The sequence below is a fragment of the Isosphaeraceae bacterium EP7 genome (genome assembly GCA_038400315.1).
Taxonomy (GTDB): Bacteria; Planctomycetota; Planctomycetia; order Isosphaerales; family Isosphaeraceae; genus EP7.
Window position 1 is genome coordinate 5,131,146 of record CP151667.1, and the last position, 115,343, is coordinate 5,246,488.

Here is a 115,343-nt window from a genome sequence, read left to right on the forward strand (position 1 = left end):
CGAAGGCATCCTCCGGCTGGCCCCCACCTGGGTCCCCCGCTCTTTCCTGATGCCAGGCGCGCGCATCAAGCTTGCTAAGCAAGACTTGTATGCCCTGGGCACCCACCGAGGAGGCATCGACGAGCGCTGGTTCTCCTCGACCACCGCCGCGGCCAACGAGGGAGCCCCCGCGGACGAGGGGCTCAGCTATGTCGTCCACGAGGGGGCCAAGTTCACACTCAAAGATGCTGTCGACGCCCATGGCCCCGAGATGATCGGCAAGCCGATCTGGGACAAGTACAAGAAGTGGCCCGTCTACAGCAAGTTCTTCGATAACCTGGGGCCGATCCCCCACCACATGCACCAGACCGCCGAGCAGGCCGCCAAGCTCGGCCGCGAGGGCAAGCCCGAGAGCTATTATTTCCCGCCCCAGCTCAACCCCAGCGGTAACAACTTCCCCTATACGTTCATGGGCTTCGAGCCCGGCACGACCAAGGAAGAGATCCGCCGCTGCCTGGAGCGTTGGAATGAGGGCGACAACGGGATCCTCGACTACTCGAAGGCCTACCGTCTCAAGCCCGGCACCGGCTGGCTGATCCCGCCGGCCGTGCTGCACGCCCCCGGCTCGCTGGTGACCTACGAGCCGCAGTGGGGCTCCGACGTCTTCGGCATGTATCAGTCGATGGTCGAAGGCCGCCGCGTCCCCTGGGACCTGCTCGTCAAAGACGTGCCCGAGGACAATCACCACGACCTCGATTACCTGGTCGAGCAGCTCGACTGGGAGAAGAACGTCGATCCCAACTTCAAGGCAAACAACTATCTGGAGCCGATCGTCCACTCGGGCGGCGAAGGCCAGGGGTATGTCGACAAGTGGATCGTCTACGGCCTTGTGGATGGCAAGCAGGTCTTCAGCGCCCGCGAGCTGACGATCGAGCCAGGCGGCAGCGCCACGATCAAGGACGACGGGGCCTCGGGCCTGATCGTCACCCAGGGGCGCGGCACCATCGGTAAGCTCGAGGTGGATTGCCCCGTCTTCATCCGCTTCGGCGAGGTGACCAAGGACGAGGTCTTCATCACGGCGACGCGTGCCAAGGAAGGGGTCACCTTCGTGAACAAAGGTGCCGATCCCTTCGTCAGCCTCCGCTACTTCGGCCCGGACGTCCACAGCGTCTTGCCGAACGTGGGCGACTACCGCAAGAAGGCCTGATCCGACAGGGCGATTTGTGATTCGCAGGCCGGCCGTCGCCGGGAACCTAGACGGCCGGCCTGCCTCGCATCGCCGCCGTGTCTTGTCCTCAGGGATGGATGTCTCACGGAACGGGATCGGTCGAAGCCATTGATTTCCGCCGCAGAAAGGCCGGACCAACGATGAGCGCCAAGCATCCGAACAACTTCCCCAAGCTCCACAACGCCGCCTGGCCCGGCGTCGTCGGCAAAGGCGAAGGCTCCGAGCCCGCCATCCCGCTCGACACGATGCTCGACCTGACGGCGGCCGCCGAAGTCGATGGCATCAAGTTCGATGGCGTGGACCTCTTCCTGTTCGCACCACACGTCGACATCGACTCGACCGCGGACGACCTGAAGGCGCTGGCCGATAAGGTCGCTTCCAAGGGCCTGGTCATCGGGTCGGTCGTCGCACCCGTCTGGCCGCCCACCGGCGGCGGTTCGGCGATGGATGAGGGCGAGGGGCGCACCAAGTTCCTGGAGCAGGTCAAGAAGGGCTGCCAGATCGCGGCGACCCTCAAGAGCCTCGGCATCCGCCCCTACGGCGTGGTCCGGATCGACACGGCGTGCAGCCCGAGCGAGTGGGCGGCTGACCCCGAGGGGAACCAGGTCAAAATCGCCAAGACCTTCAAGGAAGCCGCCAAGATCGCCCGCGGTTTCGGAGAGCGGCTGGCCGTCGAGGGCGAGATCTGCTGGGGCGGCATCCATTCGTGGAAGACGATGGTTGACCTCCTGGAACGGGTGGGCGAGCCCGAGACCGTCGGCTTCCAGGCCGACATGGCCCACACACTGCTCTACACCCTCGGCGAGAATGCCCCCGAGCACCGGATCTTGCCCGAGGGATACGACTGGTCCGACCCGGCCGTCCTCGATTCCGCCTACAAGACACTGACCGATGCCCTGCGCCCCTGGACGATCGACTTCCACATCGCCCAGAACGATGCGACAGTCTTCGGCTCGGGATCGCACGACCACACGGGACGGCATTGCCTGGCCGACGACCCCAACGGCAAGCTGGACATCACACGCCACGCTGGCTACTGGATGCGTGACGGAGCGGGACAGGTGACCAAGGCGTTCAAGCATATCTGCTGGGACGGCTGCATGTTCCCCAACGCCGTGATGCACAACCCGAAGACCTGGAATGACATCCTGGCCGCCATGATCGCCGTCCGCGACGCCCACGGCTGGAATGCCTGAGCCGACACCGAGCCGGACGGCCTTTGTCCCGCTCGATCCGAATGAATCGCCGGTACGACTCAACCCGGGCTGGCCCATCGGGCCCCGCCGATCACAGACCACCGAGGATTCGAGACTTCGATGCTCAAGCCACTGAACATCGGCCTGATCGGCTACGGCTTCATGGGCCGGACCCACTCCAACGCCTACAAGCGGGTCAACGACTTCTTCGACGTGCCGTACCGCCCGGTCCTCAAGGTCGTTTGCGGCCGGACCGCCGAGGGGGCGAAGAAGTTCGCCGAGAAGTGGCAGTACGAGGGATTTGAGACCGACTGGCGCAAGGTCATCGAGCGCAAGGATATCGACGCGATCGACATCTGCACGCCCAATGACTCGCACGCCGAGATCGCCATCGCCGCCGCGCAGGCGGGCAAGATGGTCCTCTGCGAGAAGCCGCTGGCCCGCGACCTGAAAGAGTCGCTGCCAATGGTCGAGGCGGTCGAGAAGGCGGGCGTGGCCAACACCGTCTGGTACAACTACCGCCGGGCCCCGGCCGTGACCCTGGCCAAGAAGCTGATCGACGAGGGTCGCCTGGGCCGGATCTTCCACTACCGAGCCAACTTCCTCCAGGACTGGACCATCTCGGCCGACCTGCCCCAGGGCGGTGCGGGCCTCTGGAGGCTCGACGCCACCGCGGCCGGCTCGGGCGTGACCGGCGACCTTCTCGCCCATTGCATCGACACGGCCCTCTGGCTCAACGGCAGCATCAGCACCGTTAGCGCCATGACCGAGACCTTCATCAAGGAGCGGACCCACACCGCGACGGGCAAGGTTCAGGCGGTCAAGATCGACGACGCCTGCGCCTTCCTCTGCCGGTTCGCGAATGGATCGCTCGGCCTGTTCGAGTCGACTCGCTACGCACGCGGCCACAAGGCGCTCAACACCTTCGAGATCAACGGCGAGAACGGCTCGATCAAGTGGGACCTGCACGACCTGCACCGCCTCGAATACTTCGACTACAAGGACGAGTCGATCCTCCGGGGATGGAAGTCGATCCACGTCAGCGATAGCGACCATCCCTACATGAAGAACTGGTGGGTCCCGGGCCTCCAGATCGGCTACGAGCATACCTTCGTCCATCAGGTCGCCGACTTCCTCCAGAACCTGGGCGACGGCAAGCCGACCAGCCCGACCTTCCGCGAGGCCCTGGAAACCCAGGCCGTCTGCGACGCCGTCCTCGACTCGGCCGAGGTCGGCCAGTGGCAGACCGTCGTGCCCGTTTGATTCAAGTCGCACTTTCTTCAAGGGGGTCGAGGCGTCCGCGAGGAACCTCGGCCCTCTCGTTCGTTCAAGACCTGAGATCCCGAGGAATAACCCGATGAAAACCGGCATGAACCTGCTGCTCTGGACGACCGAGGTCGGGCCCGAGCACGACGGGGTGCTCGACCAGCTCAAGGCGTTGGGCTTCGACAGCGTCGAGGTCCCCGTCTTCAACGTGGACAGCACGGCCCCCTACGAGCGGCTGGGCAAGCGGCTGAAGTCGCTCGGCCTGGGCGCCACCGCGGTGACGGTGATGGGCGAGGCGGCAAACCCGATCTCGCCCGATCCGGCGATCCGCAAGGCGGCCGTCGGGCACATGACGAAGGTGATCGAATGCTGCTCGGCGTTCGACTGCGAGATCCTCTGCGGGCCAGTCCACTCGGCGATCGGCGTCTTCTCGGGCAACGGGCCGACGGCCGAGGAGCTGGAGCACGGGGCCGAGACGATGCGCGCCTTCGGCGATGTGTCCCAGGCCGGCAAGGTGCGGATCGCGATGGAGTATCTCAACCGCTTCGAGAATTACTTCCAGACGACCGCGGCGGATATGGCGAAGTTCGTGACCAAGGTGAACCATCCGAATGTGCGGATGATGTATGACAGCTTCCACGCGCACATCGAGGAGAAGGGTCAGGCGTCGGCGATCGAGTCATGCATCGACAAGGTGATTCACATTCACTGTTCCGAGAACGACCGGGGCGTCCCGGGGACCGGCCAGGTGGACTGGGACGGCTACTTCTCGGCGATCAAGGCGAGCGGTTACGACGGCTATCTGACGATCGAAGCGTTCGGTCGGGCGTTGCCGGCCCTGGCGGCGGCAACGAAGGTCTGGCGCGACCTGTTCCCGGACGCGATGGGACTCTGCAAGGATGGGCTGGCGTTCATGAAGTCGAAGGGCGGCATCGCCTGACTCAAGGAAACCGATCCCGCCCCGAGGCTTGAGGGCCTCGGGGCGGGCGGGTGTCAGACGCTGACTTTCTTGCTGCCGCGGTCGGCCCGCTTGCGGCCGTCTTCGCTCAGGTACTTCTTGCGGAGGCGGATCTTGGTCGGGGTGATCTCGACCAGCTCGTCGGCCTCGATGTATTCAAGGGCATACTCGAGCGTGATCTGGCGCGGGGGCTTCAGCAGGACGTTCTTGTCCGAGCCGGAGGCCCGCATGTTGGTCAGCTTCTTTTCCTTGGCCGGGTTGACGACCATGTCGTCGCCCCGGACGTTCTCGGCGATGATCATCCCTTCGTAGATGTCGTCGCCGGGGGAGATGAACATCGTCCCGCGCTCTTGAAGGCTGTCCATGGCGAAGGCCACGGCGGTGCCGCGGACCATGCTGATCATGACGCCATTACCGCGGCGCGGGATGTCGCCCTTGAAGGGCTGATAGCCGTGGAAGTTGTGGTGCATGATCGCCTCGCCCTGCGTGCCGCTCATCAGGCGATTACGCAGTCCGAGCAGCCCGCGAGCGGGGATGGAGAACTCGAGGTGGGCGTAGGCCCCCTTGACGTCCATCCGGATCATCTCGCCGCGCCTGGCTCCGACGAGCTCCATGACGGGGCCCATCTGGCCGTTGGGGACGTCAACGACCAGGAACTCGTAGGGCTCGTGGACGACGCCGTCGATGTTCTTGAGGATGACCTCGGGCTTGCCGACGGCCATCTCGTAGCCCTCGCGCCGCATCGTCTCGATGAGGACCGAGAGATGCAGCAGTCCACGCCCGGAGACGGTGAAGCTGTCGCGCGTCTCGGCCTCTTCGACCCTCAGGGCGACGTTGGACCGCAGCTCGCGGTCGAGGCGTTCCTTGAGGTGGCGCGTGGTGAGGAAGTCGCCCTCGCCGGTCAACGGTGAGTCGTTGACGGTGAAGAGCATGTTGAGGGTCGGCTCGTCGATCTCGATACGCGGCAGCGCGACCGGGGTCTCGCCGTCGGCGATCGTGTCGCCGATGTTGACGTCACCGAAGCCGACCACGGCGACGATGTCGCCCGCCTCGGCCTCGGGAACCTCGACACGGCCGAGCTTCTCGAAGACCATGACGCTGTCGACGGTGCCCATCGTGATCTTGTTGTCGGCGCCCATAAGGGCAGCACGCTGGCCACGCTTGACGCGGCCCGAGCTGATCCGGCCGATGGCAATACGGCCGACGTACTCAGAGAAGTCGAGCGTCGTGCAGAGGAGCTGGAGCGGGCCGTCGAGATTAACCTCGGGGCCGGGCACCTTCTCGACGATCAGCTCGAGCAGCGGGCGGATGTCGCCGCCGGTCGCCTTGGGGTCGTGCGAGGCGAAGCCGCCGCGGCCCGAGGCGAAGATATAGGGGAAGTCGGCCTGCTCCTCGCTTGCGCCCAGTTCGAGGAAGGTGTCGAAGATTTCGTTGAGCACCTCCTCGGGGCGAGCGTCGGGGCGGTCGATCTTGTTGATGACCACGATCGGCCTGAGGTTGTTGGCAAAGGCCTTGCGGAGGACGAACTTCGTCTGGGGCATCGGCCCCTCGAAGGAATCGACCAGCACGAGGCAGCCGTCGGCCATCTGAAGGGTGCGCTCGACCTCTCCGCCGAAGTCGGCGTGGCCCGGCGTGTCGATCACGTTGATCTTGTAATCGCCGAAGTTGATGGCGATGTTCTTGGCCAAGATGGTGATGCCACGCTCGCGCTCCTGATCATTGGAGTCGAGGATGCAATCGCCCACGAGCTGGCTGGCCCGGAACTGGCCGGATTGGCGCAGCATGGCGTCGACCAGCGTGGTCTTGCCGTGGTCAACGTGGGCGATGATGGCCACGTTGCGAATATTATCGCGTCGCGTCATGGGAAAAGAGTCCACCCAGGAGGGGCGGGCCTTCACGGAAGGAGGGGTTCTGCTCGTGGGACGATCTCAGTCAAACTAACAGATCATACGGTGCCGGGCAAGCTCAGCCGGGCAGAGAGGTCACTTGACCTGGACGCCGGGTTCGTTTCGTTTTCCGAGGTCGTACGCTGGGTTCGTTTCGTATGAATGCCAGATTAATATGAAGTGATTCGATGCAAGTCGTGATAAGGATTCGAGATAGCGAATCGTTTAGCTCGGAAGTCTTCTCACAAGAGATTTGAAGGTCGTCAGGCTTTCTCGCCATCTGATTCAAATGGATGTGACCCACCATGAATTCGATGTTGAAAAATAATGGATTTCTCTCTGATTCTTTTCTTATTTCCTCAGGCTTTTGAGTGAGACAACCGCATGAATGGGTGAGGAATCAGAGACTTTCGATATGGATCCGGGCCCGGTTGGGGCGGGCCCGGATCGGCGCGACGGAGGAGTGATTAAAGGCCGTAGGCGATTCGGCCCACCATGGCGATCCGAGTGGACAACCCCGCAGAACGGAGATGCGAGGCAGTCATTGCCCGGGTTCCGAGGGTCGATCGGCGGGCCCCCGGCAGGTTCGGGCTGAACGGAGAAATGGCCTCGGGAGCCGGCGGCGGAACTTCTTCGATGGGCGAGAGTTCCGGATTCGCGGGCATCGTCTCGGGGACGATGACGTCACCCGGGACATACTCCATCCGAGGTTGGTCGGGGGTAGCGCGGCTGGGATCGATGACGATGGGCGGAATGAGGTCAATCGAAGGGCCACCGGCGTAGGCCGGACCCGGGTCGCAGATCTGGCAGTCGCCCACGCAACGATCTCCCATGCGGGCCAAGGCTTTACGGGCCTGCTTGCGGGTCGCGTGGTCGGGGTCGCGGGCGGCGGCGATCGAGACGGCCTCGTGGGCGAACGGGTCGCAGGGGGCGAGAACGGCGAGGGTCTCGGCGGCTTCCTCGCGGACTTCTTCGTGGCAGTCCTTGAGCATCGCGAAGGAGAGGGCCGCGACGGCTTCCGGATGGCACTTCGCTTTGACCTTGCGGAGTGCATGTGCGGCGTTATCGCGGTCTTGCCAGCGGGGACAGGTTTTCAGACGCGCGATCAGGCCGGCGACTCGGGCCGATTCGATCCCGCAGTCGTCACAGCAATCGGCGGCCGCCGTCTCGACCACGACAACTTTGGCGGCATGATGCCTTGGGAAGAGGCTGTGGATGCCGCCACCGACGGCGAGTTGGGCCAAGAGCGTGGCCGTGGTCAGCGAGGCGAAGATCATGGTGCCGCATCTCCCGTGGCTAGCAGTTCGTCCCACAAACGGGGACGATGGGTGTGGTTTGAATGTACCCGATGATCGGCATAACCTGCAAACTCCCAACCAAAGTTTCCAAAGTCCCCAAACTATGATTTCCGCTTTCCCCTCAACGTCCGAAATGGCTCGACAAATCCGTCTCATTTCTGGATTTCTGGGAATATTGGGTGGAATAGGATGTCTGCTCTGGAATTCTGAAGGTGCCCCGTGGTGTGGGATCATGGGGACGGGGCTCGCGGTGATCCCACTGGTCAGGGCCCGTCGGTGGGCAACGGGGACTGAACTCGGCCCTGCCCTGAACTGGGCGATGGTGGCCATGGTGATTGGCCTGATTTCCCAGTTCGTCGAATTGGGCGAAGTCGCGTCGTCAGGTCGTCCCATGGCGGGTCAGTTGGTTTATCTCATGGTGCTGGTGACGTTTGCGGCCTTGATCTCGGTGCTCAATGCGCGAAGTCCCGGCGGAGGAGCCTGGGCGTTGCTGATGGGGTTGCTGGTGCTGGTGATGCTGGTGCCCTGGCTTGAGGGCTCTGGGCTAGCAAATGCCGGAGACGCCTGGGATCGACTCCGGCTGGATGCACCCTGGACGATTTTCTTCGGGCTGCTCGTTCTGGCGGGTGGAACGAATCACCTGCCGACGAAATTCGGGCCGTCGTCGCTCGCACTCCTGACAGGATTCGGACTGGAATATCTCGCGCTAACGCAGATGGACTGGTCGAGGGAGACCCGAGGTCGGCTCTGGTCGGCGGTCCCCTTGCTGTTCGCTGGGGGGGTCTGGCTGGGAGAATGGCGGGCGGGCAGGCCGGTCGAGGGGAGCACCGAGCTGGAACGACTCTGGGGCTGGTTCCGCGATCATTGGGGCGTGGCCTGGGCCTTGCGTGTGAATGAGCGGTTCGGCAGGACGGCTCAAATCGTAAATTGGCCGTTCCGATTAAGCTGGCACGGGGTCGAGGCCGCCGAGGGTGGCCCGTTCTGCGGAGAGGTGCCCAAGGCGGCGGACGCGACCTTGAAGGGTTTGCTGAGGCGTTTTGCCGATCCTGCGCGATTGGAGCTCGAGGCCAGGAGCAGCGGCCTCGAGGGGCTGGATGTGCCGGGACGCATCCCGGGCGAGTCGGGTTGCGAGGTCGACCAAGGCGCGGGAAAATCGACGTGCAACGTGGATGAGAACGCGGCGGGACGAGGGGGAGGCGAGGCGTGAATCGGGGCACGAATTACGGGACCGCATCGCTCGTCACCCTGGCCGTCCTGGCGGTCATGGCCGCTCTCTACCTGATGAAGGTGATTCTGATCCCGATTGCGCTGGCCCTGCTGCTGGCCTGCTTACTCTCGCCGATCACCTCGTTCTTGCGCAGGGTCTTGCCGTTGGGCCCGATCGGCGCGGCGGTGATGCTGTTCCTGTTGGCCGCCTTCCTGGGCCTTTATGGGGCGAGCCTGACGGCGGAAAGCCTGGTTCAGGCGGGGAATTCGCTCCCGGCGGACGTCGAACGGCTTTCCGGCGGCCTAAGCGACCGGATCTCGGACATGATCCGCGACAAGCCTTATTTGCGCGGGATCTTGCCTGAGCCGGGGACAATCGACGTGCTGGGGGACGCGAACCGTAACCTCCTGATCGACAAGTTGAGTTACGGGCTGGCCGACCTGACCTGGGGTGTGGCGCAAGGCTTCATCGTCTTGGTCCTTGTCCTCTTCCTGCTGGCTGAGGGTGAACTTCTCAGCCCGAAATTGGTCCGATTCTTCGCCCCGACCAGCAACGACGCGGCGTCGGCGCAGGCGACCTTGAACGACCTGACGCGACAGATCAGGGCGTTCCTCGTGGCCCGGACGCTGATCAATCTGGGACTGGGCGTGGTCTTCGCCCTGATCCTCTGGGCCCTGGGGGTGAAGTTTCCGTTCGCTCTGGGGCTGCTCGCCGGACTCCTGAATTTCATCCCCTACGTGGGCCAGGCGATCGGCGGCGGGTTGCCGGCCCTGGTGGCCCTGGGGCAGTCGGGCGCGATCGGCGACGGCCTGATCGTGGCGGCGGTGTTCCTGGGGCTTGCCGGGGTCGAGGGCTATATCATCACGCCGATGGTGCTGGGCCGGTCGCTCGACCTGAATGGCACGACGATCCTGATCGCCTGCCTGTTCTGGGGATTCCTCTGGGGGCTGGTCGGCCTGATCGTGGCGATGCCGCTGACGGTCTGCATGAAGCTCGTGTTCCAGAACGTGCCCGAGATGTATCGCTGGGCGGAGTTGATGAGCAAGGTCTGGCACTCCCCACTTCCCGACCCGAGGCTTGCCGGCGACCCGACGCTGGACGGGTCGGGCGGGGCCGGCGGGCCGACCCCGGCGGTCGGCGCTGGCGAGATGATCTCGAGCTGATCATAATCGCAGAAAATCACTTTTATGATCAGGGACCATGCCAGCGTGAACAAGCCGACCGGCCGGAACGAGCCCGAAGATTCAACCCGATGCGCCCGGCCTGCCGAGGCTCCGCCCATGGCGACCGAGCCCCTGGTCCCTCCGCTGCACTTGAGCGCGGTCTACAAGATCAAAGGGCTCGACCAAGTCGACGCGCTGTATGGGGGAGAGCAGTCTGGCTACATCTACGCACGCGACGGGCATCCGAATGCGTCACAGCTTGCGGCCAAGGTCGCGTCGCTGGAAGGGGCCGAGGCGGCCCTGGTCTGTGCCTCGGGCATGGGGGCCGAGGCCGCGCCGCTGCTGGCATTGCTCGGGTCCGGCGACCACATCGCCCTGTCCGAAGGGGTTTATGGCCGGACTTCGGTGCTGGTGAACGAACTCAGCCGCTACGGCGTGACTCATTCCACGTTCGACCCCACGAGTCCTGAGAGTTTGCAGGATGCCCTCACGGGCAAGACGCGGGTGGTGTTCGCCGAGACGCTTTCCAACCCGCTGCTGCGTCTGGCCGACCTGCCGGGGCTCGCCGAGGTCGCTCGCGAGGCGGGTGCCACCTTCCTCGTCGACCATACGTTCGCCCCCCTGCTCTGTCGGCCGATCGCGCTGGGGGCCGACGCGGTGACGCATTCGGCGACGAAGCTGATTGGCGGGCATGCGGACCTGACGCAGGGGGTGCTTGCGGGTTCCAGAGAGTTGGTGACGCGGGCCGGCTCGCTGGCCTCGACGTTCGGGATGACGGGCAACCCGTTCGAGAGCTGGCTGGCGCTTCGAGGATTGTCGACGCTCGCGTTGCGGGTGGAGCGGACCTCGACGACTGCTTTGGAGCTGGCAGGGCGGCTGGAAAGGGTGAATCAGGTCTACGCGGTCCATTATCCCGGGCTGGCCGTTCACCCCGACCATGTGCGTGCCAGGTCGTTGCTGGGGACGAAGTTCGGGGCGATGTTGACCTTCGATCTGGGGAGCCGGGCCGCCGCGGATCGGTTCATCCGGACCCTGGAACATATCCCGTTCGCCCCGAGTCTAGGGGATGTCTCCACGACCCTGAGCCATCCGGTGACGACCAGCCATCGGTCGTTCACGCCCGAGCGGGCGGCGGCCCTGGGCATTACTCCGGGCCTGATCCGGCTATCCGTCGGCCTGGAAGATCCGGCGGACCTCTGGGCCGACCTGTCGCAGGCGCTCGAGGACCTGAAATGACGGCCGAGCGGAAAGGCTGGTGGATCGGCGGCGGCGTCGCGCTTCTGTTGCTTTCGGGTGTCGTCGGGCTGGCCGTCTCGACGGGCCCGGTGCGCGGGGCGGTCTCGACTTATCACAGGCTGCTGGACGCGGCCAATCGGCAGGATGTCGCCGCGGCCGTTCGGCTGTGCTCGGCCCGCTATCTCGCGGGGCATACGCTTGTCGCCTCGGACGAGGGGGGGATCATCGGGCTGCCCCGGAATATCCACAAGAATTTCCAGGCCTGGCGCGAGGGTGCCGAGGTCTGGCTCTGCCCGAGCAACCGGTTGGGGCCCGTGTATCGCCTGGTCCGGGAAGAGGGCGACTGGAAGTTTGATGGGCCGGTGGGGCTGCTGGGGTCGGGGGGTGAGATGACACCGATGTCCGAGGATGGGCTGCCTCCCTTGAAGGACGCGGGCTCGGGAAGTTGATTCGGACGTCGACGGCGTCTCCGGGCCTGGATTGACAGGTTGAGGGGGGCGGCTAGAATCGGCTCCGAGGCCGGTGTGGCCTCTTGAGGGAGCGGTGCGCCCTGAGTCGGGCACGGAGGAGTCGCCGATGTCGAAGGTTCTGGCCCGGGTGGGGCTCGGGTCGATGGGGGCCTTCGGGCCTTGCCTGGCATTGGCGCTCTGCCTGATGAGCGTCCCGTCGGAGGCGCAAGAGCCACCCGGCGCGGCGGCCAAGGCCGAGCCGGCGGCGGGTCGCGCGCGGGCAGGTATGAATGCTCCTGCGGTGGATCGGACGGCGCTGCTGAGGCATTTCAGCCGCAGCCCGATGATCTGGATGCTGGGCATCTGCTCGGTGGCGACGATGGGTTTCGCCCTGGAGCGGTTCGTCGCCCTGAGGCGGTCGCGGGTGATTCCCAAGGACTTCACCAACCGATTCCTGGAACGGCTCTCGGGCGACAAGCTCGACCGCGACCGGGCGGCGGAACTCTGCCGGTCGAATGACAGCCCGGTGGCGCGCGTCTTTGCCTCGGTCGTGCGGCACTGGGGACAGCCCTCCGCGCAAATCAGGCATGCGGTCTCGCTGGAGGCGTCCGGCGAGGTGGTCGAGCTGAAGCGGAACGTGCGGGTGCTCAACGGCACGACGACTCTTGCCCCCTTGCTGGGCCTGCTGGGGACGGTGCTGGGGATGATCGAGTCGTTCGGGGCGCTCGGCGGCAAGTCGGGCGCGGCGCGGGGCGAGGCGCTTGCGAGCGGGATCAGCCTGGCTCTCGTCTCCACGGCACTGGGGCTGGCAATCGCGATCGTGTCGGTGGTGTCCTACTACTACCTGCTGAACAAGGTGGACGTGCTCGTCAAGGCGCTCGATGACGAGGCGGCGAAGGTGATCGAGCTGGTCTCGGCCGAGGCCGGGGTGCAGGCACGCGGGCCTGAAGGCAGGAGGCCGCTGGAGATGTCGCGGCATGACGTGCGGCCTTACTGATTGATTGAAGAAGCCAAGCCGCCAGGTCTCGAACCTCCCCGGAGCGACGCCGATGCTCTCGGACCGGATGCACGCCGACGAGTTGCCTTATGTGAACATGACGCCGATGGTGGACGTCGTGCTCTGCCTGCTCGTCTTCTTCATGGCGGCGACGAAGCTGTATGACTGGGACCAGAGCGAGTTCGAGGTGAACGTCCCCGAGGTGACGAGCGCCGCGCCGCTGACGTCCGCGCCCGACGACCTCACTATCACGGTCCTGGGCCCCGGCCGGGTGGCGCTCGGCGACGAGACGACCGACCTCGCGGGGCTGGGCAAGGCGCTCGACGAGGCCAAGGCCAGGTATGCCGACCAGGGGGTGCTGGTGCGCGGGGACGCCAAGCTGGCGTACCAGGACCTGGCCGACGTGCTCTCGACGTGCAACGAGGCGGGGATCAAGAATGTCCGCCTGCCGGTCCGGCCGAGGGAAGCCGGGGCAACGACCGCGCCGGCGCCCTGATGGCGGAACCCGGGCCATTCCCCCTTCCATCCATAGCTCAAGGGATCATCGTGCAAGAGTATTTGCAACCGTTGCTTGACCTGCTGCACGCCGAGACGGTCGTGAAGGCCGGCTATGTGCTGATGACGATCATCATCTTCGTGGAGACGGGGCTGCTCATCGGCTTCTGCCTGCCGGGCGACTCGCTGCTGGTGACGGCCGGCATCTTCGCGGCGCGCGGCGACCTGAACATCTGGTGGATCAACGCGCTGCTGATCCCGGCGGCCATCCTGGGCGACACGGTCGGCTACTGGATCGGCTACCACGCGGGGGGGAGGCTGTTCCAGAAGGAAGCCTCGCTGCTGTTCAAGCCGAAGCACCTGCGGGCGGCGCACGACTACTACGAGCGGCACGGCGGCAAGACGATCGTGATCGCGCGGTTCATGCCGATCATACGCACCTTCGCGCCGGTAGTCGCCGGCATGGGCCGGATGGATTATCGCCGGTTCCTGATGTTCAACGTGGTGGGCGGCGTCGGCTGGATCGTGAGCATGTCGCTGACGGGCTATTTCCTCGGGGTCTTGTTCCCGGGCGCGGTGAAGAAGCTGGAGATCATCATCGTCGTGGTGGTCGTGATCTCGGTCTTGCCGGCGATCATCCACTTCATCAGGCACAGGCTGAAGGGGCACCCTGAGTCGTTCGTGGAGTCGCTCGCGGACCCCGAGGTGCTCGACGAGCCGGCGACGATGGCCTGAGTCGGCGGAGGCAGGGCTCTACCGGCGCGGGGCTGGCGCGTTTATGCTGAGGGGGTTCGACCTTCCCCGCCAGCCCGCCCGCCGGTCCTTCCCGCCGCCAGTCGAGGCCCCGCCGATGCATACGCCCCCGCGCCGCCCATGGGCCATGGCCCACCAGAGCTGTTTGAGAATTGCTGGATTTACGGCAATTGCGTGGATGGCCGGCGTGGCTTCGGCCCAGTTTCCCGAGCCGAAGCTGGCTGGGCTCTCGACCACCGGAGGCCGGGCCGGCGATTCGGTGTTGCTGACGATTTCGGGGACTGACCTGGAGGGGGCGAATTCCCTCTGGTTCGACCATCCGGGGTTCCGGGCCTTCCTGCTCAAAGGGGCGACCTTCCGGGTGGCGATCGGGCCCGACGTGCCCCCGGGGCATCACGACATCAGGGCGTCTGGCCCCCTGGGGATTAGCAATCCGCGGGTCTTCGTGGTGGGGGATCGGCCCGAGGCGCTCGAGGTCGAGCCCAACGAGACCAAGGCGACCGCGACTCCTCTGACGCCCAACTCGACGGTCAGCGGAGTGATCGCGACACCGACCGAGCTGGACTTTTACGCGTTCGAAGGCGTGAAAGGCCGCCGGTTATTCCTGGATCTGGCGGCCGAGCGACTTGATAGCAAGCTCGACGCGACCCTGACGCTTTATGGCCCCGATGGCCGGGCGATGGCCGAGAGCCGGGACGTGCGCGGGGTTGATCCGTTCCTCGACGTCACCCTGCCGGCGGACGGCCGGTATACCTTGCGGGTACACGACGTCGTCTACGGCGGCTCGCCCCAGCATGTCTATCGCCTGACGATCCACGAAGGGCCGCACGTCGACGCGGCGATCCCCAGGGCGCTGGAGCCGGGCAAGACGACCAAAGTCACGTTCTACGGCCGAGGTCTGGGCGGCAAAAATTCGCCGGGCCTGACCGCCGATGGGATGCCGCTGGAGCAGGTCGAGGTCGACGTGACGATCCCGGCCGACGACCTGAGCTGGCCGGGGCAGGTTGCTGGGGCGGGTTTGCTGCGTCGGGGGGCCGATTACGTCTACGCCAATGGCTCGGGACGAGCCGAGCCGATCGGCTTTGCCTTGGCGAACGTCCCGGTGACTCTCGAAGTCGAGCCGAATGACGAGACAAAGCCGCAGACGCTGACCTTGCCGGCGGAAGTCTCGGGGACGTTCGGTGAGCCCTCCGACCTGGACGTCTATCGGTTCAAGGCGAAGAAGGGAGAAGTCTACTGGATCGAGGCGACCGCGGAGAAGATCGGCTCGTCGGCCGATCCCGTGTTCGTGGTCCAGCAGGTCGACGACAAAGGGGTGGCGACGGATCTGGTCGTGGGCGACGACCTGGCCGACGCGGGGACGGCTCCGCGTGCGTTGCTCAGCTCCGTCGACCCGGCGATTCGCTGGGAGGCGCCCGCGGATGGCACGTTCCAGGTGGCGATCAGCGACCTGCTCGGCTCACAGCGCGGGGATGCCCGCCTGGCGTATGTCCTGTCGATCCGCCCCGCCAGAGCCGACTATCAACTCATGATCGCCCCCGAAAATCTGGCGCTGGCGTCGGCTCTCACCGTGCGAGCCGGCGGCAAGGCAAGCGCGAGGATTCTGGTCGCCCGCGTGGACGGGTTCAGCCGGCCGATCCGCGTCGAGGCGGTGGACCTCCCCGCAGGCCTGAAATGCGATCCGACGGTGATCGCCGCCGGGCAGGTGCAGGCCCCGATCGTCGTCGAGGCCGATCCGACCGCCAAAGAGGGGATTGTCACTCTCAAACTAGTGGGCCGATCGCTGAACGCGGACGGCAAGGCGGATCCCTCCGAAGTGGTCATGCCGGCGATGGGTGTGGGGCTGATCGCGGTTGATGTGCCGTCGAAATCGCGGCGGACACGCGGTTTCCCGCTGACGGTGATCGGTGGGGCGCCGTTCGCGGTCGCCTGGTCGGCCGACACGCTCATCGCGGCCCCCGGTCGGCGACTCGATTTCAAGGCGAACGTGACCCGATTGCCGGGGTTTGTCGAGGCAGTCGCGCTGGCGAGTGTTGACGTGCCGCCGGGGGTTCCTGCGCTCGCCCTGACGATCGCCAAGGATCAAGGCTCGGCGACCGGATCGTTGCTCCTGCCCAAGACGGTAACGCCGGGTGTTTATGCCCTGATGGCCAGGGGATCGGGTCCGTTCCCGTTCAGCAAGGACCCGGCGGCCAAGGAAAAGCCGAACGTGACGGTCAGCGAGCCGACGAACATCCTGTTGCTCGACGTGAGGGCGGCGCCGGCGACGATGGCGGCCGTCATGCCCCCGGGGCCTCTGGCACGAGGGAGCAAGCTGGAGATCCCGCTGACGATCACGAGGGTCGTCAAAGACTGCGGGCCGGTGACGGTACGACTGATCGCGGAAGCCGACATGAAGCTGAGTGCCGAGGTCGTCGCGATTGCCGCGGATCAAGGCGCGGGCAAGCTGACGATCCTCGCGGGTGCCGATGCGCCGGAAGGGCCGAAGGCGGTTCTTCTGCGGATCTCGGCGACCGTGGATGGACAGGTGATCGAGACCGACGAGCCCCTGACCCTGACCGTCGCGCCGAAATCCTAATTCCAATGGCGAGTGATCGCGTAGGAAGACGAGCGATGAACTTTGAGGCGTCCGCGATGAAACTTCCTCTCCTGGCCTCGATCATCAGCCTCTCGCTCGCGGGGCTCTCCGCGGCGTCCGAGCCGATCCCGGTGAATCTGCCGAAACGGACGACGCCGGTCAGCTACGCCAACGATGTGGCCGACCTGCTCGCGGGCAAGTGCGTCGGCTGCCACAGCGAGGGCTCGGCCGGCGGAAAGCTCGTGATGGAAGACGTCGCCTCGATGCTTAAAGGGGGCAAACGAGGCCCGGCCCTGGTCGCGGGTAAGGCGGACGAGAGCCTCCTCTTCACGATGTCAGCGCATCGCGTCGAGCCGTCGATGCCCCCCGCGGACAAGAAGGACTCCAAGCCGCTGACCTCCGATGAGTTGGGGCTGCTCAAGCTCTGGATCGACGGCGGGGCTCTGGATGATTCCGACGCCGAGGGCAAGGCGCCCGAGTCGCTCGTGCTGGGCTCGCTGCCTCCGGGCGTTCAGCCAATCGTGGCCGTGGACATGACCGCCGACGGGGCCCGCATCGCCGCGGGTCGTGCGAACGTGGTCCACGTCTTCGACGCCGACTCCGGCATGGAGATCGTCTCGCTGGGCGGTCATCAGGACATCATCCAGTCGATCCGCTACAGCCCCGACGGCTCGATGCTTGCGGCGGGGAGTTACCAGATCGTCACCCTCTGGAGGACTCCCCGCGGGGCCCTCAAAAAGACGATGACCGGGCACACCGACGATGTCAATGCCCTGGCAATCTCGGCCGACGGCAACGTCGCCTACTCGGCCGGCTTGGACAAGACGATCCGCGCCTGGACGGTCGCCGATGGCAAGGAGACGCGGAAGATCGACCACCCTGCGGCGCAGGTGCTCGCCCTCGCCCTTTCGCCCGACGGCCTGACCCTCCTGACCGGCGGCGGTGACGGCATCCTTCGTCTCATCACCTTGGCCGACGGCAAGGAGCGTCTCGCCTTGAAGGGGCACGCCGGTCCGGTGCACGACGTCGCCTTCCTGCCCGACGGGTTGCGGGTCGCCAGCGTCTCCGAGGATGGGACCGGGCGGATCTGGGAGCTTCCCGCCGAGGGTGAAGTGCCCGGCACGCCGATCGTGCTGAACGGCCACAAAGGCCCGGTGAGGGCCCTGGTCCTCAGCAAGGATGGTCGGCGGATCTTCACAGGAGGGGACGACCACTCGATTCGCTCATGGCGCACGTTTCAAGGCGAAGCCGCAACGACTTATGGCGGGCATATCGGTCCGGTTCGTGCGCTCACACTCTCGCCCGACGGCAAAGTATTGCTCAGCGGTTCTGCGGATCGGTCGGCCAGGCTGCATGACGTCGCCAGCGGGAAAAGCCTCTCGACTCTAGGAGGGCATCCGGGCGAGGTGAATTCGGTCGCGTTCTCGCCGGACGGCAGCCGGGTGGCGACTGCGGGTGCTCAGGGAGGGGTCAAGGTCTGGGAGACGGCCACCGGCTTGGGGGTGATCGCCTTCGGCCACGCCGAGCCCGGCGTGAAGGAGGTCAAGCCGATCCGCAAGGTCGCGTTCACCGGACAGGGGACTCTGGTCACGGCCTCGGCGGAGAAGACCCTGAAGTCGTGGGCGTTCGAGGGGACGTGGTCGGCGATGAAGACGCTCGGCCCGCACGTCTTCCGTGTCCTGGCACTGGACTTCAGTCCCGACGGGACGCTCCTCGCCGCGGGAGGGGGGGAACCGTCGAGGTCGGGTGAGGTGAAGGTCTGGGAGGTGAACAAGGGGATGCTCGTCCGGTCGATGGACGAGCTGCACAGCGACACCGTCTTCGGTGTCCGCTTCAGCCCCGACGGTTCGCTTCTGGCCACGGGGTCCGCCGACAAGTTCCTCAAAGTGAGTCGTTTGCTAGGTGGGAAGGATGTTCGGATGTTTGAAGGGCACACGCATCATGTGCTGGCCGTTGACTGGGACAAGGAGGGGAAGAGGCTCGTGACGGGCGGCGCGGACAACGTCATGAAGGTCTGGGACCTGGACTCGGGCGAGCAACTCAGGACCGCGACACCGGCCGGGAAGCAGATCACAGCGGTGCGCTGGGTCCCGGGTAAGCCGACCCTGATCGCCGCTTCGGGCGATACGAACGTCCGGGCCTGGAACTCGGAGAATGGCGCGATCGAGCGGACATTCGCCGGCGAGTCCGACTACGTCTTTGGCGTGGCGACCTCGGCCGACGGGTCGCGCATCGCCGCCGGGGGGGCAGATGGGGTGCTCCTCATCTGGGATGCGAAGGACGGGCGAATCGTCCGCAAGATCGATCCGCCGGCGCCTTCACCCTGATCATCTGCCCCTGAGGTCGCCCATCGAAGGGGGACTTCGCGAGTTTCGCCGGGCGGCCCCTGGATCTCGAAGGCGTTTCGTGTCGCCGCCGAATCCGGAGCCATGGGCCAGGCCCTGGACACAGGTTGGCCGCTGGCCTAGGATTCGCTAGAACTTCGGGTTGACTCACCCTGCCGCGGGCGAGTCTGCGGCGGGGCCCGAACCCCTGTGACGCGCGGACGGCCGACCCTGGTCGAACCGACAGTCCATGTCAGGGGAAACGCACCATGGATAAGGCGCTCATCGTCGAGGACGATCTCGACCAGGCCGAGATCCTCGGCCGTCTCCTGAGGCATCGAAACCTCGAACCGATCCTGGCCCACGACGGTCGGACGGGCCTGAAGCTCGCCGCAGAGCTTTCTCCGGACGTGATCCTGCTCGACCTGATGCTCCCCGACACCGACGGGTTTCTCGTCTGTCAGGAGTTAAGACGCGACCCTCGGACGACCCGGACCCCGGTCGTCATGGTCACCGCACTTGACGATGCTCAGCATCGGGCTCGTGGATTTCGGGTCGGTGCAAATGCCTACCTGACTAAGCCTTACGACGCCGATTCGCTTTACCAGGCCGTCGATCTAGCCAGGTCCTGGAGGAAAGACCTCGACCGGCGGCGGGTCGACGGCGAGATCGTCGTCGAGCTGGACAACGAGCCTGCGTTCCTCGCCGAGGTGAACGATTTCTTGATGGGCCTGCGTCTGGCCACCCCGCTGATGCCCGAGCAGGTCTCTCAGCTGCGGCAGGCCCTGATGGAGATGGGACAGAATGCGATCGAGTGGGGAAACCGTCACCGGTCGGAAGCGCTTGTGCAGATTGTCTATCGAGTTTATCACGATCGGGTCGAGATCCTGGTGAGCGACGAGGGCGAAGGATTCGACCGCGAGGATCTTCCCCACGCGGCCTCGCCCGACGACCCGTTGAGTCACATGGACGTGCGCGAGAAATTAGGTCTTCGGGACGGCGGATTTGGGATGATGATCAGTCGAGGGATGGTCGATGACCTCGTTTATAACGAGGCCGGAAACCAGGTCACGCTTGTCAAGCGATTCCGCGCCGACTCGGTCCACTCGGGCTAATTCCGGGCCCTTCGCTTGATAAACGGGCCGCCGCGCGTCAAGCTCGTTGGTCCCATCGCTCTCCCTCGGAGTCGAGGTCACAGGGACATGACCGGCCCACGCCCCACACTCTTGGTCGTCGACGACGAGCCTGAGGTCTTGCGCTCGATGCAGGACCTCTTCCGGCCCGATTATCGCGTGATCGCGTTCGAAGGAGGCCAGGCCGCCCTCGAAGCGATGGCGGCCGAGCCCGACGTGCACGTCATCATCTCCGATCAGCAGATGCCTCGCATGTCGGGCGTGGAGTTCCTCCGCAGGGCCAGACTGATTCACCCTCAGGCCACCCGACTGTTGATGACCGGCTTCGCTGACATCCGGGCCGTCATCGGCGCGATCAACGAAGGGGGAGTCTTCCGCTACATCACCAAGCCGTGCGACCCCGATGAGCTCATCGGCCTGGTCCGACAGGGGGTCGAGCAGCATAACCTGATCACCGAGCGGACGCGGCTCGTCGACGACCTGACGCGGACGAATGCCAGCCTGGTCGAGGCCAATCGACTGAAGACGGCGTTCATCGAGGTGGCCAGTCACGAGCTCAATACGCCGGTTGCCGTGGTCCTGGGGATGAGCGAGCTCTGGCGGATGTCCCAGGGCAAGGAGGCGACGAAGGCCGAACGCGACTGGGTCGACCGGATCCACGCCGCCGGCAAGCGCCTCGCCGGCTCTGTCGAGCGTATGTTGAAGCTGCTGCGTGCCGACCGTTTCGACCGAACTCTGGACATCCAGGAAGTCGACCTCGGATCGCTCCTGGATCGTTCTCTGGCCGACCTCGACCCCTTCCTCAGGGCCCGTCATCAGCATGTGGTCGTGAATGCCGACCGTTTGGGATCGGCCGAGGTGGACCCTGCGAAGATGCACGACGTCTTCGCCAACTTGATCGTCAATGCGATCAAGTTCACGGCCGACGGCGGCACGATTCGGGTCGATGCCTGCGACGTCGGCGGGAACGCCGTCAAGTTCACGGTGATCGACGAGGGAATCGGCATCTGCGCCGACGATCGCCCGCATCTCTTCGAGCCGTTCTTTACCGGCTACGACACGATGCACCACTCCTCGGGCGACTTCCAGTACTGCAAGAAGGGGATCGGCCTGGGCCTCTGCCTGGTCAAGGCCTTCGTCGAGTTGCACGGTGGCCATGTCGCCGTGATCAGCAAGCCCGGCGAAGGCTCGACCTTCTCCTTCACGATTCCCAGGAAGCAGAAATCCTACTCGATCGAGCCGACACCCGCCGCGGCCTCGTTGCCGCTTGCCTCCTCGGTTAACCGGTCGACATCGCCGGAGAAGCCCGACGTGCTTCGAGTTGGCCTGGCATCCACGATCCGCTGATTCTTCGGGTGGGTTGATCATGGCCAGTCGTGTGGCCTCCGACCCTCAGGTTGATTCGGCCTGCGGAGGGGTCGCCGGCAGGTTGCTCGTGATGTAGTCGCGGAGATAACGCAGGAAGATGGGGAGCCCTTCGGCGTCCCAGGCGGACTCGATGGCTTCCTTGTAGCGTTGATTCTCGGATTGGAGTGCCCGGAAGCGATCGGCCTCGGGGCTGTCCGGGTCGATGAGCTGGACCTGGTCGTGGGTATTCACCGAGAGCAAGAAGCCTGCGGCATTGGGCCAGGGCTGGATCTGCAGCTTCATGTGGGGATAAGCGGCATTGCCCAGCCGCAAGGCACGAATCGTCACCGGCACCTCGCGGGTCCGGCCCGGTCGTTCGAACTGGGGGAGGTTGAGCAGCTCGCAGGCCTCCAGGTCGGATGGCCACTCGATCCGCCGCTTCACGGATGCGGGCAGTGCCGCTCCGGCATAGGCGACACGGAGGAAGGTATCGACTGCCTGCCGGAGCAGATCAACGCGAAGACCCTGGAAATCGGCGGGTTGGTTCGGGCTAGCGGTATCCATGGAACGTCCCTTGGCCGGCAGCCCCCGCCACGCGGACGGACACTCGCTGGAATGGTCCTCGGCCGGTCGGTCGATATGGCGGGCGAAAGAGCGGCGCCACCGCCCTTCCCCATCCGCCTCTATCCATCATAGCGCCCATCGGCGACATCGACCATTCTCCTGACCATGAAAACTGCCGGAGTGTCGATTTCCGCCGCGAGTCGCGTTACCCGACGGTCTGGAAGACAACTTTGAACGTGGCCATCTCGCCGTGCCCGAGGACGCGTAATCCGGCGTCGACACCCTTCGTCTGGAGATTGATCGCGTCAGTCGTCTGCGTGTAAGGTTCGAGCGAGATGACGTCGCCATCTCCCGGAGGCGTGTAGACGACCAACTCGCGGAATCCCTTGTCGAAGCTCAGGTGGAACTCGGCACCCAGTGCTTCGTCGACGAGCTTGCAGGTGCATGTGTCGCCCTCGAAGGCCAGGCCGGTGAGAACATCATCGAGCTTCAGGCCCTTGATCGGCTGGCCCGCGCGGAAGTCAAGGCCGGCGGGGACGTCGACGATCTTGCCGGTGGGCAGGAACTGATCCAGCTCCCAGAATTTGGACGCGGGGACAATGACCTTGGTCCTGGCCTGGTCCCCGCCGTCGGTGAATGGGAGGTGGAAGTAGGGATGGAAACCGAGCCCGAACGGGAACGGCTGGGCGGTCGGATTGGAGACCTCGGCCTCCAGGGTGAGCGTCCGTCCATTGAGCGTGTAGCGGATGGAGAGCACGCCATCCGTGGGCCAGTTGGGCTGCATCGCGGGCGAATTCTTGCTGATCTGGTATCGACCGGCGATCGTGGCCCCCGCATCCGTGACCTTGGCCTCGACGACATCCCAGGGGTCGGAGATGGCAAAGCCGTGAATGGCGTTGGAACCGTTGGTGGCGGGGAGCGTGTAGTCTTTCCCGCCGTAGGAGTACTTGGCGTCGCGGATGCGGTTGGGGAACGGGAAGAGGATGGGGATCCCGTTGCGGCCGAAATCTCTCGGCTTATTCGGGAAGTCGGGATAGGAGGAGAGGATTGGGCGGAGGTGGCCCCCGACGGGAAGTTTCAGGTCGAAGAGGTTGAAGCCCGACTCGGGGAGGATCGACGCCGAGGCGCCTGTGGTCGTGTCGCGCAGGTGGTAGACCTTGCGTCCCGATCGAACCTCTTCGGAAACCTGGAACGCCATGGTAGGCTCCTGATAGAGATCGGTCACTTGGAAGTCGCCTCACCTGACGAGTCGGGCGCGAGGAAGTGCAGGGATCCAATTCCTGGCGGGAGGCTCGCCGTGCCGACGATTGCAGCCGCGGAGTTGACCGAATTTGCCCAGTCGATGTTCGCCGCCGCGGGCGTCCCGCCCGGGGACGCGCGGGTGGTGGCGGAGGGCCTCGTCGGCGCGAACCTGCGCGGTCACGACTCGCACGGCGTGATGCGGGTTCCGCAGTATATCGAGTTCCTCCGAGAGGGGCACTATCGCCTCGGTGTCGACCTGATCGTCGAGCATGAGACGGCCGCCGCGGTCACTTGTGACGGCCAGTGGGGCTTCGGGCAGGTGCAGGCGCACCGGCTGCTTGGGAAGATTCTGCCCAAGGCAAAGGCCCTGGGCATTGCCGCGGGGACGGCCAGGAACTGCGGGCATATCGGCCGACTTGGCGAATATGCCGAGCGCGCCGCCGAATCGGGGATCGCCCTGATCGCCACGGTGAACAACAACGGATCGGGCCAGCGCGTGGCCCCACCCGGTGGCCTCGAAGGGCGACTGGGGACGAACCCGCTCTGCGTGGGGATTCCGACCGAGGACGGACCGGTCGTGCTCGACTTCGGCACCAGCGTGGCAGCCGAGGGGAAGGTCCGGGTTTACGCGATCAATGAGGCGCAGACTCCCGACGGCTGGCTGTTTGATTCCGATGGCAAGCCGACGAACGACCCGAACGTGCTCTATCGGGCGCCGTTCGGGACCCTCAGGCCAATGGGCGGCGATCAGGCGTACAAAGGGTTCGGACTGGCCCTGGTACTCGACATGCTGGCCGGCGGTCTCACCGGCGGTCGGGTCGCGCACGAGGGGGCCCCACCGCCACGCGGAAACAACGTGGTTTTCCTGGCGCTCGATCCCGGGCTATTCGCCGGGCGTGACGCCCTGATCGAGCAGGCAACCTCGCTGGCGCACTATGTCCGCGGGACTCCGCGTGCGGAGGGTGTCGAGGCGATCCTGCTCCCGGGCGACCCGGAGCGGATTGTGTTGGAGCGAAGGCTCGCCGAAGGGATCCCGATCGCGCCGGCGCACTGGGCAAGGCTCGCCGAGCTGGCGTTGCAACTCGGCGTGACCCCGCCGGCCTGATCGCGGGAAGGCCGGCTCAAGGAGGCGGAGAACGATGCAACGACGTCCTTCAGAAGGCGCTTCCGCAGAGGATCCGGATGTTGGCGTAGGGGGTAAATTCGGCGGTGCGGATGACCCCCTTCACGGCCAGCGACTGCTCCTTGAATTCGTGGTGCGGGACTTCGTCGATATCGACGTCGCCGAGCATCTTGACGACTTCCTGATACAGCTTCGGGCTGAACTCGGTCATCTCGGAGGCGATCGATACGGCCTCGATGACCAGCTCCTCGGCGACGGCCCGGAGGACGTCGAGGAAGCGGGGGATTCCGGGGGTCAGGGTGAGGTCGATGACGTGTCCGTCGGGCGGGAGCGGATATCCGGCATCCACGATCAGGAGTTCGTCGGTATGGCCCAGCTCGGCTAGAAGCGAGCAGATCGACGGGTTGAGGATGCCACCTTTTTTCATCGGACCAGATCCTCGTTCGCTTCGCGATTACCGGGCTGGGGCACCGCGGACGGCCCCATGCGGGCTGGCCAGGATGCCCAAGGGCTCAACCAGTGTAGCGGGTTTACCCCGCCGGGGCCACAATGACCCCGTGCCCCGATGTGCCGAAGCCCCCAAGGACTCGGAGACTTCATGAGCGGCTCGACCCGAACGATCGTCCTGACGACGCTGCTCTCACCCCTGCTTGTCTGCGCTCCGCACCTCGCACCGGCGAGGGCGTTCCAGGCCGACCCGCGGCGGGCGCCGATCAGCCTGAACGATGAACGGCTCGTCCCGCTCCGCGACGCGGTCGCCGCCTGGGACAATCGGCCCGGGCCAATTCGCAAGGTCGTCGACGTCGTCTGCCTGGTCCCCGACGTGCCGACGTTCCTCGAGGTCCTCTCGACCTGGGACGCGGACCACTGGTTCCCGATCCTGCTCGACGACGTGCCATACACCTCCAAATTCCTTCGGGCCTTCCGCCCCTCGCGGGTCGTCCGATATCCGGGACGCGTGCAGGCCTTCAAGCCCGACGTACCCTCGGAAGCCTGGAAGATTGCGGTGGCTGCGGTGCTGAAGTCGTGGTCGGGGCCCGGGGTCGCCCCTGCGGCCCCGGTCGTTGGCGACGCCATTCATCCGAAAACCGAATTCAATCCCCCAGGGGTCGTGATGTCCACGCCCGAGAGCCCGACCTTCGCGGCCTCGGCGGCGCTCGCGGCGGGTCGATTCCAGGCCCTGATGCGCTGGAGGAGCTCATTCGCGGCTGACAAGAACCTGAATCTGGACGAGGTCAATGCCCTGTCCATCTCGCTCAGGAAGCGGATCGCCGAGCACCACCCGGCGCACGGTCGGCTGGGGGATTCGTGCGATTTCGTGACCTTCGGCGTCGACATCCCCGACCGGTACACCATCCCGGGCGAGGTGAATTCCCTGGATGACCTGATCACGCGCAATCCGGACATGAGCCGCTGGGCTTACTGCGGCCGCCTGATCGGCGATCCCACCGCGAGCGTCTATCGCGCGATGTGCTCGCTGTTCCTCCAGCCCCGGTCGGCCATGCTCTTCAACGGCTATCCGCAGACCGACCAGCCCTGGATCGACTACGACCAAGAGGCGGCCTCATTGACGCTCGCCCGGGTCATGCCTGTCAGCAAGAGGTCCCGCGACGCGGCGCGGATCGAGGGATGGCATGAGGGTTTTGATTCGACAAACACGCATGGTTTGATCATGCAGAATTCTTCGGGCGGGGCCGACTACTTCTCGGTCTTGGCCGGGACCGGCCAGTCGGCCGACATCCCCGCAACCGTGCCGGCGGTCGTCGTGCCCGTCCACAGCTACTCCGCCGCGAATCCCAGGGATGCCGCGACCATCTCGGGGCGCTGGCTCGTGCACGGGGCCTTCGTCTACTTCGGGTCGATGAATGAGCCCTACCTCGACGCGTTCAGGACGCCGACACTCGTTGCCGACCTCCTCGTCCGCAAGTTGCCGATTTCGGCCGCGTTGCGCCAGGTCCCCGGCGAGCCGAGGGGCCGCGCCTGGCGACTGACCCTGATCGGAGATCCTCTCTACCGGGTCGCCCCTGACTCGGTGAAGCAACCTCGCATCGCCTCCTGGGAGCCGGTTGCAGGCTGGCCCGTCTATGTTGAATCCGAGGCACCCAAAGCGGGTGCCAGCGACGCCGATCGGCTCGCATGGGCGCTGAAGACGGCAGTCGCTCGCGCGTTCCGGACGAGGCCAAAGGGGAACGGCAGGACTCAGGACGGCTGGCTCGGACAGATCGCGACCCTGGACCGCGCGCGGATCCCGGCCGGACTGAGGCGAACCCTGGATGAGCTGACGGTCGACGCAATGCACGAATCGGGGCGGCCCGGCGATGTCCGGGAGCGGATCATGGTGATCCCGAAGGGAGAGCGATCGGTCTGGTTGCAGGCGATGCTCGAATGGTCCAGGGCCCATCAACTCATCGAGTCGGTCGGCTCGAAGGACCTGAAGGTGGCGATGACCATCTGGGATGAGGTCATGCGATCCGACGGGGCAAGGAACCTCAAGGAGCAGTCAACCGCCAGGATCCACGGCCTCGCACGGGAGGGCGCCGAGCCGATCCGGTGGCGCTCGCAGCTCCGGGCGACGATCCGGGCGATGGGCTCGTCCGCCGACGCTGAGATCGCTTCGAAGGAGCTGAAGGAGTTGGAGGAGACGAATCCGACCTTCAAGGCGGGGCGGCGATGAGCAAGTTTCAGGGGAGGGTGAGCGAGGGCCGATGCGGGCCGACGAAGGCCTCGACCACCTCGGGCAAGGCGGCCAGGTGCAGGTGAAGCAGACCGCCGACCGCGTGATGATACTTGTACATGTCAAGTTCACCGCAGAGTGGGGCGGCCCGGCCGGGGCAGCGGCCGGGGTGGTCCGCCGGACTGAATTTCCAGCGGCCCGAGCTGTAGCCCCTCACGGTCGTCCCGCGAGGGCCGAGCCACGAGTCATTCGTGAGAGTTCGGATCACGGGCCAAGGCGGGGGCTGATTCATCTGGAGGACGGCATTCAGGGGGAGGATCCCCACGCCGTTGTGGATGCGGCCATCGATGGACATCGTCTGGCCGAGATAGGCGGCCCCTCCCCCTTCGGCATAGATTCGCCGCCCATTGCAGACGTGGCTGGAGAGGGCCGTGATCATGCTGACATTCTCGGTCAGCGCCTCGATATGATTGTCCGGGAACCCGCAGCCGATCATGACGAGGTCGGGATGGTCGGGAAGCGCCCCGTCGTGAATCGGCGAGAACTCGACGAGCTCGGCCCCCAGAGAGCTGAGGGTCTCGAGGGTGTCGGGGAAGTAACCACCAAACGCTTCGTCGCGGGCATAGGCGACTCGAAATCGGCTCCGGTCGGCCCGGACGCGCGCACCGAGCTCGCCGCTCCAGCTGAACGGCCTCGAATCGGCGAGGGCGGCGATCGCCGCCCAGTCGGCGTAGGCATCGAACTCCGTCGCCAAGGCGTCGATCAGGTCGGTTGGCATGGGCATCCCCGGGGGAACTTCCATGACAGCCTGGCGGAGCTTCGGGGCCGCCGACATTCCGCCAAGGACCGCGCGGCCGCAGGTCATCCGGATGAAGGAGCGGAACTGGTCGAACTGCTCACGGGTCTCGAAGCCGTCGAGCATCAGGCCCTCGGCCTGTTCGGGGATGTGCGGCAGGTGAAGCGGGTCGTTTGGGTCGTGCTTGACGACCATGACCAGCGGGATCTGGAGCGACTGAGCCAGAGGTCCGATGCCGGAGACGTCGGCGGCGTCGAGGTTGTGCGGCGAAGTGCTCAGGCAGCTCGCCGTCGAACGGAGCCTTCCCTCGACCATGGCAAGCGTGACGGGGCCCGAGATGCCCCGGGCGAAAACCTCGCGGCGAACCTCGGGTTGCATGAGCCATGAGTCGAGATGACGGCCCGGCATTCCCGTGATCCGGCCGGCGACATCGGAGCCGAGCGGGCACGCCTGCGAGCGGAAATGCTGGATCCGGGCGCCTCGCCGCGTCAGGCCGGACAACATGGCCATCCCGAGCATATCCTGCTCGCAGATGGATGTAGAGGTGGCCAGGGCCAAACAGGGAATTCGGATCATGCGGTGCACCATCCCGGGGCGAGTCACGCGCAGAAGATCTGACACGGGAACGACACCCGTCGCGATCGACCGCGGGCCGAATTCATTTCGAGCAGTTTTGAGGGCAGAGTAATGGCAGGCACGCGGCCACCTCGCTGGGGCGACGGCGCGGGAACTCGGTTGGTTCGCCCTCAATCATAGAATTGAGCCGGCCACGGTCAAGGCCCGTCGCAGACAGTTGTCTAAGTAGCAAGCCCCGATCGACCGATTCGCCTTGCCGGGTGCAGGTGCCTTGGCTAGGGTACGCCACGACGGGACATGGATGGCCCCCACGAATCTCCGCAGGAACGTCGCCCGATGGATCGAGGCGCCCCCCTCCGCACGCGCATTGCGTCGCTGGCAATCGTGATGGCCAGCCTCGTCGCCTCGAAGGCACAGGCCGGGATGGTCGAGCCCCCCTCGCCAATTCCCCCGCCCATCCCGGCGAAATCCCCGGCGGCCCCGAAGCCGGTCGCTGCCCCGAAGGCTCAGGCCGCCGATCAATCGGTTTTGCCCATGCCGATGCCCGACAAGGCCGCCGCGGAGCCGCCTCCGACCCTGCCGCCGATCCTTCCCGAGGTCGCCACCGCCCTTCCCGACGTCGTCCGCGTCGAGACGGCCGAGGCGCTCAAGGCCCTCGAACTGCCGGCCGAAGCCGAGACGAAGGATGCCAAGCCAGCCTTGCTCAAGGAGCGACGCGAGCTGCTCGGCGAACGGCTACGGATCCTCGACGAGCTGGAGAAGGCGTCGAGGGAGCGATATGAGGTCGAACACCCCGACCCGGACCCCAAGACGCAAATCGAGCAGCTCAAAGGGGAGCTGGAAAAAACCGGGGCCCTGATCGCGCAGGCGGCCAAGGATCCCAAGGCTTTACTGCCCGAATGCTTCTCCGTCGATGAGGCCAAGATCGACGACGCGGCCCTCACGCTGATGAAGGAAGCGATCGAGGCGGCGACCGGAGAGGCCAAGGACACGGCCGCGAAGGTCGAAAAAGGTCTAGCACTCGAGCCGAACAAGTCGGCCAATGCGCTCAGGGCCGAGCGGGATAAGCTCCAGCAGCGCAGGGATTCGCTGATCGCCCGCCGCGCCGAGCGTGAGAAGACGCTCGCCAGCGCGGTGGCCGCGGATGCACGCGACCTGGCCAGGCAAAGACTGGTCAACCTCTCCTGGGAGCAGCGGCTCGAAGCGGAGCGGCAGGCAATCCTGGATGCGAAAGCCACCCTCGATCCGATCCGGGCCGAGCTGGCGGCCCTCACGGCCCAATGCGCCGAGGCCGATCTTGCCGTGGCGAGGAAAGGCCTCGAACGGATGAAGGCCAAACACCAGAAATTGGCCGACCATCAGCGCGAGAAGCTGAAACGAGAGGCCGCGATCGAGCAAACCCGGGCGAAGCGCGCCAATGACCCGCTTGAGCGGCACAAGGGCAAGCGAAAGGCCGAGATGCTCGACCTGGAAGCGGCGGTCCTCAACGACGAGAACTCCCTGGCGAATAGCAGCGGCCTATCCCTGGACGAGCTGAAGGAACGGACGGCGGTGGCGGAAAAACGCCGCGAGACTTCGAAGAAGATGGTGGAACTCGGTCGCGGGGGAGGACTGATCGCCGTCCGCCTCAAGAACGACTACAAGACGATTTCGAAAGAGCGAGAGCTGCTCAGGAAGAACGACCTTGCCTACGCCGCGGGTCGGATGGATTTCTACGAGAATCTAAGGACCGACGTCGAGATGGAGTTGCTCAACGACGGTCGTGACGACCGCTATGAGCTCGACTCGCTCCTCGAACACCTGCCCGAGTCCAGGCATGACGAGGCGACGGCGGAATTCTCGAAGATCGAGCAGGAGCATCGCAAGTTTCTGGAGCGCAGGCTGAAAGCCCTTGCCAGCCTGGCGGAGCGCTACGAGGCCATTTATGCCGAGATCCAGAAGCGGATCGAGATCCTCGACGAGCATTACGCCTACATCCGGACTCATCTCTTCTGGGTCCGCGACACCGAGCCGATCGGCGTGCAGACGATCTCGCACACTCAGCAAGAGGCGAAGCGAATTGTGCCGGCCCTCGTGGCATTGGCCCTGGAGCCCTGGGACGCGAAGCGATGGCGAGGGGTCTCGGTCGAGTTCGCCATCGCGGTCCTTGCCTGCATCGCCGCCCCGCTCCCCTTATACCGGCTGCAGAAAGCGTTGGGGCGACGCCTGCCGCATCGGATGCACCCCGTCGAAGTCCCGCTCACGCGAGTCGAACCCGCTTGACGATGGCCCCTCCCGTCAGACAGGCCATGTCCTTCCAGATCGCCCACGTCCGACTCGCGGAGATTCGCATGAGGTCGCTCAAGACGCTGCTGCTCTGCATCGCTTCCGCCACCGTCTGGCCCACCTATTTCGTGCTCGCGGCTTACATGGCCCGGATCGGCCCATGGCCTCGGGGCATCGCCCGGCCGGCCTCGTACCTCATCGCCTCCCTGGCGATCGCATTCTGGGTGAGCCAGATCGTTCGATCTCTCTTCCGCCCCGAAGGTTGGGCCGAGGAGACGCTCGGAATTCCGCGGGCCGTGACACGTCAGGTCCGCGCCGCGGTTCGGGTTCTGATCGTCGGCGGCCTGGCCTGCCTTGTGCCCCGCGGGCTCCTCGAGGGGGGCCTTCTCGCCCCGTCGGATCGGCCGATCTCGGCCTCGGTCACGGGCCACTTGCTGGGGCTGGCCTACGGCCTGGTCGTCTGGGCGGTCTGCTTCCGCCTTCTCCGGAAGAACTCGCCGCTCATTGCCTGGATCGACGAGGCCACCGAGAAGCGGGGCTGGGTCGTCCGGCATCGGAGGCAGGCGGCTTGGACCCTTCTGGGCATCGTCGCGACGATCGTGCTGCTCGATGCCTCGGGCTATGCCTACACCGCCCGGCGTCTGGCCACGGCAGGCCTCCCCTCGCTGGCGATCATCAGCCTGAGCTGGGCCGGGCGGAAGCTTGCGGTCTCGGCAATCGAGGAACACTCCTGGCGCTGGCTGTCCACCGGCAAGCTGAAGGGGGTCGTCGATAACGAGAAGTTTCCCGAGGCCCTATGCAAGCTCGTCCGCCTGGCCATTCCCGCGATCGGCCTGCTCGCCTGCGGATGGGTCTGGGAAGTCGACCTCGCACTGTTCCGGTCGATCGGTGGCATGCCGCTCTGGCCGATCGATCAGACAACCGGCCTGACGGTGGGCGACGCAACACAGGCCCTCGTCATGCTCGCCCTGACCGCCCTCGTCTGGAAGCACATTTCCACGCTGTTCGAGCTGGTCGTCTTCCCCAGGATGTCTGACGACCCCGGCACCCGCTACGCGATCCTCACGCTGGGCCGCTATCTCGCCCTGGCGATGGGGACGCTGGGAGTGCTCTCGGCGGTCAAGCTCGGCGTCAAGGAGATCGGTGTGGTGCTCGCCGCGCTCGGCGTCGGTCTTGGCTTCGGCTTGCAGGAGATTGTCTCGAACTTCGTCAGCGGCATCATCCTGTTGCTTGAGCGGCCGATCCGCGTGGGCGACCTCGTGACCGTGGCCGGCATGACGGGCACCGTGGACCGGATCAACATCCGCGCAACCACCATCAATAACGCCGACAATCACAGCATGATCGTGCCCAATCGGGCCTTCATCACCGGCGATCTCGTCAACTGGACGCTCAAGGACAAGGTGATCCGGGTGTCGATCCCGTTGCGGGTCGCCCAGGGAAGCTGCCCGGATCGCGCGACCGACCTCCTGCTGATGATCGCCCGAGAGGATGCGGACGTCCTGCGGAATCCACTGCCGATCGCCTTCATGGAGGGTTTCGGCGAGTCATCGATCAACCTGATCTTGCACGTCCATGTGCCCGACCCGAGCCTGGGCGGACGCGTGAAGCACCGGCTCTGCACCCAGATCCAGAAGCGATTCGAAGCCGCGGGGATCTTGATGCCGCCGCCCACCCGAGAGGTCACTCTCCGCCAGGCCGAATCGGCAGGCAACGACCTGACCGTGGTGAGCCGGACATCGGCGAAACCCGCGGTCGAATTCCGGGCCGACCCACCGGTCCCCACCCCGACCGCCCCGCACATGCCGCGGGCCGTCCAGCCCGCCCCGACGGCTCCTATCGAGTCACGAAACCGCTGCGAGGACGAATGAGAGCCGTGAGGCTGTCATGGATCGCGAAATCGGAGATCACCGGTCGGTAGTCTCCGGCTTGGAGATCGGTGCGGGTGCGTCGTCCAGATAGAAGACCTCGCTGAGCTTGCCCAGGAGCTTGCCGGCCGCGGAGGGGGTGACAACTTCGTTCATAGGCAGGCCGTTCAAGAAGAAGGCGAATGCCAGCTTTCGGCCGCCCGCGGTGTCAATGTAGCCGGCAAGCGCCTTGCTCGTGAGAATCGACTTGCCGTTGAGCGAGTTGCCCACGAAGTAGGTTCCCGTCTTCGCCTTCACGTGGCCAATCGCGGGGCTATCCGACGGAACCGCACTGGCGAGGGTGCCTGTTCCGCCCAGGATCGGGAGGGCATCCTCGTAGGCCGGAAAGTCGTCGCGAGCGGCCATCGTGCGGAGCAAGGCAACGGTCCCCCTGGGCGTCACCATGTCGGCTCGCTCGCCCCCGGCACCGCCGCCGAAGGAGGCCGAGCCGGGAGCGACGCCCAGATGCTGGAGAATCTGGCCTTCGCGCCTCAGACCCTCGCGGGCCGTGCGCTCGCCGTGATGGGCCGCGATCAGGAGCGGCAGGGTGCTGGCGTGCAGGTTGTGGCTGACTTTGAGAATGACTCGTACGAATTCCTTGAGCGGCGGTGAAGTGTACTCGGCCACCTTGGGCAAGCCGGCGACCTCCGCCTGGCTGGGCAGGTCCTTCTCCTCGTTCGAACCGAGCGGCGAGACCGAGACTTCGACGCCGCGGCGGCGCAATGTCTCGATGAAGACGGCGCGGGCAAACGACGCGGGCTGATCGGCTTCATAGATCGCCACGACCGGGCCGTGACCGGCAGGAACCTTACCTTTGACGACGAACCGTCGAGGGCCGGCGACCTCGATCGAGATCGACGGCTTCGTTCCAGATTCCTCTGTGACGACGCGAGACTCGTAGGTCACGTAGGACGTCGGTGGGACGATCGAGACTTCGGCGGCATCGCCCGGCTTGGCACCCGCTTTGACCACGACGTCGATCAGGTTGTCGTTGATGACGATCGGCGAGACGTTTTCCGGTCCGCTTCCCGAACTCTTCGCCGGGGCGAAGTAGCGATCGTCGACCAGCACGTTGCCTTCGACCTTGGTGATCCCGGCGGCCTTCACGCCATCGGCCAGCTCGATCAGGCCCGCGAGCGGGTCGGCATCGATCAGCTTGGCGCCCGAGTAGATGTGATCATCGCCGTTGAACAGGAGCCGGCCATCGGAGCCGGTGCGCCCCCCCATGCTCAGGTCGCCCTTGGCGACGAGGATCAGGTCGCCTTTAAGCGTCCCGTCGACCACGTCGCCCTTGCGCACGACGGGGGTCTTGAACCGGTAGTCTGGCCCCAGGTCGCTCCAGGCGGCGGCGGTGCTGAAGAGCTTGGTGACCGAGGCCGGCCCGAACATCTGGTCGGGGTTGCGGGCGTAAATCGTGGCGCCCGACGAAACGTCGACGACGAGAAGTCCCCAGTGGGCGTCGCGAAAGGACGGAGTTCCGAGGACAGTCTCGACCCGACTCTCCAGCGATTCTCGCGGTGCCGTCGGGGTCTGGGCGTGGGCGCCCACACCGAGGGCCAGTACCAGGATCGATCCCAGCCGGGTCGCGGAATGTACCTTCATCGGAGCCCTCCCCATCACGGTCGGTCAAATCGTGGAACCGGCGGGCGTCGATCCGCCGATGTCGAAGCCCCGGAGAGATGGGGCACTCCGCATCGAACCTTCGGGACGTACGAAGCCCGGCGGCCGGATCCGTCTCGTCCGGCTGCCGGGCTATCCATGTGCTGATCGGATGTCAGGACTCGAGGATATGCAGGGCGTCGTCGGTGTGGACGCTGCCCGTGAGTAACGCCCGCTTCACTTCCTGGATCGCCTGCGTGACCTTGATGTCGCGCGGGCAGGCGCTGGTGCAATTGAAGACCGTGCGGCAGCGCCAGACGCCCTCGGCATCATTCAGGATGTCGAGTCGTTCGGCGGCCCCGCGGTCGCGGGAGTCGAAGATGAAGCGGTGAGCATTGACGATGGCGGCGGGGCCGACGTATTTCTGGTCGCCCCAGAACGGCGGGCAGGCGGTGGTGCAGCAGGCGCAGAGGATGCACTTGGTGGTGTCGTCGAACCGAGCCCGTTCCTCGGGCGTCTGGATGCGCTCCGTGGTGGGCGGCGGGTCGTCATTGACCAGGTAGGGCATCACGGCCTTGTAGTGGTCGAAGAACGGCTTCATGTCGACGATCAGGTCCTTGATCACCGGCAGGCCGAGGATCGGCTCGACGGTGAGGGTGTCGCCTCGCACGTTCTTCACCAGGATCTTGCACGCCAGGGCGTTGACGCCATTGATGCGCATGGCATCGGAGCCGCAGACGCCGTGGGCGCACGAGCGTCGCAGGCCGAGGCTATCGTCGTGCAGCCACTTCACATTCTGGATGACGTCGAGGACCCGGTCGAGCGGGTCGGCCTCGATGTCGTATTCTTCCCAGCGCGGGGGCTGGTCCAGCTCAGGGTCGTACCGCTTGATCCGGACCTTGAGCGTGCGGGTCGCGGCTGCGATGGACATGGGTGGTGAATCCTGCTCGGGCGGTTCGTGTGTGCGAGTGCAACGCTCGACGCGGTCGGGCCTTCAACTCAGTATTTGCGGATTTCGAGTGGGTATTTGGAGACCTGCTGGCCGTCCTTCTCGACGTAGATGATGTCGACCGGCATGTAGTCGACCTTCGTCCCGCCATCGGGGGCCTGCGAGACCATGCTGTGCGCGAAGAAATCGACGTCATTGCGGTCCGGGAAGTCTTCTCGCGAATGACCGCCGCGGCTCTCGCGCCTGGCCAGGGCGCTGGCGACGGTGGCCTCGGCGAGGTCGAGCAAGCAACCGAGCTCGAGCACTTCCAGCAGGCCGGTATTGAAGATCGAGCCCTTGTCCTGCACGCCGACGCGAGAGTACGCCTCTTTGAGGCGGGCGATGTCTGACTTCGCCTTCTCCAGGGTCTCGGCCGTGCGGTAGACGCCGCAGTTGTCCATCATGGTGGACTGCATCTCGTCGCGAATTTTGACCCACGGCTCGGACCTGGGCCTCGACAGCAGGGCGTCGATCGCGGCCCTCGTCGGGGCTTCGGGATTGGGGGGCAGTTCGCCGAAATTCACCGAATGGGCATGTTCGGCCATGTGGCGGCCAGCCCGCTTGCCGTAGACGACGAGGTCGACAAGGCTGTTTGTGCCTAGCCGATTCGCGCCATGCACGCTGACGCAGGCCGATTCGCCTGCGGCGTAGAGCCCCTTGACAATCCCTCCCGAGGCATTGCTGCGGACCCGGCCGTGGATATCCGTAGGCACCCCGCCCATGGCGTAGTGCGCCGTCGGCTGGATGGGCATCGGCTCCTTGATGGGATCGACGCCCAGATAGGTGCGGGCGAATTCGATAATGTCGGGGAGACGTCGCTCCACCCAGGCGTCGTCCACGTCGTGGCCGGTCGGGCTGGTCTTGTACCGGTTGATCGTCTGGGCCCGGATGTCCAGGTGGACGAAATCCTTGCCGTCGACCCCGCGGCCAGCTCGGACTTCCTGATATATCGAGCGCGAGCAGACATCGCGGCTGGCCAGGTCCTTCAGGTTCGGAGCGTAAGTCTCCATGAACCTCTCGCCCTTGCCGTTGAACATCACCCCGCCGTCGCCGCGGCAGGCTTCCGACAGCAAGATCCCCAGGCGATAGATGCCCGTCGGGTGGAACTGGTAGAACTCCATGTCCTCCAGCGGTAGCCCATGCCGATAGGCGATCGCCGGGCCGTCGCCGGTGAGGGCGTAGGCGTTGGAGGAGACTTTGAACATCCTGCCGAACCCGCCGGTGGCCAGCAACACGCTCTTGGCGTGGAACGTGTGCAATTGTCCGGTGGCGATCTCGATCGCGACGATTCCGCGGCACTCCCCATCCTCGATGATGAGGTCGAGCATGTGGAATTCGTCGAAGAAGGTGACCCCCTGCTTGATGCACTGCTGATAGAGGGTCTGCAGGATCATGTGACCGGTTCGGTCGGCGGCGTGACAGGCACGCATGACTGGAACGCGAGGCTTGGCGGCCTCGGTGCCGGGGGCCGCTGAGGGGTCGTACTTGGGGTTCGGCTTGGTGTGGCCGCCGAACCGACGCTGGCTGATCCGCCCGTCCGCGGTGCGGTCGAATGGCAGGCCCATATGCTCGAGGTCATAAATCGCGTCGACGGCCTCGCGGCAGAGGATCTCCGCCGCGGTCTGGTCGACCATGAAGTCGCCGCCCTTGATCGTGTCGTAGGCGTGATTCTCCCAGGAATCGCTCTCGAGGTTGGAAAGCGCCGCGGCGATTCCCCCCTGGGCGGCCCCGGTATGCGAGCGGACGGGGTAAAGCTTGCTGACGACGGCGGTGCCGACTCGCTTGCTCGACTCGAGCGCGGCCATCATGCCCGCGCCGCCGGCCCCGACGATGATGTTGTCGAATCTGTGGTAATTCATAGAGTCTTGATTGACGCGAACGTGTCGCGGGAATGGGTGAATCGATCGGTCGCGGGCGGGCGATCGGGCGGGCGGCATAGGTTGGCGGATGAGTCAGGGCCGGCGATCGAGGCCGACCTCGATCCGGGCCGGATGAGAGGTGGTAGCGGCGGGGGCTGAAACGACGGAGCCGGCCCGCTCAGCCTTCCACTTCTCGATGTATTCCTTGTCCTGCTGGAAAAGCAAGATGGCATAGGAGCCGATGACAATCAGGCCGATGGTGGCGGTCCAGATCAAGGTGTGCACCACGACCCGCCGGCCCGGTCGACTGATGTACTCGTCGAGGATCTGGCGCAGTCCGTTGAATCCGTGGAACACGGCCAGATTGATCATCGTCAGGTCCCAGAGCCGCCAGAAGACGCCGGTCTTCGGGTCGGCCCAACGGGAGGCGACGAAGTAGTAATTGATGTTCTCGACGTTGTTCAAAATGTGGGTGATGAACAGATGACCCAGGGCCAGGAAGACGAGGAACAGGCCCGAGATCCGCATGAAGAACCAGGCGAACAGCTCGAAGCCGCCTGCCGGCTTGATCCGTCGCCCCGCGTTGGAACGCGCCACGAGTGTCACCCCTTTATCGACTGTGTCTGTGCGAGACGGAAGGTCTCGATCGTCGGTGGATCGTCAGACCGAAGGCCCGCCGAGGGCATTCCTGGCTCAGTGACCGGCGCCGATGGGCGCGAGCGTGGCACCGCCGCCGACGGGCGCGGTGGCCGCGGCCCCGTGGTGAGCCGGAGGCTGCATGAGCGAGTAGAAGACCCAGGCGGTGACCGGCAGCATGATGGCCACGAACAGGCCCAGGACCACCGTGAAGATCTGCTTCTGGTGCGCCACGGCGCCCGGCCAGAAGTCGAACAGGATGATCCGGACCCCGTTGATTGCGTGGAAGAGCACGCAGGCGATCAACCCAAGCTCGGCGAACCGGAAGCCCCAGCGGAGGCTCCACCAGTAACCGTTGAGCCCGATCCAGTCCGGGAGCCCCCCGACCGTGCCGCCATAGATCGCCACCGTGTGGTCGTAGAGGCCCGGATAGGCCACGACGAAAAACGTGTCGATGATGTGGATGATCAGGAAGAACAGGATGCCCAGCCCGGTGATCCGGTGGACGAGCCAGGACCACTGGCCGATCCCGCCCCCGTAGCGAAGGCCTTCAACAATCCGCGCCAGGGTGCCGCGTTTGTAGGCCTGCGGGCGATGCAAAGTCTGTGACATGAAAGGCGGGTGTCCCGATGGCTCGGGCCGGTCTTCGGGCGAGGCGTTGACCCAATGAACTGTGGGTCGCCCGATCCGAATTACGTTCCGGGGAAGGGCGGCGGGCGGAAGGGCGCCTTCGCCTCTAATTCCGCCGCAGCGATCCCGATCTCGACCCGGCTCCGTCCCTGTTTTTGTAAGTGGACGGCGACCTAGGGTCAAGAGGGCGGCGAGATTTCCCCGGCGATCGAACTCGTCAACGGTTCAGTTGCAACGATGAAGCACGAAAGAGGCCGCCGATCGTCTTACGCACGACCGCCGAGACCGGGCTGCCGTGGCAGAGATTTTCCCTGAGGTCTTCGAGCCACCCGCTGTCGGGGACGAGCGAAGGTTCCGCCTCGACGATGAGCAGATCCTTGGGACGGCCACGAGGGACGACTTGGAGCACCAGTCGAGTACGAGTCCCCCTGGAGGGGGCACCTTCGACCCAGGAATCGACGATGGCGCCTTTGACGATCTGTTCTGGGTTCATGCCGTCGCTCCCAACAAGTCATGAGCCGTCTCATGACGAGTTCGATCGGATTTCCGGTCAATGCATCCATCGTATTTCACGGACACCCGCCGGACAAGTCAGATCGTTGAAAAAGGAAGAAAGTTTCGGGCCATTCCCGCAACGGCAACGTAGGTTGGAAGAATGTCCCGGATCCATCCCGGGCAAGCAAGAGAATCTTATTTGAGCGAGGACGTGGTGGGCCGGTAAGCCGGATTCTGTCGGGAGGATTTGAGCCCTCCCGGATGACCATTTCTCTAGGACACCGGTTGCCCGGCGCCTCAAGCGACCTACCCGAGAGTCATAACGGGCCGGGCCAACCCGCGGACCCCGTTGCATCTCTCGATACCCCGAGATCACTGCTCTCCTATTTGGTCTTGCTCCCGATGGGGTTTACCTAGCCAGGCCGGTCACCCGATCTGCTGGTGAGCTCTTACCTCACCGTTTCACCCTTACCTCGGCGACTGCCCCGAGAGGCGTTTGCCGAGGCGGTTTATTTTCTGTGGCACTGTCCCTACCCGAAAACGGGCGGTGGGCGTTACCCACCATCGCGCCCTGCGGAGTCCGGACTTTCCTCCCCGGCATGCCCGAGTTAACTGGCCTAGAAGACCAATCTACCCGCGCCGAGGCGGTCATCAGGCCCACCACGACCCAGCATAGAACAGTCTACCCTCTCGATTCCGCCGAGCAATCCCAGTGATCGAATCTAAGCTCCTTTCGTGACGGCTTTTCCGTTGAGATATCCGAGTCATTTCGTGGATGTCAAACGCGAAAACCGCAATTTGATTCGCCGAAAGTCGTGTCGGACACGACGTCCGCAGCTCGATTCATTTTATCTTAGCCGGGTGAGATCGAAACTCATTCTCTGAAATCGACTCTCTAAGAAGCCGAGATCGACCTAGATCACGACTCTCGATCTTGCCCGTCAAGAATGGGTTTAATTCGACATCCCCTAAATGTAAGTGTTGAGGGAAAGCCACAACGCTCAAGTCACGGCCGGCGAATTGATCCGTCAGTTCAACAATCGTACACGGGAACCGATTTGGTGCTTGAATTCGGCGGGACTTGAGAAAAACTTACAAGGATCTCGGGGCGCGACCCGAGAAATCGCCCAGGCCAGTCTGTCGTCACGAGAAATCCAATCAGCTCAAACTACCCAAGCCTCCGAAATAGTCTATATTGACAGGGGCTGGTTCGCCATATGGACCACCACGGCGATCGCGACTGAGAGGAGCGCCCTCGATGTTCATCCGCGAATACTTGACGACCCAGCACGTCCGCTTTGAAATTCTCCTCCACCGGCCGGTCGCATCAGCGACTCGACTGGCGCACAGCGTCCATGTCCCGGGGCGGAGTGTGGTTAAGGTGGTGGTCATCTGCGCAGGAGAGCGGATGGTCCTGGCCGTCTTGCCATCGACGCATCGTGTCGACCTGGGCCTTCTTGGAACTCATCTCGGGGAGACGGCTCGACTCGCGACTCCTGATGAGCTCGCCGACTTGTTCGCGGACTGCGAGCCAGGGGCGCTTCCCCCCTTCGGCCGGCTCTACGGGCTCGAGACTGTGGTGGATCGAAGCTTGTCCGGCGGCCCAGTGATCGTCTTCGAGGCCAACACACGTTTCGAAGGGGTCCGGATGCGCTACGAGGATTACGAAGCGATCGAGCGGCCGACGCTCGCAGCGTTCGCCTCGGCGATTGACCCCAAGCGTCCAACGGCCGCTGAGCGTAAGGCCGGCTGATCTCCAAGAGCGGTTTAAAGCCCCGTGCCAATCGACTCAGTACCGACCGGATCGTCTTCGGGAGCGAACCCTCGTCGGAGTGTGTTCTCGGTCACGGTACGAGTCAAAAGGAATTCTCGGAGATAATCGGATCCACCCGCCTTTGTGCCGATGCCCGAGAGCTTGAAGCCGCCGAATGGCTGCCGGTCGACGATTGCGCCGGTGATCGGGCGGTTGATGTAGAGGTTCCCGACTCGGAACGATCGGCGGATACGCTCGATGTTCGCAGGACTTCGCGAATAGATTCCGCCCGTCAGGGCGTAGGACGTCCCATTGGCAATCTCGATCGCGTCCGCTAAGTCTGAAGCTCGCAAAACAACGACTACCGGACCGAAAATTTCCTCCCGGGCTAGGCGGGCCGAGGGAAGCACGTCGGCAACTACGATCGGCGCAACAAAGTGGCCGTGTTGCACAAGCGGGCCAGGATTTCCACGTGCCACGACGCGGCCCTCGGTCTCGGCGAGACCGGAGTACATGCGGATCCGATCGGCGGCTTCGGCATCAATGAGGGGGCCGACGACAGTCTCGGGGTCTTCGGCCTGGCCGATCACGACGGCACGTGCGGCCTCGGCCAGACGCACGACGAACGCCTCGTAGATCCGGTCGAGGACGATGACCCGAGAGCAGGCCGAGCATTTCTGGCCCGAATAACCGAATGCGCTACGCACGACCCCGAGAACCGCCTCGTCGAGGTCGGCGTCATCATCGATGATGATTGCATTCTTCCCTCCCATCTCGGCGATGACCCGCTTGACGTGATCCATGCCCGGGCGCGATTGCGCCGCAGATCGGTTGATTTCGAGCCCAACCTTGACCGAGCCGGTGAACGCGATCAGGTCGACACCCGGATCCTCGACGAGCGCGCGGCCGATGTCCTCGCCTTCGCCCGGGAGGAACTGAAGGACTCCCGGAGGTAGGCCTGCCTCTCCAAGGATTTCAGCCAGGTGCCAGGCGATCGTTGGGGACTGCTCGGCGGGCTTGAGGATCACAGGGTTGCCTGCGACGAGGGCTGCGACCGTCATGCCGCAGGGGATCGCGAGCGGGAAATTCCAGGGTGGAATCACCACGGCCACACCCCTTGGGATGACCTCGATGCGGTTGGTCTCGCCGGGGACGTCGCGGACCACCGGTTGGGCGAGCCTGAGCATCTCGCGAGCATAGAACTCGCAGAAGTCGATCGCCTCGGCGACGTCACCGTCGGCCTCGCGCCAGGGCTTGGCACACTCGTAAACTTCCCAGGCGGCGAGATCGAATTTTCGCTCGCGGAGGATGACCGCGGCCCGCATCAGGACGGCCGCTCGATCGGAGGCCGGTGTCGCGGCCCAGCCGGGCGCCGCCTCGCGGGCGATTCGCACTGCCAGGGATGCGTGATCGGCGGTTGCCATGGCAAACCGACCGACCAGGCGAGAGGAACGCCCCGGGTCGGTCGAATCGAGCGTGCCGGTGCTCCTGATCTCATTTCCATCGAGCCTGAGCGGGTATGTCCGCCCCAACGCGCCCTCGACGCGTTTCAGTGCGGCGAGCATAGCCTCGCGGGCAGGTCTTCGCGTGAAATCCGTCAACGGTTCGTTGCAGAAGGGGGCCTGGATGACGACGGCCGGTGTCGCCTTCGTCCGTCGTCGGATTCCGAGCATGGTGCCGACCTCTTCAGGGTTTCTGAGCAAGTCGTCGACCTCGCGGCGATCGACGAAGCTGGCCTTGAGGAACGACTCGTTCGACGTATTTTCCAGGAGCCGACGCACGAGGTAGGCCATTCCAGGCAAGATAGCCCCATATGGCGTGTAAACTCGCACCCGATATTCTGAGGCCACAAGCGCGCGGGCGATTGGCTCCCCCATACCGTGAAGCACCTGGAGCTCATACGCGTTCTTGGGCACGCCCAGAGACTCGGCGACGGCCAACCCGGCGGCCAGGCTGCGGACGTTATGACTCGCCAGGGCCGGGCGAAGGACCCGTGAATTCTCCATGAGAAAGCGGGAACATCGCTCGAAATTGGCGTCGGATTGCCACTTCTCGGTGTAGACCGGGACTGGCCAGCCTGCCTCCTGTGCGTGGATGACCTCGTAATCCCAATAAGCACCCTTCACCAACCGGATCGTCACCGGCGTTCCTCGAGCCTCCGCCCAGTCCCGCAGGCCTTTTAGATCGTCGAACGTCTCCGCCAGATAAGCCTGGGCGACGATGCCGACATCCGGCCAGTTCAGGAATTCGGGTTCGGACAGGACCCGTCGGAAGATCTCTAGGGTCAGGTCTTTGTGGGCATATTGCTCCATGTCGACGTGAACGTAGGCGCCGAGCCGTTGCGCCTCGCGAAGGATCGGCCGCAAACGACCGCAAACGGCTGCCGCGGTCGCCTCCGCATGAAGCGCATCGAAATCGGTTGTCAGGCTGGTCAGTTTGATCGAGAGATTCACCCTGGGCACGGGCCCATCAAAACCGCGGTCGATCCCAGGCCGTTCGGGCTCGTCGTCCAGGGAGCCGACTAATCCGCTGATCAAGCTGAGGCATGATTGCTGGTAGATGTCGGCTTCAGCCTCACTGATGACGGCCTCTCCGAGGAGGTCCGCAGTGAATCCGATTCCTCGCTGGCGTAGGCGAAGCACCGTCTGCAAGGCCTCTCGCGGATCCGAGCCGGCGATGAACCTTCGAGCCATGTTCGTGGCTGCCCAGGTTGCCGTCGCCGCGAGGAGTTCGGCACGCATCGAGCCCTCGGGGGCGAGATCGACGGCGACGTTCATCCAACTTGGAACCTTCGCCCCGGCCTCATCTAAAAACTCGCGAAGGTGGCGACGGACCGAGGTCGCGTCCTTCAGGGCTGGCAGGGCATCGATGAAGCGAAACAGCTGGACCTTGACGGCGGGATCGCCCATGGTCAGGCCCATGAACTTGTCGTCCCACCAGGCGCGTTGAAAGGGAGTCGCACCCCGGCCGATCCGGCGGAAGAGGTCGCGGCCGATCTCCCGTACTCGAGCCTCGATCTCGACCGGAGTTATTGCGGATGGGGAGTCTCCCCGGCTTCCCGTCGCGATCGCCATCGGCTCCCTCCGCCTGCGGGATTTCCGCCGACCTTGTTGATGGATGGTTTCGACCTTCTCGGGCTCGGCGTCAGGGGATTCGCTGGAACTCCTCAAAGAGCCAGCACAATCAAGAGTCTCGCCCCCCAGTTGTAGTTTATTGGGTCGTCATCCGAAGGAAAGCCTCGCTAGAAAGAGCTAATCGGCTCAAAGCCTCTCGCATTACCTTTCGGCGTTGCTGGCGGTACTCAGGCGAATTTGGTGTTAAATGGCGGGTTCGAGGCGACCAGCAACGGTGCCGGGCTTCAATTCGATGCCACACCGTCGGCCGATTCCTGAACGCCGAGAGAACGTCCTTTACGCTTCGGGGAACGCGAACACAACGGGTGTCACGGGCCTATGTGGGAGGCTTCAACTGGTTCTGGGCATGCGTGGATCGACGGCTTAATCGGGACCCACGACCCAACTGGCTGACGACCTACGGAATCAAGGTAAAAGAGCTGGATTCATTGGCCGGGTACCTGGCCTATCGACTGCTCGCGACGACTCTGCCGCTCGTCGTGTCTCGGGGAGAATTTCAGCGGCCAGTGCCGGATCGCCACTTGTCCTGAGGATCGGAGGCCCTTCGGCCGGTCGACCTGCACAACAGGCTTCATCGGGCTGGAGGATCTCGACCGGGCCGCTTGACCTTGGTGGGCCGTGGTTGTAGAGTTGGGGCATCATAATTCGGTGCGCTTCTTATCCAGAGTGGCTGAGGGACGGGCCCTGCGACGCCACAGCAACCGGTCCACCATCGCGGTGGATGCTGGTGCTAACTCCTGCCCTGTGCTCCTTGATGGACCTGCTGCGATCTTCGGATCGCCTGCGGGTGTCGGGTGTGCCGATGGGACAGATAAGAACGCCTGAGCTGTGCGGCATTCCTTGCCGTCCGGCGAGGGCACTCTCTTAGACTGCCTCCGGCCCCCCCGCATTCATCGGGATTCGCCGGGTACGGCCTGCCCTTCCCACGGACATCAACCTCGCGTTGGTGCGGTCGATCCGCCTTAGGGTCGACCTCCGTGGGCTCGCGTTTGCTGGATGAGAGCGCCCGGGGATGAGTTTCCGCGGCACGTCAGCGATGACGGTCCGCGGGAGTCGTCCTCGAGACGGATTCGCCATCCTCTGCAAGCGTGGAGAATATCCGGTGCAAGAAGAATTCGCCCTCGGCTTGAAGTGTCGCCTCTGCGGCAAGATGTACCCCAAGCAGGCCCTGAACTTCTGCACCGACGACTTCGGTCCGCTCGAAGTGGTCTATGACTACGACGCCGTCGGCCGGTCGATGACCCGCGAGTCCATCGCCTCGCGGCCCCATACGATGTGGCGCTATCGGGAACTGCTGCCCATCGACGGCGAGCCGACCGTGGGCAAGCACGTCGGCGGCACCCCGCTGATCAAGGCCGATCGGCTGGCCAAGGCGCTGGGGGTGGCCGAGCTCTACATCAAGAATGATGCGGTGAATCACCCGTCCCTGTCGTTCAAGGATCGCGTCGTCGCCGTGGCGCTCTCCAAGGCGGTCGAGCTGGGGTTCAAGACCGTCGGCTGCGCGTCCACCGGAAACCTGGCCGGCAGCGTTGCGGCCAATGCCGCGGCGGCGGGCCTGGAAGCGTATATCTTGATCCCGCACGACCTCGAGGCCGGCAAGGTGCTGGGGGCGACGGTCTACGGCTCCAAGGTCATCGCGATCCGGGGGAATTACGACCACGTCAACCGGCTCTGCTCGCAGATCGCCTTCCGGTACGGCTGGGGCTTCGTCAACGTGAACCTCAGGCCGTTCTACGCCGAGGGATCGAAGACGATGGGCTTCGAGATCGCCGAGGACCTGGGCTGGCGGACGCCGGACCACGTCGTGGCGCCGATGGCCGGCGGCAGCCTGATCGGCAAGATCCACAAGTCGTTCAAGGAATTCGAGCGGCTCGGATTCGTCGGGCCTGTGACCACGAAGATGTTCGGGGCGCAGGCGACCGGGTGCAACCCGATCACCAATACGGTAAAGACCGAGGCCCTGAAAGTTCGGCCAGTGAAGAACCCGAACACGATTGCCAAGAGCCTGGCCATCGGCGACCCGGCCGACGGCTATTTCGCCTCTCGCCTGATGCACGAAACGGGCGGATGGGGCGAAGACGTCGATGATGACCTGATCATCGAGGGGATGAAGCTGCTGGCGGAGACCGAAGGGGTCTTCACCGAGACCGCCGGCGGTGTGACCGTGGCCGTCCTGCGCAAGCTGATCGAGCAAGGGCGGATCGACCGCGATGGCTCGACGGTGATCTGCATCACCGGCAACGGCCTGAAGACGCAGGAAGCCCTCAAGGGCAAGATCGACGAGCCGGTCGTGATCCGGCCGACCATGGATGACTTCGAAGCCCTGGTTGGCGCCGCCGTCTGCGAGACGGCCCTGCTCGGCGCCGGGGCCTGACTTTTCACGCAATGACAGGATACGTCGGAGACCCGCGGCCGGATGGGTCGCGGGCCCGACTTTCGACGGCCAGCATCGACACTCTGAAACGACAGGAACCGAGAGCCATGCCCATCGTCCGCATCCCGACCCCGCTTCGGCCTCACTCGGGCGGCAAAGATAGCGTGGACGCCACCGGCGCCACCGTCGGCGCCGTGCTCGGCCACCTCGGCGAGCAGTTCCCCGCGATCCGCGAGCGGCTCTTCGATGGCGCCGACCTACGCCGATTCGTCAATGTCTACGTGAACAACGAAGACATCCGCTTCCTGGAAGACCTCGAGACGCCCGTCACCGACAAGGACGAGGTCAGCATCATTCCGGCCGTGGCGGGCGGCTGATCCGTTGAACCTGGGCAGCTCGGACCGACTTCGAGGGGGCCTCGGCACGGGGCGGGAAGAGGGCGTTCATGGCGACTGAAGCGGGATCGTTGGATCGATACAGCCGGCAGGTCCGCTTCCCGGCGCTTGGCGAAGCGGGCCAGCGCAAGTTGATGGCCTCGCGGGTCACCATCTGCGGATGCGGGGCGTTAGGGACGGTGCTCGCCAATCATCTGGTTCGCGCCGGGGTTGGGTTCGTCCGGATCATCGACCGCGACTTTATCGAGCTGCACAATCTCCAGCGGCAGATCCTGTTCGATGAGGACGACGTCGCCGCCAACCTCCCCAAGTCCGAGGCCGCCGCCCGGAAGCTTCGCGCGATCAACAGCGCCGTGACGATCGAGGCGGTGGTCACCGACATCGATCACACGAACATCCTCGACCTCGTCTCCGACGCCGACCTGATCCTGGACGGGACCGACAACTTCGAGACCCGTTACCTCATCAACGACGCCGCAGTGAAGCTGAATAAGCCCTGGATCTTCGGCGGTGTGATCGGCAGCGAAGGGCAGTCGATGACGATCCGGCCGGGTATCACTCCTTGCCTACGCTGTTTGATCGAGGACAACCCGCCGCCGGGCATGACCCCCACCTGCGAGACCGCCGGTGTGCTGGGCCCCGCTGTGGCCGTGATCGCCTCGTTCGAGGCGGTCGAGGCGATCAAGATCCTCTCGGGGGCCTATGATGCGCTCAATACCGAGCTGATCATGGTTGACCTCTGGGACTGGAATTTCCGCCGCCTGAAAGTCGCCGGCCTGCTGGGCAAGGTCGACTGTCCGTGTTGTCAGCGTCGGAACTTCGAATGGCTCGACGGTGCCCTCGGATCGCATACCACGACGCTCTGCGGGCGCAATGCCGTGCAGGTCGCGACGCGGCGCACCGACCTGATCAACTTCTCCGAGATGGCAGGACGACTGACCCACCTAGGGGACGTCCGGCACAACGCTTTCATGATGAAATTCCAGGCCGAAGGGCACGAATTCACCGTCTTTCCGGACGGCCGGGCCATCATCAAGGGGACGAACGACGTCTCCAAGGCCCGATCGCTTTACGCCCAGTTCGTCGGCAGTTGACCGCCATACGCAGGTCGCCTTGAGCCGGACACTCGCCACATGATTTATCTCGACAATGCCGCCACCAGCTTTCCCAAGCCCGAGCCCGTCTATCGCGCGCTCGACACCTTCGCTCGCTCCAGCCTGGCGAACCCTGGACGCGCCGGGCACAAGATGGCGGTCGGCGCCGAGCGTTCTCTCGACGCCTGTCGGCATGCCCTGAACGTGATGTTTCACGGCGAGAATCCCGACCGCTGGATCTTCACGTACAACTGCACCGACGGCCTGAACATGGCCATCAAGGGGACCTTGAAGGCCGGCGATCACGCCATCACGTCGGATCTGGAACATAACTCCGTGAGCCGTCCGCTCCAGGCCCTGGAACGTGCCGGCCTCATCACACTGACCCGCCTGACGTCGAGCGGCGGCTATCTCGACCCGGACGAGGTCCGCAAGGCCTTCACGCCTTCAACCCGACTGGTGGCGCTGACGCACGCCTCCAACGTGCTGGGAACCTTGCAGCCGATCGCCGAGATCGGCGCCATCGTCCGCGAGGCGGGGGCCCTCTTCCTTGTCGACGCGGCCCAGTCCGCCGGCATCGTGCCGATTGACCTCAAGGCGACCGCTATCGACCTGCTCGCCTTCCCGGGTCACAAGGCCCTCTACGGCCCGACCGGCACGGGTGCTTTGTATGTTGGCCCGCGCACTCGCCTGCGCCCCTGGCGTGAAGGCGGCACGGGCGGAGACTCGGCCAGTGAGACGCAGCCCGAGCAATTCCCGTTCTTCCTCGAAGGGGGGACGCCCAACGTGCTCGGCGTCGCGGGCCTGGCCGCGGGGATCGCCTGGGTCAGCGAGCAAGGTCAGGAAAACCTCAGGCGGCATGAGGTCGAGCTGCTCACGCGCGTCGTCGACTGGGCCGAGGGGACCGAGGGCTGGAAGGTGGCCGGCACGTGGGACCCCGCCCGTCACGTCGGCGCCCTCTCGCTGATCGGCCCCGAAGAACTGCCGCCGCAGGACATCGGGGCGATCCTGGACTCCAGCTTCGACATCGCCATCCGCCCCGGCCTGCATTGCTCGCCGTACGTGCACCGCAACCTGGGGACCTTCCCCGATGGGACGATCCGGGTCAGCCCCGGTCCGTTCAGCACAGTCGCCGACATTGACGCCTTTGTCGGTGCCCTCTCCGAGATTACGGCGGGGGTGCTCTGAGTCGTGAAATTGTCTGCGAGGTTGATCTTGCCCGAACTTCGTTGCTTCGCTAAGATCCGACGCTCCGCAGACATTGCCGCCGTAGCCAAGTGGTAAGGCAGAGGTCTGCAAAACCTCCACCGGCAGTTCGAATCTGCCCGGCGGCTCTGATCAACATTGACCCCTGCCTGGCAGGGGTTTTTGTTTGCGCCAGACGAATCGATTCGCTCATCGAATTTCTAATCTGGGCTCGCCGATATGACCGGCTCTCCGGAAGATCTGGCCGACGATTTCGGGCTCGACTCCGACCGGCTTGCCAGGGTCGACTCCCTGCTCGAGACCTGGACCTCGACCGGGGTCATCCCCGCGGCCAGTTACATTCTGGGGCGTCACGGCCGAGTTATCGCGCCCAGATTTTTCGGCCATGTGGATGGCCAAAACCTCTTCCTCTCGGCTTCGATCACCAAGCCCCTGACCGTACTCGCTGCGATGATGCTCGTCGAACGGGGCTCGTTGACGCTCGATGATCGGGTGGCCGACATCCTCCCTACCTTCGCTCAGGCGGGGAAAGGCGAGGTGCGCATCCGCCACCTGATGACCCACACATCGGGCCTTCCCGACATGCTCCCAGAGAACGATGCGCTCCGGGCCGAGCACGCGACCACCGAGGAATTCCAGGCGGCCATCGACGCGACTCCCTTGCGCTTCGTCCCCGGGACCCAGGTGCGGTATCAGAGCATGGGGACCGCCACGCTCGGCTCGATCGTGAGGGCCGTCAGCGGAACGACCCTACCCAGCTTCCTCACATCCGAAGTCTTCGGCCCGCTCGGGATGCACGATACCTGGCTCGGCACCCCCCTCGCCGAGCAATCACGGGTTGCCCCGGTGCGGATCAGCCCGGAGCAAGCCGCAACCGACTGGCATTGGAATAGTGCTTACTGGCTGGGCTTCGGAGCCCCCTGGGGTGGCCTGACCACGACCGCGTCGGACTATGGCAAGCTCTGCCGTCTCATGCTCGACCAGGGTCGTGTTGGCGCAACCAGACTCATCGCTCCCGCGACGGTCGGGGCGATGACGCGGAACCAGATCGCTCCGATGGTGACGATTCCCGAACTCGACCGGCAGCATCGCCCCTGGGGCCTGGGCTGGCGCCTGAGTTGGCCGGGCAGTTCGGCGTTCTTCGGCGATCTGCTAGGCCCACGAGCGTATGGACACTGGGGCGCGACCGGGACGCTCTGCTGGATCGATCCCGACGCGGATGCGTTTGCCGTCGTGCTCACCACGCTTCCCCCCGGCGACCAGGGCACGCACCTCGCGCGGATCTCGAATGCGCTGGCCGCTTGCCTGACCTGACCGGTCAGGTCTGACGGCGGCCTCCCCGGGCCTCGGCCTTGGCGGTCAGCGGGTCTTCCGGCCATGAATGCTTGGGATAACGGTTTCTCAGATCTTTGCGCACCTGGAAATAGGCGTTCGACCAGAAGCTGGCCAGATCGTCGGTCACCTGCACCGGACGATAATTGGGACCGAGCAGGTGGACGACCACCGCGACTCGGCCGCCGGCGAGCTTCGGCGTCTTCGTCCAGCCGAAGAGTTCCTGCAATCGGGCGGCAAGGACCGGGGGGCGGCCGGCCTCGTAGCTCAGGCGGGCCCGATTGCCGCTCGGCAGAAGGAGCGACTCAGGCGCCTGCTCGTCGAGAATCCTCCCCTGCGCGTGCGTCAAGAGCCCACGCACCATCGAAGCGAGCGGTTGCTTACAAACCTCCTGGAGACTCCGACGCCCCTGGCAGGCCGACTCCAGGATCGCACCAACCGCCTGATCGTCGATGAGGGGAATGCCGGCGTCCGGCATCGATTCGGCGAGGAACGCCAGGCGATCGAGCAAGCCTGCCGCCGCCTCGTCTTCACGAAGGAACGCGAGCGCTCGTCCTTTGAGGAAGTCGGAGAGCGCTCGGCTTGTCTCGCCCGCGTCGGTCTGGGAATGCTCGACCTGTCGCAGCAGGAGATCGCGATACCAGGTGGAGGTCGTCGTGACGACCTTGCCTCGCGCCTCATCAAAGTGGGTCGCCATCTCGCGGCGAATTGCATCCGGAAAGTCTTCCTCCAGCCATTCTGGGAGGATCGCACATGCAAGGCGGCAGCGTGACTCCGCGACGCCCCCGCGACGATCCTCGCGGGGGTCAAGTGCCAGGAAGAATTCCGAGTCGCGCACGACCGAGTCCGGCGCGAGCCGCACGCCACGCCCACCGACCAGGACCCCGGCGAGCGGATCCCCTGCCCTCCTCCTGGCAACGCGGTCGGGATAGGCGAGCAAGATCATCCGGGCAAGCGTCGCCTCGTCGGCCTGTCCTCCTCGGTCTCGGCCACGGGAAATCGTGCGAGCGGCCCTGGAGAGTTGGTCACGGGCCTGCGACACCCGCCGGGCCGCATGCGGGTCAATGCCTCGCTGCCTCAACGTTGGGCTGAATCGTGCCTGCTCGGCCTGATCGAGGCGATCCAGGCGATCGAAGAGATCGGACGTACCCGCGGAGCTCGCCTTGCGAGGTCCACGGAAACCCTCGCCGGGCGTCGACTCGACCGCGACGTCTTTTTCCGAGAGTAATGCCGCGAGGGCCGCCCCTTCGCGCGGAAATCCGGCATCCGACGCGGCGATGAGGAGTCGTGCGAGCCGCGGATGCGCCGGGAACTCGAGCATCCGCCGGCCCAGAGGGGTGATCATCCCGAGGCGGTCGTCGACGGCCCCCAGGTCGGCCAGAAATTTCCGGGCGGCGTCGAGCCGCTCGATCGGCGGGGCCTCGAACCAGCCGAATCGGGTCGGGTCGGACTGCCCCCATGCGTGGAGGGCCAAGGTCGCCGCGGTCAGGTCAACGCGTCGAATTTCCGGGACGTCGTTTTCGGCCATGCCACGCTGCTCGCCCTCGGACCAGAGTCGGATGCACCGACCAGGCCCGATTCGTCCGGCACGCCCCGCGCGCTGGGTCGCCGACGCCCTGCTGATCCGTCCCAGTTCGAGCCGGTCGAGGCCTCGAACCGGATCGAATGACGCCTCGCGCACCATTCCGCTGTCGATCACGGTGGTGACCCCCTCGATCGTCAGCGAGGTCTCGGCGATGTTGGTCGCCAGGATGATCTTGCGACGCCCGGCCGGCCTGAGCGCCAGATCCTGCTGCTCCGTGGGCAATTGCCCGTGCAGGGGCGCGATCAGCACACCCGTCCGCTCGGAGAATGTTTCCAGCGACCGGGCGACTCTGCGGATCTCCTCGGCGCCGGGCAGGAAGACGAGCACGTCTCCCGCAAGGTCGTCCTCTAATGCGTCGACGACTGCCGCGGCCACGGCATCGAGGCGCCCGGCCGGCGGTGTCGGTCGATATTTGATCTCGACCGGGAATGAACGGCCGGGCGCCTCGATGACGGGCGCATCCCGCAGGAACGCGGACACGGGGGCGGCGTCCATGGTCGCAGACATGACGAGGAGAATCAGGTCCGGGCGCACGGATTCCTGGATTTCTCGGAGGAGGCCCAGGGCGAGGTCGGCATGCAGGCTCCGCTCGTGGAACTCGTCGAGGACGACCGCGCCCACACCGTCCAGGAACGCATCGGCCAGCAGCAGGCGGTTGAGCAGGCCTTCAGTGAGCACCCTCACAAGGGTCTTCGGCCCGAGCTTTCGCTCGAAGCGGACGTGATATCCGACCTCGTGTCCGAGGGTCCAGCCCCGCTCGTCGGCAATCCTGGAGGCAACCGCTCGGGCCGCGACACGCCTCGGCTGGAGCACGATGACCGCCGGGTGCGACCGGTCGAGCAGCCCAGCCCGCAACATGGCCGGCGGCACCCTCGTCGACTTGCCGGCGCCTGGAGGCGCGATCAGGATCCCGCGTCTCGACGCGGCGAGCGTGTCGAGGAGCGGGGCGATGGCCGAATCGATTCGGAGAGTCTTCATTCGAGAGTCTTTTAAACGGGCCGCGATGAGATCGATCAAGCCGAGGCAATTTCCGGAGTGGATCTCTCTTGCCAACCGGGACCAACGGCAGATAATAACAGGCGTATGACGAAGTGCAGGCCCGGAACCGGACGCGCGAGTCGATGCTAACCCCCCTCATCCTCACGCTCGGCTTCTTACTGAACCGTCCCGGCATCGCGCCGGATGCGGCCAGCGGGTTGCACGCCCCTCACTCCTCGGCTTGCTTCCGACTCTCCTCCGACGTCACCCAAGACGAAGATTTCCCGGCACCCGAGCCGGCGAATGATGATTCCGAGTCGGAATCGTTCTTCGAACGACTCGACGGCGAGGATGACGACTCGCACTTGTTTGTCGCTCGATTCGACAATTTCGCGAGGTCTGAGCAACTGGGCCCTTACGCCTGGTTCGATTCGACACGACCGTCGCCCCACCCCTCGCCCTTCCGCAATCCGTTCTTACGCTGCTGAGTCGTCGCCGCGTTCGATCCGGAGGGTATCCGTGCGTCGTCGAGGAATCGACGGCATAGGGTCAATCTCCGGGCATCGGGCCGGGTACGCGTCGCGACTCACTCTCCCTGCGCCGCGCCTCGCTCCCTATCAATCGCATTGCGAATGCATCGGATCGTGTCCACTCGTTGAGATGATCATCTCGTCGAGATACATGGAACTCGTCATCCGTTCCGAGTAAGGCGCCTGATCGGCCGCCCCCTCGACGCGTACGTCTATCGCGCCGACGGTCGGTGAGAGCGTGGGCTGATTCGGTCGAGGAGACCGTAATCTAGGGAGACTCTGCGCGATGGCCATGCTGCACGACTTCTGGGAAAATTTCCGACACAACCTGTTCAAGCCATTACTCCTCTTCTTCTACATGGGCTTCCTGGTCCCCATCCTCGGTGTGGAGCTCGATTTCCCTCATGTCATCTATCAAGGGTTGACGATCTACCTCCTTCTCGCGATTGGCTGGAAAGGGGGCGAGGAGCTCGCGGAGCTTGCCGGCAGCAAGCTGGGCGAGGCGGCCAGCTTCATGGGCGTCGGGTTCGTCACGAATTTCATCATCGGCATCGCAGCCTATTTCGCCCTCCGGGCCTTCACCAGGCTCAGGAAGATCGATGCAGCCACGGTGGCCGGCTATTACGGCTCGGACTCGGCCGGCACATTCGTGACTTGCGTCGGCGTGCTCACTTCGATCAACATGGCCTATGATGCCTATATGCCCGTCATGTTGGCGATCATGGAGATCCCCGGCTGTCTGGTGGCCCTCTACCTCGTCTCCAGGCTCCGTAATGAGGGCATGGATGCGCTCGGAAACATGCCCTTCGAGCCTGGTTACAATCCCAACGCCAAGCCGATCGTGCTGGAACATCTTGGCCACGGTCACGTTCACGATGTGAGCGAGGCCGAGGCCGAGCGTCGCGAGCAGTTGCTGGCCGAGGATGCACTTTCGCTCCAGACCAATGGGAACCAGAGCAAGCCGAAAAAGGGCTTCAGCCCCGAGCTGCTTCACGAAGTCTTCCTGAATCCGGGGCTATACCTGCTGTTCGGCGGAATCATCATCGGTTTCATCGCCCGGAAACAGGGCGAAAAGGTGACGCACGACGACGATAACCTGTTCCTCAGCCTCTTTCAGGGCCTCCTCTGCCTCTTCCTCCTCGAGATGGGGATGACGGCCTCGAAGAAGCTGAAGGACCTGAGGGCGGCAGGCTGGCCATTCATCGCCTTCGCCCTGATCGCCCCCAACGTGTTCGCCACGTTCGGCATCTGCGTCGCCCACGCTTACTGCTTATTCACCGGGCATCAGCTGGAGCCGGGCACCTACGTCATCTTCGCCGTCCTCTGCGGAGCGGCGTCGTATATCGCAGTGCCGGCGGTCCAACGCCTCGCCATCCCGGAGGCAAGCCCGACACTCCCGCTCGCCGCTTCCTTGGGATTGACGTTCTCCTATAACGTCACGATCGGCATCCCGGTGTATATTCAGATCGCTAAGCTCGTCACCGCCGCGTTCCCGCACAGCTGACCGGTCTGGAGTACGCCGGGATCGAGACATCGAGGTTGCCAGGGGCGGCCCGGCGGCCCCGGCCTGTGGCCTGATTCTATGTCCCCGGGGGGGAAGACATGGAGTCGGTCGCGGGTCGGGGCCCCCGGGCCGCCCGACTTGATGACTGGCAGCCTAAGGGCCGTCCCTTCGCGATCGTTCGGGGCCCTGCCTGCGGCCGCCAGGCAGGGCTCGAACGTCATTCCTCGGATTCGAGCGTGGCGACGGTTTCCTTCAGGCCCTGGCTGTAAGGCTGGATCTTCAGGGCCTGGCGGAAGGTCGCAAGGGCCTTGTCGCGCTGGCCTAGCCTGAGGTAGCACTGCCCCATGCCCTGCAAGGCGCCGAAGTGGTATGGGTTCAGCTTCAGGACCGTCCGACAATCGGCGGCGCTCTCTTCGATCTGGCCGAGTAAGAAGCGAGCGATGGCCCGCTGGTTGTAGGCCTCGGCAAACTTCGGGGCTCTCTCGATCAGCTTGTCTGCCAGCTCGATGGATGTGGCGAAGCGCTGGCGATTGTTCATCGAGCGGACCGCTTCGAGGGCCTCGTTATTCTCCGGGCTGTCGGCACGGAACCAGATGGCCCAAAGTGCATTGTCGGCGAGGTTCCGCACCGTGGGGTCAGGATCGCACATCCCCTTGGCAACGGCGCCGTTGGACTCGAAGCTACCGGTCAGGCCAAGAGCAAGGACCGCGGCCCTGCGTGCATTGACTTCACCGTTCTGGACCATCCGGCAGAGCGTCCCCTCGTTGTAGCGAGCCGAGACATTCTCGCGGAACGCCTCGATATCGTGATTACGGAGGAATGCCTCGTAACAGTCGACCAAGAGGGAGCCGGCTTGGGGTCCGGGCATGACGAGGGCTCCGGGGCGGGAAGGCGTGTCGGCGGCGAGGGTGGGATTGACGAGGAGGCAGGTCATCAAGATCAGCGGGCCCGGGGACCACCCGGGACGCGTACGTGCGGAAGTCGCCTCGCGTGACGCGGCGGCAGATCCGCGCCTGACCGGGTAGGCGTCCATCGTTGGCAGCTCCGTGGTGGGTGCCTGGCAAGCGGAGGAAGGAAGCCGGGCGAGGAAGGCCAGGGCGGGGCGTGGGGCAAGCCGGATCATAACCCGCCCGACGTAGGTCGGTCGACGGGTCAGAATGAGGATTTCGCCCCGAGTGATCTCGGGCTTCAATCACGGATCAGCGCCGGGAACAGCTCGAGACGCGGCGATCGACGAGGACTGATCAAGGCCCGTGAGGGAGATTGCCCAGGGCTTTCAACGAGGAAATCGAACTTTCGGAGATGATGAGCGCCCGTCCGTCATCCAATTCGAACGTCAGTGAATGCCCCAAAGTGAGGTCAATGAGTCGACCTTGGTGGACGCCCTCGCGATGGGTCACCTCGACTCGAGTGTTGAGATGCTCGCTCAGGTCGCGCCAGGGAAGGCCTAGCGGATGCCGTCCAACATCGAGCCCTTCACAATAGAGTTCGTCCAGGTTCATCATGAGGGCTCGAGCGAGATCGGAGCGATCGAGGGACGATCCGACCAGTTGCGAGAGCGAGGTCGCCACATCCCTGAACTCCTCCGGGAAATCTAGCTCGACCAGGTTCACATTCAGGCCGATCCCGACGACAACGCCGGGGCGTGCCCCTCGCTCGACCAGGATCCCCGCCACCTTCAGGCCATCGATGCGGACGTCATTGGGCCACTTGATCCGCGGGCTTAACCCTGTGGTCACGGCAATGGTCCTTGCCACAGCGACCGCTCCCAGCGCCGTGAGCCACGAGGGATCGGCCAGAGGCGGAGGGGGGAAGATCAGGACGGACATCAGGATCGCGGCCTTCGGGGGTGCAGACCACGACCGGCCTCGTCGCCCTCGGCCTGCAGACTGGCTCTCGGCCATCACGACCAGTCCGTCGTTTGCGACGGAACTCGCCGCGCGTGCGGCCAGGTCGTTCGTGCTCACGACCCGATCCCAGACCGCGATCCGCCGGCCGATGTGTCGGGGTTGCCATCCCCACTCGATCTGATCGGGGCAAAGCCGCGTCGCGGGGCCTCGATAGGCCGACCCTCGATACGGGTGCCGCTCGATGCCATAGCCGAACTCGGACAGCTCATCCAGCTCGCGAGCAAGATGAGCGGGATCGTTCCCGAGGAGCGCGTCGGGCAGGAATTCTCCCCCGGCACCTCGCAGGCGTTGAAGCAGATCGATGTTCACGGCCTTCGAGGCTCGTCGAAATCCAGGCCGATGTCGAGCGCGGGGGCTGAATGCGTCAGGGCACCGACGCTGATCCGATCGACGCCGCTTTCTGCCAGGGCGCGAACCGTTTCAAGCCTGACGCCGCCCGAAGCCTCGAGCCGCACCGTCGGGGCGACCTGGTCGCGTCTCCTGACGGCCTCGCGGAGCGCCTCGGGGCCGAGATTGTCCACCAGGATGATGTCGGGCCGGCACTGCAAGGCACGGTCGAGCTGCTCGAGCGAGTCGACTTCGACCTCGACGAAGGTTCGCGGAGGAACGAAATTTCTGGCTGCCTCGATGGCCCGGCCGATCGGATCACCGGTTTGCGCCAGGCTCGCCAGATGATTGTCCTTGATCAAGACCATGTCATAGAGACCAATTCGATGGTTCGAGCCACCGCCGCAGCGGACGGCATATTTCTCCAGGGCCCGCCAACCGGGGGTCGTCTTGCGGGTATCGAGGATTTGCGCACGAGTCCCACGGACCTCGTCGACGAATCGACCGGTGAGGGTTGCAATGCCGCTCAGCCGTTGCAGGAAGTTCAGGGCGGTCCGCTCCAGGCCGAGCAAGCTGCGCATCGGCCCCTCGAGGTGAGCGATGACGTCTCCGGCGCTGAGCACATCGCCATCGCTCTTCAACGCCGACCAGTCGCGTCCCAGGCTGAAGCGATCGACGATCTGCTCCACGACCGGTAGTCCCGCGAGGATCCCCGGATGTCTGGCCCTGAACTGGACCGAGCCGACGATGGATGCAGAGAGCGTGGAGAGCGACGTGACGTCGCCGCTCTCACCGAAATCCTCGGCCAGCGCCAGATCGATGAGTGACCCGGCATTCGCCCGCTCCGCGGGTCCGAAGCCTGGCCAAGCGTTGATAGGATCGGGGGTGGCTGGCATGGGTCGGGACGACTCCATTCGACGAAAAAGCAGACTTATCCGGGCGAACTCAGGCCGGTTTGGGGCGGGCCGCTCGGCCTTTTCCCTTGGGACCTTCGGCCCTCGCCTTGGCGCGTGCCGACTTCCCCTGCGGGCTGGCCGCGGGTCGGGCCGGTCCGCCATCGCGCGAGGACTTCAGCTGCATGATCCGGTCGCGGAGGGCGGCTGCACGCTCGAATTCGAGCGACTCGGCGGCCTTGAGCATCTCGGCTTCCAGCTCGTTGAGATATTCCTGCGTGACGGCCTCTTCCTCATCGCCGACGACGCTGCGCTCGATGGCTCGGGCCTGAACCTCTTCCTCGATGCCGCGGCGGATCGCCTTGACGATGCCCGCCGGCGTGATGCCGTGCTCCGCGTTGTAGGCCAGTTGCAAGTCTCGGCGTCGGTTCGTCTCGTCGATCGCCCTCTGCATTGAGCGTGTCACCGTGTCGGCGTAGAGCACAACCTGGGCGTTGACGTGGCGGGCCGCGCGGCCGATCGTCTGGATGAGCGAGGTCTCGCTCCGCAGGAAGCCTTCCTTGTCGGCGTCGAGGATACAAACCATCGACACCTCGGGAAGGTCGAGCCCCTCACGCAAGAGATTCACGCCGATCAGGGCATCAAAGGCCCCCTCGCGTAACTCCCTGAGAATCGTCACGCGCTCGATCGCATCGAGCTCGGAGTGGAGCCACTTGCACCTCACCCCCTGCTCTTTCAGGAAACGCGTGAGGTCCTCGGACAGGCGTTTCGTCAGGGTCGTGACCAGGACCCGCTCGCCACGTGCCGAGCGGATCTTGATCTCGTTGAGCAGCGCCGGAACCTGGCCACGGGCCGGCTCGACCCGGATCACAGGATCGACCAGGCCAGTCGGGCGGATGACCTGCTCGACCACCTCTCCCCCGGACATGGCGATCTCGTAGTCGGCCGGGGTGGCCGAGACGTAGATACGCATCCCGAGCTTCGCCTCCCACTCGTCGAACCGGAGGGGACGGTTGTCAAGCGCGCTGGGGAGCCGGAAGCCGTGCTCGACGAGCGTCCCTTTTCGGCTGAAGTCGCCGGCAAACATCCCGCGCACCTGGGGGATGGTCACGTGCGACTCATCAATGAAGAGCAGGCTATCCTTCGGGAAGAAGTCGAGAAGGGTGTTCGGTGTTTCTCCCGGACCGCGTCCCGAGAGGTGGCGGCTGTAGTTCTCGATGCCCGAACAATAACCGACCTCGAGGAGCATCTCGATGTCGTACCGGGTCCGTGCCGCCAGGCGTTGGGCTTCGAGCAGCTTCCCCTGCTCCTTGAATTGCTCCAGCCGTTCGTCCAGTTCCTTGCGGATCGCGGCGACGGCGCCCTCGATGCGTTCTTCCGGCAGCACGAAGTGCTTGGCGGGATAAACATACATGTCGGGCTTCTTCTCGATCACGGCGCCCGAGACGGGATCGATGACGGCCAGGCTCTCGATCTCGTCGCCGAAGAGCTCGATCCGATAGGCGACCTCTTCGTATGCGGGCCAGAGCTCGACCACATCGCCCCGGACCCGGAACTTCCCGCGCTCGAAGCTGACGTCATTGCGGCCGTACTGGATCTCGACGAACTTCATCAGCATCGCATCGCGGTCGAGCCAATCTCCGACCTTCAGGTGCACCATCATCTTGCGATAATCTTCGGGCGAGCCGAGCCCGTAGATGCACGAGACGCTGGCGATGACGATGACGTCATTGCGGCTCACCAGGGCACTCGTCGCCGCCAGCCTCAGACGCTCGATCTCGTCATTGATCGCCGCGTCCTTCTCGATGTAGATGTCGCGCTGGGGGATGTAGGCTTCGGGCTGATAGTAGTCGTAGTAGCTGACGAAGTAGCGGACGGCGTTCTCGGGGAAGAACTCCTTGAACTCGCCGTAGAGCTGGGCCGCCAGCGTCTTGTTATGAGACAGGACGAGCGCCGGCCGACCCGAACGCGCGATCACGTTGGCCATCGTGAACGTCTTGCCAGAGCCCGTGACCCCCAGCAAAGTTTGATGCGGACGGCGATCGTCAATCCCGGCGACGAGCTTATCGATCGCCTCAGGCTGGTCGCCAGCCGGCTGGTAGGGCGCCGCGAGCTTGAATTCCGGCATCGTTGGACGACCTCGCTCGCGTCAGGGCTCGGACGTGGGCAGGCCGTTTGCGGGCGGCCCGTTGTCATCGAATTGGAGATGGGGGAGGAGGGCGGCGGCGGTAACCGGGCCAATCCTAGAAACACGAGCACGAAGGTCTTCGATCGAGCGGAACCGCGTTTCGCCTCGCGCCTTCACGATCGCCGAGGCGATCACCGGACCGACTCTGGGCAGCGCCTCAACCACCGGTCCGGGGACCTGATTGAGACGAATGACCAGCTCGGGAGGGACGGGACGAGTTCTGTACCCCGTCCCTCCGGCGAACACCAGAATGAGCAAGCCGCCGGAAAGTGCCGCGGCGCCGAGCCCGAGCGACCTTCGTGCGAGGCCCTTCGGGGTCCGATCATCCGACGTTTCGATTGCGCGTGTTGAGCCAACGGGCACCATGAAGGGCCCTCCGGTGCATTGTCGTCCGTACAGCATATCGAGTCGCTCGAGGGCGCTCAAGGTGCTCGCTCAGGCGATCCGCTCTTCGGGGTCGATCCAGATCCAGGAAGCCACCCCGACAAGGCAAAAGAGGCTGCCGAGGCTAATCGCGGCCGGCCAGCCAAAGCGCTCGCCGACCACAGCTGTCAGGAATGGCGCCAGCGTCCCGCCTGCATTCCCTCCGGTGTTGCAGATCGCGCCGCTGAGGCCACCTCGCTTCCCTCCGATCTCCACGGACGACATCCAGATCGGCCCTTCGGTCAGTCCGATCACCCCCATGGCCAGAGAGAACCACGTGACGATCCAGCCCGGCGAGCTCGCCAACAGGCCGAGCCAGAGCAGGCCGGCGCTGGCGATCATCCCCCCCGCCCCGACCAGGGCCCTCGCGCGACGGGCGCCCAACGTCTCGGAAAGACGGTCCGACAGCCAACCTCCTAGCGGGATGCCGACGGCCAGAGACATCGGCAGATAGGTGGAGTAGGTGTCGCTCAGTTCCGCCGGTAGCTTCAGCACGGTCTGGAAGTAATAGTGCATCCAGTAGAAGAAGAGATACTCAAAGTAGCTGACCGTCGCATAGCAAAGGGTCAGCAACACCAGGCTCCGATTGCGCAGCAAGGCCCAGACCGGGACCATGCCACCGACGGGCTCTCTGGAGCTGGGTTCGAGGACAGTTCGCACCTCTTTCGGACGATCCGAGACATAAATGAGCCAGCCGATTGCAACCGAGGCCGTGACAAGGCCCTGGACGGCGAAGGCACCAGGCCCGCCCAGCCAGCGAAGCAGCGGGCCGAAGACCAGGAATGTGCAAGCGATCCCGATCGGCGCCGCGCAGACGATCAGGCTCATGGCCGTGACGCGCCGCCCGGGGGCGACCCAGCTGACCACAGCGGCGCCCGCGCCCGGATAAAGCGGGGCCGAAGCCATCCCCATCGCTCCACGGATCAGTGTCAGGCTCAGGAGCAACATCCCGGCCGTCGAAGCGAGGCCGCCGGCGGCGCCTGTCCCGATCGCGAGGACTCCGGTGATCAGCCCGACGAGTCCGACGGAGAGGCGGGGCCCAATCCGATCGACCAGCCAGCCTCCGGGAGTCATCGCCGCCGTGTAGGCGAAGAGGAACGCCGAGTAGATCGCCCCCAGCTCGGTCGGCGAGAGATGGAACTGGTCCAACAACCAACCGTCGCCGGCGATCGCCATGCTCGTCCGGTTGGAGTGATTCAGGAAGCTGAACGCCATCAGGAAAACGACGATCGTGACGCGGGGGCCCACCCGTTCCGGAGGCTCGACCCTGACTTCTCCAGGTGATGCGACAACGGGTCTGATCGCTTCGAATTCCGAGTCCGACTTAGAGATCGTGGACAAGGGCCGGCCTCCCGAGATCGGATCGAGCGTAGATGGGGACCCTCGGATGCGCGGCCGGGCCACTCGCCGAGGTCCAATGGACCACCGCGGTGTGGGGGGACCGGGCGGCTCGTAGCTGCCCGCATGGATCGGAAACTGCGATCGGAAGAGGCGACACTGCCAGGGGTTGGGAGTGTCACCGAAGGCGACTCGGGCCGAGGGAGAGCGGGCAGGGCAGAGTCTGTTGCCGGGCCAGCGCGAAGTCAAACGAAAAACGAAACGAGCCACGATCCGCCATCGTGCGCAAGGACGCCGGGCTCGTTGACTTCGGCGGACGGTCTGCCTATGGTGGGCGCCGGTAGACTTCTGCCGCCCGTGGCGCGGCGGAATACCTGCCAAAGCACACCCAGAGCCAGACTCAACCGAGGGAGTTCGACACCGATGGCCCGCCCCGTCACCCTGTTCACCGGCCAGTGGGCCGACCTACCCCTCGAGTCGATCTGCAAGAAGGCCGGTGGCTGGGGCTACGACGGGATCGAGCTCCCCTGCTGGGGCGACCATTTCAACGTCCAGAAGGCGCTCAAGGACGACAATTACTGCCAGGAACGCCACGACCTGCTGGGTCGCTATGGCCTGAAGTGCTGGGCGATCTCCAATCATCTCGTCGGCCAGCTCGTCCTCGACGTGCTCGATGCCAGGACCGACGACTGGGCCCCGGCCGAAGTCCGGGGCAACTCGGAGAAGAAGCGGGCCTGGGCCATCCAGGAGATGAAAGACACCGCCCGCGCCGCCCAGAAGATGGGGATCAAGGTCGTCAACGGATTCACCGGCAGCCCGATCTGGCACCTCCTGTACTCGTTCCCCCCGGTGCCCGACTCGACCATCTCCGATGGCTTCAAGCTGCTGGCCGACCTCTGGAACCCGATTCTCGACGTCTTCGACGAGTGCGGCGTGAAGTTCGGCCTGGAAGTTCACCCGACCGAGATCGCCTTCGACCTCTACTCGGCCGAGACGGCCTTGAAGGCGCTCGACCATCGGCCGGCCTTTGGCTTCAACTTCGACCCCAGCCACCTGCTCTGGCAGTTCGTCGACCCCGTCGCGTTCATCCGCGCATTCCCGGACCGGATCTATCACGTCCACGTCAAGGACGCGGCCAGGACGCTCGACGGCAAGACGGGCATCCTGGGATCGCACCTGAATTTCGGCGACATCCGGCGCGGATGGGACTTCCGGTCGCCGGGTCGCGGCCAGGTCGACTTCGAAGAGATTGCCCGCGCCCTGAACGTGATCGGCTATGAAGGGCCGCTCTCCGTCGAGTGGGAAGACCCCGGCATGGATCGCGAGTACGGCGCGGCTGAAGCCGCCAAGTTCGTCAAGTCGAAGATGGGCTTCATACCGATCGCCCGAGGCTTCGACAGCGCCTTCGCCGAGGCGCAGGCGAAGAAGGCCTGATCTCGAGAGACCGAACTGAGCATGATGAAGATCTGGCGGGGATGCGACACAGATTGTCTCATCCCCGCCCGTCAGTTCGAAGGTCGGTCAACGCAGTCCGGAATGGCTCTCTCCGACCGCCCCTGTGCCTTCCAGATACGAGATCCCGCCCTGCCTGTTCTGGACTTTATAGGCCAGATGCTCGAACTGGACGCTCAGGTCGACGCCCACGACGCTCACGCCCGGCGGAACCACGAGCGGCAACGGGGCGAAATTCAGGAGGCCGACGATCCCGCTTGCAACGACCTGATCGGCGACGGCTTGCGCGACCTCGGCCGGTACGGCAAGGACCGCCAGGCTGATATTCAGCGACTGGACCACCTTGGCCATGGAGTCGAGGGGGTGGACGACCATCCCATCAATCGTCTCGCCGATCTTCGAAGGGTCGTTGTCGAAGAGCGCGACGATGTGGAAGCCTCGGGACCGGAAGCCCCGGTAGCGGATCAGAGCCCGGCCGAGATTGCCGAGGCCCACCAGCGCCGATGGCCATTCGCGATCAATGCCGAGGATACGCCGCAACGCGTCGATCAATTCCTCGATCCGATAGCCAACACCCGGGTGGCCGAATTGGCCGAAGAAGGCGAGATCCTTTCTCACCTGGGCATCGCTGATCGTCAGCGAGGTCCCGAGTTGATTGCTCGAGATCGTGATTAGACCCTGGCGCTGGAAGAGTTCGAGCTGCCTTAGATAGAGGCTGACCCGGCCCACAACTGCCTTGGGGGCAAGTTTTTCCTTATCAGGCGAGGGGTCGCGTCGTGGCTCCCTCACGAGGATCCTCATTCCGGAAAGGCCGGCCTGTGTCATCGATCGACGGCATTCGTTGCCTTAATGGATGATATCGTCGGACCTTGGGTCGGGTCAAGCTCGGCCGAATTCCGCCAGGGAGCTGAGAGCGTCCCCCGAATCCGAACATCGCCGTCGAGGATCTCGTACCGGCAATCGACAAGCCGACGAGCTTCGGACATCAAAGCGGATCCTCGGCCGAGCATCGGCCCTCGGCCGTGCTCGCCCCCTTCGAGGATTGGGGCGAGATAAGCGTCCAGTTCGTCGATCTGGCCGGCGTCGAAGAACGAGCCGATCACCCTTCCGCCTCCTTCGACGAGCAAATTCGTCATTCCTCGGTCACCAAGCGTCTTGAGCAACGCCAGGATGGGCACACTCCCCATTCCGCCGAACTCAATCACCTCACACCCGGCATCGATCAGGCTGGACCTGCGATCGGACGGGGCCCGGTCCGTCACCCCGACGATGACGGGAATCTCTCGGGCCGAACGGGCCAGACGACCGGTCGGCGGCAGAAGGGCCTGGCTGTCGAGCACGACACGCGCGGGCGTGCGGGGCCCGGGCGGCCGTGCGGTCAACTCCGGATCGTCCGCCAGGGCGGTCCCGATCCCGATGACAATCGCATCCACCCGCCCCCGCAGTTCGTGAACCCGGAGCCTCGACGCCGGCCCGGAGATCCACCGGCTATCGCCGTCTGCCGTCGCGATCTTGCCGTCGAGAGTCATCGCCCATTTGGCCGTGACGTACGGTAAGCCCGTCAACACGCGTTTGAAGAACGGCCCGTTGAGGCGGATCGTTTCGGGGCTGAGCAGCCCGATCTCGACCTGGATCCCCGCGGAACGCAGCCGAGCGAACCCTCCGCCCGCCACTCGTGGGAACGGGTCGCGCATGGCCGCGACGACCCGGATTACCCCGGCCCCAACGACCGCATCGGCGCAGGGGGGCGTCTTCCCGAAGTGACAGCACGGCTCGAGGGTGACGTAAAGCGTCGAACCTCGTGCATCGACCCCCGCGCGAGACAGTGCCTCGACCTCGGCGTGAGGCCCACCGAACTTTCGGTGATGTCCGACGGAGATCAGCCGGCCGTCGCGGACGATGACGGCGCCGACCATCGGATTCGGTTCGACGTGGCCCAGTCCACGCGCGGCCTCCGCGAGAGCCCGGCTCATCCAGAATGAGTCTTCGTCGGAAAATCCCGCGGTCGTCCCGTGAATGATGGGTGGCCCGCCAACAATCCCTTCGTGGCCGGTCAAAAGGCCACTCCGTCGGGCGAGCGTGGTGCGACCGGAACGGTGATGAGCGGGCCTTTGGCCGGTACTTTCGTGATCGGCATCTCGGATGGCGACGGGTAGGCAAGACGATAGATTCGGCTCATACGGAGCCTTGCCTCGGCCGGCGGGAGGGAGTCGAACGAGATTCGGAGCCACTCGGGAATCGAGTCTTCGAATCGCCTGAGATTCGCCTCGTTGACCTGCATAGGCTGCCTCTGGTGTTCCGCCAGCCAGAACGCATCGGCCAAATGGCCCAGCAAATTTTTCAGGATTGGCCGAGCGACCTTACCGCTCGCCGCCTGCTTCTCCGCGGCCTTCTCCAGGATCCTGTCGAACCGTGCGCCGTTCGTGAATTCGCGCAGGAAGATCGCGTCTGATGCCCGCCTCCTCAGTCGTTCGGTCTCCTCGGCGGGGCGAGCCTCGACCTCGATATTCAGCTGTTTGCCTAGATCGGCCAGCTTTCGGGCCCGTGCCGCGATCCCGGCGCCTCCCTTGGGGCTCTCGACTTGTTTCTGCTGCTCGTCGGTCAGCGCCTGCCAGGTCTTAATCAGGTAAGCGAGATCGAACGGTGAACGGCCGAGCAAGTACGAAGGCTCGATGGGCGCCCCGGAGCCGCGAGCGGCGGCCGATGGGCGGCTCTTCGCCAGCGACTGGGCGATCGTCCGGATTCGATCCTCCGTCGCCCCTTCCACGGACGCGGTCCTGATTGCCTCGGGCTGCTCGCGGAGCCAGACGTGATAGTGCCTGATCAGCGCCAGGAATCGGTCGCGATCAGCGGCGTCGAGCGAGGCAATCTTGCCATCCAGCTCGCGGACGGCCAGCTGGCGGTCGCGGGGTAACGATCCGAATTCTCTCAGCTTGGCGGCGAGCTCTTCCCGGCGGGAGAGCGGAAGATTCTGGAGCCGCGTCCAGGAATTCACGCCGGGGCCATCGCCCTGAGCGTGGGGGATGAACGCGAGTGAGATGGCCATCAGAGCGACGGCCCTGGTATGGGTCATCGGGCAGAGTCGCATGCACCTACCTCGATCGGTCGGGATGGATGAAGGACGGATCTCGCGTGCTCGATTAATCTTGATTGAATTCGGGAAGCTTGTCGAGCTGCTCGAGGAACTCGAACGATCCTGCCTCGAGATACTCATCCAGGTGCTCGGCGATCGAGAGGTCATCCGCCAGGCGCTCGGTGGGGTGTGGCCAGACTATCGTCGTCGCCGCGTACCCTCCGGCGAACGTTGCCGCAGTCCCGAGGACGATGAGGGCGGCGGCAAAGACCCGATGGGTCAGGCGACGCGCGGCCCCGAATTGGTCCGCTCCAGGTCGATTCAGCCCTTCAGCCTCGGAAAGGGTCCGGGCCGTGAAGTCGGACTTCGCTTTGGGCATCGGCAGCTGGTCGAGCAGCTTCCAGGTCAGCTCGAAAAGTTCGACCTCGCGTCGAGCCGTGACGCTATGGGTCAACTTCGTCGAGATCACCCTCGACTCCGCCTCGTTCAGCTCGCCATCGATGTAGGCCACGAGATTGGAGCGTTCGGCAGGGCTCAACCGCTGCTGGTCGGGTCCCATGGAATCGCCGCTCCGGAGGAACGTCTCGCGTGCGTCTCGGGAAATCGAAAAGCCCGGCCGACATTGTCGGGCCGGGCCATTCTTTAGACAAGATCCATCCGGCTCATCGAGTGTTGTTCGCATACGGGATGGACGGTCCGGTCGTCCGGCGATGAGCAGGTGCGACATACTGATTCGCGCCTCGGCCGGTTCTGGCATTCGGGAAGTAGTGGACCACCCGGTTGTAATGCTGAGGGGGGCCGGCGCCGTTGACATGGTTAAAGGGCAAACTACGAGTCGAGCTCAGGCGTGGCATCCGCTCGCCCGGGCGACGGGTCCCCGCGAAGACCCCCGAATCGCTGAACGGATCGTCGGCGCCGGCGAACGGGTTGCCGGGATCGGTCAGGCTACCCTGGTTCGTCACGGCGTAGCTTTGACGGGCTGCGACGTTCTCGTTGATCGTGGCCTCGGGGCCTGGCTGATTCGCGAGCGCTTGCTGCCTTGGCAGGAAGAACCCGAAATAGAGCGCAAATGGGTCATTACTGAACGGCGTCGTCTGGGCCCGGGACTCGGAGGCCGTCAGACCCGCCAGCATGACCAAAAGTGTGAACCATCGAAATCGCATCTTCCACGACCCTCCTTGTGATTGGCCGGGAACTCTGACGGGAGAGGTTGATTCGATACGTCGTGTCCGACGCTCGGATCCTTCGCAGGTCACATCGAACTTGCCCGCAACTCCCGAACTCCATAATCTAGCACGCGAACTGCGGCAAGCAAGCGACAGCGAAAATGTGGAAAGCTCGATTCAGCGATATGTTGGCGGCGAGCAACATCGGCCGATGCAAACCCGTGATGATCGACGCCGATCGAAGGGCCATCCTCAGTCGGTCCGATTCCATCGGTGATCCCCCGGTGCCGCGAAGGTTTTGCGAACGCCCGAGAGCAATTCCATGAGCTTGAACCTCGCCTTGATCTGGGCCCAGGCCCGAATCCCGCTCTCCGCCAGGCCCGTGGTCACCTCGTCCTGGCTCTGGAATTGGGCCGCCGCGGCGGTCCTGGGGTTGGGAATTATCATCGGCGTGATCGTTATTTATTATTTGCGACGAGATGTTTCCCAGGCCGATGACCCGATCTCCGTCACCGAGGAAGAACAACTCGCCGAGTTCGAACGTGCGTATGAAGCGGGCGAGATGGACGAACTCGAGATCCGCAAGGTCCGCGACATCTTGCGGCGCAGGCAAGGTCTCGAGAGCCTGCCGAGCGCAACGCTCGAGCAACTTTCGCCGGGGCCAGAATTTGGCCGCGGCGGGGCTGATGAGGCCAGCCCGAACGCCCCCGAATCGACCTGAAGTCCGGGCCAGCTCGTGGGTTCAGGGCTTGGTCGTCTCACGGGTCGCGGTCCAACCGAACTCCTCGGGCTGGCCATTCACCTGGACGGTCACCTTCCCATTGATCGTGTCCGGCCCGTCGAACTTGCCCGAATATTCGGCCCTACGCTCCCCCCGCACGACAATAAATGTGACCTTCTTGCCGTCGACCTTGAGCGACTCGGCCTTGACCGGCTGCGAGTCGTCGAAGCGTTCTCGGGCCGCGAGCTTGGAAGGCTCGCCTTCGACCTCCAGGACATGGCGATGGGTCTCCCCCTCGCCGTCCTTCCACTTCCAGGTCCAGGTGCCGACGAACTTCGGCGGATCGTCGGCCGCGAGCGACTCGGACGGTGACATGAGGCCAACCGCCAAGCCCAGGCCGATCAATCCCATCCAGGTGAAAGCCATGTTTCGCAATTTCATCTGAGACAAAACTCCCCTGGGGATCGTGGTCGTGACGCTCTCTCACAAACTCAGCAACCGGCGTGCCCGGGCAGATCGAACTCGGGCGGGTTGCAAGCTCGAGATGTGTGCGAGAGGTCATCCCACGATCGCCTAGAGCTCAAATCCAGCGGTCTGTGGGAGCCCCTTCAACCGCCTCCAGGTCGAGAATTGGCCGAGATGGCCGGCCTCGTGCGTGCTGAGCAGATGGGCGATCAGGTCTCCGACCGTGGGCAGGGTTTTGCGGATCAGCTCCATCCCGAGGGTATGCTTTTCCGCGAGCCTGTCAGGGTCAAGCTGGGTCGCCGCCTGCAAGGCCCTCTCGTGGCCGGCGGTGAGGGCATTCATCAGCTCAGCCACACCCGGGCGAACCGAGCCCTCGGCCAAGGGCATTGAACCCGGCCCGAACGAACGATGCCAGGCTTCCGGCAAGGCCATCGGCAGGCCACAGGTGCTCAAGACGTAGTCGGTGCAGATGGCCAGATGACCCAGGATCCAGATCGGCGGGTTGATCCCGGGGCTGGGGATCTGGGCGATCTCCGCATCATCCAGCCCATCCACCAGCCGCCGCGTGTACTCCAGGTTATAGGCGTAGAGATTTCGCTCGCGCTCGAACATGGCTCGCGTCCCCCGTCCGTCTACGGATAAGTGTACCGGCGTATCGCCAGAATTTCAGTTGGCGAAGCGGGCGAAGGGAATCGACTTGTAGAGGACCATCCGCCCGAGCACCAGACTGCGGGCCCCTGCGCTCGAGGGGACGAAGTAGACGACGTCACCTTTGCGGATCGTCGACCAGGTCCCGAGGGTCACCTGAGTCATGGTGATCCCGTTGTTGCCGGGCACGACCGTCCAGACCTGATTTCCACCGATGCTGAACTGGAGGGGGTCGGAGTCGACCACACTGCCGACGAACGTCGGGATGTTGGGGGCGCCCCAGATTCCGGCCATCCCGGGGTTGTTGGGCCCGCTGATGCTGGACCTGCCCAGTCCGACCGGGCTCAGGACGAGGCTGAAACCCTGGTTAATCTCGGTCGTGGGAGTGACCATGTTGCGAGCGGGCCCTTCGAACACGTCGACGTGGTCGGTCATGATCTGGTTCGACGCGACGTCGCTGCCGGTCACCTCGATCATGGAGGCCCTCGTCAGCGCGTCGGCCGAGGTGGGCCAGCGAGTCATGAAGGATCCGACGCTATCCATGGCGACGGGGAACTGCTGCCCCTGCTGGTTCTGGATGACGATCCATTTGGCGTTGACCATGATGATCTCGCCCCAACTGCCGCGTTGGGGCATTTCGGGCCGGGCGAACCCACTGACGTTCGAATGATAGAGGAATCCGTCGCCGAAATAGCTGGAGTCGGCCATCTGGGCGAATGACGCGGGGGCCAGGCCCGCCAGCATTGCGAACAGGACCAGCGACCTCGCGAGCAGCTGGCTGAAGCGTTTTTGACCGCGTCGAATCATGGTCGTCGCCTCCAAGAGGGCGGGAAGCCCCGCCATTTCGCCCCGGTCGCGAATTCAGACGCCAGGCACGAGGGCATCATCACGCCGTCGAGGGGGGCGTGTGCGGGCGGTCCGCCACTTCGAGTGTAGCATCGAAGGGTCGTGCCTTCGACCACCGGGGACTGTAATCCGTACTCGATGGTGTCAACCGCCCTGGACGATCGCTGCGGTCGGGAATAGGCGAGACGCCGGCCGATCCGTACACTGGAGGGCGAGATCCACTCGCGGCCCCCCTCCATGACGTGTGGCCCACCCACCCGCCGATCGGACCGACCGATGCCCGACAACCAAGCGAAGCCGAGAGCCTTGCCCGACCCCGCGGCGACGGCCGGGAATGCCGGCCTCTCCTCGACCGGGATCCCCGTCGCGCCGACTCGCGACTTGACCGGCTCGATGCTGGGCGATTTTCAGGTCGAACGACTCCTGGGCCGGGGAGGCATGGGCGAAGTCTATCTTGCCCGCCAGCTCAGCCTGAATCGCGAGGTGGCGCTGAAGGTGCTGCGGGCCGACCTGATTTCCAACGCCACCTACCAGGCCCGCTTCGAGGTGGAAGCCTGGGCCGCGGCCAAGCTGAATCACGCCAACATTGTCCACATATACACCCTCGGCTCGTTCGAGAATCTGCGGTTCATCGCCATGGAGTACGTGCAGGGGACCAACCTGCGCGAATATCTCACCCGCAAGGGGACGATCGACCTGCCTCTGGCGATGTCGATCATGCGCCAGTCTGCCCTGGCCATCGGCGCCGCCGGCGAGCTGGGCCTGATCCACCGGGATATCAAGCCCGAAAACCTGATGCTCACGAAGAAGGCGCAGGTCAAGGTCGCCGACTTCGGCCTCTGCCGCGACCTGGAGCACGACCACCACATCACCCAGGACGGGGTGACCCTCGGCACGCCGATGTACATGAGCCCCGAGCAGGTCCAGGGACACCCGCTCGACCACCGGAGCGACCTCTACTCCCTGGGCGTGACGTATTATCACATGCTCGCCGGCGCCCCGCCGTTTCGCGCCGAGACGGCCCTGGCCCTGGCCCTGAAGCATCTGAAGGATACCCCCGTCAATCTGGCGGTCCACCGGCCCGACCTCCCGCCCGAACTCACGGCGCTCGTCATGCGGCTGATGGCCAAGTCTCCCAACGACCGCTATCAGTCGGCCGCCGAGATGTTGCGCGACCTGGCAAGGGTGCGCGAGAAGCTCAACCTCGGCTCCGCTCGGGCCGAGACGGGCGAGATCAGCACGATCCCGGCGAACGAGGCATTCCCGAAGCTTGCCGCCGAGTCTGCAAGCTCCAGGTCGCTCAAAACGACCGAGCCCTCGCTCGTCATGGCGGCCTTGTCTTCGTCGATGGTCGCGATCCGGAAGGCGAGGCCTAGCCGTGGGATGGCCGCGGCCTGCCTCGTCGGCGGGTTGCTGGCCGGGGCCATCGCGGGCTGGTCCGGTCGGAGGCCCGATTTGCTCGACGTCCGATCCGCATCGCCGAAGGGGAGCCCGGCCCTCTGGATGGCCCCCGAATGGCGCTCGATCCCCCATCAGGCGACGTCATCGGCCCAGTATCGACAGGCCCAGATGAGGACCGTGCCGGCCGAGCTGGACGCCGCCTGGCTGGCCGTGCCGGGCTTCCACCCCGGCCAGCACGAATGGGCGCTCAGGGCCTATACTCAGTTCGCCAGATCGCTGTTCCGTCGCCGCGATTCCGAGCGGTTGGCCATGCTGGCCGACGCGCTCGACGGCTCAGAACGGGAGGGCGATCGGGCCTACGCCGAGATCTTCAGGGGCGGGGTCGCCGCGCTCCGGAAGGATGCCGCGGGAACCGAGCGGCTGCTCGCCGGAAGGGCCGAGCAACTCACCGACCCGGGGCTCGTCGAGCTCGGCGCGGAGATCGCCGTGGACGTGACCCGACGCCCGGCCGGCCCCGAGGCGACCCTCGCGGCGCGGGCGAAATTCCTCGAACTCCAGTCCAAGTACATGGCCCGACTGCTCCAGATCGAGATGGCCAACGCCGGCGAGCCGGGACGCCCCGGATGACTCCGATGGACGAGAACGACCCGGCCGGCGGGCCGGCATCCCCCCGGACGTTATTTCCCGCCATCCCATCGAACCGGACACGCAGAACCGCTCCTCGTCGTCACGCAGGCCCCACGGAGCGACTCGAATGGCGATCCTGAAGCGAGTGACCGGCAACCCGTCGGGCCAGATCATCGAGCTCAAGACCGAGACCATCGTCATCGGCCGTTCGCCCGAATGCCAGATCATCCTCGACCCCAACGGCGTCAGCCGGCGGCATGCCGAGATCATCCGGCAGGCCGACGAGTTCTTCATCGCCGACCTCCGATCGAGGAACAAGACGAAGGTCAACGGCGCCGACCTCGACCCATCGAAGAAGCACAAGCTCAAGCCCGGCGACCGGATCAACATCTGCGACGTCGAATTCGTCTATTACCTCACCCCGCCGAAGGGCCCGGCCGCCGGCGACGAACTGGTGCTCACCGACGGCCAGGACGACCCGGCCATCCACACCCTCGACGCATCGAGGTCGAGCACGCTGGCCAGCGCCGTCCGCCCCGAGGTCAAGCTCAAGGCCATCCTGGAGATCGCCCGCAGCCTCTCCACCGAGCTGCGCGTCGACTCGCTGGCCCCCAAGATCCTCACCTCCTTGATGGACCTTTTCCCCCAGTCGGAACGCCTCTTCCTGATCCTCCAGGACCCCGAGACCAAGCGCCTCATCCGCAAGGCGTTCAAGTTCAGGCCCACCCGCCGCCCGTTCGGACTGAACCACGACGACGAGGTGCCGATGAGCATCAGCCGCTCGATCGTCAACCACGTCCTCGTTAACAAGCGGGCCGTTCTCAGCCAGGACGCCGGCGAGGACAAGAACTTGCCGACGAGCATGTCCATCGCCGACCTGAAGATCAGGTCGGTGATGTGCGTGCCGCTGCTGACGCCCGACGGCCAGGCGCTTGGGATCATCCAGCTCGACACCAGCGACCGCAAGCAGTTCCACCAGGATGACCTGGACGTGCTGGCCGCCGTCGCCAGCCAGGCAGCCATCGCCATCCAGAACGCCGCCTTGCACGAGGGGCTCATCGCCCGCGAGCGGATCGAGCGCGACCTGAAGATCGCCGAGCAGGTGCAGAAGAGCTTCCTGCCCAGTTCCGTGCCCAAGATTCCCCGCTACGAATTCTTCGCCCACTACAACCCCGCCTACGAGGTGGGGGGCGACTATTACGACTTCGTCCCCCTGCCCGGCAACAAATGGGCCATCGCCCTGGCCGACGTCTCGGGCAAGGGGGTGGCCGCCGCCCTGATGATGGCCAAATTCTCCGGCGACACTCGCTACTGCATCCTCACCGAAGACAGCCTGGGCAAGGCGGCAGGTGCCCTGAATGACCTGCTCTGCGAGGCCGGCATCGAGGAGAAGTTCATCACGATGAGCCTGAACCTCCTCGACCCAGCGAGCGACACCCTGACCCTCTGCTCGGCGGGGCATATCCCCGTGCTCGTGCGGCGGGCCAACGGCACGCTCGAAGAGGTTGGAGAGGAGATCGCCGGCTTCCCGCTGGGAATCCTTCCCGGGACGGAATACGGCCAGACCCAGATCAAGCTCCATCCCGGGGACATCGTCATTATCTACTCCGACGGCGTGACCGATGCCCGGAGCCCCAAGGAAGAGCTGTTCGACACCCGCGAGAATCGCCGGGTCCTCAAGCGAGTCGCCGAGCTCTCCGGCTCGCCCGAGTCGGTCGGCAAGGCGATCCTCCAGGACATCCGCGAGTTTTCCGACGGCCACCCGCAGGCCGACGACATCACTTTGATCTGCTTCGGGCTCCTAGCCACCTGACAGAGACGCCCCGAGATCGACCGATTATCCGAACGACCGCCGCCCGCTCCGCACGAAGACCCGAGGCCCGTCCGATGTCCCTGAAAGTTGCCAACGTCCGCCTGGAGCTGGGCGAGCCCGAAGACATCCTCCCCGAGAAGCTCGCCGGCCGCCTGGGCCTGCCGGCGGGCGAGATCGCGCGTTGGCGAATCCTCCGCAAGAGCCTCGACGCGCGCCGGCACGACGACATCCATTTTGTCTATGCCGCCGAGGTCGATCTCCCCGAGGTCGAGGCCGACGGCCGATTGATGGGGCCGGGTATCGAGCCCTTCGTCGCCGATCATTTCGACTGGCCGCAGGTCGGAACAGCTCCCCTTGAGCATCGCCCCGTCATCATCGGCGCCGGCCCCGCGGGGCTGTTCGCCGGGTACATGCTCGCCATCGACGGCTACCGCCCCATCGTTTTGGAACGCGGCCAGGACGTGAAGCAGCGGGTGGCCGACGTCCGCGCGTTCGACTCCGGCGGCCCCGTCAATTCGGAGAGCAATTATCTCTTCGGTGAGGGGGGCGCCGGCACCTTCAGCGACGGCAAGCTGACCAGCCGAGGTACCGGCCCCGACGTCCAGCGTGTGCTCGAGATCCTGGCCGAGTGCCACGGCAAACCCTCGATCGTCTACGAGCACAGGCCCCACCTCGGCTCCAACCGGCTCCCCCTGATCGTCCGCACGATCAGGCGGAAGATGGAAGACCTGGGGGGCGAAGTCCGCTTCAATTGCCGGGTCGAAGACTTCGACATCGCCGATGGCCGCCTGAAGGGGCTCTCGACCAGCTCGGGCTACCTGGCCTGCGACCTCGCCGTGCTCGCCATCGGCCACAGCGCCCGCGATACCTACCACGCCCTGCTCCGCTCCGGCGTCCCGCTGGAAGCCAAGGCCTTCCAGATGGGCGTGCGCATCGAGCAGCCCCAGAAGCAGGTCAATGAAGCCCGCTACGGCCGTCAGGCCGAGGCCTCGGCCCTGGGCGCGGCCGACTACAACCTGGTGGCCCACGCCGGGCGCAAAGACCTCTTCACGTTCTGCATGTGCGCCGGCGGTTATGTCATGCCCAGCGTCAGCGAGCCCGGCTATTTCTGCACCAACGGGATGAGCGAGAGCCGGCACGACTCCCCGTTCGCCAATAGCGGGATCGTCGTGACCGTGACCCCCGAGGACACCGGCAGCCACCATCCCCTCGCCGGGATCCACTACCAGCAACGCGCCGAACGCATGGCCTACCTCGCCGCGGGGCGCAACTACAACGCACCCATCCAGCGTGCGAGCGACTTCCTGAAAGGGCGGGCCAGCCGGGGCAAGCTCCCGTCGAGCTATCCGCGAGGGACCACACCCATGGACCTAGGCACGTTCCTCCCGCCCCTGGTGCTGGAGGCCCTCGAACGCGGATTGCCGATCATGGATCGGAAATTCTCGAACCTCTTCCTCCGCGACGCCACGCTGACCGGCCCCGAGTCCCGCGGCAGTTCCCCCGTACGGATTCCACGAGACGACGAGACCCGTCAGAGCCCGATCGTCGCCGGGCTCTACCCCTGCGGCGAGGGGGCCGGGTATGCCGGCGGAATCATCAGCGCGGCCGTCGACGGCCTGCGCACGGCCCGCTCGATCGTCGCCCGCCATGCAAGGGCGGGCGGCTGAATCGGGATCAGAAGAACTCGCGGATCGGCTCGCCGCCGCCGTCGACGATGAATCGGGGGCGGCCGCTGCCGTCGACATACGTCGTCTCGAGCGGCACGCCCATGTGTCGATAAATCGTGGCGGCGATGTCACCGGGAGTCACGGGCCGGTCTTTGATGTGGCCGCCGTCCAGCTCGGTCGAGCCGATGACCTGGCCATGCCGCAACCCGCCGCCGGCGACGATCATCGACATGACGTAAGGCCAGTGGTCGCGGCCGTCGGTGCTCCCCTGGGTCCCCATGTTGGGAGTCCGCCCGAACTCACCCATGCCCAGGACGAGTGTGTCGTCCAGCAAACCGCGCTCGTCCAAGTCGTCCACCAGGGTCGTGAACAGGTGGTCGAACAGCGGCAGGAGCGGCTTCAACCCCTTGGAGATGCCGCCGTACGGGGGGATGTTGTCGCCGTGGGTATCCCAGGTCCCTGAGGCGGTATGATAGCTGAGGTCAAGGGTCACGAACGCGACTCCCGCTTCCACCAGACGCCGGGCGAGCAGCGCCTGCTGAGTCCAGAGGTGCTTTCCGTAGCGTTCGCGGACCGACCGAGGTTCGAGGTCGATATCGAACGCGTCGCGGGCCCGTCGTCCGACCAGCATCTCGACCGCCTGCTGGCCGTAGTCATCTAGCGCAGCCATCGAAGGCGACGCGTCGAGCTGCGCCCTCAGCAAATCGAGATCGCCGAGCAGCGACCGCCGGCCGGACAGCCGATCGCGGTCGACACCCGCGGGGAGCCTGAAGAAGTCGGCCCCGGTCATCTGACCGCTATCCACGCCGACGTCGTTGTAGACCGGTAGCTTGCAGGCGGAATTGGCGATGAACGGGTCAAACTTCTTGCCTAGAAAGCCCGCGTGCGCCACGTGCGACCGCGACGTCTGGAAGGCGACGTAAGCGGGGATGCCCGGCCGATTTGCCCCGTGTTCCCGGGCGATGACCGAGCCGAACGACGGGTACATGTCGCCGCTGGCGGGATTCAGCCTCGGCTCGGCATCGAGGTTCGCCGTCTGCATCACCTTGTTCGGCTCGTGATTGCTGAACCGGCAATCGACCGACCGGATCACGCTGAACTTATCGAGCATCGCGGCCGATTTCGGCAGATGCTCGCAGAAGTGGACGCCAGGCACCTTCGTCGGGATGACGCCGAACGGCCCGCGGTTCTCCAGAGGGCGCGACGGCTTCGGGTCCCAGGTGTCGATCTGGCTCGGGCCCCCCGCCATCCAAAGCAGGATCACGCTCTTGCCCGCCGACGCGCGACCGGTCTTCTCCCCGGCGCCGAGTGCCCGACGCCTGAGAAGCTCCGGCAGGCTCAGCCCGGCCAGCCCCGCCAGGCTCGCCTTGAGCATCCCTCGGCGACTGCCCACCACCAACCCTTCACGCTCGCGCGCCCTGAGCGAGGAGAACGCGTGGGAATGGTCGTGTCGCGGAGTCGAACGGCCTGATCCGGGCATCGGGCTCCCCCTCGCTCAAGAAGTCGGCGGGTGGCATTGCGGAGCAGATCGTCGTGCAACCCTCGATTGCCAGATCTTTCTGGGGAGAGGACAGAAAGCTTATCAAATATTCAACCTAGATCAAGCTCTGCATGGCTGAACCGTCCGACTCGCGCAGGTCGAGCGACGCCCAGAGACTCGGGTCTTCACCGACCGGGAACTCGCGGCCGATCCCCAGATAAAGGTCGTCCCGCTCCTGATCGGTCACCTGGATGAGCAGCCCGAGTCTGCGGTTCGTCTCGGGGTCGAAGCCGTGCAGGGCCGTCGACCACAGGAACATCTCCAGCCTCCAGCCCCCTTTGAAGATCTCGGACCGGGCTTCGATGCTCCCCTTGACCGAGGTCGGCGCATCGGCGATCGCCCGCGCAATTGTCTTCTGGACGAACTCCACATCCTTGCCAGCACCGACAAGCGTCGCCTGGAATCGGTGGCAGAAGCGGCTGCCGCGATGGATGTCGCGCGTGTCTCGGGTGTCAACCCAGACGCCGACGCCCTCGCTCTGGATCCGATAAGGGTCGGCGGAGACGGCCTTCTTCTTGCCGGTCACCTCGACGGAGACCGCCAGCCCGTTGGGATTCCAGGCCACCCGGATGTCGGCCCACGAGTCCTTGCCGTCGAGCTGCGACAGCGAAGGGAGCCGGCACGACTCGGGCAGGTCGAGGAATCGCCCCTTGAGCGAAGGGCGCGGGATGCCGTCGACGCGCGGGCACGACAGGGCCATCCGGAACCAGAACGACTGGGGGATGAGCGGCACGGTGGACATGCGGTTGCCTCAGCGATCGGTGGACGCCCCGATCAAGGCCGGGGTCGGTTCATTCCAGGCGATTGTCGACCTCGGGCTTGGCATGCGGCGAGGGCCTGAATAGCGCCCCGAACAAGGCCGCGACCCCCAGCATGCCGAAGAAGGCGGCCATACTGTAACCCGTCAGGGCCCAGAGCCCGATGCCGATCGACCAGATGCTCGCCTCCATCGCGTACCACCAGCCACGGCCCTGGAGCAGGCACTGGACGATGGACGAGGCGCCGATGACGAACATGATGCCCGGCCACCAGCGACCCGTGTAGAACAAGGCCGCCATCCCGAGCAGCCAGATGGCCGAGCTGATCTGGCCAGCACGTCCTTCGTCGTCGATCGGATCCATCGGACTGATCTCCCGCGCCCGTCGAGCCCCGCATCCCCGATGCGAGGCATTCGCCCGGCGTCGGCAAATCTTGGCCTTCAGCCCCCGGAAATCGAGGCCAGCAGGTTGACCATCTCGATCGCGGCCAGGGCCGACTCCTGCCCCTTGTTGCCCGACTTCAGGCCCGAACGGTTGAGCGCCTGCTCGACGGTGTCGGTCGTCAGCACGCCGAAGATGATCGGCACCCCGGTCGCCAGCGACGCCTGCATCAGGCCCGAGGTGACCCCCCCGGCGACGTGATCATAATGACCCGTCTCGCCGCGAATCACGGCCCCCAGGCAGACCACCGCCGCGTACTTCCCCCCCTCGGCCAGCTTGCGCGCGACCAATGGGATCTCGAATGAACCGGGTACATAGGCCACGTCGACACGGTCGGCCGAGACGCCGTGGCGCTCGAAGCCGTCGCGGCATCCGGCGAGCAAGGCCTCGGTCACGAGGCTATTGAACCGGGCGACCACGATGGCGAATCGCCCGGCGGGTGGCGAGAAATCGCCCTGGAACAGCGGCATCGGAGACCTCACGGCGAGATTCGGCGGCCGTGCGTGCGGGCGTTGGAAGGCCCGCACGCACGGGGAGATTCAGGAGAGATTCATGCTGATGAGGAACTCGGCGTTCGACTTCGACTTGCGCATCCGGCCGGTCAGCAGCTCCATCGCCTCGACCGGGTTCATGTCGTTCAGGACCCGGCGGAGGATCCAGACCCGGCGCAGCTCGTCGGGGTCCATCAGCAGCTCTTCGCGGCGGGTGCCCGAGCGGTTGACGTCGATGGCCGGCCAGACCCGCTTGTCGACCAGTCGTCGGTCGAGGTGCAGCTCCATGTTGCCGGTCCCCTTGAACTCCTCGAAGATGACGTCGTCCATCCGGCTGCCGGTCTCGATGAGCGCGGTGGCCAGGATGGTCAGGCTGCCGGCTTCTTCGATCTTGCGGGCGGCGCCGAAGAATCGCTTGGGCTTCTGCAAGGCCGACGCGTCGATGCCGCCGGTGAGGATCTTGCCCGAGTGCGGGGCCTCGGTGTTATATGCGCGGGCGAGCCGGGTGATCGAGTCGAGCAAGATCACGACGTCCCGGCCGTACTCCACCATCCGCTTGGCCTTCTCGATGACCATCTCGGCCACCTGGATGTGGCGGCTGGCGGGCTCGTCGAAGGTCGAGCTGATGACCTCGGCGGTCGGCCCCTTGACCGACCGTTCCATGTCGGTCACTTCTTCGGGCCGCTCGTCGATGAGCAGGACCATCACGTAGGCATCGGGGTGATTGGCCAGGATGCTGTTGGCGATCTTCTGGAGCAGGATGGTCTTGCCGGTGCGCGGGGGGGCGACGATCAGGCCGCGCTGCCCCTTGCCAATCGGGGTCACCATATCGACGACCCGCATGTTCAGGTCGTCGGGCCCCGTCTCCAGGATCAGGCGGCCGGTCGGGTGCATCGCGGTCAGGTCGTCGAATCCGACCTTCTCGCTCAACTTGTCGGGGTCTTCGTAATTGATCGCCTCGACCCGCAGGAGGGCGAAGTAACGCTCGTTCTCCTTGGGGGGGCGGATCTGGCCGGCGACGATCGCACCGGTCTTCAGGCCGAAGCGGCGGATCTGGCTGGGCGAGACGTAGATGTCGTCCGGGCAGGGAAGATAGTTGTAGTCGGGGCTGCGCAGGAAGCCGAAACCGTCGGGCAGGACCTCGAGCGTCCCCTCGCCGAACATCAGGCCGTTCTGCTTGACCCGTTCCTTGAGGATCTTGAAGATCAGGTCCTGCTTCTTCAGGCCCGTGTACTCGGCCACACCCTCCGCCTTGGCGGTGCGAATGAGCTGCGGCATCGTCATCTTCTGCAGTTCGGTGAGATGGATCTCCCCGCGCTTGATGTCCTCGTAGCGGTCGTGGATCTCGGTGTCGCCGAACGCGTCCTCGTCGCCTTCGAACTCCGCGTCCTCCTCGAACCCGTCAGCCGGCGAGCGTTCGTCCTGGGGGTGCCCGGCGTGCACCTGGGCCGCCGCGTGCTGATCGGCTCGGGGGGCGTGCGAGGCGGGCATCGAGTCGCGGACGACCCGAACGGCGGGCCCATCGGAGTGCGAGCCGAAGCCGTCCTTCTGCGGCGCCTGGCCGTCCCGCTGGGGGGCCTGGATCTCGCGCTGCGGGGCCTGGGCGTCGCGCTGCGGAGTGGGGAGGGGCCGGGTCCTGCCGATGGGCGAGGCGGCGACCTCGCGCTCGACCCGATCTCGATTGAGCCGGTCGCGGATGCTCATCCCCCCCTCGCGGGGCCGGTCGATGTACCTCGGCGCCGGCTCGCGCTCGGGCGCCGGTCGAGCCTCGGCGCCGTGGACGGGCCGTGCCTCGACCTCGGCAACTGCGGGGGCGGGGACGGGGGGCAGTTCGACCGGCTCGGGCGACGGCGCAACGGCCGAGTCGTCCGCGGGCGACGGCGTCGAGACGGCGGTCTTGCGGAGGCGAGGCGAGCCGGACGACTCCCGGCGTGGACGCGTCTCGTTGGCCATGTCGATCGGAGCTCCTCGTTGGCAATCATCGCGACCCGGGGCGGCCGAGGCGGCCGGGCCGGGGGCAAGGGCGGGGGGGCCGCGGAGAGCCAGGACGGCGCCGCGGGTGGGTTCGGAGTCGGTCGTGCGGGAGACGTGATCGGGTCGATGCGTGGAGGAGATTTCAGGAGCCGGAATTGCCGCGCCCCGAGGAACGCCTGGGACCGCCCGGGGGCTTGAAGCGTCGTCCGCCCCTCGTGGGGGCCCCGCTCCCGCCCGGGCCAGGAGTCGGGCCACTCCGGTCGGCCCGCTTGGCGGCCGCGACCTGGCGGCGGATGGCCGCCTCGCCGTGCTTCTTGCGGTTCTCCGCCTTCAGGTCGGCCCAGAATTGATCGACGGTGGCGCGAAGTTGCTCCTCATCCCCATGGTTCAGCAGCACCCGGTCGACACTCACCCGCTTGCGATCGACGGAGAGCTGAGAGGCCTCGCGGCGCTTCAGCTCATCGGCCGTCCAGCCCCTCGAGGTGGCCACCCGCTCGATCCGAGCCGACTCGGGTGAGTCGACGAAGATGACCAGGTCGCACAGGTCGGCCCAGCCGGCTTCGAGCAGCACCGCGGCGTCGAGGATGATCATCCGGTGCTGCTTGCGTCGCAGCACACGGCCGATCGCCTTCTCGAAGGTCCGACGCATGGCCGGGTGGAGGATGTCCTCCAGCGCGAGCCGCTCGTTCGGATTGGAGAAGACGATCCGCCCGAGCGCCTTGCGGTCGACCTTGGCGAGCTCGTCGGGCCCTTCGGGCTCGGCGAAAACCGAGGGGCCGAAGTGCTCGCGAATCGAGTCGCGTGCCGGCGACTGATCGAGCAAGGCGTGCCCGACCTTGTCGGCATCGATGACGAAGCCGTCGTGCTCGGCCAGCAGCGCAGCGACCCGGCTCTTGCCGGAACCGATGCCGCCGATCAGGCCGATGACGGGGATCAGGCCGTGGAGCCAGGGGCCGGGCGAGCTGCGCGGCGATTCAGATTCGTTGCGGGTGGGGTGGGCCATGAGCCGTGGTCGAATTGGGAGATCGGATGGATGTGAATTGGTGTGGAGACGCGGGCAGGGGTCGATGCGGAATCGAAGTCTTCGCGAGAACGCCGGATCGACAACTGACGAAGAATCGTCGCACGACCTGTCTTGATTCTTGCAGGCAGCCTCACCCGTCGCAGGGTCGAGGAAGCTCGTCACCGAGGCCGGTGTTCAGTTGAAGTGAATCGAAAGGCGGTAGTGAACGTGAGAAAGTCCCGAGATGATCAACCCCGACCCGGGGCACGGTCAGAGCGAGGCGCTCAACCGGAGATCATGATGGGCGGTGCAAGACCGTTGAGCGGGAAGCAAGCAGACGATGTCTCTTTATACCCCGGTGGCATCGCGCTCGCAACTCCATTCCGTGGCACGGACCAATTTGTCACATGAAAACCCGGAATTTCAGGCGGGCCGCACATCCAGCCAGTTGGGCCCGACGGAGACGTCGACTTTGAGGGGGACATCCAGCGTCAGCGCCGTCGTCATCGACCGCCGCACCAGCTCCGTCAGCGCCGGAATCTCCTCGTCGGGGGCCTCGAACAGCAACTCGTCGTGGATCTGAAGCATCAGGCGGGCCTTGAGCCCCTGCCGCCTCAGCTCGGAGTCGACCAGCAGCATCGCCTTCTTGATCAGGTCGGCCGCAGACCCCTGGATCACCGTGTTCACCGCGAATCGCTCGGCCTGCGTCTTCATCCGCTCCGACGTGTTCTTGATCCCCTGGATTGGTCGCCGTCGTCCCAGAATCGTCTCCACCCGCCCGGTCGCCTGAGCAGACTCAAGCGTTCGGCGTATGAAAGCCGCAACCCCCTCATACTCGCGGAAATAAGCGTCAATGAATGCACCGGCATCCTTCTGACTGATCCCCAGTCGGGCGGCCAGTCCGAACGCCTGGATCCCGTAGATCACGCCGAAGTTGACCGTCTTGGCCATCCGCCGCTGGGCGCTCGTCACCTCGGCCTCGGGCACGCCGAAGATCCGCCCGGCGACCGCCGCGTGGATGTCGTGGTCGCTGGCGAACGCGTGCACCAGCGCCGGATCCTTCGAAAAATGCGCGAGCACCCGCAGCTCGATCTGCGAATAGTCGGCCGTCAGGATCGACCACCCCGGATGGCCCGCGACGAACGCCTGGCGGATTTGCCGGCCGTCCTCGGTTCGCACCGGGATGTTCTGCAAGTTCGGGTCGCTGGAGCTGAGCCGACCGGTCGCCGTCACCACCTGGTTGAACGACGCGTGGACGCGGGCGTCGACCGGGTGGACCAGGGTCGGCAGGGCGTCCAGGTACGTCGACTTCAGCTTGCTCAGCTGCCGGTGGTCGATCAGGAGCCTGGGGAGCGGGTGCAGCGGGGCGAGTTCTTCCAGGACGTCGGCCGCGGTGCTCGCCTCTCCGCCTGGTGTCTTCTTCGGCGAAGGCAGCTTGAGCTCATCGAAGAGCACCTGACGGAGTTGCAGAGTGGAGCCGATGTTGAACGGATGCCCCGCCAGCGCATAGATCTTCTCCTCGATCTCGGCGATCCTGCCGGCGAACTCGACGGAAAGCTCCGCCAGCCGCGCGATGTCCACCTTCACGCCCACGTCTTCCATCGCCGTCAGCACGGCGATCAAAGGCCGCTCGACCTCATCATAGAGCATCCAGAGCCCCTCCTCGCGCACCTTGGGCGCCAGGATCGCCTCGATCCGCCAGGTCGCGTCGGCATCCTCGCCGGCGTACTCGGCCACCTTGGCCACGTCCACCTTGTCAATCGTCGTCTGCGTCTTCCCTTTGCCGATCAAGGCCGTGATCGGGATCATCGAGTGGTCGAGCAGCCGCATCGAGAGCTGGTCGAGGTTATGGTTCCGCTCGCCGCTTTCCAGCAGGTAGCTCAGCACCATCGTGTCGGAAATCGGCGCCGTGATGTGCAGCCCAGCCCTGCCCAGCACCAGCATGTCATACTTGATGTTCTGGCCGATCTTCTCGACCATCGGATCGGTCAAGATCGGCCTGATCGCATCCAGCGTCGTCGCCAGGTCGAGCACCCTGGCCCCCTCGGGCCCCTTCACAGGCAGGTAATAGGCCTTGCCCTGCTCCCAGCAGAACGAGAGCCCCACTAGCTCGGCTTGCAGCGGGTCGATCGACGTCGTCTCGGTGTCAACCGAGATCCTCGGCTGTTTTCTCAGCTCGACCAGGAACGCATCAAACGCCTCGGGCGTGTCCACCGACACATACTCGGCCACCCACGCGGCTTGTTCGGGGCGTGGAGCATCCCCCAGGTCACGCAAGAATGTATGGAACCCGCATTCCATGCAGAGCGTCCGCAGCGCCGGAATGTTCGCCTGGCTGACCTTCAGGTCGTCCCAGTCGATCCCCAACTCAAGGTCATCCTTCAGCTCGATCAGCACCCGCCCCCGGCGAGCCGTCTCGGCATGCTCACGCAAATTCTCCTTGCGCTTGGCCCCCGCCACCTTGTCGATATTGGCGAGCAGGTTGTCCAGGGTCCCGAACTGCTGGAGCAGCGTCGTCGCGGTCTTCAGGCCGATCCCCGGAATCCCCGGCACATTGTCGACCGTGTCGCCCGTCAGCGAGAGCAGGTCCACCACCTGATCGGGCCTGATCCCCCAGTCGGCCAGCAGCGCCGCCGGGTCCATGATCTCATCCTTGCGCAAATTCACGATCTTGACGTGATCCGACAGGAGCTGCCGAGCGTCCTTGTCGGCCGTGCAGATGTAAACGTCCATCCCGCGCGCCTCGCCCTGCCTGGCAAGCGTGGCGATGACGTCATCGGCCTCGTACCCGGGCTGGATCAAGACCGGCACGTCGAAGCCTTCGAACACCCGACGGATCACCGGAATCTGCGAGACCAACTCGACCGGCATCTCGGCCCGCTGCCCCTTGTACTCCGGGAAAATGTCCGACCTGAGCAGCTTCCCCCCGCCGTCGAACGCCGCCGCCAGATAATCCGGCTTCCGCTTGCTGAGCAGGCTCAAAACATCCCTGAACATCCCGAACGTCGCATTCGTCGGCTGCCCACCCGGCCCCGCCATCTCCTTGGGAATGGCGTGGAAGTTCTGGAAGATCAGCGAATACGCATCCAGAACATAGAAGACGGGTCGGGCAGTCATTGGGCAATTCTTCTGGGGAGAAGGGAAAGGCCGGACGCGAACGGCAGGCTATCTCTCCGCCCGATGACCGTCAAGGCAAGCAGAGTCAACGTCAGGATCGAGCGGGAATCGTCGTCGCAGCACGAATAAGCCTCTGGCCCATCCAGGCTGAGGAAAAAGGCTTCTCTCGACCTCGTCAGAACATCTAAAACCGAAGCCCAAGGGAATCGATCTCTGCAATATTCTCGATAATATTCACCGTTGCTTATCCTTGCGACCATTTCGAAATCGCCGAAGGAAGCCAGGGAAGGATCGCGATCGTCGGCTCAGGTCGATGGCCCGAGACCGTGAGATCCCTGAGGACAGGCTCGCCCGGCCGTTTGGCGAAGGGCCCTATTGCGGGTTGCCGAGAAATAAGCCGCAGTGTTTGCAGTATGCCGTCGGCACCGTGTTATACCACGACTGGGCAAAACTCTTATCACAGCAAGGGCAGCGAAAGTGGATGATTGAGTACCATGTGACGAGGCAGACAACCCAGCATGTGAAGAACCCAACGACGAAGAGGGCGATCAGAACGAAGCGGCTGGCTAGGCCGAACTCGTCCTGGAATTTCATGAACAGGGCCACGCCGCCGATGAGAGCCCCGGCGCCGAGGGAGCTCCGCCAGTAACGCCGTCGAAGGACGGCGTACCGCCGAGCAGCGTCGGCCACGAGGTTGGCATCGAGGTCCTTCATAGTGTCGGCAGCCTGGCTTGGGTTGGTCGGGCGAGAAGACGTGACGAGACACGAGTTCGATGCGCATCATCGCAAATCACTCGGCATAGGAAAGGGGTCGTTTAACATCTCACGCGATTTCATTCGAGACCCGAGCGATTGATCATTCCTGTCGCTCAAATCTCGCGCGCCAGGATCGATTCTGACCACGCGGAGTCCGACCATTCGTTGGCGTGACATTGCCGGCCTGGGCAGGTTGGCCGGAATAATTTTCCCATTTCGTCCATTAATCAGGGAGATATTGTCCCGCTTAAGGGATAATATTCAAATAGGAGGCCCACCACTCGCGCGACGCCGCGCGGGCCTCGCACTTGATGAATCCGCACCCGGGAAGCGACGCAGCACCATGGGGAAGCTCGAAGTCAGCCAGCGCCGGATCGACGCCAATCGCCGCAATGCTCAGAAGAGCACCGGGCCGAGGACGGAGGAGGGCAAGGCCCAATCCCGCCGCAATAGCCTGATTCACGGGCTGGCCGGCGACGGCGTCGTGGTCCCGCAACGTGAGACCGAGGCCGCACGCGAGCGGGCCGAGCAGTGGAACTCGTCGCTCCGGCCGACCAACGCGTTCGAGGTGGGGCTGGTCGAGACGATCGCCATCGAGAGCGTGCGCATCGACCGCTGCCGTATCGAGGAGCGGCTGGCCCGCGACCTCCGGGGGCGGGAGGCCGGGGCCTGCTGGGCCGACCTGCGCAAGTCCGAAGCCGCCAGGCTCGGACGCACGCTCGCCGAGCAGCCCGAGGAGATCGCGCCGAAGCTGGCGAGCACGTCGGCCGGCTGCGACTGGCTCATCGCTCGCTGGGTCGGGCTGGGCAAGAGGCTCGACAAGTGCGGGGCCTGGAGTGAGTCGCAGGCAGGGCTGGCGCTCGACCTGCTCGGCGTCGCGGCCGACATGCGTGAGCTGGACAATCCGCTGGACGTGCCGGAGGGGGTCGAGCCGCTTTCCCACCTGCGGGAGATCGTCGGCGACGAACTGGAGGCGCTGCTCGACCGGAAAGAGGAGGCCCTCGACTCGGTCGACGACGAACGACGCGAGGCGACGACGCTGGGCCTGATCGCCGCGGATGACCCGACGCTGATCCTGTTGCGCCGGTACGAGACGGCCAGCTTCCGGCGGATGCGATGGGCGCTGGACTTGATGCGCCGGGGGAAAGCAAAATCAGACGATCACGGCTTCGGCAAGCGGGACTTCGACCCGCCCGCCTGGCGCGGGCCCAATCCGGCCGCCGTGGCCACGTTCCCAGCGCCCAGGCCCGACCCCGGTCCTCCTCCGCCGACACCCGGCACGCCCGGCCCCGGTGGCTCCCATCGGCCGGGCCAAGTCCCCGACTCGGGACAAGGCCAGCCGGTCATCGATCGCGGAACTCACTTTGGGCGAATCCCGCTTTCCAAACTCGGCACATTCGCGGGACGAACCCATCTTGAAGGCCGACTCCGCAGTCTGGCGCGGTCGCTTGGGGTGGCGAAGGCGGCCCCGATCGCCTCGAAATCGGCCGGCAGGCTCCAGGCTCGCCCCGTCGGCCAACTGATCAGGCCTGCTACGAGACCGACCCGGCCGGTTCGATCGCCCCAGATCCGTCTCATGAGCGCCCCGGCCGCCTGAAAACCGGCCGGCGGCCCGATGGTATCGCTCGGCTCTTTCTCAATTCGGTCTGAACCGGAAGATTCCGCGCGTCGGGGAACGATCGCCGTTGCGCCACGGGATTCCGACCGGCTGCGGCACGGTCCCGCCACGAGGATAGGCACCGGATGAGTCCGGCGGTAGAATGAAAGGTCAGCCGGCTAACCCGGCCGGCGCCTTGCTTGTCTGCTGCTTGAGCCACTACGAACGCCCGCGGGCCGACCAGGCGCCACCCGGGGCGGCCGATGACTTGATGGGATTGGATCGAGCCTGATGGCCGAGACCGAAGCCGAACCGCGTAACGAAGAAACCGAACTCCCCAAGCCGGTCAATTCCGACCGGCCCAGCAACGGGATTCCGACGCGCACGCTCCGCAAGATCGACCAGGACGACGTGCCGCATCACGCGGTCGCCCGCAGCTCGCCTACCCGGCTTGCCAAGGCCCTGGAGCTATCCAAGGCCTGCGCCCGGATCGCCGACGACAACCGGGCCAAGGACATCCTCGTCCTCGACCTCCGGCCGGGCTCGCCGCTAGTCGACTTCTTCGTCATCGCCACCGCCACCTCGCGTCGATCCGCCTCGGCGATCGCCGTAGAGGTCGATATCGAGATGAAGAAGATCGGCGAGAAGAAGCTCGGGATGGAAGGCTCCGAGGAAGGGCGCTGGACCCTGATCGACTACGGCGACTTCGTCGTACACCTCTTCTCCGAGGACGCGCGGTCGTACTACGCCCTCGAAGACATCTGGAACGACGCCCCGCGCATCGACTGGCAGGACCCGTCGAGCGTCGTCGGCGAGCTGAAGGTGCGCCCCCTCAGGGGCCAGAAGCCCGCGACCGACGCGCCCGCCGTTGACGAAGCGGAGACGGCCGTCGCCGACGAAACGGAAACGCCCGCCGCCGATGAGGCGGAGAGCCCCGTCGCCGAGTAAGTTTTCAACCGCCCACCGGTGCCCTGCCCCGAACCGCCCGCCGTTCGCGGGCGGGCCACCCCCAGCCGCCGACCGGACCTCATGAACGTCCTCCAACGCCTGCGCATCGCCTTCGCCGCCGCCACCCCCGAGGGAGGCGACCCCGTCGCGTTTGCCGAGGCCGTGCGCCAGAGCACCGACGCCAAGTTCGGCGACTACCAGGCCAACGGCTGCATGGCCATCGCCAAGGCGGCCAAGCTCAACCCGCGCCAGGTCGCCCAGCAAGTGCTCGATGAAGTCAACCTTGCGCCGCTGGCCGGGCCCCCCGAGATCGCCGGCCCTGGGTTCCTTAACGTCCGACTCTTCGACGAGTGGCTCGCCGGGGAACTCGGCACGCTGCTCGCCGACCCAAAGCTTGGGCTCGTCCCCCCGGCGAACCCGCTCACCGTCGTCATCGACTACTCCTCCCCCAACGTCGCCAAGCCGATGCATGTCGGCCACGTCCGGTCGACCGTCATCGGCGAGTCCTTGGCGCGGATCCACGAGGCCCTCGGCCACAACGTGATCCGCGACAATCATCTGGGCGACTGGGGCTCCCAGTTCGGCATGATCCTCTGGGGCTGGAAAAATCACCGGGATGACGCCGCCTACGAGGCGAATCCGGTCGCCGAGCTGGCCCGGCTCTACCGCCTGGCGCAAGCCTCGATCAAGCCGGGCGAGACCTTGAGCGAGACGTTCAAGAAGCCGCTTGAACTGAGCGCACTCGGGCAGGCCGAGCCCGCGGCGGCCCTCTTCGCCAAGCTCGCCGAGGGGACCGACATGACGCTTGAAGGGGTGAAGTCGCAGATCGCGGCCAGCCGCAAGGTGTCCGATGACACCAGGGCCGAAACCGCGAAGCTGCACTCAGGCGACCCCGAGAACCGGGCGCTCTGGGCCCAGTTCATGCCCCACTGCCTCAAGGCGCTCGAGGCCGTCTATGTACGCCTGGGCGTGAAGTTCGACGTCCAGCTCGGCGAGAGCTTCTACGACCCGATGCTCGCCGATATCGTGGCCGACCTGGAGGCCGCCGGCCTGGCCGTCCCCAGCGAGGGGGCCACCGTCGTCTTCACCGAGGGGAGCAAGGCCCCCTTCATCGTCCGCAAGCGTGACGGCGCCTTCAACTACGCCACAACCGACCTGGCCACCATCCGATACCGCGACCGGACCTGGGACCCCGACCTCGTCCTCTACGTGGTCGACCATCGCCAGGGGGACCACTTCAAGCAGCTCTTCGCCGTATCCAGGAAATGGGGCCAGACCCGGGCCAGGCTCGAGCACGTCGCCTTCGGCACGATCATGGGCCCCGACCGACGCCCCTACAAGACCCGCGACGGCGACGTCATCGGCCTGGAATCGTTGCTCGACGAGGCCGTCGTCGAGGCCCGTAAGGTCGTCGATGAGAGCAGCCCAGACCTCACCGCCGAAGAACGAGACCGCGTCTCCGAGGTCGTCGGCCTGGGGGGGATCAAATATGCCGACCTCTCGCAGAACCGGCTCAGCGATTATGTGTTCGACTGGTCCAAAATGATGGCCCGAAACGGGAACACTGGCGCCTATCTCCAGTATGCCTACGCCCGGATCCGTAGCATCTTCCGCAAGGGAGATTTCGCCCCGGAAGCGATCCGCGCCGCAGCCCCCGCAATCTACCTGTCCAACCCGGCCGAGCGAGCCCTCGGCCTGCGCCTTCTCCAGTTCCCCGAGGCGTTGGAATTAGCCGCGGCCGAGCTGAAGGCGAACATCCTGACCGACTACCTGTTCGACCTGGCCAACCGTTTCAGCTCCTTCTTCGAGGAATGCCCTGTCTTGAAGGCCGAGTCCGCCGAGCGCCGGGACAGCCGCCTGGCCCTCTGCGACCTGACCGCCCGGACGTTGAAGTTTGGACTGAACCTGCTGGGGATCGAGGTCGTCGAGCGGATGTGACGCCGGCCGGGCCGGGCACCCCGGGTGGAGAAGACTCGACGGCCGGGATATGCTACTTGAAGCCGATCTCGACCTGATCGAACTCGCCCCGCCCCTCGCACTGCCCGTCCCGCCCACCCGGAGTCAACGGCGATGCCCAGCCCGCAGTCCAGCCTCGGTCCGATCGGACGCACGCTCGCCGGATGGCTCCTGCTGACCCTCGCGGCCCAGGGCGCGGAAGCGCCGCATCGCTCGCCGGTCGCGCTTTCCCTGTCAACCGACGGTTCCAGGCTGCTGACCGCCAACCAGACCTCCGGCTCGGTCTCGCTGGTCGATCCCCGCGCCGGCGAGGTCCTGCACGAGCTCGCGACCGGCGACAAGCCCGCTGGGGTCGCCTTCTCCGCCGACGCGACCCGCGCCGCGGTGACCCACTGGTACGGCTATGACCTCGTCAGGCTCGACATCAAGGACGACCGGCTCGCTATCGGCGGAAGGGTCGAAGTCGGTCCCGAACCGCGCGGTGTGGTCGTCTCTCCCGACGGCAAGACCGCGTATGTGGCCGTGGGTGTCGCCAATGAGGTGGTCCGGGTCGACCTCGATGCGATGAAGGTCACCGGCCGCGTCGCCGTCGGTCGCGAGCCCCGATCGCTGGCCCTCACCCCGGATGGTTCTCGCCTGATCGCGGCCAACTCGCGGGGCAGGACGCTGAGCTTCATCGATCCGGCGACCTTCCAGGTCGTCAACATGGCCGAGACCGAGGGCGACAACCAGCGCCAGTTGGCCATCGATTCCAGGGGCGAATACGCCTACGTCGTCCACATGAAGAATCGCGGCTTCGCCACCACTCGCAACAGCATCGACCAGGGCTGGGTGCTCGGCCAGCGGCTGACACGCGTCAAGTTGACCGGGGATGAGACATTCGAGTCGCTGGCCCTCGACCCCCAGGGCGAGGCACTCGGCGATGTTCACGGCGTGGCGATCACACGCGACGGCTCGACGGTCGCGGTCTCGGCCGGAGGCACCCACGAGGTTGTGATCCTGGGCGATGCCCGGACGCTCCCGTATCGCACGGGTGGCTCCCGCGACCTGATCCCCGGGTCGCTCCTTCGCGAGAAGGGCCGCGTGCGGCGGATCCCGCTGGGAGGACGTCCCACCGAGCTGGCCTTCGCCCCCGACGGGCCGACCCTCTACGCCGCGAATTACCTGTCCGACTCCGTCCAGGTCATCGACGCCGCAACCGGAACCCTGACGAAGACGATCGCGCTGGGAGGTCCCTCGGAACCGGGCCTGGCCCGACGCGGCGAGATGCTGTTCCACGACGCCAAGCGCTCGTTCAACCAGTGGTACAGCTGCAACACCTGCCACAGCGACGGTCATACCAACGGGCTCGACTACGACACGCTCAATGATGGCAGCCAGGACTTGAGCACCGCACACCTGCGGAGCCGCAAGAAGGCCCCCACGCTTCGAGGCGTCGCCTCAACCGGCCCCTGGACCTGGCACGGCTGGCAGACAAGTCTGGAAGACGCGACGATCGAATCGTTCACCAAAAGCATGCAGGGCAAGGCCCCAACCGACGAAGAGGTCAAGGCCTTGGTCGCTTACCTTGGCACCCTGGATCATCCCAAGAACCCGAACCTCGCCCCCGACGGCTCGCTCACCGAGTCCGCACGTCGCGGCGAGGATATCTACCGATCGCCCAAGGCGGCCTGCAACACCTGCCACGGCGGGGCGAACCTGACCGACGGCAAGGTCCACCTCACCGGCCTCGAAGAGCCCGGCGACGCCTACCGAGGCTACAACCCGCCCTCGCTCAAGGGGGCCTACGACAAGGCCCCCTACCTTCACGACGGCCGTTCCGAGACGCTGCGAGACGCCCTGAAAGGCCCACATAGCCCCGAAGAAGTGACCGGCCTGGGCGAGCTCACCGAGCAGGAACTCGACGACCTGATCGCCTATGTCAAGTCGCTCTGACCCACCGCAATCCCCGCAAGCTCAGACAGCTTGTGGGGTTGCGATCGGAGCGGGCATCTCGTCGTGAGGCTCGTTCGCATAGAGACGCTTCGGCTGACGCAGCAGATAAGCCCAGTAGAGGACCGCGCCGGCAAGCAGCCCCACGCTCACCAGTTGCGAGATGGTCATCCCCATGAAGAAGACCCCCTCGTCATTGCGAAGGTGCTCGACCAGGAATCGCGAGATGGGGTAGAGGATCATGAGCACGCCCATGACCTCGCCATCCCGGCGACGGAGCGGGAAATACGCGTTCAGGATCAGGAGCAGGAATAGGCCGTCGACGGCCGCATAGATCTGGGTCGGATGCACCGGCAGCGACCGCAGCGCCGTGGGGCTGAGTAGACCTCGTGCGACCTGGCTCTCCCAGGGGCCGGTGCCCGCCGGGAAGGTCACACCGATTGGCAAGTCGCACGCATCTCCGTAGCAGCAGCCATTCAGGAAGCAGCCCATCCGGCCCAGCGCGATGCCGATTGCCAACGCCGGTGCGACCACGTCGAGCATCGGCCGCAGAGGGAACCGCCTGAGAAACCAGTAAAGGAAGAACGCCGCGGCGCCCCCCATGATGCTCCCGTAGAAGACGATGCCCCCCTGCCAGATCATGAAGATCTCCAGCGGGCTGCGGATCCGGGTCCCCCAGTACTGCCAGACGTAGAACGCCCGGGCACCGGCCAGGCCGCCGATGAACAGCCAGAGCGCCAGGTCGTAGACGACGTCGACGTCGAGGTTCTCGCGCTTGGCTCGCCAGGCGGCAATCCTCATCGAGCCGAGGAAGGCCAGGAACAGCATCAGGCCGTAGCCGTAGATCTTGATCGGCGTGCCTGGGATCTGGAACAAGACCTGCCACATGGCGTTGACTCTCCTCCGTGTCGTCTCGGTCAGGCCCAGGCGGGCACCACGTCGCCCACGGGGGGATAGTCGATCTGCTCGACGATCCGGTTCCTGAGATCCAGGGCCACCACCCTGGGCTGATGCCCGGGGACCTCGGATGGCTCCAACTCGGCGAAAGCCATCACGATGATCCGGTCGCCCACACCGCCCAGCCGGGCCATCGCGCCGTTCAGGCCGATCTCGCCCGAGCCCCGCCGTCCTGACAGCGCATACGTCTGCGCACGCAGGCCCGTCGCGGTATTGCTGACGAGGATCGCCTCGTAGGGATGCAGGCCCACGGCGTCCATCAGGTCGGGGTCGATCGTCAGGCTGCCATGATAGTGCAGGTCGGCCTGAGTCACGGTCGCCATGTGGAGCTTACTTTTCAGCAGCGTCAGCCGCATCGCGTCTGGTCCCCGGCAAAATCGCGTTATCGATGAGCCGGGCGGGCCCGACCCGGACGGCCAGGAGCGCAACCGCCTCGCGGCCTTCCCCCAGCGTGGCCAGGGGCTCCAGCGTCTCGGCATCGGCCACTTCGGCGTAATCGAGCTTCGCCAGCCCTTCCGATTCTATCTCTTCCACCAAAATCTGTCGAACCCGGTCGGCCCGCCGCTCTCCCGACTGGGTCGCCTCCATCGCCAGGCCGAGGGCCCTCGATAAGACCACGGCCGCCCTACGTTCTTCGACATTCAGGTACCGATTGCGGCTACTCATCGCCAGGCCGTCGGCCTCGCGCACCGTGTCGACGCCCACGATTCGCACCGGCACGTCGAGGTCTGCGACCATTCGCCGGACGACGAGCAATTGCTGATAATCTTTCCTGCCGAAATGCGCCAGGTCGGGCCCGACGAGGTTCAGGAGCTTCATAACCACCGTCGCGACCCCTCGGAAATGCCCCGGCCGGCTCGCCCCTTCCAGCCGAGCGGTCACCCCGGGCACGTCGACGAACGTCGTCTCCGCCGTCCCTCTCGGATAGATCGCCTCGGCCAAGGGCGCGAAGACAACGTCGGCCCCGCCGAGCTCGCAGGCGGCGAGGTCGGCGTCGAGGGTCCTTGGATACTTCGTAAAGTCTTCGGTCGGGCCGAATTGGGTCGGATTCACGAAGACCGAAACGACCACGAAGTCAGAGTCGGCACGGCAGCGGCGGATCAACTCGACGTGGCCGGCGTGCAGGGCACCCATCGTCGGCACGAGGCCGATCGATTTCCCCGCAGCTCGTGCCCGCGCAACCTGCTCGCGGACCTCGGCAACGCCACGAACCAGCGAGATCTTGGGCGTTTCGGCCATCAGATAGACGCCTTCGCCCGATGCGGGCACGACGGGTTGTTCAGGCAGTCTTCGATGATGTGGAGATCTTCGACGATCTCGCCCCCCACGATCGTCCGGTCGACGATCCGGGCCGCGTCCTCGGGCCCGACATGGCCGTACCAGATGTTCTGCGGATAGATCACGACAACCGGGCCGTGCTCGCACTGGTCCAGGCAGCCGGCGGGGTTGGCGCGCACGCTGGACCCGACCCCTGCCGTCTTGAGCGCCTTCTTGAAGGCATCGCGCAGGACCTGCGATTGCTCGGTGCCGCAACTGCCCCGAGGGTGGTCAGTCGCGCGGGCATTGCCGCAGATGAAGATGTGGTGGGTGAACGATGCCATCAGTCGATTCCAGAGGACCGCAATCGCCGGCCGCCACGTCGCGTCCGGCACCGCTCATCGTTCGCCCGAAAGTCGGGCGGGTCAAGCTCAGGCGGACGTCACCTTCAGGCGCGAGCACGACGTGTGGGCCGCCAGGTCATCGGCCATGTCACGGATTGCCCGCTCGATGGCCCCCTGCCAGTTGGCGCGGAACGTCTCACGGTAAGCGGGGCGGTTGTAGGCGAACGTAAGCCCTCGAGAACTGTTGACGATCGCCCCCAGGCCTCGGTCGTCGAAGGCGCCGGCGACCTCGGCGGCGGTCCCCCCCTGGGCTCCGTAGCCTGGGACGAGGAACAGGACACCCGGCAAGGTCTCGCGAAGCTCAACGAGCTGCTCGGGATAGGTGGCACCGACAACCGCGCCGACCAGGCTGTAACCGCCCACGCCGCGCTGGGGCTCGGCCCAGCCGGCGAGGTGGTCGGCGACGTGGCGGTAGATCGGCTTGCCGTCGCAGATCAGGTCCTGAAAGTCGCCGGCCGACGCGTTGCTGGTCCTCACCAGCACGAAGAGGCCCTTCTCCTCGCGGGCTGCGACGTTGATGAACGGGTCGATCCCGTCCCGGCCCAGGTAAGGGTTCACCGTCAGCGCATCGGCCCACCAGCTCGATTCGAACCGATCGCCGAACGGGACCTTGCCCAGGTAGGCCCGGGCGTAAGCCTCGGCCGTCGAGCCGATGTCGTTACGCTTGCCGTCGATCAGCACGATCAGGCCACGCTCATGCGCGTATTCGGCCGTCTCGTGCAGCGCCGTCATCCCCGCTGGGCCATAGGCCTCGTAGAACGCCGCCTGGAATTTGACGACCGGGGCCAGCGACGTGGCAACATCGACGACCGACCGGCCGAACAACGCAAAGGCGGCCGCGATGCCCGCATGATCGGCGGAAAATCTGTCCAGAACGCCTGCGGGCAAGTCCTCGGGCCTTGGGTCGATGCCCACGCAGACCGCGTTGCCGATCCGCCTGATGGCCCCTTCAAGTCGATCGGCGAAATGCACGACGATGCTCCGGTTCCGGCAGGACGAGGGAATGGACGACAAACCAGGTGATTTTAGCTTCGAGGCATGCTGGCCGGTAGACCAACGGAGCCTGGGCGACGCCCAATCCCGGCCCGACCGCCCCGGATTGGGGGGGCAATCTAGTGCGGTGCTCTGATCGAAGTCCGAGATCGAAGCTCGATCGCGGCTCGAAGTTTGTGGTGGAGTGACGCATGTTCCCTTCGCGCGGGGACTGGCATCGGCGCGGACCCCGCCGCAATAATAGGAGGGTCACGTCTCCGGCCGGACCTTGAGGAAACTCTTGAAGTTCAGGCTCGGGGAGGCCTATTTTCTCTCGGCGTCGGCAGGCCGCGCGGGCTTTGAACCTGTCCGCGCGGGGGGAGTTTTTCTCGATGATGCGGTGCAGGATTTTCTCGATCGCTTCGGCCGGGCTCCTGGCCTTTTCCGGCTGCGATGGTCCGCCCCAGATCGTGCCGGTGGGCCCTCCCGGCACGGAATTTGTCCGCGTCCCGGTGACACCCGACACCGATGCGGCCGCGCTGGGCGAGTCGGCCACTCAGGCGAAGTCGCTGCCCACCACGCCGGAAGCCTCAAACGTCCCGCCGGCATTGCCCACGAAAGTCGGCGAGACGGTCACCCGCGACTCGGGCCTGAAATACACCACGCTCGTCGAGGGGACTGGGGCCGAGTGCAAGTCGGGCCAGACGATCTCGATCCACTATGTCGGCACCTTGGCGAGCAACGGCAACGAGTTCGATAGCTCGGTTGGCAGCGGCAAGCCGTTGTCGACCAGGATCGGCGTGGGCGCGGTCATCCCTGGCTGGGATGAGGGAGTCCCTGGGATGAAGGTCGGCGAGAAGCGCAAGCTCGAAATTCCCGCCAAGCTGGCCTACGGTGATCAGGCTCAGGGGGAGAAGATCCCGGCCAATTCGGACCTCGTCTTCGTGGTCGAGCTGGTCAGCGTCCAGTAAGTACGATGCACCGGGCGGTCCGGGCGATCGACCTCGACCGGACACGCCTGGATCATTCCCAGCCCGAGGCCAGGGCCATCAGGCCCACGCCGGCGAGCAACGCGGCCGACAGCTTGAGTCGATCGTGAGCGTGGAACTGGAGTTCCGGCAGCAGGTCGCTCAGCGCGATGCACAAGAATGTGCCCGCGGAGAAGGCCAATGCATTGGCCGTCAAGGCGTCCGACTTGCCGGGGCCGGTGAGCCCGATTCCCGCGAAGAAAAGCAGCACTCCCAGCGGGATCATCAGGGAGAAGCCCAGGTTGACCGTGTGGACCACGTTGCGTGGGACGCCCGCGCGGAGCATCAGGCTGACGATCGTCAGGGCGTCGGCCGGCTTGTGGAGCACGGTCGCGAGGAAGACGCCCCACGAAGTCATCCCCAGCCTCGTATCGCCGAGCGCATTGTCTGCGGCCACGGCGCTGGCCAGGGCGATCCCACCGGCGATTGTGTGGGCGGTCAGGCCGATCGCGGCAGCCCCCCAGTGGAGCGAAACTCCCTTGGTCCCCGGCCCGATGCCGCCTGGAGCAGCCTCGTCGACGAGCCCTGCGGCATGCCCGCGGCCGTCGCCATGCTCGTGGAGATGCGTCGGGCAGGGCTCGTGCGGGTCGGCCGGCGCTTCGTGATGGTGGAACGCGAAGAAGCGTTCCAGGAAGAAGAGCGAGAGCAGGCCCGCGGCCGTCCAGGCGAGCGCATTCTGATCGCCGCCGCCGGCCAGCTCGATGGCCTCGGGCAGCATGTGGAAGAAAACGGCTCCTAGCATCGTCCCAGCGGCGAAGCTCAGGTAGACCTGGAGCCTGGTGTGAGTGAGCGAGGCGGCCAGGGGGAAGCAGCCCCCGAAGAGGCTCGCCACGACCACCGAGACGCTGAAGAGCGCAAGCCGGGCCACCATCGAACGAACTCCAAGCCGGCATCGATCGGTCGGAGGGGCGCCGCCCGTAGTCCGCCGCAAGCCGGTCCATTCGCGGGCACACCGGAGCTGTTGCCGGCTTCCCGGAGAAATCCACGACCGAATGTTCCCGGCCACGCCGGGAGGTCGAGGAACCTCGACGAATCGAGGACGATCGCCGGAACCCCGGGGCCGCGTTCGGCCCTGGGTCCCGGAATCTGCCCGCGTCAGGCGGGGCGCAGGGGGCCCGACTGGCCGGGGGCGAGTCTGCGATATTTGGTCTTGGGCAGGTTGTAGACGCCCTTCTCGGGGGTCCACTTGTCGTCCTCTTGCAGCAGGGCCATCCGCTCGGCCCGCTTCAGGACGTTGCGGGACCTGGCCAGGCCGCCCGCCTTCTTCAAGCTCTTGTCAATCGACATCGACCCCGACTCCCTCGCAAGCGACCCGGACACGGCCCGGCCTCGGTCATCGAAATGCGGGTGGCATCCTCGACCCGGCCGGCCGTCGAAACGAAGCGAACATTGTGTCACCCGCGGCAGATCGATGCAAGCCGAACCCTTGAGCACGTTAAGCCCGATGTGCCGCGGAGGCCGGCCCGTCGACGCACGAAGGCCGCCGGGGAGAGTCCCCGGCGGCCTGCCGCGTTGAGAAGAGTCAACCTGAGCCCGGCGGGCCCTCCACGTCAGTTGGAGAGCGTCGGCGGGATGCCCAGCTTCTCTTCCTCCTCCTCGAGGATCACGATCCGGGGGGTGACCATGAGCATGAGGCTCTCAGTCGTCCGCCCGATCCCGATGTTGCGGAACAGGCGGTTGATCAGCGGGGTCTTGGCCAGCACGGGAACGCCGTACTCCTTGCGTTCCTCACGCATCCGCTTCACACCACCCAGGAGAACCGTACCGCCGTCGGGCACGGTCACCGTGGTGCTGATCTGCGTGATGGTGATCACCGGCAGCTGAATCTGGCCGGTGATCGACCCGCCGCCGCCGGCGAGGCCGAAGCTTGCCACCGCGGCGGGGACCGGGAAGGTCTGGAACTCCGCGAAGGTCTGGAACGTCGGGGACATCGTCAGCCGGACGTAACGGCGGTCGGAGGAGACGACCGGGGTCACGCTCAGGAAGACGCCGTCGAGAAGCGGGGCGGGGGTCGGCAGGAAGGCGACCGAGCCGGCACCCACGACCGGGGTGACCTGGGCGACGTAGTAACGCGTCACGCTGTCGGTGATCGAGGCGAACGCACCGTTGAACGTCGTGATCTTGGGGGCCTGCACGATGTTCGACCGGGTGTCGCCCTGGGCGGCCGTGAGGAAGAGGAAGACCTCAAGGTCGCTGAGGAACGAGATGCCGAAGGTCGCACCGGCGTTGGTCAGGGCGTTGAACGGCGAGATCAGGTTGGCACTCCCCTGGGTGAAGGGGATGGCCAGGTCCGGCGTAATGTTGCCCGGATCGCCCGAGCTTGCCCGGCCGACGACCAACGGGGCGTTGTTGCCGTAAGCGTGGTCTCGCTGGGTGTTGAGGATGTAGGGCTGAACTCCGGTCCCACCGCCGGCTCCGCCCGCGGCCCCGCCGCCCGTGCCGAGCCCGCCGCCGACGCCGCCGACGCCGCCGGCCGCTCCGCCGCCGACTCCGCCGCCCGTGCCGCCGCCACCGACGCCGCCGCCGGTCCCGGCGTTACCGCCGATACCGCCCGTGCCGCCCGTGCCGCCACCGACGCCACCCGTGCCGCCGCCGACGCCGCCCGTGCCACCGCCTGCGGTGAATCCGGAGCCGTTGGGGATGGCGAAGGACGACTTCTTGCCGACGACGTCGGACTGGATGTTGAAGTCGAAGTCGACCCCGATCTCCTCGAAGAAGCTGTCACTGACGGTGATGAACCGGACTTCGATCGACACCTGCAGGTCCTGCAACTTACGGAGCTGGCGGAGCAGGTCTTCGATCTCGCCGTGCACCTCCGCCGTGTGGCGGATGATCAGGCTGATGCTGAGGAAGAAGGGCATGATCGAGCCGACCGGCTCGGGCGTGTCATTCAAGCCGCCCGCACCGCCGAACCCGCCGCCCAGCCCGTAGGCTGCGCTGTTCTCCTTGCCATTCTCGTCGTACACCCTCCAGGTGCCCGGCGCGACTGACGCGACGATCAGCTGGATGAGCGGGGTCATGTCGGCGTTGGGCCGTTCACCGACCACCGGGGTGGTGCTGTTGTCCGCCATGCCGCCGACGGGCATCGCGAAGTTGGGGACCTTCTGACCGTCGCCGCCGACGGCCGCGGCCGCCTGGTCGGGGCTGAGGGGGCCCTTCACCGGCATGACCAGGTCGCCGACATAGTGCGGCTGGGCGTAGGTAGCCTGAGTCATCGACTGAGGGCTGGTGATCATCAGCACGTCGTCGGTGACCTTGTAGGTCAGGCCGAGCGGGCCGAGCAGCAGCTTCAGGGCGCTCTTCAGGCGGATGTTGTTGACCTGAAGGTTGACGGGAGACTCGTTGGTCAGCCCCTCTTCCATCAGGGCCTTGCTGTCGGTGACGATGTTCAGGCCCGTGTACTTGCGGAGGAAGTCCACCGCCTCGCTCAGGGGCTGGTTGGCCATGTTCAGCGAGATCGACTCACCCAGCTTGGACTCGATGTCCAGGGTGCGCTGGTCACGCTTGGGAGCGGTGCGGGCCAGGAATTCGCGGCGACGCTTGGTGAGGTCGCCGAAGTCCTTGGCGAAGGCGAAGCCCTTCATCTGGACTTCGGGGTCCATGATGCTGGCGGCGTCGGCCTCCTGGAAGGCGACCATCGCACCCGCTTCCTTGTCACGCTTGATCTCCTCGTCCCGGGTGTAGCTCCGCTGGACGCGGGCCTTCCAGGCGATGGCGGTCGCGGTGACGTCGGTGGGATCGATTTCCACGGCGCGGCGGGCGAGGGTCTCGGCCTCCGCGTACTTGCCGTCGGCCAGGGCCTTCTGGGCCTTGTCCATCAGGCCCTTCATCTGCTCCTTCTTGGCCTTGTCGGCCTCGAGGATCCGCAGCCGCTTCCGCTCGATCTCGGCGCGGAAGGTCTTATCCTTCATCTTAACGTCGAAGGAGACCTTGTCCTTCTTGGCCAGCTCGATGGCGACCTCGAGCCTGCGGTTCATGGTCTTGGCGACCGAGGCGTCGATGTCGGCGGCCTTGACGGCCTCCCGCATCTCTTCGAGGGCCTTGATGGCCTTCTCGGGGTCGGTCTCGAGCAGGCGACGAGCCTCGGCGACCTTGGTGCCGACCTCGGCGTTCAGCTTCTGGGCGGCCAGGGCGTGGGCGTCGTCGCGGGCCAGGTCGGAGGCGGTTGCCTTGCCGGCGGGCTCGCCGTCCTTGGGCAGGGTGGCCAGCAGCTGCTGGACCTTCTGCGTGGTGGACTCGTCGATGGTGACGCCGCTGTTGGACAGCTCATTCAGGAGGGCACGGGCCCGGGAGGTGTCGCCCTTGCGGACGGCGTCGAGGGCGGCCTCGTACAGGCTGAGGGCACCACCCTGCTCGGAGAGGGCGATCTGGGCGATCAGCTCGTCGGCCGGGCCGTCGACCCCGCCGGCGGCCTTGGCCTGGGCGGCCTTGGCCTTAGCCTCGGCGAAGTTGCCCGCACCCAGCATCATCGTGGACTGTTCCAGCAGGACCTCGCCGGGCGAGGTGCCCGCGGGGGCCGCCGGTGCGGCTTCAGGGGCGTCGGTCGCGGGCGGGGCGACCGCGTCGGGGACGGCCAACGCAGCCGGGGCATCCAGCGGGGCCGGTGCCTCGGGGGTGGTCAGCGTCAGGGGCGCGGCGGCCACGTCCTCGGCGGTGGCCTGAACCTGGCGGACGGCCGGGTCGCTCGGCGTGGCGAACTTCGCCACGACGGCGTCGCGGGAGGCGACCAGTTCCTGAGTCGGGGAGGCACCGCGAGCGCGGGCCATCTCGACGTCGTGCAGCACAGCTTCGGCGCGGTCGGCGTTCAGGGCCGGGGTCACGTCCATCAGCTGGGCCTTGCGGGCCTTCGTCTCGGCGTCGTCGAACTTGCCGGCCGCGACCAGCTCGCGGGACTCCTTCACCAGCATCTCGTAGATGGCCAGGCTCGGCAGGTTCTTGGCCGACGTGTTGCGAGCCAGGTCACGCTTACGCAGGGCACGGGCGGCGGAGGCGACCTTCGCGGGGCTGTCCTCGACCAGGCCGTAGCTCAGGTTCCAGGTGCCAACCTCCAAGGCCAGGGCCTCGGCCTTCTCGTAGTCGTCCTTCGAGAGGAGCGTGCGGGCTTCCTTCAGCTTGGCGCGGGCCGCGACCTTCGCCTGGCGGGCGTCGGTCGGCTTCGCCGAGCCGCTCGCCGTCGGGCTGCCCGTCTTGGGCCTCGCCTTGGCCAGGGCCTCGGCGACCCGCGTCGGGGTGTCTCCGAAGAGGCCCCACTTGACGTTGAGGGCGCGGGCCTCGTTGAGCTTCTGCTCGGCCGCGTCATAATTGCCCGCACCGATCTGCTCGCGGGACGAGCGGAGCAGCCAGTCGGCTTTCTGCTTCGCGTCGGCCGTCGAGGTTCGGGGCTCGGCCGTGACGGTGGCCGCCGGGCTCGAGGGGCTCGGCGTCGTGGTCACCGTCGAGGCGGGAACCACCGCGGAGTCGGTCGGGGCCGGCATCTTGCTGAGGTAGTCGTCGAGGACGACCAGCTCATTGGGGGTTAGCTGATCCCGATAGTCGGAGGCGGCCTTGAAATACTTCGCCGCGAGCGCGGACTGGCCCTTGTTGAAGAGCTGTGCCCCGGCCTCGAGGTACTTTGACGGTGGCACGGGTGCGGCCGGCCGCGTTGCCGGTGTGGCAGCATCGGGGGGCGCGCCATCCGTGGGCGCTCCCCAAGCGCCGAGAATCAAGAGGATTGCAGTCGTTCTGAGACTTCCCAACGCGACCTCCTTCCGCCGCACGCTCAGACGATCGCCGACTTCCGTGGCGACGATCTCTGACGAGTCCAAGCGTGTGACACGTAATGTGCGAACCATTGCTCGGGCCATCGCCCGCAGGGGCGGCGGCTGTCGTACCCGGTTTCACCCGAGGTGCGGATGGGCGTCGGGGGTGATTCAAGGGTGAGGAAACAGGGGACGCGTCCGGGGACGGGGGAAAGTCGGTGCGGACAATTACTCCGATCGCAAGATCCGGTCAACCTGAGTTATCGTCACAACCGGCCACGGACTTTCCCTTTCCTCCCGATTCGATGACCCGATTTCCGGGAAAGTCGACAAACTCGCGCACGTCGCCGTCGAGGCGAAGAGCTATCTTAAAGCGGAATGGATTCGCCAGCCGAAGCGGTCCACCGATCGACCGGGAGCCGGACCCGATGACGACCAACGCCATGCTCAGCCGCCGCGCCGCCCTCATCACAGGTTTCGCCACGCTTGCCTCGCCGTTTTCCAGGCTCGCGCGTGCGGACGCGCCCGACGAGACGGCGAAGCCCTCGACGCTCGACGCGGCCGGGCAACTCGATCAGGTCCGCGAGATCGCCCGCAAGGAGAAGCTGGGCAAGCTCCACCTCGTCAAGAGCACCCTCTTCCAGGTGATCGGCGACGGCGACGCCCAGTTCCTCCGCAACACGGCCATCGACTGCGAGGCGGTGGCGTTCGACTTCGTCGAACATTACCGGGCCAAGGGGTTCCACGTCACACCCCCCAAGCAGCACCTGACCGTCGTCGCAGCCTCCGGCCGGCGATCGTTCGTCGCGTTCCTGGGAGCCAACCCCGGCCCCAGCGTCGGCGGGATCTACGATCGGGCCTCCAACCGGCTCATCGTCTTCGACTTCCGACCGGAAGGAGAGTCGGCCCCGCTCCGGCCCGGTTACGCCAATATGCTGACCCTCGCCCACGAGGCCACCCACCAGCTCACCTACAACACCGGCATCCTCTCGCGCGAGGCCGATAACCCCTACGCGATCGTCGAGGGGATGGCCATGTATGGCGAGGTCCGCAAGTTCAGCGGGAGCACGCCCCCGGGCGGGATCAACAATATGCGGATGGAGGACCTGGTTCGCCAGCGAAGGCTCAAGGGCAACGACTGGATCCCCCTGGACCGGATGCTCCGCAACGACGACGTCCTCCGTGGTGTCGTCGGTACCATCGACCGGCGCCTCCAAGGCTATTCCCAGAGCTGGCTCCTCGTCTATCACCTCATGTCCGACCCCCAATTGCTCCCCCGCTTCCGCGACCTGCTCGAAGCCCTCAAAGGGACCGATCCCAGGGCCAACCCAGATCGCCTGGCGCTCTGCTCCAAGTATCTGGGGCCGATCGACCGGCTCGACGCCGATTTGCAGGAACTGGCGATCCGCTTGCTGAAGCGCAACCCGGGAGCGTGAGTTCCGCCCGGCCGACTAACCACGCTCGCCCTCGAGAATCGTGGCCTTCCCTTTCGAGCGGGAAGTTCCCATGATCCAGCGGTCGCTCGGGAGAGGATCCGGAATTGCCCGGTCCGCTCGCGCCCGCCCCATTCGTTCGCAGGCTCAAGGACGGCAGCCCGTCCCGAGACGTGCTCATGATATCGTTTTATAACCGCATCGCGGGCCGGAGCGTCGAACGCCTGGCCGCGCTCAGCGACAGCATCTTTTCCGTGGCGATGACCCTTCTCGTCCTGGACCTGCACGTCCCCGAGATCGCCAACGTCCATTCCGAGCACGATCTGTGGGTGGCGCTCACCGCACTCACACCCCGCCTGATCATGTTCGCCATGAGCTTCATCACGCTCGGCATCTTCTGGACGAGCCAGCAGACTCAGCTCAATCAGTTCGCCCAGTGCGACCGCCATCTCGCCTGGATCCACATGAGCTACCTCTTCGGCGTCTCGATCATGCCGTTCTCGACCAAGCTCCTGTCCGAGTTTCACGACTACCGGATTGCCCTGGTCCTTTACTGGCTCAACATTCTCTCACTCGGACTTCTGCTGCTCACGAGCTGGGCCTATGCCACCGGGGCCGGCCACCTCAAGCCCGGCATCGACCCTCAAATCCGACCGGCCATCTACAATCGGCTTATCAGCTCGCAACTGCTCTATGCCCTGGGGGCCCTGCTCTGCCTGTTTGACAACGCCTTCAGTATTGGCTTCATCATCCTGATCCAGCTCGCCTATGCCTTCGGCCCGGGACTTCGAGGAATCAGGCTGTTCTCCGAGTCCGCGACCGAACCGACCCCTGCCGGCCGAATCCCGACCGTGGACGAGGCATTCTCGCAAAGCCCGCCGACTCAAGGCCCTCGTTCCTAGGCCCCGAATCAAGGTCCGCGAACCCAGGAGTAGCCCGAGACGGAAGGCCTTCCGGGCTGCACAAATCCTGGAACGACAAAATCGCCCCAATCCCCCCGCTCTTCCCAATTTTACGTGCTAGATTTGGGTGCCAACACCAGGAGTGACACCCATGATCTCGTCCGCACGCACTCAACCGACCGTCATGTCGACTCAGTCGGTCGATGAAGCCTCCGTCCCCGCCGAGCTCATGGCTTTGCGCGAGCGAATTGCCGCGCTTCCCGCAGAATGGACCAGGGATTTGCAGCCCCTCATTGATGAGGTCTGCGACGACGCCCGTTTCCGAGGCCGTGTGCTGGCCGTGGCAAAGGCCGCCCTGGAAAATCTCCACCTCGAACTTTCGGCCGCCAGATTCGATCTGGAAGTCACCCGTCGGGAACGTGATGCCCTGCGACGGGGCGGACGTTGAATTTCGTCGGGCAGTTCGCGACTCCCTCAAGGGCTCATTCCAATCTGCGGGCGGCAGTGCGAATTCGAGGAACAGAACGTTGCTCGGGAAAGGCGGTGTTGCTGATCACGTCAATCATTCACACGGCGATCTCGTCCTGATCGGGCGTGCCGCCTCTGATTTCTCACCCTTGATCTTCCACGTTACCTTGATGTCCCGACCTTAGCCTCCGTGCGACGCCCGGCCCCCGTTGCGGTCAATCTCTCGCTGGCCTTCGGGGTCCATCGCGGCGAACCCTAGGCGATTGTGCTCGGGGGCGCTTCGACTGAGTTCGTGGGCGGCGCGAGCGTTCCTGTGGCCCGGCTCGTTGTCACCTGCCTGTTAACGCTTGGCAGCCTTCCGGTAACGGTGTGTGGCCGACTCGTGGTGGGGCGTGGCGTCGTGGTGCGAAGCCTCGCCTCCTTTTCGTCCGATCTCCGCCATGTGCCGACGGTCCCGGCTCACGACCTCGCCGCCGCGGCGACCGGCCTCGGACGCTTCCTGCGAGTCGAACTCGTGTGCCCCCCCATTGCGGTGCGAGGCGCGGCCGCCCTCCCTGGCAATCTCACGCTGCTGTTCGGGATCCATCGCGGCAAAACCGCGTTTGCTCTTCTCAGCCATGGGACCGAACTCCCTTCATTGCGCCCCCCAAGCCGAGTCTAAACGCTCGGCCAAGGCGCGACGTCCTCCACCGCTCGGACCCACTGAGGGATGAGGGACGACATTCCTGAAAATCCGCGATTCGCGATCGAACCGGCGCGTCTGATCGAGGCGAAAGCACGCCTCTTCCTGCCCATTTCATGGGAGGCAACGACCAACTTCAGGTTGGGGAGGAACGAGCTCGCTACTCGTCGGCGTAAACGACCGCAAAGTCCATACCATTCCAGCACGGTTTAGATTGGTCACCTGTCTTTGCATCAGAATGCAAGATTTCATCAGCCCCCACAAGGAGCGATGTCGCCGAGAGACGAAACAACCTGCGACGAGCCCCGGCGCGTCAAGCGACCCCGGGACGATGCAGTCGGACTACGGCTGCGGCACAGGCAAGCGTCACTCCCCCGTTCTCCGCATCAACCGAGTAAGGCCCGCCTCAGGAGCCCAGTCGCCGCGTCCTCACGACCGCACAGGGCCGTCTCGGAACTCGGCGGTCAGCGTCGACGGGTCGTCTTGGGTAACGCGAGCCAGGCCGTCACGACCCGGCCGACTTCTTCCAGGCTCTCGGCCGAGCACTTGTCAGGCGTGTCCTTGGCCGTGTGCCAGTGCGGGTAGTCGAAGTCGATGATGTCGATGGCCGGGATCCCGGCATTATTCAGGGGGAGATGGTCGTCCATCACGGCCTGCCCAACCCTGGTCTTGAACGACTTCGCACGGAGGCGAGTCGCGACCGACCAGACGCTCCGGACGAGGTTGGGGGCGAACTCCAGGCTGTAAGGCTCCTGGTTGATGAGCAGGTCCTTGTCGCCGATCATGTCGAGCACCAGCGCCGCGACATAATGGGGCTGCCCGGCCTTGGTCCGGTCGACCTCGGCATACTTCTTGGCGAACTCTTTCGAGCCCAGGAAGTAATCGCCTTCCTGGTCATAGACGAGCTCTTCGCCGTCGAAGAGGACGAGGTCAACACCCCAGGGTGTGTCCATCGTCTTGAGGTGCTCGGCGATCTCCATGAGCAGGGCAACGCCCGAGGCCCCGTCATTGGCGCCCAGGAACGGTCCTTTGCGCTTGACCGGATCCTGGTCCATGTCGGGATGAGGTCGGGTGTCGTAGTGCACGCCGAGCAGCACCCGCTCGGTCCGCTCGGGGAACCACGAGCCGATCAGGTTCGCCATGCGGACGTCCTTGCCGCTCAACGGATCCTTCGCCGTGAACGGCTGCTCGCGCACGGCCCCACCGAGCTTGGTGAAATGGGCCGCGACCAGCGCACGCTGGGCCGTGTTGGCCGCGGTCCCGGCGATCCTGGGCCCCATCGCGCAGATGTCGACGAGATGCTTGTAGGCCCGCTTGCCGTCGATGGGGGCGGGTGCCATCATCGCGACGGATTCCGGATCAAACATGATCGAACTCGATTCGACGGCCGTGGGCCGCAGCGACAGGGAGAGCAAGCCGAGCAGGCCCACGGCCAGGCTCAGTGCGGCCAGGCGAGACCAGGTAAGTACGCGGCTCTGTCCCATGTCGTCCCATCCCCGCTCATGATCGCTATTTGACCTTCCCGGATCCCGATGATAGCCGGTTCAGGCCCCCGGCGTCACGCCCGACCACGACCTCAGCAGCCCGGCCAGCCGTTCCATGGGCAAACCGACAACGTTCGACCAGCTCCCCCGAACGACACGGACGAATGGATCGTCATCCTGCACCCCATAAGCCCCAGCCTTGCCCTCCCAGCGCCCGGTGTCGAGGAACGCCTCGCGCTCGGAGTCGCTCAGAACCAGGAACCGGCAGATGCTGACCTCGATCGCGCCTGTCCACTCATGCGTCCCAGCCCGGTAAAGGCACATCCCGGTCAGAACCTCGGTGTCCCGCCCCTCCTGGAGCCGGATCATCCGCCTGGCATCGTCGCGGTCGACCGGCTTGTTGAGGATCTGCCCCTCGACGGAGCAGGCCGTATCCGCGGCCACTACCAACCCCGTTCCACGCCGCAAGGCCACCGACCGCGCCTTCTTCCACGCCAGATCGGCCACATACCAGGCCACGTCCGTCCCCGCGGGCGGCTCGGGCTCGGGGATGTCCGAGGGGTCAATCTCGAAGGCATACCCCGCCTCCAGCAAAAGCTGCCTTCTCCTGGGTGACGCGCTGGCAAGGATGAAGGACGGCACAGCCACAATATCACCCACGCATGCAAATTGTCCAAGAATCAGTGACCCTCGATTCTCCCCTCGCCCCCGGCTAGAATCAAGCCGAACCTTGCCGTTACGAAACGAACCCGGCGCGTCCTAACCCCTTGCCCGGCACCAACCAATGCGCGAGATCCTGAGACAACTGATCGCCGCCCTGGAGCAAGGCAAGGAGCGGTTGGTCTGCCAGGTCGTCGAGACCAAGGGCTCGACCCCGCAGAAGGCCGGCGCCTTGATGGTCGTCGATCCCGATGGTGGGCAGCTTGGGACCCTGGGTGGCGGCTGCGTCGAGGCCGAGGTCAAGCAATCGGCCATGCGTCGCCTCGGCCGCACAGGCGTCGAGCTCTCCAGCTTCGTGCTTGACCACGACTACGCCTGGGCCGACGGCTTGATCTGCGGCGGCAAGATGGTCATCCTGACCGAAGCCCTCCGCGGCCCCGTCCCCCTGCCCTATCTCCGCGCCCATCAAGGGCTGCTGGAAGCCGGCGAGGGCTACACCGAGGCCGTGATTGTGGATCCCGCCCGAGCCGGCGGCGTCCTGGGCTCGCGGTTCCTCTTCGGATTCGACGGCCAGCTTGCCGGCGCATGGCCGGCCCAGGACGGCTCGAATTCGGCCTCGGAGCAGCTCGTGCCGCTCGCCGACCGCCCTCGACCCACTTGCCGGGCAGGAGTCGCCATGCTGCCGACCCTGCCGAGGATTCGCCTGGTGATCGTGGGAGCCGGCCACGTCGGCCAGGCCGTCGCTGAACTCGCCGCGCGCGCCGATTTCGATGTCTGGGTCGTCGACGACCGTCGTCAGTACGCCAACCCCGAGCGCTTTCCCACCGCCGAGCGATGCCTCGTCGGTCCGATCGAGATCACCCTCGGATCGCTGGAGGTCACCCTCAATACCTACGCGCTCATCGTGACCAGAGGCCATGGTCACGACCAGGAAGCATTGCACCTGCTGGCCCCAACGATCGCCCCTTATGTCGGCTTGATCGGTAGCTCTCGCAAGATCAGGATGATTTTCGAGGCCCTGCGCGACGCGGGGATCGACGAGGCGAGCCTGGCCCGGGTCTCGTCGCCGGTGGGGCTTGATATCGGCTCGCAGACCGTCCCCGAGATCGCCATCAGCATCGTTGCCGAGCTGATCGCCCGCCGAAATCTCGGGGCTGTCCCGGCCTCGGCCGGCCGCCACCTTCCCCCCGGCGCGGTCCGCGCATGATCGCCGCGGTGGTGGCCGCGGCCGGCAAGAGCCTTCGAATGGGCCGGCCCAAGCTGATCCTCCCCCTCGCCGGCCGCTCCGTCATCGGCCGACTGATTCATGCATTGAAGGAAGGCGGAGCGGACCCCGTCCTCGCCGTCGTCCCGCCCAATGGCGACGAGATCGAGGCCGAGTGCCTCGGCGCCGGGGCCCAGACCTTGAGGCTGGCAAGCCCGACGGCCGACATGAGGGCCACGATCGAGGCTGGTCTTCGTTTGCTCATGTCGCGAGCCGAGACTCCCGAGGCCATCCTCATCTGCCCTGGCGATAGCCCCGGGACCACGGCCCGCCTCGTCTCAAACCTGATCGCCCACTGGCACGAGTCCCCTGCTTCGATCGTGATGCCGGAACACCAGGGCAAGCGTGGCCATCCGCTCCTGCTGCCCTGGTCGGTTGCCCTGGAAATCCAGGCGTTGCCACATGATGTCGGCATCAATACCCTCGTCCGGAACCATTCCTCGATCGCCCGGCCGCTCCAGGTCGGTGACGACCTGGCCGCGGCCGATCTAGACACCCCCGAGGACTACTTGAAGTGGCAGGACAGGCTCGGCGACGCCCCGTGAACGCGGCCCTTTCCGTCGCGATGGGGTGAGGTTAGACTGTTGTCATTGACCCCCATTCGATCGGGCGAAGAACGAGGGACGCACCTTGCGAACGAGAGCGTGTCGATCTCGCTTGGCCCTGCCCTCCTGGCTCCTCCTCGGCCTCGTCGCGCTGGCGCCCGCCGCGACAGCCCAGATCACCGAGCAGGAGGAACAGCTTCTTCAAAAACTCGGCGATGCACCGATCAAGGAGACCGCGGAGCAGGTGAAGCTGCGGGCCCCATTCGAGGTCTTCCGCACCCAGGTCGCGCCGTTCGACGTCCTGCCCTACGTCAAGCCCTCTCATTGGAGCACCCTGAGCGTCGAGTTGCGGGCCAATCACGATGATTACGATGGGCTGGTCCAGACGGCCGAGATTCCCCTGCTCGGCCTACCCACAGCCATGGTCTATCGCCGCGACGCCAGGCTCGTCAGAGAAGCGAGGTCGCGGGTCAGTTTCCAGGCGTTCCTTCCCATTGTGCCCAAGGAGCTGAGCCTCGCGCTGGTCAGACCCGACTCGGTGAGACCCGACGAGCAGTGGCTCTCGCCGATGAAGGTTCTCGAGCCGCATCAGATGGTCATCGTGGTCATGAGCCGCGAGACCACCGACGGCTATGCCCGCTGGAATCAGTTCCGCGCGCTCCAGCCCCTCTATCTCGAAGACCCGACCAATGCCACCGCCGTCGAGGCCGCCCGCTATTACCGGCTTGTGCTCCCCCTGGAAGCCGGCAAGCCGCTGGTCTCGCCGCATCCCGGATCGTGGTCAACCATCAGCCACATCCTCTGGGACAACATGGCTCCCGAGGCCCTGAGCCCCGCGCAGCAGCAGGCGATGCTCGACTGGCTCCACTGGGGGGGGCAGCTCATCCTCCTCGGCGGGTCGGGACCTTCGTTTGGCTCGCTCCGCGACAGCTTCCTCCAGCCCTATCTCCCAGGCGAGTCGTCCGGCGAGAGCGCGCTGCTTAACGCCGCCGACCTGAAGCCGCTCTCCGAGGCCTACCAGCCATTGAACCGGCCCAGCGACCTCGATGACCCGCAACCGCAGCCGCTCTCGCCGCAAGAGGCGATCGAGCGAATGGGGAGCCAGTACCGCGAACCTGTCCCGATCTTGCCGGCCAGCAACCGGCCGATCTTCCTCGATCTTATCAAGCCAAGGCCCGGTGCGACTCCGATTGCGCTGGATGCTAGCACGGGGCGGATCATAGGCGCCGAGCATCGCGTTGGCCGCGGGCGGGTCTTGATGCTGGGGCTCCACCCCACCGACCCGGCGATGATCGCCTGGCCCGGGCTCGACACCTTCGTCCGACGGGTCATCCTCCGCAGACCCGACGAAATCAAGATCGACCATCAGCCACGGTTCACGCCCTCGGGCGAGCTTCTGGCGCCGCGATATCGTCACCTGGCCGGCGGCGATCTGAGCTGGTATCGGATCCTGGCGAGAGACGCGTCCGCCCCGACCGAGATCCGGGCAGAGCTATTCCCGCAATCCAAGCGAATCTCCAGCCCTGGGGAATCCGCTCCCGGCAATGTTCCGATCGTGCCTCCACAATCCGATGGATCGTTCCTTTCGCGCCTCAGCCCGACCTGGGCACAGGGAATGTCGGCCACGGAACGACCCACAACGGAGCCCCCGGTGGCGTCCTGGATCGATGCGAACGACTTCCCCAGGCTCTGTCGGTCGAGCCTCGAGACCGCCTCAGGAATCTCGATCCCGAGTTCCCGGTTCGTGCTCAAGATCGTCGTCTCCTACATCCTGGCCGTCATCCCTTTGAACTGGCTGCTATGCCGGTTCGTGCTGAAGCGGAAGGAGTGGGCCTGGCTGTTCGTGCCGATCCTCGCCCTTGGCTTTGCAGTCGGAGTCGAGCGGGCCGCAGCCTACGACCTGGGCTATGACCTGGCCTGCGATGAGATCAACCTGATCGAGGTCCAACCCGGATACACCCGAGCCCACCTGACGCGGATCGGCAGCCTGTCGACGAGCGGTCGAGTCCGGTTCTCGATGAGCTTTCCCAACGATCCCCTGGCGCTCGCCCTTCCGTTCGACCACGGCCGATCGCTGCGTGGCGAGGAGGTGACCGAGTCGATCTGGCAGTCCAGCCCCGTGCCCCTGCTCGGCGAAATCCGCGTCCAGCCGAGGACACTCTCGATGTTCCGTGCCGAGCAGTACGTGGACCTGGGCGGATCGATCCGGATCGTGGCCGACGGCAAGGGTCGGAGGATCGACAACGGATCGGGTCTGGAACTGAAGGACGCCCGGGTCCTTGAAAAGACTGAGGCTGGAAGTCGCAGCTTCCCGGTCGGAACGCTTGCGCCAGGCGCATCGGCGGTACTGCCTGAGGCCGGTGAAGAGGGTGACACGCCGGCGAAATTCGACGGCCCCCTCGATCCCAACCCCTATCTCCGTCTCCTCGGCCACTCGATCGGCGAACGGCCTGAGGAAAGGGGTGAGGTCCGGCTGGTCGCCTGGCTGCCTGGCCATCAACCTGGCTCCAGGCTCGATCCCGAGGTCGACCGTCACCGTGGCCTGACGATGGTCGTCGTCCATCTGGCCTATCCGGCCGTCCCGGGCCCCGACGGGCCTCGATTCGACGGCCGGATGATATCGACGATTGCGGAGCCGCCCGCCGAACAGGAACCCGAGCCCAGGATCCAGGATCACGTGGCCGAGCCCGATCCAAACTCGAAGATCGTCCCATGAATCAGGGCTTCCCCAGACTGACGACGCCTTCGCCCCCAGATCTCCGATGCGCCTGGAGTCGCACAACCTATGATCGAGGTGACCCATTTCACCAAGCGCTACGGAGACTTCCTCGCCGTCGACGATCTGAACCTGTCGATCGGCAAGGGCGAGGTCTTCGGCTTCATCGGCCCTAACGGCGCCGGCAAGAGCACGACGATCCGGTTCCTGGCCACGCTCCTGCGACCCACGTCGGGCGAGGGTCACATCGGTGGCCACTCGGTCGTCGACGATCCGATGGCCGTACGCAGGCTGATCGGCTTCATGCCCGACGACTTCGGCGTCTACGACGGGATGAAGGTCTGGGAATTCCTCGATTTCTTCGCCGTCGCCTATGAGATCCCCCGCGCCCGCCGCAAACCGATCATCGCGCAGGTGCTCGAGTTGCTCGACCTGACCCACAAGCGAGATGACTACGTCAATGGGCTGTCGAAGGGGATGAAGCAGCGGCTCTGCCTGGCCAAGACGCTGGTCCACGACCCGCCCGTCCTGATCCTCGACGAGCCGGCCTCGGGACTCGATCCTCGTGCCCGGTTGGAGATGAAGGCCTTGCTCAGCGAGCTGAGAGGCATGGGCAAGACGATCCTCATCTCCAGCCATATTCTCTCGGAGCTTGCCGACTTCTGCACGTCGATCGGTATCATCGAGCGAGGGAGGCTCCTGGCCGCCGGCAGCATCGCCGACATCACCCGCCAGCTGCGAAATCATCGGGTCTTGCGGGTCAAGATCGGCCATCAGGTGACCACCGATGCCGCCGCGGCCATCCTACGCGACGACGGCCGGGTGCGCGAGATCAAGTCGTTCGACCACACCCTCACCGCCGAGTTCGAAGGCGAAGAGGGGGAGATGGCCGACCTTCTGATGCGACTCGTCGGCGCGGGGGTCCCCGTGAGCTCATTCTCCGAGGAGCAGCTCTCGCTCGAGGAGGTGTTCATGATGATCACCAAGGGCATCGTCAATTGACCACGACGGGCATGGGGCACGCATGATCTTCCGCGACAACCCGGTCCTGATCCGCGAGCTGCTGGTCAATCTGCGATCCCCTCGCGCATTCCTCCTGCAACTGGCCTACGTGCTCTTCCTGGGCGCGGTGGTCTACTTCGCCTGGCCGGCCGGCGAGGAGGGATCCAGGCAGGTCGGTGCCGGTGCGGCCCAGCGCCTCTTCGACCTCTTCTTCCTGGGCCAGTTCTTCCTGGTCGCCCTGGTCGCGCCCACCTTCGCCGCGGGCAGCATCACCGGCGAGAAAGAACGAAAGACCTATGAGATGCTCCTGGCCAGCCCCCTCGAACCCCCTCGGATCCTGGTAGGCAAGCTGCTCAGCTCGTTGACCTACCTGGTCATCCTGATCCTCTCCAGCCTGCCGCTGATGATCCTCTGCTTCCTGCTCGGCGGGATCTTGATGTCCGAGATCGTCCGCGCCTACCTGCTTTTGATCCTCGCCGCGGGGACGTTCGGCCTGCTGAGCGTCGCCTGCTCGAGCGTCTTCAGCCGGACAAGCTCGGCCCTGCTCGTCAGCTACCTGGTCATCCTGCCGCTCGCCGTGACCTCGGTCGCCCTGACCCGCACCGATGACACCGTGGCGCGTGACTTCGTCTCGATCGCCATCCTTCCGCCGTGGTGCCTGGCCATCTGGACCGTGCTGGTCATCGCCATCAATCGCCGCCTCCTCAGGCCGCCCGACGTGGGCAGCGAGGGGAAGGATGTGGTCGACGAAGAGCAGGAGATGAAGTTCGCCATCGGCGTGATCATCGACCGGGACATGTTCCCGGATAAGCTCTTCGCGCCAGCAAAGCGCACCGACCTGATGCCCGACGGCACCAATCCGGTGCTCGACAAGGAGCTGCGTAGCGAGATCTTCGCCCAGGGCACCTTGATGCTCCGGGTAGTCATCCAGGTGAGCATGCTTCTGTCGATCCCCCTGATGGCGGCCCTGCTCTTCCTCAGACCGCAAAACACGGGCTACTACGTTGCCTATGTTCTCACCTTCAACTTCCTCGTCGGCCCCGTCTTCTCGGCCGGGAGCATCACCCAGGAACGAGAGCGCCAGACGCTCGGCCTGCTGCTGACGACTCTCCTGACGCCCGGCAAGATCATCTTCGCCAAGCTGATCGCGGCACTCCGGGTCTCGACCGTCCTGACGTTCCTCCTGGTCGAGCAACTGGTGCTGGCCTATCTCCTGGTGCAAGAGCTACGCGACCGTCCCTGGACGTTCTTCGTCTACCTGCTCATCATCGCCACCACCTGCCTGGTGACGACCTCCATCGGCCTGCTCTGCTCGTCGCTGGCGCGCAAGACCAGCGCGGCCCTTGTGATGACGTACATGACGCTCCTGGTCCTGTTCGCCGGGCCGGTAGGTCTGAGCCAGTTCCTGCTCGGCTTCACCGAGATCAACGAAGAGCGGCTCGCCGGCCTGACGATGATCAGCCCCTTTGCCGCCGCCCTGAGCGTCCCCGCCACCGCCGACCGTCCCACTGTCTACGTGACCTTGGCTCCTCCCTGGGAGCAGCCTTCGCGGCGAAATGGGCCCGATAACGCTTCGCAGGATTCAGGAATTGTGAACACGGCGACGGCCCGCCCCGGGGCATTGATCA

At 65.4% G+C, this 115,343-nt stretch carries 89 protein-coding genes, 1 tRNA gene, 1 other RNA gene, 1 pseudogene and 1 riboswitch (2 of these 93 cut by a window edge); of the genes and pseudogenes, 45 read left to right on the top strand and 47 right to left on the bottom strand.

Annotation, left to right across the window (positions count from 1 at the left end; all coding sequences use genetic code 11):
* From EP7_RS19935 to EP7_RS19950, 4 genes are all read left to right on the top strand, one after another.
* Positions 1–1,186 carry the 3' portion of a hypothetical protein gene (locus EP7_RS19935; protein ID WP_463523906.1) on the top strand. 50 nt of this gene lie to the left of the window's left edge, so the window shows 1,186 of its 1,236 coding nt (coding positions 51–1,236); the start codon falls outside the window, past its left edge; its stop codon occupies positions 1,184–1,186.
* Positions 1,187–1,347: 161 nt separating this feature from the next.
* Positions 1,348–2,403 (top strand): TIM barrel protein, encoded by a 1,056-nt coding sequence (locus EP7_RS19940; protein WP_463523907.1) that lies wholly within the window; start codon positions 1,348–1,350, stop codon positions 2,401–2,403.
* A 120-nt stretch (positions 2,404–2,523) separates the two neighbouring features.
* Positions 2,524–3,666: a Gfo/Idh/MocA family protein gene (locus EP7_RS19945; protein WP_463523908.1), complete on the top strand. Its 1,143-nt coding sequence runs from the start codon at positions 2,524–2,526 to the stop codon at positions 3,664–3,666.
* Between the two features lie 94 nt (positions 3,667–3,760).
* Positions 3,761–4,609 (top strand): sugar phosphate isomerase/epimerase family protein, encoded by an 849-nt coding sequence (locus EP7_RS19950; protein ID WP_463523909.1) that lies wholly within the window; start codon positions 3,761–3,763, stop codon positions 4,607–4,609.
* 53 nt (positions 4,610–4,662) lie between these two features.
* Here EP7_RS19950 and typA read toward each other — a convergent pair whose 3' ends face one another.
* Together typA and EP7_RS19960 are read right to left on the bottom strand one after the other, a co-directional pair.
* On the bottom strand, positions 4,663–6,489 hold the full coding sequence (gene typA / locus EP7_RS19955) for a translational GTPase TypA (RefSeq protein ID WP_463523910.1): 1,827 nt from the start codon (positions 6,487–6,489) through the stop codon (positions 4,663–4,665).
* Positions 6,490–6,980: 491 nt separating this feature from the next.
* Complete coding sequence (locus EP7_RS19960) at positions 6,981–7,790, bottom strand: HEAT repeat domain-containing protein (RefSeq protein ID WP_463523911.1); 810 nt, start codon at positions 7,788–7,790, stop codon at positions 6,981–6,983.
* Positions 7,791–8,061: 271 nt separating this feature from the next.
* Between EP7_RS19960 and EP7_RS19965 the strand changes: the two genes are divergently transcribed.
* From EP7_RS19965 to EP7_RS20015, 11 genes are all read left to right on the top strand, one after another.
* Positions 8,062–9,018, top strand: a complete 957-nt coding sequence (locus EP7_RS19965; RefSeq protein WP_463523912.1) for a hypothetical protein — start codon at positions 8,062–8,064, stop codon at positions 9,016–9,018.
* A complete protein-coding gene (locus EP7_RS19970; protein WP_463523913.1) occupies positions 9,015–10,181 on the top strand; it encodes an AI-2E family transporter in 1,167 nt (388 codons plus the stop codon). The genes EP7_RS19965 and EP7_RS19970 overlap by 4 nt, the downstream gene beginning before the upstream one ends.
* Before the next feature lie 24 nt (positions 10,182–10,205).
* On the top strand, positions 10,206–11,417 hold the full coding sequence (locus tag EP7_RS19975; protein WP_463523914.1) for a trans-sulfuration enzyme family protein: 1,212 nt from the start codon (positions 10,206–10,208) through the stop codon (positions 11,415–11,417).
* On the top strand, positions 11,414–11,866 hold the full coding sequence (locus EP7_RS19980; protein WP_463523915.1) for a hypothetical protein: 453 nt from the start codon (positions 11,414–11,416) through the stop codon (positions 11,864–11,866). Before EP7_RS19975 ends, EP7_RS19980 begins: the two co-directional genes overlap by 4 nt.
* A gap of 127 nt (positions 11,867–11,993) precedes the next feature.
* Positions 11,994–12,863 (top strand): MotA/TolQ/ExbB proton channel family protein, encoded by an 870-nt coding sequence (locus EP7_RS19985; RefSeq protein WP_463523916.1) that lies wholly within the window; start codon positions 11,994–11,996, stop codon positions 12,861–12,863.
* 52 nt (positions 12,864–12,915) lie between these two features.
* The gene (locus EP7_RS19990; RefSeq protein WP_463523917.1) at positions 12,916–13,359 is read left to right on the top strand and encodes an ExbD/TolR family protein; all 444 of its coding nucleotides are present in this window, start codon (positions 12,916–12,918) and stop codon (positions 13,357–13,359) included.
* 50 nt (positions 13,360–13,409) lie between these two features.
* On the top strand, positions 13,410–14,093 hold the full coding sequence (locus tag EP7_RS19995; protein ID WP_463523918.1) for a DedA family protein: 684 nt from the start codon (positions 13,410–13,412) through the stop codon (positions 14,091–14,093).
* Between the two features lie 205 nt (positions 14,094–14,298).
* Entirely contained in the window at positions 14,299–16,689 is a 2,391-nt protein-coding gene (locus EP7_RS20000) for a PPC domain-containing protein (protein WP_463523919.1), read from the top strand.
* A gap of 56 nt (positions 16,690–16,745) precedes the next feature.
* A complete protein-coding gene (locus EP7_RS20005; protein WP_463523920.1) occupies positions 16,746–19,016 on the top strand; it encodes a WD40 domain-containing protein in 2,271 nt (756 codons plus the stop codon).
* A 266-nt stretch (positions 19,017–19,282) separates the two neighbouring features.
* Positions 19,283–20,128, top strand: a complete 846-nt coding sequence (locus EP7_RS20010) for a response regulator (protein WP_463523921.1) — start codon at positions 19,283–19,285, stop codon at positions 20,126–20,128.
* Positions 20,129–20,215: 87 nt separating this feature from the next.
* Positions 20,216–21,493 carry a hybrid sensor histidine kinase/response regulator gene (locus EP7_RS20015; protein ID WP_463523922.1) on the top strand — a complete coding sequence of 426 codons (1,278 nt, stop codon included), beginning with the start codon at positions 20,216–20,218 and terminating at the stop codon, positions 21,491–21,493.
* Between the two features lie 45 nt (positions 21,494–21,538).
* Here the strand turns inward: EP7_RS20015 and EP7_RS20020 are convergent, their stop codons facing one another.
* Both EP7_RS20020 and EP7_RS20025 read right to left on the bottom strand, forming a co-directional pair.
* Positions 21,539–22,057 carry a hypothetical protein gene (locus tag EP7_RS20020; protein ID WP_463523923.1) on the bottom strand — a complete coding sequence of 173 codons (519 nt, stop codon included), beginning with the start codon at positions 22,055–22,057 and terminating at the stop codon, positions 21,539–21,541.
* Between the two features lie 205 nt (positions 22,058–22,262).
* Positions 22,263–23,255: an aldose epimerase family protein gene (locus tag EP7_RS20025; RefSeq protein WP_463523924.1), complete on the bottom strand. Its 993-nt coding sequence runs from the start codon at positions 23,253–23,255 to the stop codon at positions 22,263–22,265.
* 99 nt (positions 23,256–23,354) lie between these two features.
* Between EP7_RS20025 and EP7_RS20030 the strand changes: the two genes are divergently transcribed.
* Positions 23,355–24,404, top strand: coding sequence for an Ldh family oxidoreductase (locus EP7_RS20030; RefSeq protein WP_463523925.1), 1,050 nt, complete (start codon positions 23,355–23,357; stop codon positions 24,402–24,404).
* A gap of 49 nt (positions 24,405–24,453) precedes the next feature.
* On the opposite strand, the gene rbsD is transcribed toward EP7_RS20030, so the two are convergent.
* The gene (gene rbsD / locus EP7_RS20035; RefSeq protein WP_463523926.1) at positions 24,454–24,849 is read right to left on the bottom strand and encodes a D-ribose pyranase; all 396 of its coding nucleotides are present in this window, start codon (positions 24,847–24,849) and stop codon (positions 24,454–24,456) included.
* A gap of 171 nt (positions 24,850–25,020) precedes the next feature.
* Here rbsD and EP7_RS20040 point away from each other — a divergent pair, with 171 nt between their 5' ends.
* Positions 25,021–27,096: a hypothetical protein gene (locus EP7_RS20040; RefSeq protein ID WP_463523927.1), complete on the top strand. Its 2,076-nt coding sequence runs from the start codon at positions 25,021–25,023 to the stop codon at positions 27,094–27,096.
* 7 nt (positions 27,097–27,103) lie between these two features.
* Here the strand turns inward: EP7_RS20040 and EP7_RS20045 are convergent, their stop codons facing one another.
* Positions 27,104–28,468 carry a cobyrinic acid a,c-diamide synthase gene (locus EP7_RS20045; protein WP_463523928.1) on the bottom strand — a complete coding sequence of 455 codons (1,365 nt, stop codon included), beginning with the start codon at positions 28,466–28,468 and terminating at the stop codon, positions 27,104–27,106.
* A 336-nt stretch (positions 28,469–28,804) separates the two neighbouring features.
* On the opposite strand from EP7_RS20045, the gene EP7_RS20050 reads away from it, so the two are divergent.
* A complete protein-coding gene (locus EP7_RS20050) occupies positions 28,805–30,730 on the top strand; it encodes a hypothetical protein (protein ID WP_463523929.1) in 1,926 nt (641 codons plus the stop codon).
* A gap of 68 nt (positions 30,731–30,798) precedes the next feature.
* Positions 30,799–32,604: a mechanosensitive ion channel domain-containing protein gene (locus EP7_RS20055; protein ID WP_463523930.1), complete on the top strand. Its 1,806-nt coding sequence runs from the start codon at positions 30,799–30,801 to the stop codon at positions 32,602–32,604.
* Positions 32,605–32,640: 36 nt separating this feature from the next.
* On the opposite strand, the gene dacB is transcribed toward EP7_RS20055, so the two are convergent.
* The 7 genes from dacB to rnpB all read right to left on the bottom strand — a co-directional run bounded on the left by dacB (position 32,641) and on the right by rnpB (position 39,511).
* Positions 32,641–34,242, bottom strand: coding sequence for a D-alanyl-D-alanine carboxypeptidase/D-alanyl-D-alanine endopeptidase (gene dacB / locus EP7_RS20060; protein WP_463523931.1), 1,602 nt, complete (start codon positions 34,240–34,242; stop codon positions 32,641–32,643).
* A 172-nt stretch (positions 34,243–34,414) separates the two neighbouring features.
* Positions 34,415–35,170, bottom strand: a complete 756-nt coding sequence (locus tag EP7_RS20065) for a succinate dehydrogenase iron-sulfur subunit (protein WP_463523932.1) — start codon at positions 35,168–35,170, stop codon at positions 34,415–34,417.
* A gap of 68 nt (positions 35,171–35,238) precedes the next feature.
* Positions 35,239–37,086 carry a succinate dehydrogenase flavoprotein subunit gene (gene sdhA, locus EP7_RS20070; protein ID WP_463523933.1) on the bottom strand — a complete coding sequence of 616 codons (1,848 nt, stop codon included), beginning with the start codon at positions 37,084–37,086 and terminating at the stop codon, positions 35,239–35,241.
* 93 nt (positions 37,087–37,179) lie between these two features.
* On the bottom strand, positions 37,180–37,683 hold the full coding sequence (locus EP7_RS20075) for a succinate dehydrogenase hydrophobic membrane anchor subunit (RefSeq protein ID WP_463523934.1): 504 nt from the start codon (positions 37,681–37,683) through the stop codon (positions 37,180–37,182).
* 96 nt (positions 37,684–37,779) lie between these two features.
* Positions 37,780–38,334 (bottom strand): succinate dehydrogenase/fumarate reductase transmembrane subunit, encoded by a 555-nt coding sequence (locus tag EP7_RS20080; protein WP_463523935.1) that lies wholly within the window; start codon positions 38,332–38,334, stop codon positions 37,780–37,782.
* A gap of 235 nt (positions 38,335–38,569) precedes the next feature.
* Positions 38,570–38,845 (bottom strand): hypothetical protein, encoded by a 276-nt coding sequence (locus EP7_RS20085; RefSeq protein WP_463523936.1) that lies wholly within the window; start codon positions 38,843–38,845, stop codon positions 38,570–38,572.
* Between the two features lie 209 nt (positions 38,846–39,054).
* An RNA gene (rnpB, locus tag EP7_RS20090) (RNase P RNA component class A) lies at positions 39,055–39,511 on the bottom strand.
* A gap of 594 nt (positions 39,512–40,105) precedes the next feature.
* On the opposite strand from rnpB, the gene EP7_RS20095 reads away from it, so the two are divergent.
* Positions 40,106–40,600 (top strand): aminoacyl-tRNA deacylase, encoded by a 495-nt coding sequence (locus EP7_RS20095; protein WP_463523937.1) that lies wholly within the window; start codon positions 40,106–40,108, stop codon positions 40,598–40,600.
* Between the two features lie 14 nt (positions 40,601–40,614).
* Here EP7_RS20095 and EP7_RS20100 read toward each other — a convergent pair whose 3' ends face one another.
* Positions 40,615–43,674, bottom strand: coding sequence for a proline dehydrogenase family protein (locus tag EP7_RS20100; protein ID WP_463523938.1), 3,060 nt, complete (start codon positions 43,672–43,674; stop codon positions 40,615–40,617).
* Positions 43,675–44,388: 714 nt separating this feature from the next.
* Positions 44,389–44,494, top strand: a riboswitch (SAM riboswitch).
* Between the two features lie 390 nt (positions 44,495–44,884).
* On the opposite strand from EP7_RS20100, the gene thrC reads away from it, so the two are divergent.
* The 6 genes from thrC (at position 44,885) to EP7_RS20130 (ending at position 50,117) form a co-directional block, all read left to right on the top strand.
* On the top strand, positions 44,885–46,108 hold the full coding sequence (gene thrC, locus EP7_RS20105; protein WP_463528440.1) for a threonine synthase: 1,224 nt from the start codon (positions 44,885–44,887) through the stop codon (positions 46,106–46,108).
* A gap of 107 nt (positions 46,109–46,215) precedes the next feature.
* A complete protein-coding gene (locus EP7_RS20110) occupies positions 46,216–46,485 on the top strand; it encodes a MoaD/ThiS family protein (RefSeq protein ID WP_463523939.1) in 270 nt (89 codons plus the stop codon).
* Positions 46,486–46,553: 68 nt separating this feature from the next.
* On the top strand, positions 46,554–47,597 hold the full coding sequence (locus EP7_RS20115; RefSeq protein ID WP_463523940.1) for a ThiF family adenylyltransferase: 1,044 nt from the start codon (positions 46,554–46,556) through the stop codon (positions 47,595–47,597).
* A gap of 39 nt (positions 47,598–47,636) precedes the next feature.
* Positions 47,637–48,785 (top strand): aminotransferase class V-fold PLP-dependent enzyme, encoded by a 1,149-nt coding sequence (locus EP7_RS20120; protein WP_463523941.1) that lies wholly within the window; start codon positions 47,637–47,639, stop codon positions 48,783–48,785.
* A 75-nt stretch (positions 48,786–48,860) separates the two neighbouring features.
* Positions 48,861–48,931, top strand: a tRNA-Cys gene (locus EP7_RS20125).
* Between the two features lie 91 nt (positions 48,932–49,022).
* Positions 49,023–50,117 carry a serine hydrolase domain-containing protein gene (locus EP7_RS20130; protein ID WP_463523942.1) on the top strand — a complete coding sequence of 365 codons (1,095 nt, stop codon included), beginning with the start codon at positions 49,023–49,025 and terminating at the stop codon, positions 50,115–50,117.
* A gap of 4 nt (positions 50,118–50,121) precedes the next feature.
* On the opposite strand, the gene hrpB is transcribed toward EP7_RS20130, so the two are convergent.
* A complete protein-coding gene (gene hrpB / locus EP7_RS20135) occupies positions 50,122–52,698 on the bottom strand; it encodes an ATP-dependent helicase HrpB (protein WP_463523943.1) in 2,577 nt (858 codons plus the stop codon).
* A gap of 822 nt (positions 52,699–53,520) precedes the next feature.
* Between hrpB and EP7_RS20140 the strand changes: the two genes are divergently transcribed.
* The gene (locus EP7_RS20140) at positions 53,521–54,732 is read left to right on the top strand and encodes a sodium-dependent bicarbonate transport family permease (protein WP_463528441.1); all 1,212 of its coding nucleotides are present in this window, start codon (positions 53,521–53,523) and stop codon (positions 54,730–54,732) included.
* Positions 54,733–54,949: 217 nt separating this feature from the next.
* On the opposite strand, the gene EP7_RS20145 is transcribed toward EP7_RS20140, so the two are convergent.
* From EP7_RS20145 to EP7_RS20165, 5 genes are all read right to left on the bottom strand, one after another.
* Entirely contained in the window at positions 54,950–55,600 is a 651-nt protein-coding gene (locus EP7_RS20145; RefSeq protein WP_463523944.1) for a tetratricopeptide repeat protein, read from the bottom strand.
* Positions 55,601–55,976: 376 nt separating this feature from the next.
* Positions 55,977–56,951, bottom strand: coding sequence for a biotin--[acetyl-CoA-carboxylase] ligase (locus EP7_RS20150; protein ID WP_463523945.1), 975 nt, complete (start codon positions 56,949–56,951; stop codon positions 55,977–55,979).
* Positions 56,948–57,865, bottom strand: a complete 918-nt coding sequence (gene nadC, locus EP7_RS20155) for a carboxylating nicotinate-nucleotide diphosphorylase (protein ID WP_463523946.1) — start codon at positions 57,863–57,865, stop codon at positions 56,948–56,950. The genes EP7_RS20150 and nadC overlap by 4 nt, the downstream gene beginning before the upstream one ends.
* A gap of 49 nt (positions 57,866–57,914) precedes the next feature.
* Positions 57,915–59,990, bottom strand: coding sequence for an excinuclease ABC subunit UvrB (gene uvrB / locus EP7_RS20160; RefSeq protein WP_463523947.1), 2,076 nt, complete (start codon positions 59,988–59,990; stop codon positions 57,915–57,917).
* Between the two features lie 495 nt (positions 59,991–60,485).
* Positions 60,486–61,721, bottom strand: coding sequence for an MFS transporter (locus EP7_RS20165; protein ID WP_463523948.1), 1,236 nt, complete (start codon positions 61,719–61,721; stop codon positions 60,486–60,488).
* A 513-nt stretch (positions 61,722–62,234) separates the two neighbouring features.
* Between EP7_RS20165 and EP7_RS20170 the strand changes: the two genes are divergently transcribed.
* Positions 62,235–63,245, top strand: a complete 1,011-nt coding sequence (locus EP7_RS20170; protein WP_463523949.1) for a sugar phosphate isomerase/epimerase family protein — start codon at positions 62,235–62,237, stop codon at positions 63,243–63,245.
* 87 nt (positions 63,246–63,332) lie between these two features.
* Here the strand turns inward: EP7_RS20170 and EP7_RS20175 are convergent, their stop codons facing one another.
* From EP7_RS20175 to EP7_RS20195, 5 genes are all read right to left on the bottom strand, one after another.
* A complete protein-coding gene (locus tag EP7_RS20175; RefSeq protein WP_463523950.1) occupies positions 63,333–64,052 on the bottom strand; it encodes a redox-sensing transcriptional repressor Rex in 720 nt (239 codons plus the stop codon).
* A gap of 32 nt (positions 64,053–64,084) precedes the next feature.
* Positions 64,085–65,320 carry a bifunctional diaminohydroxyphosphoribosylaminopyrimidine deaminase/5-amino-6-(5-phosphoribosylamino)uracil reductase RibD gene (gene ribD / locus EP7_RS20180; RefSeq protein ID WP_463523951.1) on the bottom strand — a complete coding sequence of 412 codons (1,236 nt, stop codon included), beginning with the start codon at positions 65,318–65,320 and terminating at the stop codon, positions 64,085–64,087.
* On the bottom strand, positions 65,317–66,351 hold the full coding sequence (locus EP7_RS20185; RefSeq protein ID WP_463523952.1) for a hypothetical protein: 1,035 nt from the start codon (positions 66,349–66,351) through the stop codon (positions 65,317–65,319). The genes ribD and EP7_RS20185 overlap by 4 nt, the downstream gene beginning before the upstream one ends.
* 52 nt (positions 66,352–66,403) lie before the next feature.
* The gene (locus EP7_RS20190; protein ID WP_463523953.1) at positions 66,404–66,895 is read right to left on the bottom strand and encodes an anti-sigma factor; all 492 of its coding nucleotides are present in this window, start codon (positions 66,893–66,895) and stop codon (positions 66,404–66,406) included.
* A 103-nt stretch (positions 66,896–66,998) separates the two neighbouring features.
* Complete coding sequence (locus EP7_RS20195; protein WP_463523954.1) at positions 66,999–67,499, bottom strand: hypothetical protein; 501 nt, start codon at positions 67,497–67,499, stop codon at positions 66,999–67,001.
* 325 nt (positions 67,500–67,824) lie between these two features.
* Here EP7_RS20195 and EP7_RS20200 point away from each other — a divergent pair, with 325 nt between their 5' ends.
* Positions 67,825–68,223, top strand: coding sequence for a hypothetical protein (locus EP7_RS20200; RefSeq protein WP_463523955.1), 399 nt, complete (start codon positions 67,825–67,827; stop codon positions 68,221–68,223).
* 21 nt (positions 68,224–68,244) lie between these two features.
* On the opposite strand, the gene EP7_RS20205 is transcribed toward EP7_RS20200, so the two are convergent.
* The 3 genes from EP7_RS20205 to EP7_RS20215 form a co-directional block, all read right to left on the bottom strand.
* Positions 68,245–68,664 (bottom strand): hypothetical protein, encoded by a 420-nt coding sequence (locus EP7_RS20205; protein WP_463523956.1) that lies wholly within the window; start codon positions 68,662–68,664, stop codon positions 68,245–68,247.
* A 132-nt stretch (positions 68,665–68,796) separates the two neighbouring features.
* Entirely contained in the window at positions 68,797–69,300 is a 504-nt protein-coding gene (locus EP7_RS20210) for a DinB family protein (RefSeq protein ID WP_463523957.1), read from the bottom strand.
* A gap of 54 nt (positions 69,301–69,354) precedes the next feature.
* Complete coding sequence (locus EP7_RS20215; protein WP_463523958.1) at positions 69,355–70,143, bottom strand: hypothetical protein; 789 nt, start codon at positions 70,141–70,143, stop codon at positions 69,355–69,357.
* Positions 70,144–70,458: 315 nt separating this feature from the next.
* On the opposite strand from EP7_RS20215, the gene EP7_RS20220 reads away from it, so the two are divergent.
* From EP7_RS20220 to EP7_RS20230, 3 genes are all read left to right on the top strand, one after another.
* Entirely contained in the window at positions 70,459–72,210 is a 1,752-nt protein-coding gene (locus EP7_RS20220) for a serine/threonine-protein kinase (RefSeq protein ID WP_463523959.1), read from the top strand.
* Positions 72,211–72,337: 127 nt separating this feature from the next.
* Positions 72,338–74,023, top strand: coding sequence for a SpoIIE family protein phosphatase (locus tag EP7_RS20225; RefSeq protein ID WP_463523960.1), 1,686 nt, complete (start codon positions 72,338–72,340; stop codon positions 74,021–74,023).
* A 74-nt stretch (positions 74,024–74,097) separates the two neighbouring features.
* The gene (locus EP7_RS20230; RefSeq protein WP_463523961.1) at positions 74,098–75,690 is read left to right on the top strand and encodes an NAD(P)/FAD-dependent oxidoreductase; all 1,593 of its coding nucleotides are present in this window, start codon (positions 74,098–74,100) and stop codon (positions 75,688–75,690) included.
* A 7-nt stretch (positions 75,691–75,697) separates the two neighbouring features.
* Here EP7_RS20230 and EP7_RS20235 read toward each other — a convergent pair whose 3' ends face one another.
* The 7 genes from EP7_RS20235 to polA form a co-directional block, all read right to left on the bottom strand.
* Positions 75,698–77,170, bottom strand: a complete 1,473-nt coding sequence (locus EP7_RS20235) for a DUF1501 domain-containing protein (protein ID WP_463523962.1) — start codon at positions 77,168–77,170, stop codon at positions 75,698–75,700.
* Positions 77,171–77,285: 115 nt separating this feature from the next.
* A complete protein-coding gene (locus EP7_RS20240) occupies positions 77,286–77,972 on the bottom strand; it encodes a hypothetical protein (RefSeq protein WP_463523963.1) in 687 nt (228 codons plus the stop codon).
* Positions 77,973–78,021: 49 nt separating this feature from the next.
* On the bottom strand, positions 78,022–78,351 hold the full coding sequence (locus tag EP7_RS20245) for a hypothetical protein (RefSeq protein ID WP_463523964.1): 330 nt from the start codon (positions 78,349–78,351) through the stop codon (positions 78,022–78,024).
* Positions 78,352–78,428: 77 nt separating this feature from the next.
* Positions 78,429–78,899, bottom strand: coding sequence for a 6,7-dimethyl-8-ribityllumazine synthase (ribH, locus tag EP7_RS20250; protein WP_463523965.1), 471 nt, complete (start codon positions 78,897–78,899; stop codon positions 78,429–78,431).
* Between the two features lie 69 nt (positions 78,900–78,968).
* Positions 78,969–80,411, bottom strand: coding sequence for a transcription termination factor Rho (gene rho, locus EP7_RS20255; RefSeq protein ID WP_463528442.1), 1,443 nt, complete (start codon positions 80,409–80,411; stop codon positions 78,969–78,971).
* A 625-nt stretch (positions 80,412–81,036) separates the two neighbouring features.
* Positions 81,037–81,897 (bottom strand): dephospho-CoA kinase, encoded by an 861-nt coding sequence (gene coaE, locus EP7_RS20260; protein WP_463523966.1) that lies wholly within the window; start codon positions 81,895–81,897, stop codon positions 81,037–81,039.
* 423 nt (positions 81,898–82,320) lie between these two features.
* Entirely contained in the window at positions 82,321–85,014 is a 2,694-nt protein-coding gene (gene polA / locus EP7_RS20265) for a DNA polymerase I (protein WP_463523967.1), read from the bottom strand.
* A gap of 1,099 nt (positions 85,015–86,113) precedes the next feature.
* Between polA and EP7_RS20270 the strand changes: the two genes are divergently transcribed.
* The 4 genes from EP7_RS20270 (at position 86,114) to EP7_RS20285 (ending at position 92,206) form a co-directional block, all read left to right on the top strand.
* On the top strand, positions 86,114–87,367 hold the full coding sequence (locus EP7_RS20270; protein WP_463523968.1) for a hypothetical protein: 1,254 nt from the start codon (positions 86,114–86,116) through the stop codon (positions 87,365–87,367).
* 291 nt (positions 87,368–87,658) lie between these two features.
* The gene (gene rsfS / locus EP7_RS20275; RefSeq protein WP_463523969.1) at positions 87,659–88,315 is read left to right on the top strand and encodes a ribosome silencing factor; all 657 of its coding nucleotides are present in this window, start codon (positions 87,659–87,661) and stop codon (positions 88,313–88,315) included.
* Positions 88,316–88,396: 81 nt separating this feature from the next.
* Positions 88,397–90,253, top strand: a complete 1,857-nt coding sequence (gene argS / locus EP7_RS20280; protein WP_463523970.1) for an arginine--tRNA ligase — start codon at positions 88,397–88,399, stop codon at positions 90,251–90,253.
* A gap of 132 nt (positions 90,254–90,385) precedes the next feature.
* Entirely contained in the window at positions 90,386–92,206 is a 1,821-nt protein-coding gene (locus EP7_RS20285) for a cytochrome c peroxidase (RefSeq protein WP_463523971.1), read from the top strand.
* A gap of 21 nt (positions 92,207–92,227) precedes the next feature.
* Here EP7_RS20285 and lgt read toward each other — a convergent pair whose 3' ends face one another.
* From lgt to pyrF, 5 genes are all read right to left on the bottom strand, one after another.
* The gene (lgt, locus tag EP7_RS20290) at positions 92,228–93,091 is read right to left on the bottom strand and encodes a prolipoprotein diacylglyceryl transferase (RefSeq protein WP_463523972.1); all 864 of its coding nucleotides are present in this window, start codon (positions 93,089–93,091) and stop codon (positions 92,228–92,230) included.
* A gap of 29 nt (positions 93,092–93,120) precedes the next feature.
* Positions 93,121–93,516 carry an aspartate 1-decarboxylase gene (gene panD, locus EP7_RS20295; protein WP_463523973.1) on the bottom strand — a complete coding sequence of 132 codons (396 nt, stop codon included), beginning with the start codon at positions 93,514–93,516 and terminating at the stop codon, positions 93,121–93,123.
* Positions 93,491–94,399, bottom strand: a complete 909-nt coding sequence (panC, locus tag EP7_RS20300; protein ID WP_463523974.1) for a pantoate--beta-alanine ligase — start codon at positions 94,397–94,399, stop codon at positions 93,491–93,493. Before panC ends, panD begins: the two co-directional genes overlap by 26 nt.
* Positions 94,399–94,761, bottom strand: a complete 363-nt coding sequence (locus tag EP7_RS20305; protein WP_463523975.1) for a (2Fe-2S) ferredoxin domain-containing protein — start codon at positions 94,759–94,761, stop codon at positions 94,399–94,401. The genes panC and EP7_RS20305 overlap by 1 nt, the downstream gene beginning before the upstream one ends.
* Before the next feature lie 87 nt (positions 94,762–94,848).
* Positions 94,849–95,793 (bottom strand): orotidine-5'-phosphate decarboxylase, encoded by a 945-nt coding sequence (gene pyrF / locus EP7_RS20310; protein WP_463523976.1) that lies wholly within the window; start codon positions 95,791–95,793, stop codon positions 94,849–94,851.
* 395 nt (positions 95,794–96,188) lie between these two features.
* On the opposite strand from pyrF, the gene EP7_RS20315 reads away from it, so the two are divergent.
* Entirely contained in the window at positions 96,189–96,764 is a 576-nt protein-coding gene (locus EP7_RS20315) for an FKBP-type peptidyl-prolyl cis-trans isomerase (RefSeq protein ID WP_463523977.1), read from the top strand.
* 52 nt (positions 96,765–96,816) lie between these two features.
* Here the strand turns inward: EP7_RS20315 and EP7_RS20320 are convergent, their stop codons facing one another.
* The 3 genes from EP7_RS20320 to EP7_RS20330 form a co-directional block, all read right to left on the bottom strand.
* Entirely contained in the window at positions 96,817–97,692 is an 876-nt protein-coding gene (locus tag EP7_RS20320) for a ZIP family metal transporter (protein WP_463523978.1), read from the bottom strand.
* A gap of 224 nt (positions 97,693–97,916) precedes the next feature.
* The gene (locus EP7_RS20325; RefSeq protein ID WP_463523979.1) at positions 97,917–98,108 is read right to left on the bottom strand and encodes a small basic protein; all 192 of its coding nucleotides are present in this window, start codon (positions 98,106–98,108) and stop codon (positions 97,917–97,919) included.
* A 263-nt stretch (positions 98,109–98,371) separates the two neighbouring features.
* Positions 98,372–102,445: a type II secretion system protein GspD gene (locus tag EP7_RS20330; RefSeq protein WP_463523980.1), complete on the bottom strand. Its 4,074-nt coding sequence runs from the start codon at positions 102,443–102,445 to the stop codon at positions 98,372–98,374.
* Between the two features lie 542 nt (positions 102,446–102,987).
* On the opposite strand from EP7_RS20330, the gene EP7_RS20335 reads away from it, so the two are divergent.
* The 3 genes from EP7_RS20335 (at position 102,988) to EP7_RS20345 (ending at position 105,342) form a co-directional block, all read left to right on the top strand.
* Positions 102,988–103,995, top strand: coding sequence for a DUF1570 domain-containing protein (locus tag EP7_RS20335; RefSeq protein ID WP_463523981.1), 1,008 nt, complete (start codon positions 102,988–102,990; stop codon positions 103,993–103,995).
* 176 nt (positions 103,996–104,171) lie between these two features.
* Positions 104,172–104,894 (top strand): TMEM175 family protein, encoded by a 723-nt coding sequence (locus EP7_RS20340; protein WP_463523982.1) that lies wholly within the window; start codon positions 104,172–104,174, stop codon positions 104,892–104,894.
* A 151-nt stretch (positions 104,895–105,045) separates the two neighbouring features.
* Positions 105,046–105,342, top strand: a complete 297-nt coding sequence (locus EP7_RS20345) for a hypothetical protein (RefSeq protein ID WP_463523983.1) — start codon at positions 105,046–105,048, stop codon at positions 105,340–105,342.
* 201 nt (positions 105,343–105,543) lie between these two features.
* Here EP7_RS20345 and EP7_RS20350 read toward each other — a convergent pair.
* The 4 genes and pseudogenes from EP7_RS20350 to EP7_RS20365 form a co-directional block, all read right to left on the bottom strand.
* Positions 105,544–105,612: pseudogene (locus tag EP7_RS20350) on the bottom strand (hypothetical protein); the annotation flags it as partial.
* 90 nt (positions 105,613–105,702) lie between these two features.
* Positions 105,703–105,981, bottom strand: coding sequence for a KGG domain-containing protein (locus EP7_RS20355; RefSeq protein ID WP_463523984.1), 279 nt, complete (start codon positions 105,979–105,981; stop codon positions 105,703–105,705).
* Between the two features lie 527 nt (positions 105,982–106,508).
* Positions 106,509–107,528, bottom strand: a complete 1,020-nt coding sequence (locus EP7_RS20360; RefSeq protein WP_463523985.1) for a M28 family peptidase — start codon at positions 107,526–107,528, stop codon at positions 106,509–106,511.
* A 60-nt stretch (positions 107,529–107,588) separates the two neighbouring features.
* The gene (locus EP7_RS20365; RefSeq protein ID WP_463523986.1) at positions 107,589–108,188 is read right to left on the bottom strand and encodes a Maf family protein; all 600 of its coding nucleotides are present in this window, start codon (positions 108,186–108,188) and stop codon (positions 107,589–107,591) included.
* A 124-nt stretch (positions 108,189–108,312) separates the two neighbouring features.
* Here EP7_RS20365 and EP7_RS20370 point away from each other — a divergent pair, with 124 nt between their 5' ends.
* The 5 genes from EP7_RS20370 to EP7_RS20390 form a co-directional block, all read left to right on the top strand.
* Positions 108,313–109,395, top strand: a complete 1,083-nt coding sequence (locus tag EP7_RS20370; RefSeq protein WP_463523987.1) for an XdhC family protein — start codon at positions 108,313–108,315, stop codon at positions 109,393–109,395.
* Positions 109,392–109,997, top strand: a complete 606-nt coding sequence (locus EP7_RS20375; RefSeq protein WP_463523988.1) for a nucleotidyltransferase family protein — start codon at positions 109,392–109,394, stop codon at positions 109,995–109,997. Before EP7_RS20370 ends, EP7_RS20375 begins: the two co-directional genes overlap by 4 nt.
* A gap of 112 nt (positions 109,998–110,109) precedes the next feature.
* Positions 110,110–112,713: a hypothetical protein gene (locus tag EP7_RS20380; protein WP_463523989.1), complete on the top strand. Its 2,604-nt coding sequence runs from the start codon at positions 110,110–110,112 to the stop codon at positions 112,711–112,713.
* A gap of 69 nt (positions 112,714–112,782) precedes the next feature.
* Positions 112,783–113,715, top strand: coding sequence for an ABC transporter ATP-binding protein (locus tag EP7_RS20385; protein ID WP_463523990.1), 933 nt, complete (start codon positions 112,783–112,785; stop codon positions 113,713–113,715).
* Between the two features lie 22 nt (positions 113,716–113,737).
* Positions 113,738–115,343, top strand: the 5' portion of a protein-coding gene (locus EP7_RS20390; RefSeq protein ID WP_463523991.1) for an ABC transporter permease subunit. The gene runs 125 nt beyond the window's last position; the window shows 1,606 of its 1,731 coding nt (coding positions 1–1,606); its start codon is at positions 113,738–113,740; its stop codon lies off the right edge, out of view.

What these genes read in the sequence shown, in the direction of transcription:
- EP7_RS20020 (WP_463523923.1), bottom strand. Translation starts at nt 22,057, where the DNA reads ATGGATACCGCTAGCCCGAACCAACCCGCCGATTTCCAGGGTCTTCGC.
- thrC (WP_463528440.1), top strand. Translation starts at nt 44,885, where the DNA reads ATGTACCCCAAGCAGGCCCTGAACTTCTGCACCGACGACTTCGGTCCG.
- EP7_RS20200 (WP_463523955.1), top strand. Translation starts at nt 67,825, where the DNA reads ATGAGCTTGAACCTCGCCTTGATCTGGGCCCAGGCCCGAATCCCGCTC.
- EP7_RS20140 (WP_463528441.1), top strand. Translation starts at nt 53,521, where the DNA reads ATGCTGCACGACTTCTGGGAAAATTTCCGACACAACCTGTTCAAGCCA.
- EP7_RS20230 (WP_463523961.1), top strand. Translation starts at nt 74,098, where the DNA reads ATGTCCCTGAAAGTTGCCAACGTCCGCCTGGAGCTGGGCGAGCCCGAA.
- EP7_RS20005 (WP_463523920.1), top strand. Translation starts at nt 16,746, where the DNA reads ATGAAACTTCCTCTCCTGGCCTCGATCATCAGCCTCTCGCTCGCGGGG.
- EP7_RS20095 (WP_463523937.1), top strand. Translation starts at nt 40,106, where the DNA reads ATGTTCATCCGCGAATACTTGACGACCCAGCACGTCCGCTTTGAAATT.
- EP7_RS19980 (WP_463523915.1), top strand. Translation starts at nt 11,414, where the DNA reads ATGACGGCCGAGCGGAAAGGCTGGTGGATCGGCGGCGGCGTCGCGCTT.
- EP7_RS20335 (WP_463523981.1), top strand. Translation starts at nt 102,988, where the DNA reads ATGACGACCAACGCCATGCTCAGCCGCCGCGCCGCCCTCATCACAGGT.
- EP7_RS20245 (WP_463523964.1), bottom strand. Translation starts at nt 78,351, where the DNA reads ATGGATCCGATCGACGACGAAGGACGTGCTGGCCAGATCAGCTCGGCC.
- EP7_RS20195 (WP_463523954.1), bottom strand. Translation starts at nt 67,499, where the DNA reads ATGCGATTTCGATGGTTCACACTTTTGGTCATGCTGGCGGGTCTGACG.
- nadC (WP_463523946.1), bottom strand. Translation starts at nt 57,865, where the DNA reads ATGCCAGCCACCCCCGATCCTATCAACGCTTGGCCAGGCTTCGGACCC.
- EP7_RS20130 (WP_463523942.1), top strand. Translation starts at nt 49,023, where the DNA reads ATGACCGGCTCTCCGGAAGATCTGGCCGACGATTTCGGGCTCGACTCC.
- polA (WP_463523967.1), bottom strand. Translation starts at nt 85,014, where the DNA reads ATGACTGCCCGACCCGTCTTCTATGTTCTGGATGCGTATTCGCTGATC.
- EP7_RS20345 (WP_463523983.1), top strand. Translation starts at nt 105,046, where the DNA reads ATGATCTCGTCCGCACGCACTCAACCGACCGTCATGTCGACTCAGTCG.
- EP7_RS20190 (WP_463523953.1), bottom strand. Translation starts at nt 66,895, where the DNA reads ATGGGACCCGACCAGCAGCGGTTGAGCCCTGCCGAACGCTCCAATCTC.
- EP7_RS20215 (WP_463523958.1), bottom strand. Translation starts at nt 70,143, where the DNA reads ATGATTCGACGCGGTCAAAAACGCTTCAGCCAGCTGCTCGCGAGGTCG.
- EP7_RS20110 (WP_463523939.1), top strand. Translation starts at nt 46,216, where the DNA reads ATGCCCATCGTCCGCATCCCGACCCCGCTTCGGCCTCACTCGGGCGGC.
- panC (WP_463523974.1), bottom strand. Translation starts at nt 94,399, where the DNA reads ATGGCCGAAACGCCCAAGATCTCGCTGGTTCGTGGCGTTGCCGAGGTC.
- EP7_RS20010 (WP_463523921.1), top strand. Translation starts at nt 19,283, where the DNA reads ATGGATAAGGCGCTCATCGTCGAGGACGATCTCGACCAGGCCGAGATC.
- EP7_RS20045 (WP_463523928.1), bottom strand. Translation starts at nt 28,468, where the DNA reads ATGATCCGAATTCCCTGTTTGGCCCTGGCCACCTCTACATCCATCTGC.
- EP7_RS20065 (WP_463523932.1), bottom strand. Translation starts at nt 35,170, where the DNA reads ATGTCCATCGCAGCCGCGACCCGCACGCTCAAGGTCCGGATCAAGCGG.
- EP7_RS20100 (WP_463523938.1), bottom strand. Translation starts at nt 43,674, where the DNA reads ATGGCGATCGCGACGGGAAGCCGGGGAGACTCCCCATCCGCAATAACT.
- typA (WP_463523910.1), bottom strand. Translation starts at nt 6,489, where the DNA reads ATGACGCGACGCGATAATATTCGCAACGTGGCCATCATCGCCCACGTT.
- EP7_RS20285 (WP_463523971.1), top strand. Translation starts at nt 90,386, where the DNA reads ATGCCCAGCCCGCAGTCCAGCCTCGGTCCGATCGGACGCACGCTCGCC.
- EP7_RS20340 (WP_463523982.1), top strand. Translation starts at nt 104,172, where the DNA reads ATGATATCGTTTTATAACCGCATCGCGGGCCGGAGCGTCGAACGCCTG.
- EP7_RS20270 (WP_463523968.1), top strand. Translation starts at nt 86,114, where the DNA reads ATGGGGAAGCTCGAAGTCAGCCAGCGCCGGATCGACGCCAATCGCCGC.
- EP7_RS20325 (WP_463523979.1), bottom strand. Translation starts at nt 98,108, where the DNA reads ATGTCGATTGACAAGAGCTTGAAGAAGGCGGGCGGCCTGGCCAGGTCC.
- EP7_RS20050 (WP_463523929.1), top strand. Translation starts at nt 28,805, where the DNA reads ATGGATCGAGGCGCCCCCCTCCGCACGCGCATTGCGTCGCTGGCAATC.
- EP7_RS20185 (WP_463523952.1), bottom strand. Translation starts at nt 66,351, where the DNA reads ATGCGACTCTGCCCGATGACCCATACCAGGGCCGTCGCTCTGATGGCC.
- EP7_RS20210 (WP_463523957.1), bottom strand. Translation starts at nt 69,300, where the DNA reads ATGTTCGAGCGCGAGCGAAATCTCTACGCCTATAACCTGGAGTACACG.
- EP7_RS20120 (WP_463523941.1), top strand. Translation starts at nt 47,637, where the DNA reads ATGATTTATCTCGACAATGCCGCCACCAGCTTTCCCAAGCCCGAGCCC.
- EP7_RS20240 (WP_463523963.1), bottom strand. Translation starts at nt 77,972, where the DNA reads ATGTCCACCGTGCCGCTCATCCCCCAGTCGTTCTGGTTCCGGATGGCC.
- EP7_RS19975 (WP_463523914.1), top strand. Translation starts at nt 10,206, where the DNA reads ATGATCAGGGACCATGCCAGCGTGAACAAGCCGACCGGCCGGAACGAG.
- EP7_RS20320 (WP_463523978.1), bottom strand. Translation starts at nt 97,692, where the DNA reads ATGGTGGCCCGGCTTGCGCTCTTCAGCGTCTCGGTGGTCGTGGCGAGC.
- EP7_RS19990 (WP_463523917.1), top strand. Translation starts at nt 12,916, where the DNA reads ATGCTCTCGGACCGGATGCACGCCGACGAGTTGCCTTATGTGAACATG.
- rho (WP_463528442.1), bottom strand. Translation starts at nt 80,411, where the DNA reads ATGCCCGCCTCGCACGCCCCCCGAGCCGATCAGCACGCGGCGGCCCAG.
- rsfS (WP_463523969.1), top strand. Translation starts at nt 87,659, where the DNA reads ATGGCCGAGACCGAAGCCGAACCGCGTAACGAAGAAACCGAACTCCCC.
- EP7_RS20055 (WP_463523930.1), top strand. Translation starts at nt 30,799, where the DNA reads ATGAGGTCGCTCAAGACGCTGCTGCTCTGCATCGCTTCCGCCACCGTC.
- EP7_RS20015 (WP_463523922.1), top strand. Translation starts at nt 20,216, where the DNA reads ATGACCGGCCCACGCCCCACACTCTTGGTCGTCGACGACGAGCCTGAG.
- argS (WP_463523970.1), top strand. Translation starts at nt 88,397, where the DNA reads ATGAACGTCCTCCAACGCCTGCGCATCGCCTTCGCCGCCGCCACCCCC.
- EP7_RS20040 (WP_463523927.1), top strand. Translation starts at nt 25,021, where the DNA reads ATGAGCGGCTCGACCCGAACGATCGTCCTGACGACGCTGCTCTCACCC.
- EP7_RS20080 (WP_463523935.1), bottom strand. Translation starts at nt 38,334, where the DNA reads ATGTCACAGACTTTGCATCGCCCGCAGGCCTACAAACGCGGCACCCTG.
- EP7_RS20385 (WP_463523990.1), top strand. Translation starts at nt 112,783, where the DNA reads ATGATCGAGGTGACCCATTTCACCAAGCGCTACGGAGACTTCCTCGCC.
- lgt (WP_463523972.1), bottom strand. Translation starts at nt 93,091, where the DNA reads ATGTGGCAGGTCTTGTTCCAGATCCCAGGCACGCCGATCAAGATCTAC.
- EP7_RS20235 (WP_463523962.1), bottom strand. Translation starts at nt 77,170, where the DNA reads ATGCCCGGATCAGGCCGTTCGACTCCGCGACACGACCATTCCCACGCG.
- EP7_RS20360 (WP_463523985.1), bottom strand. Translation starts at nt 107,528, where the DNA reads ATGGGACAGAGCCGCGTACTTACCTGGTCTCGCCTGGCCGCACTGAGC.
- sdhA (WP_463523933.1), bottom strand. Translation starts at nt 37,086, where the DNA reads ATGAATTACCACAGATTCGACAACATCATCGTCGGGGCCGGCGGCGCG.
- dacB (WP_463523931.1), bottom strand. Translation starts at nt 34,242, where the DNA reads ATGAAGGTACATTCCGCGACCCGGCTGGGATCGATCCTGGTACTGGCC.
- EP7_RS20025 (WP_463523924.1), bottom strand. Translation starts at nt 23,255, where the DNA reads ATGGCGTTCCAGGTTTCCGAAGAGGTTCGATCGGGACGCAAGGTCTAC.
- EP7_RS20375 (WP_463523988.1), top strand. Translation starts at nt 109,392, where the DNA reads ATGATCGCCGCGGTGGTGGCCGCGGCCGGCAAGAGCCTTCGAATGGGC.
- EP7_RS20305 (WP_463523975.1), bottom strand. Translation starts at nt 94,761, where the DNA reads ATGGCATCGTTCACCCACCACATCTTCATCTGCGGCAATGCCCGCGCG.
- ribH (WP_463523965.1), bottom strand. Translation starts at nt 78,899, where the DNA reads ATGCCGCTGTTCCAGGGCGATTTCTCGCCACCCGCCGGGCGATTCGCC.
- hrpB (WP_463523943.1), bottom strand. Translation starts at nt 52,698, where the DNA reads ATGAAGACTCTCCGAATCGATTCGGCCATCGCCCCGCTCCTCGACACG.
- EP7_RS20145 (WP_463523944.1), bottom strand. Translation starts at nt 55,600, where the DNA reads ATGCCCGGACCCCAAGCCGGCTCCCTCTTGGTCGACTGTTACGAGGCA.
- EP7_RS20085 (WP_463523936.1), bottom strand. Translation starts at nt 38,845, where the DNA reads ATGAACCCAGAACAGATCGTCAAAGGCGCCATCGTCGATTCCTGGGTC.
- EP7_RS20225 (WP_463523960.1), top strand. Translation starts at nt 72,338, where the DNA reads ATGGCGATCCTGAAGCGAGTGACCGGCAACCCGTCGGGCCAGATCATC.
- EP7_RS20355 (WP_463523984.1), bottom strand. Translation starts at nt 105,981, where the DNA reads ATGGCTGAGAAGAGCAAACGCGGTTTTGCCGCGATGGATCCCGAACAG.
- EP7_RS19940 (WP_463523907.1), top strand. Translation starts at nt 1,348, where the DNA reads ATGAGCGCCAAGCATCCGAACAACTTCCCCAAGCTCCACAACGCCGCC.
- EP7_RS20315 (WP_463523977.1), top strand. Translation starts at nt 96,189, where the DNA reads ATGCGGTGCAGGATTTTCTCGATCGCTTCGGCCGGGCTCCTGGCCTTT.
- EP7_RS20220 (WP_463523959.1), top strand. Translation starts at nt 70,459, where the DNA reads ATGCCCGACAACCAAGCGAAGCCGAGAGCCTTGCCCGACCCCGCGGCG.
- rbsD (WP_463523926.1), bottom strand. Translation starts at nt 24,849, where the DNA reads ATGAAAAAAGGTGGCATCCTCAACCCGTCGATCTGCTCGCTTCTAGCC.
- EP7_RS19985 (WP_463523916.1), top strand. Translation starts at nt 11,994, where the DNA reads ATGTCGAAGGTTCTGGCCCGGGTGGGGCTCGGGTCGATGGGGGCCTTC.
- panD (WP_463523973.1), bottom strand. Translation starts at nt 93,516, where the DNA reads ATGCGGCTGACGCTGCTGAAAAGTAAGCTCCACATGGCGACCGTGACT.
- uvrB (WP_463523947.1), bottom strand. Translation starts at nt 59,990, where the DNA reads ATGCCGGAATTCAAGCTCGCGGCGCCCTACCAGCCGGCTGGCGACCAG.
- EP7_RS19950 (WP_463523909.1), top strand. Translation starts at nt 3,761, where the DNA reads ATGAAAACCGGCATGAACCTGCTGCTCTGGACGACCGAGGTCGGGCCC.
- EP7_RS19960 (WP_463523911.1), bottom strand. Translation starts at nt 7,790, where the DNA reads ATGATCTTCGCCTCGCTGACCACGGCCACGCTCTTGGCCCAACTCGCC.
- EP7_RS20170 (WP_463523949.1), top strand. Translation starts at nt 62,235, where the DNA reads ATGGCCCGCCCCGTCACCCTGTTCACCGGCCAGTGGGCCGACCTACCC.
- EP7_RS20115 (WP_463523940.1), top strand. Translation starts at nt 46,554, where the DNA reads ATGGCGACTGAAGCGGGATCGTTGGATCGATACAGCCGGCAGGTCCGC.
- EP7_RS20370 (WP_463523987.1), top strand. Translation starts at nt 108,313, where the DNA reads ATGCGCGAGATCCTGAGACAACTGATCGCCGCCCTGGAGCAAGGCAAG.
- EP7_RS19945 (WP_463523908.1), top strand. Translation starts at nt 2,524, where the DNA reads ATGCTCAAGCCACTGAACATCGGCCTGATCGGCTACGGCTTCATGGGC.
- coaE (WP_463523966.1), bottom strand. Translation starts at nt 81,897, where the DNA reads ATGGCCCACCCCACCCGCAACGAATCTGAATCGCCGCGCAGCTCGCCC.
- EP7_RS20205 (WP_463523956.1), bottom strand. Translation starts at nt 68,664, where the DNA reads ATGAAATTGCGAAACATGGCTTTCACCTGGATGGGATTGATCGGCCTG.